The 115343-nt window shown below is 44.4% G+C and carries 84 protein-coding genes and 1 pseudogene (1 of these 85 cut by a window edge); 26 read left to right on the forward strand and 59 right to left on the reverse strand.

Annotated elements, in window-relative coordinates:
• Positions 1-293: 293 nt before the first annotated feature.
• Positions 294-1835, reverse strand: a complete 1542-nt coding sequence (locus BDE36_RS14820) for an IS1182 family transposase (RefSeq protein ID WP_141813451.1) — start codon at positions 1833-1835, stop codon at positions 294-296.
• Positions 1836-1889: 54 nt separating this feature from the next.
• Here BDE36_RS14820 and BDE36_RS14825 point away from each other — a divergent pair, with 54 nt between their 5' ends.
• The 6 genes from BDE36_RS14825 (at position 1890) to BDE36_RS14850 (ending at position 13272) form a co-directional block, all read left to right on the forward strand.
• On the forward strand, positions 1890-4745 hold the full coding sequence (locus BDE36_RS14825; protein WP_141815494.1) for a SusC/RagA family TonB-linked outer membrane protein: 2856 nt from the start codon (positions 1890-1892) through the stop codon (positions 4743-4745).
• Positions 4746-4756: 11 nt separating this feature from the next.
• Positions 4757-6361 carry a RagB/SusD family nutrient uptake outer membrane protein gene (locus BDE36_RS14830; protein WP_141815495.1) on the forward strand — a complete coding sequence of 535 codons (1605 nt, stop codon included), beginning with the start codon at positions 4757-4759 and terminating at the stop codon, positions 6359-6361.
• Between the two features lie 365 nt (positions 6362-6726).
• Positions 6727-9855 (forward strand): SusC/RagA family TonB-linked outer membrane protein, encoded by a 3129-nt coding sequence (locus BDE36_RS14835; RefSeq protein ID WP_141815496.1) that lies wholly within the window; start codon positions 6727-6729, stop codon positions 9853-9855.
• A gap of 7 nt (positions 9856-9862) precedes the next feature.
• Complete coding sequence (locus BDE36_RS14840; RefSeq protein WP_141815497.1) at positions 9863-11527, forward strand: RagB/SusD family nutrient uptake outer membrane protein; 1665 nt, start codon at positions 9863-9865, stop codon at positions 11525-11527.
• Between the two features lie 32 nt (positions 11528-11559).
• Positions 11560-12264 carry a hypothetical protein gene (locus BDE36_RS14845; RefSeq protein ID WP_141815498.1) on the forward strand — a complete coding sequence of 235 codons (705 nt, stop codon included), beginning with the start codon at positions 11560-11562 and terminating at the stop codon, positions 12262-12264.
• Between the two features lie 24 nt (positions 12265-12288).
• The gene (locus BDE36_RS14850) at positions 12289-13272 is read left to right on the forward strand and encodes a DUF5007 domain-containing protein (RefSeq protein ID WP_141815499.1); all 984 of its coding nucleotides are present in this window, start codon (positions 12289-12291) and stop codon (positions 13270-13272) included.
• Positions 13273-13490: 218 nt separating this feature from the next.
• Here the strand turns inward: BDE36_RS14850 and BDE36_RS14855 are convergent, their stop codons facing one another.
• Both BDE36_RS14855 and BDE36_RS14860 read right to left on the reverse strand, forming a co-directional pair.
• Positions 13491-16223, reverse strand: coding sequence for a DUF5695 domain-containing protein (locus BDE36_RS14855; RefSeq protein ID WP_141815500.1), 2733 nt, complete (start codon positions 16221-16223; stop codon positions 13491-13493).
• A gap of 12 nt (positions 16224-16235) precedes the next feature.
• Positions 16236-18524 carry a S9 family peptidase gene (locus BDE36_RS14860; protein ID WP_141815501.1) on the reverse strand — a complete coding sequence of 763 codons (2289 nt, stop codon included), beginning with the start codon at positions 18522-18524 and terminating at the stop codon, positions 16236-16238.
• Between the two features lie 178 nt (positions 18525-18702).
• Between BDE36_RS14860 and BDE36_RS14865 the strand changes: the two genes are divergently transcribed.
• A complete protein-coding gene (locus tag BDE36_RS14865) occupies positions 18703-18936 on the forward strand; it encodes a hypothetical protein (protein WP_141815502.1) in 234 nt (77 codons plus the stop codon).
• The gene (locus tag BDE36_RS14870; protein ID WP_141815503.1) at positions 18930-19298 is read left to right on the forward strand and encodes a type II toxin-antitoxin system VapC family toxin; all 369 of its coding nucleotides are present in this window, start codon (positions 18930-18932) and stop codon (positions 19296-19298) included. Before BDE36_RS14865 ends, BDE36_RS14870 begins: the two co-directional genes overlap by 7 nt.
• Before the next feature lie 19 nt (positions 19299-19317).
• On the opposite strand, the gene BDE36_RS14875 is transcribed toward BDE36_RS14870, so the two are convergent.
• From BDE36_RS14875 to BDE36_RS14890, 4 genes are all read right to left on the reverse strand, one after another.
• A complete protein-coding gene (locus BDE36_RS14875) occupies positions 19318-20994 on the reverse strand; it encodes a M1 family metallopeptidase (protein WP_128767611.1) in 1677 nt (558 codons plus the stop codon).
• Between the two features lie 415 nt (positions 20995-21409).
• Positions 21410-22825 (reverse strand): APC family permease, encoded by a 1416-nt coding sequence (locus BDE36_RS14880; protein WP_141815504.1) that lies wholly within the window; start codon positions 22823-22825, stop codon positions 21410-21412.
• A gap of 171 nt (positions 22826-22996) precedes the next feature.
• The gene (locus tag BDE36_RS14885; RefSeq protein ID WP_244939620.1) at positions 22997-24802 is read right to left on the reverse strand and encodes a DUF885 family protein; all 1806 of its coding nucleotides are present in this window, start codon (positions 24800-24802) and stop codon (positions 22997-22999) included.
• A gap of 49 nt (positions 24803-24851) precedes the next feature.
• Complete coding sequence (locus tag BDE36_RS14890) at positions 24852-26318, reverse strand: POT family MFS transporter (protein ID WP_235904474.1); 1467 nt, start codon at positions 26316-26318, stop codon at positions 24852-24854.
• A 120-nt stretch (positions 26319-26438) separates the two neighbouring features.
• On the opposite strand from BDE36_RS14890, the gene BDE36_RS14895 reads away from it, so the two are divergent.
• Positions 26439-27827 carry an aminopeptidase P family protein gene (locus BDE36_RS14895; RefSeq protein WP_141815505.1) on the forward strand — a complete coding sequence of 463 codons (1389 nt, stop codon included), beginning with the start codon at positions 26439-26441 and terminating at the stop codon, positions 27825-27827.
• Between the two features lie 12 nt (positions 27828-27839).
• Here BDE36_RS14895 and BDE36_RS14900 read toward each other — a convergent pair whose 3' ends face one another.
• From BDE36_RS14900 to BDE36_RS14995, 20 genes are all read right to left on the reverse strand, one after another.
• Positions 27840-29039 carry a glycoside hydrolase family 88 protein gene (locus BDE36_RS14900; RefSeq protein WP_141815506.1) on the reverse strand — a complete coding sequence of 400 codons (1200 nt, stop codon included), beginning with the start codon at positions 29037-29039 and terminating at the stop codon, positions 27840-27842.
• Positions 29036-30379 carry a BNR repeat-containing protein gene (locus BDE36_RS14905; RefSeq protein ID WP_141815507.1) on the reverse strand — a complete coding sequence of 448 codons (1344 nt, stop codon included), beginning with the start codon at positions 30377-30379 and terminating at the stop codon, positions 29036-29038. Before BDE36_RS14905 ends, BDE36_RS14900 begins: the two co-directional genes overlap by 4 nt.
• A 1-nt stretch (position 30380) precedes the next feature.
• Positions 30381-32843, reverse strand: a complete 2463-nt coding sequence (galB, locus tag BDE36_RS14910; RefSeq protein WP_141815508.1) for a beta-galactosidase GalB — start codon at positions 32841-32843, stop codon at positions 30381-30383.
• 99 nt (positions 32844-32942) lie between these two features.
• Complete coding sequence (locus BDE36_RS14915; protein ID WP_141815509.1) at positions 32943-33950, reverse strand: family 43 glycosylhydrolase; 1008 nt, start codon at positions 33948-33950, stop codon at positions 32943-32945.
• A gap of 18 nt (positions 33951-33968) precedes the next feature.
• Positions 33969-36032, reverse strand: coding sequence for a DUF2264 domain-containing protein (locus tag BDE36_RS14920; protein ID WP_202618210.1), 2064 nt, complete (start codon positions 36030-36032; stop codon positions 33969-33971).
• Positions 36029-36886, reverse strand: a complete 858-nt coding sequence (locus BDE36_RS14925; RefSeq protein ID WP_235904476.1) for a glycoside hydrolase family 16 protein — start codon at positions 36884-36886, stop codon at positions 36029-36031. Before BDE36_RS14925 ends, BDE36_RS14920 begins: the two co-directional genes overlap by 4 nt.
• Positions 36887-36987: 101 nt before the next feature.
• A complete protein-coding gene (locus tag BDE36_RS14930; protein WP_161987633.1) occupies positions 36988-38100 on the reverse strand; it encodes a DUF5013 domain-containing protein in 1113 nt (370 codons plus the stop codon).
• Positions 38101-38128: 28 nt separating this feature from the next.
• Entirely contained in the window at positions 38129-39814 is a 1686-nt protein-coding gene (locus BDE36_RS14935; RefSeq protein WP_141815511.1) for a RagB/SusD family nutrient uptake outer membrane protein, read from the reverse strand.
• 9 nt (positions 39815-39823) lie between these two features.
• A complete protein-coding gene (locus BDE36_RS14940) occupies positions 39824-42697 on the reverse strand; it encodes a SusC/RagA family TonB-linked outer membrane protein (protein WP_141815512.1) in 2874 nt (957 codons plus the stop codon).
• A gap of 28 nt (positions 42698-42725) precedes the next feature.
• Entirely contained in the window at positions 42726-44471 is a 1746-nt protein-coding gene (locus BDE36_RS14945; RefSeq protein ID WP_161987634.1) for a RagB/SusD family nutrient uptake outer membrane protein, read from the reverse strand.
• 21 nt (positions 44472-44492) lie between these two features.
• Complete coding sequence (locus BDE36_RS14950; RefSeq protein ID WP_202618211.1) at positions 44493-47663, reverse strand: SusC/RagA family TonB-linked outer membrane protein; 3171 nt, start codon at positions 47661-47663, stop codon at positions 44493-44495.
• Between the two features lie 372 nt (positions 47664-48035).
• On the reverse strand, positions 48036-51002 hold the full coding sequence (locus BDE36_RS14955; protein WP_141815515.1) for a Tn3 family transposase: 2967 nt from the start codon (positions 51000-51002) through the stop codon (positions 48036-48038).
• Between the two features lie 15 nt (positions 51003-51017).
• Positions 51018-51620, reverse strand: coding sequence for a recombinase family protein (locus tag BDE36_RS14960; RefSeq protein WP_141815516.1), 603 nt, complete (start codon positions 51618-51620; stop codon positions 51018-51020).
• 231 nt (positions 51621-51851) lie between these two features.
• Positions 51852-52100 (reverse strand): hypothetical protein, encoded by a 249-nt coding sequence (locus BDE36_RS14965; protein ID WP_141815517.1) that lies wholly within the window; start codon positions 52098-52100, stop codon positions 51852-51854.
• Positions 52101-52106: 6 nt separating this feature from the next.
• Positions 52107-52376 (reverse strand): thioredoxin family protein, encoded by a 270-nt coding sequence (locus BDE36_RS14970; protein ID WP_141815518.1) that lies wholly within the window; start codon positions 52374-52376, stop codon positions 52107-52109.
• A gap of 15 nt (positions 52377-52391) precedes the next feature.
• A complete protein-coding gene (locus BDE36_RS14975) occupies positions 52392-52796 on the reverse strand; it encodes a metal-sensitive transcriptional regulator (protein WP_211360925.1) in 405 nt (134 codons plus the stop codon).
• A 43-nt stretch (positions 52797-52839) separates the two neighbouring features.
• Positions 52840-54498, reverse strand: a complete 1659-nt coding sequence (merA, locus tag BDE36_RS14980; protein WP_141815519.1) for a mercury(II) reductase — start codon at positions 54496-54498, stop codon at positions 52840-52842.
• Between the two features lie 19 nt (positions 54499-54517).
• The gene (locus tag BDE36_RS14985) at positions 54518-54853 is read right to left on the reverse strand and encodes a heavy-metal-associated domain-containing protein (RefSeq protein WP_141815520.1); all 336 of its coding nucleotides are present in this window, start codon (positions 54851-54853) and stop codon (positions 54518-54520) included.
• A gap of 18 nt (positions 54854-54871) precedes the next feature.
• A complete protein-coding gene (merTP, locus tag BDE36_RS14990) occupies positions 54872-55489 on the reverse strand; it encodes a mercuric transport protein MerTP (RefSeq protein ID WP_141815521.1) in 618 nt (205 codons plus the stop codon).
• Positions 55486-55866 (reverse strand): ArsR/SmtB family transcription factor, encoded by a 381-nt coding sequence (locus tag BDE36_RS14995; protein ID WP_141815522.1) that lies wholly within the window; start codon positions 55864-55866, stop codon positions 55486-55488. Before BDE36_RS14995 ends, merTP begins: the two co-directional genes overlap by 4 nt.
• A 146-nt stretch (positions 55867-56012) precedes the next feature.
• Here BDE36_RS14995 and BDE36_RS15000 point away from each other — a divergent pair, with 146 nt between their 5' ends.
• Positions 56013-56234 carry a glyoxalase superfamily protein gene (locus tag BDE36_RS15000; protein ID WP_141815523.1) on the forward strand — a complete coding sequence of 74 codons (222 nt, stop codon included), beginning with the start codon at positions 56013-56015 and terminating at the stop codon, positions 56232-56234.
• Here the strand turns inward: BDE36_RS15000 and BDE36_RS15005 are convergent.
• Together BDE36_RS15005 and BDE36_RS15010 are read right to left on the reverse strand one after the other, a co-directional pair.
• Complete coding sequence (locus tag BDE36_RS15005) at positions 56198-57175, reverse strand: DDE-type integrase/transposase/recombinase (protein ID WP_211360926.1); 978 nt, start codon at positions 57173-57175, stop codon at positions 56198-56200. The two genes, BDE36_RS15000 and BDE36_RS15005, sit on opposite strands and share 37 nt — an antisense overlap.
• The gene (locus BDE36_RS15010; protein ID WP_141815524.1) at positions 57172-57486 is read right to left on the reverse strand and encodes a transposase; all 315 of its coding nucleotides are present in this window, start codon (positions 57484-57486) and stop codon (positions 57172-57174) included. Before BDE36_RS15010 ends, BDE36_RS15005 begins: the two co-directional genes overlap by 4 nt.
• A gap of 78 nt (positions 57487-57564) precedes the next feature.
• Here BDE36_RS15010 and BDE36_RS24355 point away from each other — a divergent pair.
• Positions 57565-57741 (forward strand): annotated as a pseudogene (locus BDE36_RS24355) (glyoxalase superfamily protein); the annotation flags it as partial.
• Between the two features lie 99 nt (positions 57742-57840).
• On the opposite strand, the gene BDE36_RS15015 reads toward BDE36_RS24355, so the two are convergent.
• The 5 genes from BDE36_RS15015 to BDE36_RS15035 form a co-directional block, all read right to left on the reverse strand.
• Complete coding sequence (locus tag BDE36_RS15015) at positions 57841-61923, reverse strand: hybrid sensor histidine kinase/response regulator transcription factor (RefSeq protein WP_141815525.1); 4083 nt, start codon at positions 61921-61923, stop codon at positions 57841-57843.
• Positions 61924-62334: 411 nt separating this feature from the next.
• Positions 62335-62949, reverse strand: coding sequence for a WG repeat-containing protein (locus tag BDE36_RS15020; protein ID WP_141815526.1), 615 nt, complete (start codon positions 62947-62949; stop codon positions 62335-62337).
• 145 nt (positions 62950-63094) lie between these two features.
• Positions 63095-65074: an alpha-L-arabinofuranosidase C-terminal domain-containing protein gene (locus BDE36_RS15025; RefSeq protein ID WP_141815527.1), complete on the reverse strand. Its 1980-nt coding sequence runs from the start codon at positions 65072-65074 to the stop codon at positions 63095-63097.
• 10 nt (positions 65075-65084) lie between these two features.
• Positions 65085-67091, reverse strand: a complete 2007-nt coding sequence (locus tag BDE36_RS15030; RefSeq protein ID WP_141815528.1) for a glycoside hydrolase family 127 protein — start codon at positions 67089-67091, stop codon at positions 65085-65087.
• A 28-nt stretch (positions 67092-67119) separates the two neighbouring features.
• Positions 67120-68670 (reverse strand): alpha-N-arabinofuranosidase, encoded by a 1551-nt coding sequence (locus BDE36_RS15035; RefSeq protein WP_141815529.1) that lies wholly within the window; start codon positions 68668-68670, stop codon positions 67120-67122.
• 181 nt (positions 68671-68851) lie between these two features.
• Here BDE36_RS15035 and BDE36_RS15040 point away from each other — a divergent pair, with 181 nt between their 5' ends.
• Together BDE36_RS15040 and BDE36_RS15045 are read left to right on the forward strand one after the other, a co-directional pair.
• The gene (locus BDE36_RS15040) at positions 68852-69163 is read left to right on the forward strand and encodes a type II toxin-antitoxin system HigB family toxin (protein WP_141815530.1); all 312 of its coding nucleotides are present in this window, start codon (positions 68852-68854) and stop codon (positions 69161-69163) included.
• Positions 69147-69506, forward strand: a complete 360-nt coding sequence (locus tag BDE36_RS15045) for a helix-turn-helix domain-containing protein (protein WP_141815531.1) — start codon at positions 69147-69149, stop codon at positions 69504-69506. Before BDE36_RS15040 ends, BDE36_RS15045 begins: the two co-directional genes overlap by 17 nt.
• Before the next feature lie 70 nt (positions 69507-69576).
• Here BDE36_RS15045 and BDE36_RS15050 read toward each other — a convergent pair whose 3' ends face one another.
• The 3 genes from BDE36_RS15050 to BDE36_RS15060 are packed head-to-tail and all read right to left on the reverse strand — an operon-like array spanning position 69577 to position 75379.
• Positions 69577-70272 (reverse strand): DUF3823 domain-containing protein, encoded by a 696-nt coding sequence (locus tag BDE36_RS15050; RefSeq protein WP_141815532.1) that lies wholly within the window; start codon positions 70270-70272, stop codon positions 69577-69579.
• 27 nt (positions 70273-70299) lie between these two features.
• The gene (locus BDE36_RS15055; protein WP_141815533.1) at positions 70300-72177 is read right to left on the reverse strand and encodes a RagB/SusD family nutrient uptake outer membrane protein; all 1878 of its coding nucleotides are present in this window, start codon (positions 72175-72177) and stop codon (positions 70300-70302) included.
• A 16-nt stretch (positions 72178-72193) separates the two neighbouring features.
• Positions 72194-75379, reverse strand: a complete 3186-nt coding sequence (locus BDE36_RS15060) for a SusC/RagA family TonB-linked outer membrane protein (protein WP_141815534.1) — start codon at positions 75377-75379, stop codon at positions 72194-72196.
• Between the two features lie 172 nt (positions 75380-75551).
• Between BDE36_RS15060 and BDE36_RS15065 the strand changes: the two genes are divergently transcribed.
• From BDE36_RS15065 to BDE36_RS15105, 9 genes are all read left to right on the forward strand, one after another.
• Complete coding sequence (locus BDE36_RS15065; RefSeq protein WP_244939621.1) at positions 75552-75911, forward strand: ISAon1 family transposase N-terminal region protein; 360 nt, start codon at positions 75552-75554, stop codon at positions 75909-75911.
• A complete protein-coding gene (locus BDE36_RS15070; protein ID WP_244939622.1) occupies positions 75901-76887 on the forward strand; it encodes an ISAon1 family transposase in 987 nt (328 codons plus the stop codon). The genes BDE36_RS15065 and BDE36_RS15070 overlap by 11 nt, the downstream gene beginning before the upstream one ends.
• Before the next feature lie 997 nt (positions 76888-77884).
• A complete protein-coding gene (locus tag BDE36_RS15075; RefSeq protein ID WP_141815535.1) occupies positions 77885-79093 on the forward strand; it encodes a hypothetical protein in 1209 nt (402 codons plus the stop codon).
• Positions 79094-79177: 84 nt separating this feature from the next.
• A complete protein-coding gene (locus BDE36_RS15080) occupies positions 79178-79789 on the forward strand; it encodes an RNA polymerase sigma factor (protein ID WP_141815536.1) in 612 nt (203 codons plus the stop codon).
• Between the two features lie 218 nt (positions 79790-80007).
• The gene (locus tag BDE36_RS15085) at positions 80008-81258 is read left to right on the forward strand and encodes a FecR family protein (RefSeq protein WP_141815537.1); all 1251 of its coding nucleotides are present in this window, start codon (positions 80008-80010) and stop codon (positions 81256-81258) included.
• 187 nt (positions 81259-81445) lie between these two features.
• Positions 81446-84946: a TonB-dependent receptor gene (locus BDE36_RS15090; RefSeq protein WP_161987636.1), complete on the forward strand. Its 3501-nt coding sequence runs from the start codon at positions 81446-81448 to the stop codon at positions 84944-84946.
• Between the two features lie 19 nt (positions 84947-84965).
• Complete coding sequence (locus tag BDE36_RS15095) at positions 84966-86750, forward strand: RagB/SusD family nutrient uptake outer membrane protein (RefSeq protein WP_128767639.1); 1785 nt, start codon at positions 84966-84968, stop codon at positions 86748-86750.
• Between the two features lie 60 nt (positions 86751-86810).
• Positions 86811-87950: an acyltransferase family protein gene (locus BDE36_RS15100; protein WP_141815539.1), complete on the forward strand. Its 1140-nt coding sequence runs from the start codon at positions 86811-86813 to the stop codon at positions 87948-87950.
• Positions 87951-88258: 308 nt separating this feature from the next.
• Positions 88259-88735 (forward strand): DinB family protein, encoded by a 477-nt coding sequence (locus BDE36_RS15105; RefSeq protein ID WP_141815540.1) that lies wholly within the window; start codon positions 88259-88261, stop codon positions 88733-88735.
• A 45-nt stretch (positions 88736-88780) separates the two neighbouring features.
• Here BDE36_RS15105 and BDE36_RS15110 read toward each other — a convergent pair whose 3' ends face one another.
• From BDE36_RS15110 to BDE36_RS15125, 4 genes are all read right to left on the reverse strand, one after another.
• A complete protein-coding gene (locus BDE36_RS15110) occupies positions 88781-89281 on the reverse strand; it encodes a hypothetical protein (RefSeq protein ID WP_141815541.1) in 501 nt (166 codons plus the stop codon).
• A gap of 113 nt (positions 89282-89394) precedes the next feature.
• The gene (locus BDE36_RS15115) at positions 89395-90411 is read right to left on the reverse strand and encodes an ABC transporter permease (RefSeq protein ID WP_202618140.1); all 1017 of its coding nucleotides are present in this window, start codon (positions 90409-90411) and stop codon (positions 89395-89397) included.
• The gene (locus BDE36_RS15120) at positions 90356-91411 is read right to left on the reverse strand and encodes an ABC transporter ATP-binding protein (protein WP_141815542.1); all 1056 of its coding nucleotides are present in this window, start codon (positions 91409-91411) and stop codon (positions 90356-90358) included. The genes BDE36_RS15115 and BDE36_RS15120 overlap by 56 nt, the downstream gene beginning before the upstream one ends.
• Positions 91336-92499 carry a COG1470 family protein gene (locus BDE36_RS15125; RefSeq protein WP_141815543.1) on the reverse strand — a complete coding sequence of 388 codons (1164 nt, stop codon included), beginning with the start codon at positions 92497-92499 and terminating at the stop codon, positions 91336-91338. The genes BDE36_RS15120 and BDE36_RS15125 overlap by 76 nt, the downstream gene beginning before the upstream one ends.
• Positions 92500-92765: 266 nt before the next feature.
• Between BDE36_RS15125 and BDE36_RS15130 the strand changes: the two genes are divergently transcribed.
• Together BDE36_RS15130 and BDE36_RS15135 are read left to right on the forward strand one after the other, a co-directional pair.
• Positions 92766-93623: a hypothetical protein gene (locus tag BDE36_RS15130; RefSeq protein ID WP_141815544.1), complete on the forward strand. Its 858-nt coding sequence runs from the start codon at positions 92766-92768 to the stop codon at positions 93621-93623.
• 87 nt (positions 93624-93710) lie between these two features.
• Positions 93711-94127 (forward strand): 3-oxoacyl-ACP synthase, encoded by a 417-nt coding sequence (locus tag BDE36_RS15135; protein ID WP_141815545.1) that lies wholly within the window; start codon positions 93711-93713, stop codon positions 94125-94127.
• Between the two features lie 36 nt (positions 94128-94163).
• On the opposite strand, the gene BDE36_RS15140 is transcribed toward BDE36_RS15135, so the two are convergent.
• From BDE36_RS15140 to surE, 13 genes are all read right to left on the reverse strand, one after another.
• Positions 94164-94367 (reverse strand): hypothetical protein, encoded by a 204-nt coding sequence (locus BDE36_RS15140; protein WP_141815546.1) that lies wholly within the window; start codon positions 94365-94367, stop codon positions 94164-94166.
• A 101-nt stretch (positions 94368-94468) separates the two neighbouring features.
• A complete protein-coding gene (locus tag BDE36_RS15145) occupies positions 94469-95779 on the reverse strand; it encodes a sensor histidine kinase (protein ID WP_141815547.1) in 1311 nt (436 codons plus the stop codon).
• Positions 95763-97136, reverse strand: a complete 1374-nt coding sequence (locus tag BDE36_RS15150) for a sigma-54-dependent transcriptional regulator (RefSeq protein WP_141815548.1) — start codon at positions 97134-97136, stop codon at positions 95763-95765. The genes BDE36_RS15145 and BDE36_RS15150 overlap by 17 nt, the downstream gene beginning before the upstream one ends.
• A gap of 13 nt (positions 97137-97149) precedes the next feature.
• A complete protein-coding gene (locus BDE36_RS15155; protein ID WP_141815549.1) occupies positions 97150-98325 on the reverse strand; it encodes an ABC transporter permease in 1176 nt (391 codons plus the stop codon).
• Between the two features lie 23 nt (positions 98326-98348).
• Complete coding sequence (locus tag BDE36_RS15160) at positions 98349-99587, reverse strand: ABC transporter permease (RefSeq protein ID WP_141815550.1); 1239 nt, start codon at positions 99585-99587, stop codon at positions 98349-98351.
• Positions 99588-99606: 19 nt separating this feature from the next.
• Positions 99607-100272, reverse strand: a complete 666-nt coding sequence (locus BDE36_RS15165) for an ABC transporter ATP-binding protein (RefSeq protein WP_141815551.1) — start codon at positions 100270-100272, stop codon at positions 99607-99609.
• Positions 100273-100283: 11 nt separating this feature from the next.
• Entirely contained in the window at positions 100284-101738 is a 1455-nt protein-coding gene (locus BDE36_RS15170) for a TolC family protein (RefSeq protein WP_141815552.1), read from the reverse strand.
• Between the two features lie 3 nt (positions 101739-101741).
• Complete coding sequence (locus tag BDE36_RS15175) at positions 101742-102989, reverse strand: efflux RND transporter periplasmic adaptor subunit (protein ID WP_141815553.1); 1248 nt, start codon at positions 102987-102989, stop codon at positions 101742-101744.
• Positions 102990-103115: 126 nt separating this feature from the next.
• Positions 103116-103340, reverse strand: a complete 225-nt coding sequence (locus BDE36_RS15180; RefSeq protein ID WP_141815554.1) for a hypothetical protein — start codon at positions 103338-103340, stop codon at positions 103116-103118.
• 142 nt (positions 103341-103482) lie between these two features.
• Positions 103483-104514: an L-glyceraldehyde 3-phosphate reductase gene (mgrA, locus tag BDE36_RS15185; protein ID WP_141815555.1), complete on the reverse strand. Its 1032-nt coding sequence runs from the start codon at positions 104512-104514 to the stop codon at positions 103483-103485.
• A 79-nt stretch (positions 104515-104593) separates the two neighbouring features.
• Complete coding sequence (locus tag BDE36_RS15190) at positions 104594-105505, reverse strand: SMP-30/gluconolactonase/LRE family protein (protein ID WP_141815556.1); 912 nt, start codon at positions 105503-105505, stop codon at positions 104594-104596.
• A gap of 56 nt (positions 105506-105561) precedes the next feature.
• Positions 105562-105942, reverse strand: coding sequence for a response regulator transcription factor (locus BDE36_RS15195; RefSeq protein WP_235832996.1), 381 nt, complete (start codon positions 105940-105942; stop codon positions 105562-105564).
• 54 nt (positions 105943-105996) lie between these two features.
• Positions 105997-106725, reverse strand: coding sequence for a 5'/3'-nucleotidase SurE (gene surE, locus BDE36_RS15200; RefSeq protein WP_128767658.1), 729 nt, complete (start codon positions 106723-106725; stop codon positions 105997-105999).
• A gap of 76 nt (positions 106726-106801) precedes the next feature.
• On the opposite strand from surE, the gene BDE36_RS15205 reads away from it, so the two are divergent.
• Entirely contained in the window at positions 106802-107704 is a 903-nt protein-coding gene (locus BDE36_RS15205; protein WP_141815557.1) for a diacylglycerol/lipid kinase family protein, read from the forward strand.
• On the opposite strand, the gene BDE36_RS15210 is transcribed toward BDE36_RS15205, so the two are convergent.
• A complete protein-coding gene (locus tag BDE36_RS15210) occupies positions 107685-108476 on the reverse strand; it encodes a Rieske (2Fe-2S) protein (protein ID WP_141815558.1) in 792 nt (263 codons plus the stop codon). The two genes, BDE36_RS15205 and BDE36_RS15210, sit on opposite strands and share 20 nt — an antisense overlap.
• 139 nt (positions 108477-108615) lie before the next feature.
• On the opposite strand from BDE36_RS15210, the gene glgX reads away from it, so the two are divergent.
• Positions 108616-110646 (forward strand): glycogen debranching protein GlgX, encoded by a 2031-nt coding sequence (gene glgX / locus BDE36_RS15215; protein ID WP_141815559.1) that lies wholly within the window; start codon positions 108616-108618, stop codon positions 110644-110646.
• A gap of 60 nt (positions 110647-110706) precedes the next feature.
• Here the strand turns inward: glgX and BDE36_RS15220 are convergent, their stop codons facing one another.
• From BDE36_RS15220 to BDE36_RS15235, 4 genes are all read right to left on the reverse strand, one after another.
• Positions 110707-111321 carry a hypothetical protein gene (locus BDE36_RS15220; protein WP_141815560.1) on the reverse strand — a complete coding sequence of 205 codons (615 nt, stop codon included), beginning with the start codon at positions 111319-111321 and terminating at the stop codon, positions 110707-110709.
• Between the two features lie 71 nt (positions 111322-111392).
• Positions 111393-112748 (reverse strand): dihydrolipoamide acetyltransferase family protein, encoded by a 1356-nt coding sequence (locus BDE36_RS15225; protein WP_141815561.1) that lies wholly within the window; start codon positions 112746-112748, stop codon positions 111393-111395.
• 45 nt (positions 112749-112793) lie between these two features.
• On the reverse strand, positions 112794-114041 hold the full coding sequence (locus tag BDE36_RS15230; RefSeq protein ID WP_141815562.1) for a competence/damage-inducible protein A: 1248 nt from the start codon (positions 114039-114041) through the stop codon (positions 112794-112796).
• Positions 114042-114061: 20 nt separating this feature from the next.
• Positions 114062-115343, reverse strand: the end of a protein-coding gene (locus BDE36_RS15235; RefSeq protein WP_235904284.1) for a putative LPS assembly protein LptD. Its footprint extends 1364 nt past the window's final position; 1282 of the gene's 2646 nt are visible here — the last part of the coding sequence; the start codon falls outside the window, past its right edge — the gene reads right to left on this strand; the stop codon is at positions 114062-114064.

Consider the following 115343-nt stretch of genomic DNA (forward strand, 5'->3'; position numbering starts at 1 on the left):
TCAGTTTAACAATAATTTTATTAAACGAAAGAATAACCGGCTTTCATCTACATCAACAATAACTTATTATGAAACAGAAACAATTACTATTGTTCGTTTTAGGCATTTTTTGTTATTTAAATGCCTATTCGCAGGGGGTGTCCAAAAAGGCACCCTCTTTCCTTTTACAAGAGAGTAGGAGTTTTTCAGATTCTTATGAAATAGCTTTTCACTTTATGTTTAATGCAGTTAATTGCTGCATTAGATCGTATAGACATTGTGTTATCATGATGAATCGCGTCAATTTAGGCTTTTTAAGCAGCTTTTGCTGCCATTTTCCTTAAGTTATGTGCTATGGCGGCCAGTCCGAACTCGATATTTACTTTAGGGAGTGTACGTAGTCTGAATCGATTGAACCTGTTATTGCTTTTTAGTTGACCAAATACAGCTTCTGGTTCTATCGCTCTGTTCTTTCTGAGCCTAACACCTTCTTCACTTAACAGCTTTTGCTTCACTTTCTCCTTAAAGGCCCTTAAGGCATGGTTGACCTCAATTTTACGGTCTTCATCGCCTTTATAACACATTTTCCTGAGCGGACAGCCCTGGCAGCTCTCTGTTTTGTAACAGCTCACCTTAGATTTATACCCCAGCTCTGAGATGCGCTCAGATTCCTCCATTTTGATCATACGTTTGCCTGCCGGACATATAAAGTAATCCCCTTGCACATCGTAGGGCAGGTTTGAGGCATGATATATATTCTTTTTAAAGCTGCGTTTTTGTTCTTTATGAAAGTAATTGTACTTGATAAAAGCCTCAATATCATTATCCTCCATCCACTGGTAGTTCTGCTCGCTTCCATACCCTGAGTCTGCCACTACTTTCTTTGATTGTTTATTGTAATGTGCTTTGAACTGCTCCAGGTGGAGGGTCAAAGTGGCAGTATCTCCGGCACGCTGGTGAATGGAAAAGTTGGTAATAAACTGATTCTCGGTACTAATCTGGGTATTATAAGCCGGTTTAAGCTGGCCGTTTTTCATATGGTCTTCCTTCATCCGCATGAAAGTAGCATCCTGATCGGTCTTGCTGTAGCTGTTGCGTGTGCCTAAAGTTTCCAGTTGCGCTTCATATTTCTCAAGTCGGGGAAGTGCATCTTTTTCAAGCTTCTTAACCTCTTTTTTTTGTTGCTTGTTCAGCTCTGCCAAACGACCGTTCAGTTCATCTATCCTGTTCTTAAGTTCCGTTGAACTTACAGGAACGCCTGGCTTTTCCGGTGAGGCCAGTTCCGCTTTATCATGCTTTATAGACCTATCTATATCCCCAAGTACTCCGGTTATTTTTTCTTCCAGCTTTGCTTTATTCTTCTCTGTAGAGCCTTTCCATACAAAGGTATACCGGTTCGAAGCCGATTCCAGCTTGGTGCCGTCCACATACTGGATATCAAGACTGACATAGCCAAGATCAGCCATCAAACGGACCAGTTCTGCAAACAGATGCTGGATCTTATCCTTTAACCGCTTACCACGAAAATCGTTAATAGTGCGGAAATCAGGGGTACTGTTGCCTGATAGCCACATGAAGTGGATATTTTCCTGCAGGGCCTGAGCCATCTTTCGACAAGAATAAATATTACAGAAGTAACTGTAGAAAAGTACTTTAATTAGCATTCTGGGATGAAAGCTGCTGGTACCGCCGCCTTTATATCCTGAAAGAATATCATCGATATTAAGTGATTCAACAACTTGGTTAACAATACGGACAGGATGATCTGATGGAATCCGATCCCCTATGTTCGAGGGAAAAAGCACAACCTGCTGCGAGGTTAACGCCTTAAAATGTACATTTGATCTTGTTTTCATTAGCACCATTAATTTACGAATTAATGGGAAAACAAAAAAGGGTGTCCTTACTTTTTGGACACCCTCTCTGACAACCTACCCGTGCCCGGGGCGACTGTAAAAATCAAAAACTCCTCCAATGGGGTTGCTACCTCGGTAGACGGCACTTTCCAGCTTACTTATGAGGGAAAAGCTGTGCTGGTGGTGACGGCTGTTGGCATGACGACTTCTGAAGTTAACCTGAACGGACAAAAAACAGTATCTGTTAAACTATCCTACAGCTCGCAGGGCTTAAACGAAGTAGTGGTAGTTGGCTATGGCACCCAGCGCCGCGGGGAAGTTACAAGCGCTATTGCCACCGTTAAATCAGAGAACTTCACAAAAGGCGCAGTCAGGGACGCCGCTCAGCTTGTTCAGGGTAAAGTAGCAGGACTCAGGATTACGACGCCGACCGGCGACCCGACAGGCAGCACGCAGATTAACCTGAGGGGACTAAATTCTCTTACGGGCACATCAGAACCTCTCATACTGATTGACGGTATACCCGGCACGCTCAATACCGTCGCACCGGAAGATATCGAAGCTATAGACGTCCTGAAAGACGGATCTGCGGCCTCAATTTACGGCACCAGGGCGACAGGCGGCGTAATCCTGATCACTACCCGTCAGAACAGATCTGAAAGCAGAAACAGTATTGAATATTCAGCCTACGCCAATGTTCAATCGATCGTTAAAAAACCGGAGATGCTGACAGCCGATGACTACCGGCGTCTCATCGCTGAAGGAGTTAACTACACCGACTTAGGCGGCAATACGAACTGGCTGGATGAAATCTTACAAAAGCCTTTCAGCCAGAACCATAATCTCACATTTTTCGGAGGAAACTCAACTACCAATTATACCGGCTCCATTAACTACAGAGACTGGGAAGGGATCTTCCTGAAAACGGGACAAGAAAGATTAACAGTACGCGCGGGCCTGAATCATTCTATGTTTAACGATAAACTAAAAACAAACCTGCAAATCATCACCCGTACTACATCTTCAAAGCAAGGAGGTGCAGACGGGTATGCTTACCGGCAGGCAATAATACGCAACCCAACAGATAATATATATACAGCCGACGGCAGATGGCAGGAGCGCGATGCATACAACTATGACAATCCCCTGGGAAGAATAAACGAAGCTAACAACGACAACACTTTTAGAGAAACCCGGATGAACGGGAGTCTCGACTACCGGCCAATTAAGGATCTTAGTTTAAAAATGCTGGTATCGAGAGTTCAGAACAACAACCTGAACGGATACAGCACCACTTTTCAGCATGTCAACACAACTAAAAACAACCTGAACGGAACGGCCGGACGAAGCACGTACTCGAATAAGGAAAACTTGCTGGAACTTACAGCAAACTATACCAAAAGCATTAACCATCACAACTTCACCTTACTTGGTGGATATAGCTGGCAGGACGCTGTTTATGAAGCTTTTGATGTATATAACTTCGATTTTCCAACAGATGCCTATAGCTGGAACCAGATAGAAGCAGGAACAGCGCTGCAACGGGGACTCTCGACCATGAACAGTGAAAAGAGCAAATGGCAACTGGCTGGCTTTTTCGGAAGGTTAACCTATAACTGGAATGAAAAATATCTATTCATGGCCAGTATCCGGCGGGAGGGATCGTCAAAATTCGGAGTCGACGACCAGTGGGGCACCTTTCCCGGTGCTTCGGTCGGATGGCGGATAAGTAAAGAATCTTTCATGAAAAACGTCACGGCAATCACCGATCTGAAGCTGCGGGGCGGTTATGGCGAGACAGGAACCATCGCCAGTAACCCCTACGCTTCGCAAAGCAGTTACGCATTTGACTTTGCTGAAGGAGCTTATATCAACGGCAAATGGGTACAGGGCTTCGTTCCAACGCGTAATTTCAACCCGTACCTCCGCTGGGAGAAAAAGAAAGAATATAATGCCGGATTGGATTTCGGGCTGCTAAAGAACAGGATAACCGGATCTTTTGACCTTTACAGCCGTAAAGTAGAGGACTTGCTGTATAATTTCCGCGTTCCTGTCCCGCCGTTTATCTATGAAACAATGTACATAAATGCCGGAACAATGAAAAATTCGGGTTTCGAGGCGCTTATTAACGTGCGGCCTGTAGAGACAAAAACCATAACATGGAACACCAGTATCACCTACTCTACCAACAAGAATATGCTCGAAAATCTGTCGAATGACCAGTTCAATGTGACCGCCGAGTTCTTCGATGCTGGATATACCGGGGAGCCCATTCAACAGTCTACTCACCGTGTTAAAGCTGGCGGGGCTATCGGTCAGTTCTTTGTTTTAAAAAGCGTTGGCGTGGATGAAAACGGAAAATGGCTTGTTGAAAGCAAAGACGGAAGTACGATCCCCATTGCGGAGTCGAGCGCTGACGACAGGCAGTATTATGGTAACGGGATCCCGAAACATCTCGCCGGCTGGAACAACCGGTTTAAGATTAAAAGCTTCGATCTGGAAATAAACGTTCGGGGAGCATTTGGACACGACGTCCTTAATATGCAAAGGATGTATTATGAAAATCCGGCGAATGAGGATTACAATGCCCTTAAAACGGCATACGACCCGGTTTACGGAAGACAGTTAAATAACGATCTCGTTTATGTCAGCCACTACATTGAAAAGGCCGATTACGTTAAGATCGACAACATTACTTTAGGCTATACTCTCCCCGCGAAGCTTAAAGGAGTAAAGAACGCCCGGATCTATGTTTCGGGACTTAACCTGTTCACTATTACAAAATATAAAGGTCTTGATCCGGAAGCAGTGAGCTACAACAACGATTTCACATTTGCTCCCGGCATTGAAAACCGTGATGCTTATCCCACTACACGCACCTTCACGGCCGGAGTAAATGTTACATTTTAAGTAAGACAATCATGAAAAAGACAATAGGCAATTATTTTAAAGCTGGCTCCATTATCATCATGGCGTTGCTTAACTCCTGTACCAATCTGGATGAAGAAGTATTCTCGGAGGTGCTTCCTGCTCAATTTAAACCGACCGAAAAAGACCTTCCCTCTATTATTGCCCCCCCATATGCGTCTTTGAGGACCCTCATGTGCGGCTGGCAGGGGTATTTTGACCTACAGGAAGAACCGGCAGACTGCATCATCACGCCTGTGAGGCCAAATGGCTGGGATGACGGCGGAACGTACAGGCGGATGCATCAGCACACCTGGACCACCCAGGAATGGCAGCCTTACAATACCTGGCAGAATGCCTTTTCAAGCATCAATAAAGCGAACATGGTGATCTCCCAACTGGAAGATGGCACCATTCAACTGGAAGCGTCAAAAGAAGCAACAATATCCGAATTAAGAGCGGTACGGGCACTTGCTTACTACCTCTTGCTTGACAATCACGGAAATGTACCTATTGTAACTGACTTTAAAGACGGCACATTACCCAAACAGCGGAGCAGGAAAGAGGTGTACGACTTCGTGATTAAAGAACTAAACGAGGTGATGCCTCTGTTAAGCGAAGATGCTGGCGCTACTTACGGAAGGCTGAACAAGTGGGGTGTCAAGGCCCTCCTCGCCAAGATATATCTTAATTCTCAGGTTTATGCAGGAACAGCAGAATGGGAAAAATGTATCAAAGAGGCAGACGACATTATAAACAGCAATAAGTACTCTCTCGACATTAATTATTCTGACGTATTTACCTATACGAATCAAAACTCGAAAGAAATTATCTTCTCTGTGCCTTATGACGAGATTTATGGGAAAGGGAACCAGCTGCACATGAAGACGCTCGACCCGGTAAGCCGCACGGTTTATCAGATGACTGCACAACCCTGGGGCGGGAACTGTGCAGTGCCTCAATTCATCAATACCTACGACCCCGAAGACAGCCGACTGAAAGACACATGGATACAGGGACCTCAAACAAATCCGCAGACCGGACAGGTGGTGATTAACTACGTCAATGTTGTGCCAGGTATGGGGGGAACAAACGGCATTGTTGCGCAGAGCAACCAGGGCTACCGCATAGGAAAGTATGTTATTAAACAAAATGCAACAGGCAATCTCGACAATGACTTTCCATTTCTAAGATATGGCGATGTATTGATGATGAAAGCAGAGGCTCTGTTAAGGACAGGCCGGGCTGATGCAGCGGCTTTACTGGTTACTCAGGTAAGACAGCGCGCGTTCAAGAATAATCCCGCTAAAGCGGCGGTAACAGGCGCCCAGCTCGTGCAGGGAAGCAAATATCAATATGGACTGCAGGCAACGGACGGCACGGTAGCGGAAGTAAACGGTGGCGCCGACATTCAGTACGGCCGTTTCATGGATGAATTGGGATGGGAGTTTGCCGCCGAAGCGCACAGAAGACAGGACCTGATCCGTTTTGGAGTATTTCAAACAAAAAAATGGTTTAATCACTCTCCCCATGCACAGGCCCAAACCCGCACCTTATTTCCGATTCCGGCAGATGAGCTTGCGAAGAATCCGAACTTAAAACAGAATACAGGATATTAATGGCTTAACTGAGTTATAACAAAACGGAATCTCTCAAAAAGAAACCCGTTTTGTTATAACTTTTCACATTTCTTTCTGCAATCAATTGAAAACTAACAAACAAAGTTAAAATCCGTTGAGAAGAAGGTAAAAAACAAGAGAAAAACAATACCACAACAAATTATTTTTATAAAAAACTCTAACAGATCGGAATATGAATACAAAATTTACAAAAAGGAAATCAGTTTTATTAAAGCAACACGCACAGTCTCACATTCGATGCAAAAGCAAACGGTCTACCTGGTAGATCTGCATATTGCCGGCCTCTCATGGGCCATCGTTTTACTTCCACATTTAGCTTCTGCTAACATCAACAAAAAAATTTCATGAAAAAGAAATACGTTTTTGTGCTTGTCGCCTGCTGTCTTCTGCAAAACCTCTTTGCTCAAACAACAATAACAGGCATCGTAAGAGACTCAAAGAACCAGCCTCTGGATTTCGTATCAGTAGTCATTAAAGGTTCATCCACCGGAGTAATGACTGACCTGCACGGAAAATTTACAATCACAGCCTCTCCCAACGCAACGTTAATTATTTCTTCCGTAGGGTATGAAAGGCAGGAATACAAGTTAAACGGACAGACTTCAGTCGTTATAAAACTTGAATCATCACAGAGCGACCTTAATGAAGTAGTCATTATCGGATATCAATCTGTTACCAGAAAGAAAAACACGGCAGCTATATCGAGTATATCTGGCAAGGATCTCGAAAACATCCCGGCAGCCAGTTTCGATATGATTTTACAGGGCCGCCTGGCTGGTTTGAATGTACAGAACATCACGGGATCGCCGGGGGCTGTTTCTACTGTTTATGTAAGAGGGACCACGGGCATTAGTAATAGTTATGACGAAGCGCAGCTGTTAAGCAGCCCGCTATATGTAGTAGACGGAGTGCCGCAGCCCACGGAGCAATATGCCAATATCAACACTGGTACGGGAACGAATTTTCTTGCCGGAATAAACCCAAATGATATCGAATCCGTTCAGGTACTCAGAGATGCTTCGGCGGCAGCAATATACGGCTCAAGGGCCGCGAATGGCGTCATATTGATTACGACCAAGCCTGGAATCAACAGTGATCCGGTCATAAAGATAAATGGCTATTCGGGAATGGTTGTCAGACCAAACCTGAGAGATGTTGTACTCGGAACAGCGGAAAGGGCGCAAAAAATGGGTATTCTTCAGGAACAGCTCACTTATTCTCAATTATCCAATCTTCCCTTTTTGCTGACCGACAGCTTAAATCCTGCCTTTAACGGGCATACAAACTATCAGGATCTTTTCTATCAAAAGGGCAGGGTCAATAACGGAGATATCAGCATGGCAGGAGGAAATAAGCTCACCAACTACCGGTTTAGTGCAGCTTACTATGATGAAGAGGGTGTAGTAAAGGCAACTGGCCTTAAACGATTTTCTTCACGTCTGAACCTGCTGAGCAGGGCTGCCAAAGAAAGGATTACGATCAATCCCATCATCGCCTTTACCAATATAAACAGGGCGAGAGGTAACGGGGACGGCATCAGCCCATTCCCCTTGAGCGCGGGTTCGATGCCTTCGTCGTTATTTAACTTATCAGAAAGTAAAAAGACGTTTTATACAGGTGGGTTCGATGAAGATCTGGACAAGAATATTAGTAATCAACTAAGTTTGAACTTAAACATCAATGCGAAGATTCTACCGGTTCTGACATTAACATCGCAAACGTCTTTTGGTTATAATACAGGAAAGAGGAATTACAACAGACCGTCTGTACTTAACAGCAACCTGGGAAACTACTCTTCTACCTGGAATTCGGCGCAGGAAAACTGGCAGACATCCAATTACCTGACGTATAACGATGCCTTTGGCAAGCATTCGTTAACAATGCTGGTGGGCCAGGATGTACAGCACGACAAATATGAAGTAACATTGGCCTCTGGCGACGCCGGCAGTTCCGATCAAATCAAAGTGGTTCAAGGGTTTCTCCAGGATTTTCTGTATGGTTATTCTGATTACCAGGCATGGGGGCTTCTCTCCTATTATTCCCGCATAAGTTACGACTTTGATTCCCGCTATATATTTTCCGGAAGCTTAAGAACCGATGGATCTTCGAGGTTCGGTAAAAATAATCGATGGGGTTGGTTCCCCTCCGCTTCAGTCGCGTGGCTCCTTTCAGAGGAGTCTTTTTTGAAAGATAATCCAGCCATCTCGCTATTTAAAATAAGAGCGAGCTATGGTAGTGTCGGTAATCTACCGAGGGAAAACTATCTGGCTTACAGCCTCTACCGGGTAAACGCAGGATCGTATTCAGGCAGTGCCGCAGCTTCCTATAACGGCGTACCAGCAGTTACCCCTAATTACACCAACGGCGTTGCTCAGGACGACCTGACATGGGAAAAGTCCAATAGCTGGAATATAGGCACTGATATCGAATTATATAGCGGCAAGTATACTATCTCAGCTGATATATACAACAGGGAAACATCAAATCAGCTTTTCGCCGTCCAGTTACCCACCAATACGGGTTATGATTATGCTCAGACCAATTCAGTGGCCGTGCGGAATTCAGGTGTAGAGCTCATCTTATCTGCCAAGCCTTTATCCAGAGAAAGCAGGATAACATGGCTGTCTAATTTCAATATTTCCTACAACAAGAATCGAATCAAGAGCCTGCCAAACAGAGGACGCGACCTGGTAATGAGTGGAGATCGTTTTGACGCTTCGCATATACTGTCGATTGGCAGTCCGATAAATTCATTCTATCTCTTTCAGACTTTAGGAGTATACTCAACTATAAACGACATACCTGTAAATCCTTATACTGGTGCACTATTTGGTAACAGCAACGGAGCCTATGGGCCCGGAATGTTTTATCTTAAGGATCTGGATGGCGACTTCCTGATTAACTCCTATAACAATGGTATCAATCCGGATAAAATTCCCAGCGGCGATCCAAATCCAAAATGGACCGGGGGCTGGAACAATACCTTTAACTACAAGAATTTTTCTCTGTCGTTTTTCCTGAACTTCACGCTAGACAGGGATGTACTAAACCTGTATGAGGCTGATGCTTTTGGTTTCAGCGCAGCAGGAAATAACTCCACCCTGGCTGGAACTGCACTGCCTGATTTAAGCAAATATAACGTATGGAGACAGGATGGCGATAAAGCAGATTACGCCAAGCTGGATATAGGCACCTACCGGTTTTATTACACTTCAGCGCAATCATTCTTCCTGGAGAACGGAAGTTATGTAAGGTTAAAGAATATTATCGCCAGGTATAATTTCGGCAAGAATGTCTTTCAGAGGTTTGGGTTAAAAAATCTGGCGGTATATGGAATAGTGGATAATGTGCTGACCTGGAAAGCATCGAAGAAATTACCTGACCCTGAAGCTGTCAATCAATATGGCGAGTATAACGGGAATGGTTATCCTATCCCTAAGAAGTTTACACTAGGAATTGAAATTACTTTATAGTACGACTATGAAAAAGAAAGACATTTCAGCTTTAATACTATTGGCCTTAGCGGCTCTTTTCAGCGGTTCGTGTACAAAAGTACTGGAAGAAGAACCTAAAAATTCGACCTATGTTGGCCAGTTCTGGCAATCGTCAGATGATATTAACAGTGCGGTAGCCGGAAATTATGCTCTGCTGAGAGACGCCATTACCAGTGGAAACTGGAAAAACGTACCCCGGTATTTTGTTTATGGCGACGGGGTTCCTGCCAATTATTTCACCATTCAATACGATGGTGATGGTTTGGAAGCGGTCCAGACCGGAGATTTCACAGGGCAATATAATATTGAGTCGTACGGCGACTGGACCAAATACTACAAGGTTATAGCCATGAGTAATTTACTTCTGGAAAGGGTAACGAACATGGACGTCTCGAAGTTCACGAAGGTTGACGATCCGGTATCTTTTAAAAACAAGGCCCTTGGACAAGCCTATTTCATTCGTGCACTCTCCTACTTCTTCCTTACACGAATATGGGGAGATGTACCGTTGGTCACCTCGACAGATGAAGACCCGATAGCAGCCAATTTTTTGGGCAAAACGCCTAAAAAAGAGATAATGATGCAAATAGAAAGTGATTGCCATCAGGCGGAAAAACTACTATCGTGGACTTATTCCAATTCGTTGGAAGCAAAAGTTACCGCAAACAAAGGTTCTGTATATGCCCTGCTGGCTCATTTATACCTTTGGAGAGCTACTACAAGCAATGTCGCTACCTCTGAACCTATAATGAGTGATGTTAACAGCGCAGATACCACGATTACAAAGCTGAAGGCGATGGGGGGATACAGGCAGGTAGATACGGCCGCCTACTATAATACCTTTATAGGAAAATCGAGTGAGGGTATATTTGAGATAGCAGCCAGCGAGGTGTATCTTGAAGGCTCAAGCACCCATATTGCGTCATTCTTCCTGCGGCAGGCCGATATCAGATTCAACAGCGCCACATATTCACGCTTTTTTGTCAAACCGGAGTATCTCAGCACACATTTTTCTAAGGAGTTTCTCGGCTATGGCTGGGTATGGAACACCCAGGCCCTTGAATGGCAATGGATAGAACATCCTGCAGCCGCTGGCGAAACGGTTTACATTTATCCAAACGGTGTAGAACAGGAAGTAACAGTAACAGCTTCGATGCTCAAGGATTCAACAGACATAAGAAACCGTAAGAATTTTACCGACTTGTCTATTCCTCAGCCCACTTGCGTTAAATACCACAATGTTAACTATAGAAATAATAACAGCGCTTACATAAGCAACAATATCATCATCTTCAGGTATAGCGACATGCTCCTGCTGGAAGCAGAAATTGCATTATACAGGGGAGACATTTCAAAAGCTACGAATATTATCAACGGATTCAGGATCAGGAACGGCGGTCAGCAACTGGTAAAACCGAACCTGAGCAAAGATGAAGTAATGTATCAATACGCTTTGGAAAGGGGGAAAGAAATGTACCTGGAAGGTCATTTGTATTATGATCTGATCCGTACGCGCCAATATCCCAGATTTATAACGTGGCTCTCTGAATCCAGATTCAAACAAGAGGGTTTTTACTGGCCGATCGCACCAGCTCTATTCAAAAACAATCCCAACCTTGGCCAAACAAGCTACTGGGTGGGCAAAATATAGTCGTAATGCAGATCTCTTAAACGAACAACGTAATGAAAAAGATAACAAACACAGGTTCATTCATTTTAATCCTGTTAGCGTCATTAGTGCTGCATTTGAGTTCTTGTGAAAGCGATGATTATATTAATGACGGAGGGACAGCCGATGCCCATGTGAACATGAGTACATACGACTTCCTAGCCTCCAATCCAAAGTTTGATTCGCTGGTTGCAATAATTGACCGGGCAGGAATGAAAGATCTCGTGAACAGCGATATCACATTTTTCGCCAGCACGAATTACAGCGTGGTGAATTATGTAGCCGCAAAAAAGCAGAAAAAAATCATAGAGACCGGCGACGAAAACATCAGCTTCGGCATATCCAACATCTCTGTAGCGGAGCTGGATTCACTGAAAATATATATGTTTGGGGGAGCCATTAACCGCGACCAGATGGTAACAGCAGGTCGTTACTATACAAGTAAATTCGGCAATATTCCCAATAACCGTTTCATGATAAAGTTAAGGAGGACAAATGACTACAGTAGCTACCTTGATTTTGTTGATTATGTAAACTTTACGAAGGTGATCGGCACTCTCGACAGCGATGAGCCGCAAGGTACCGTTATCCCTTCCGGTTTGGCGGACCAGTCATATGACTGCCAGACATCTGGGATTATTACAACGACGGGCATTATTCACGTACTGGCGGATAATCACAGACTGATGTTCAATAATGAGCGCATAGGCAGTAATTAATTGATGTCGTAGAACTAGTTTAATATGAGAAGAAAAAGATTTTATATTGCATTGGCTATGCTCGCCTGTGCTTTCTATGCCTGCTCAAAGATTGAGCCCGGCTTTATAAGTGATAATATCCGATACGTAAACGGGATTATTTTCGTACAACGGGGAATGGCTTATGTAGCATCTGATCGCATTGAAGCAGATGGCTCAACGCCGCCGTATACCTATAAGTTGTCAAACTTAAGAGACAAAACTACCGGAGAGCCAGCTCCGGCAGCTTTTTACGCCAACTACGACGTATTAATGTTTAAGGAAGGTATGGTATTCAACGCGCAAACGGATACGACTGTAGAATTGCTTAATGCAAAACGGCATACTGTAAGTACAACGCCCATGATTTTCAATGAATCCAGTGGCCAGTTTGTATTTAACCGGGCATCGGCAAATCTACCGCTTGGCAATTATGTATTCGACATCGAAATGACCAATCCCCACGGTACTAAACTATTTAAAAACATGGGAGAGATCAGTATAGTCGAACCCACTGTCAATGATATGTTCCAGGTGACTTATCAGGCGGCTACGGGGTCGAGCACGTCAGAAGTCTTTACGAGCATCGCGGCTCCACAGGTAACATGTTCTAAAATAGGTAACGATGGCGCGCGGGTAATACTCAAAATAGTCGATAAAAACGGAGTTCCGTTTAATCCTGCTGCCGGAGAGGTTATAAAGCGGGGGGACAGACCGACATTCGAAAGTCACGTAAAATTCAATCCTGTCGTTGTAACAGACACAGCACTGGTCTGCGATTATGAGGTAGCGCCCTTTCCGTTGACTAACTATAATGATGGTGTGACTGACTGGGGCTATCTCATTTACTACCGGATCCCTAAGGAATTCGCTATCATTGATGGCCTGCTTAACAATAATGTAAATCCAGTATTTGGATTCCGGCTCCTGATGGAAGGAACTTACATCGTAACGATTCGATTGCCAGCTGTGACCAGGCTGAGAAGATAAAGACTATATCCCACAAAAAAAGAGGCTATCTCAGGAAGTGAGTTCAGCCTCTTTTTTTTCACCAAACACCCTAAATTAAACCACTTATAATAAACACCTCACACCTATAAACTTCATTTCATTGAAGAGATCTCATTATTTTACTGATGAAAAACCTTTTTGAGACAACCTCTTATTTCGTCTCTTCGGCCGATAATATAAACTCAGGGAGCTCTTATTTATCTTAATATGCAATCAATTGTGACTGCACTTTCTCCAAGCATAACTTTATAAGTACCCCTTTCGGTGGGTAATGCTCCTGCTGGCTGATATTTTTTCTTTCCGGATTCGATGCGCAAATAAGCAAAAGGCGTATTATTACCGGCAGCCTCAAGTTCGACCTTCAGTTTACCTGTCTCCGGTTCAAATGACACCGACTGGAACCGCCCGGCATCAAGTGTGAGCCATACACCCAGGGGTGCGATAAAGACTCTTGATCTTGATGCTGTTTTAGGTATGACATGAACCCACGTTCGCTCTTTCTTTAGGTTACCGCCAAAGCTCAGCCAGCCAAACTCTTTGTGGTACGTAATATAGGTTCCACTGTTCACTGCGTAACCAAAGAAGTTCGACCCGTAATCTCCCGACAAACCATCAATTGACAGTGTTGAAGGATAAGAATGAAAAGCAGCCGGACCAAATCCGTCCTCCGTAATATTGGATATAGCGCCAAGAAGACCGCCCTGCCCTACTCTTAACAGATACAGATCATCCGGCGTTTTGCGAAATGCGGCTAAAACAGGAATCGCATTCAGCCCCGAGCCATAATGATGCAGCTGACGCTCTACCCGCTGTAGTTTACCACCGTACAGGAAATCCCAGTATCTGCGGGCGCTGCCGTTGTATCCCCAATGTGGCACTGTTGGCATATAAGCCAGGACTGCATTCAAAGTAACCTCTGCTTTCTGCGTATAACCAAAATAGTCCGACCACATGTAAACTTCTTCCTGTCCCGTTGAATCCCAGGGCATTTCGCTCCCAAAGGGATACTCCAGTGACTTCCAAAGATCGGCCCGCTTCTTCATTGCAGCTTCCAGTTCTGCAGCCTTATCAATGAAGCCTTCTGCTTTCAGGTCAGCCAGTATAAGCAGGAAAATGGTGCCCTCCATCTGCCCGTACTGAGCATAATGAGGCGCCAACTTCACCATTCCAAGCGACGTTTGCAGCGCATTTTCAAGATACCAGTTCCATGACTGCTTCGTTACCAATCCCTTATAATTGCGTGCAAGACGGTACAGTACCCACCATGCGGCAGCTACGTGCGGATAATTATAGGAGCGGCCAACGGACTCTGCCTCCTTCTGATTCCACGCCGACCAGGTTTTATAGTTAACGTCTTTATTGTATGTCCCCGGAGGCATCTTATCCGGCTCGTAGTAAAACATGCTCTTTCGCACCCCGTATTTATTCTCCCCTTCATTATACTGTATGCCGCCCCACAGCGTATTATTGGCAAAGCTTTCCAGCTTATCCACCTCATTTTTCTCAGGGGCCACCAGTTCTTTCATGATGGCGCCCAGCCATCCTCCCGCTCCTCCTTCATCACTTAATCCCGCAATCCAGGCCCGGCTGTCTTCCCGCACCTGAGCTTTCTTTTCATAGTCATAGCTAATCACAGAAGGGCTGCGACGGAAGGGGTCCCCCGGATCTTCAAACCATTGCTCATGTGTAGAAAATCTTCCAAAATCGGCTACAACCTGTTCTTCCGGCTTAATCACTTTATAATGAATACTCTGCTTTAACCCATCTTCATAGATCAGAGTTAAACGTGCCCTACCTCTCATCTTGCCTCTTACTATAAAGGACTTCCAGCCTTTACCTGCCCGGGGCAGCTCCTTCAGCGACAAGGCGCCCTCCGGTTCTATAGCAACAGACCTGATCTTACTTCTGTAATTAATAAAAAGCTTTGCTTCGATATCTTCGGGCACCACGTATCCCGGGATCCCCACAGCTACCGGCCGGCCCTGGGTATTAAGTTCGTTCTCGATTGATTTCACCGAATCTGCCAGGGCAAACTGCACACCATAATCTACAGTTTCTCCAGGCTTTAAAACACGTGAGGTTGGAGTATTCCATTGACTTACCCCCTTCCATTCATTTTCAGCGAATGCCTTGCTATGAACCATCCATTCATGAAAACCTTCGAAAGCGATCCCCCGCGGCGTTGGGTCCTTTAAAAGCGGATTATAGGCTTCAAACGCAGTGTTTTTATACGGAAGAACAAGTAACACCTTTCCTTTACCGCTAAGCCTGACGACCTGCAGATAACCTGCATTGAGCCCAATGTATGGATCAAAAAAAACGTTCGAAGCATGTGCCTCTTCCAGCGATTTTCCTTCAAGAATATTGTTAAATATCATTGGAATACCCAGGCTGCCTATTTCTACTGGTTTATTGCTGTTATTCTTCAGTTCAAACCGCAGCACAAGTCGCCTCTGTTGTGTTTCCCAATACCGTTTCACGGCTAAGGGAATATCAGCTCCAAGAGTTGGCGCAAGGTCGCAGGCGGCCAGTATACCAGCCCCGCCGGATATACTTCTGACAGGCACTCTTTTCTCCGCGGTAGAAAAGCTTTTCCAGTCTTTTTCTCCTTCAAACCTTAGTCGCAGGTTTAGGTCACCCAGGTGATATAAACCATCCTTGCTGCGCTGCTCAAGCCTCTCCCCCGGTGTAAAATCCGGTTCGTTGTTGGCAGCGGGCTGCAGGGAGGCTACCGTTTGGGAAGCCCTCACAAGTTTTAATCTAAATGATGGCGTATTCGCCTCTATTAACCCGCTTTCCAGTCCCAGTGTAGAGGGCATTTGCTTAATTCTCTCCCAGGGTGACTGGCCGAATGAACGAAGTCCCGATATAAGGAGAATCAGAACCCAAAGCAGGTTACGATTGGAATAGACAAAAGCTTTTCTTTGCATAGTTAATGTTTTTTACCTGTTCCTTGATGGTGGTTCTGCTTTCAGCAGGTGTTTTACAAAGAAATCTCTCTTTTTCCTTCTCCCGTAGGGGCCGCCATCGCTGTGGCCCATGCCGGGAATTGTCAGGAGATCAAAGTCCTTATTCGATTTGATCAGGGCATCTACCACTCTATAGGTAGATTCAGGAGGCACGTTCATGTCTGACTCTCCCACGATCAGGAGCAGATCGCCCTGCAGCTTCGCAGCATTGGTGACATTCGACTGCTCTTCATAGTGCTTTCCTACCGGAAATCCCATCCACTGCTCATTCCACCATTGCTTATCAACCCGGTTATCGTGACATCTGCAGGCAGAAACAGCTGCTTTATAAAACTCAGGATGGAACAACAGAGCTCCCGTTGAATTCTGTCCGCCGGCCGATGTTCCATAGACTCCCACCCTGCTTATGTCCGCCTGGGGGTATTTTTTTGCCATAGCCTGCATCCACAGGATCCTGTCGGGGAGGCCCGCATCGGCAAGATTATGCCAGCAAACATCATGAAAGGCTTTAGAACGGTTGGCGGTGCCCATTCCGTCTATCTGAACAACGATGAAGCCTAACTCGGCCATGCTCTGCATCTCACTGGCCGGCAAAAAGCTTTTTGGCACAAAAGAATCCTGGGGACCAGCGTAAATATTCTCAATAACAGGATAACTTCTCGTGGGATCCATATTGCTGGGACGGCAAATTACCCCCCAGATATCAGTTTTACCGTCGCGGCCCTTTGCTACAAAAACCTCGGGCAGCTTTACCCCACTCGCAAGAAGAGCAGAAACGTCAGCACGTTCTACCTCCATAATCTTCTTTCCATCGGACGTTCTTTTAAGCAGAGTCACCGGCGGTATATTCACTTGCGAATAGGTGTCCAGATAGTAAGACCTGTCGGGAGAAAAAGTAACGGAGTGGTTACTCCTCTCTGGAGTCAGGCTTACAAGGTTGTTACCGTCGAAGCCGATCCGGTAGTAGTGAATAAAGTACGGATCTTCCCCTGCATTCATACCACTGGCCCGAAACCAGATTTCCCTTTTCTTTGTGTCGACACTGTCGATATCCCTCACCACCCAGTTCCCTTTGGTGATTTGTTTCATTTCCTTTCCCGTTAACTCATCAACCAGGTAGATGTGCCTCCATCCATCTTTTTCCGTAATCCAAACTATCTCATGGGTTTCAGGAAGGTAACGGGTGTAGATCCTCTGCTCATAAATAAACGTGTTCGTTTTCTCGTCAATGATATTTTTGGTATCTCCCGTTTGAGCATCCACCTCAATTACCCTGAAATGCTGATGCCCACGGTCAACCTTTTCATAAGTAAAATAGCGGTTGTTCCCTTTTCGCCAGTGAAGCTCTGGAGCCCCGAAGAAATCGATCTTCTCAGCATCAATCTTTAACCCTTTCCGGTCGTGCATGCTGAAGGCATACATTTCGTAGGTGGTAAACTCATCGCCTGGCTGCGCGTACTTCTGCGATTTAAGAACACCACGGGTAGTCCCTGGTTCGGACGAAAGAACAAAATGGACTTCTTTTTCTTCTTTCGGATCGATGCGATAGGCTATGAGGGTCTTACTGTCGGGACTCCATGAGAACTCGCCGTACGGTTTTGCGGCAGTACCGTCTTTGGTGAACTGTATTACCTCCTGGCCTTTTAATGACTTGGCAAACAAATTACCATCTTTTATATATGCCTCCCACTGCTTGTCGGGCGAAATTGAATCTCTTCGCGGCCCCATCCAACGCGATCTGCGCCTCTGCAAGGGGCGGGTCGGCTCGTAACGGACAAAATCAGGATTTCCGATTTTTTTGCAAGTCCAGGTATTCAGATCGCACTCATACCATTGTTCACCTTCTTTGATTTTGAGGCTTTTCCCATCATCGCTAAAATCCAGTTCATTAATCTGCAACAGATTTCCATTATGCCCCTTTCCGGTCGCCTTTGTTAAAGCCTCTGCGAGCTTATTATGATCAAAAGCTTTGCCTTTAATACCCTTTGCAACGTCTACCAATATGTATTCACTGTTATTGTCCTTTAACCTGTTCTGATACCAGAAAATATTCCTGCCGGTCTGCCAGTGAGGTATAACATACGATTTAAAGACGGCTTTCTTTAATACGGTATCAAGCTTTTCTGCCCGTTTATAGGATTCGCAGACTTCCTTATGGTCTGGGTAATAAGGAGTTACCTGATTATTCTGCTGAGAATATGCGTTTGAGAACACTAAAGCGATAATACATAGGAATAACAAAAAATATATGGGGCGAATCATGCTGAATAGAATTATATCGTGTCGTAAAAATAGAAGTTATTCTTTAGTGGTGTTATTCGTAAATTATCAGATTATGAACGAAGATTAACTATAATTTTCTATAAGAATCATCGCCAACATTTGGAGCGATTAGCATTCTAAAAGGAATATTTTGTATTTTTGTTCAAAAGCGACTGCTATGGAATTGATTTTAAAAACCGATAATAGCATCAAGATGGCTAAAGTAATGGCATTAGCTAAGAAACTGGGTATTACTGTAGTACAAAAAGATGATACCCAAAAAAAAATAGCACCAGTTCCTCCGAAAGGGAAAACAGCTTCCGTCACTGATTTACTGGAAGCTTTTGGAAAGGACCCCGACTTTCCTTCAACGGAACAAGTACGCTCCAAATCCTGGCCCTCTGCATGGTAATTTTTGACACAAACATACTTATCGAGCTTTATAGAGGTAATCATCAAATAAGAGAACGCGTTCTTGAGTTCCATACTGATGTGTTCTACATTAGCAGTATAACCGTCGCCGAGTTTTTGGCTGGAGCAAAGAACAAGAACGACTTCGCTGTTATTGCCAAACAGCTTGACAAGTACACCCACCTCCCCATTACAGCGGAAATAAGTGAGCTCTTTTTAGAACTCTTTCGAAAGTACAATTTAAGCCATAAACCGGGAATACCAGATATGCTCATTGCAGCAACGGCTTTATATTATGATCTACCATTATTTACCCTGAACAAGAAGCATTTCGTTTATTTAGATAACATTAAACTTCTTTAGGTTCAATACTCTAAGGGGTTCATTTCCCTTCAACAGCAACGTAATACATCTTCACTATCTCCCCCTTATCCAATAAAGCAACATTACTTTTACTCAATTTCAGGGTTTTCGGCTGCGTTGTTGGATAAATCTTTAATTTCTTGTCGCCTTCTTTTAGTACTAAAGGCAGGTTAAAACCGCGGATGCAGTTCGTCCAGCGATAAGTTACCTGTGAACGGTCCTTGTTGAAGTTCAAAACTAAAGAAGGCACCTGAGTAGTGGTAAGATACTGTTTAAAAACTTGCTGGTAGTCAAATCCCGCTTTCCCGGAAACAAACCTGACAATTTGATCAGCAGTTACAGTTTGATGGTAAAAAGTTGTATTCAGTCCCCGTAGAATGCTTCTGAAAAGTTCGTCGTTATCAATACTGTGCCTGATGGTTTGAAGCATATTCCCGCCTTTTGGATACATGTCGCCACTGCCCTGGGCATTCACGTTATAAGCCGGAATAATGGGCGTATCATTCTTTATGCCTGTCCTGATCCCTGTATTATAAGCGTTCCCGGCGTCCTTTCCGAAATGATAATCAACATAGAGGGTTTCCGAGTAATTAGTAAAACTTTCGTGGATCCACATGTCGGCTAGATCCTTGCTTGTAATGTTATTACCAAACCATTCATGCCCGCTTTCATGCACGATTATAAAATCCCACTTAAGTCCGAGGCCAGTACCCGATGCGTCGCGTTGCCGGTACCCGGGTTTATACCAGTTCCCATAAGCGACAGCACTCTGATGTTCCATGCCTGTATGAGGTACATCTACGAGCTTATAGCCGTCTTCATAAAACGGATACGGTCCGAACCAATGCTCAAATGCCTTAAACATTCGCTCTACCTCACCGGGCATATAAGCCTTTGCTTTAGCAAGGTTATAGTCGAGCACCCAGTAATTCAGGTCAAGTTTCCCTTTTTCTCCGGCATATGATCCATCAAAATGGACATATTTACCGATATAGGGAATAATGTTATAGTTGTTAATTGGATTAACCACCGTCCACTTATAGGTAGCTGTTCCGTCGGCATTCTTTGTTTGCGACTCAAGCCTTCCATTTGCTACTGCAACCAAAGTATCCGGTACGGTCATAGTCAGCGATGCCCCCTTATCGGGTTCATCCGATTGATGATCCTTGCATGGATACCATATAGACGCTCCTAAACCCTGACAGGTTACCGTCATCCAGGGCCTGTTGAGTGAATCGCGGGCAAAGGTCCACCCGCCGCTCCAGGGCGGCCTGACGCTTTCCTGCGGCTTACCGGAAAAATATACCCGTAGACGATGTGTTGAATTTATTTCCTGTGATTGAGTTAATTTCACATGCCAGACGTTCCCCTCCCTCTCAAATTTAAGCCATTCCCTGCTGTCAAGCCGGATACTGTCGATGTTTAATGGTTGCTGCAAGTCGAGCTGAAGAGTTTTTGGGTGTTGAGCCCGGGTAACCTTATAGGTGATTATATTCTCGCCTCTGGTAGTTTTTGCCAGATAGTCGGGCTTCACTGCGATAGCGTAGTGCTGAACGTCCCACCAGGCACGTTCTGATGTAATACTACCTCTTAATGTATCTGCATGAGTGAACCCCTTGGGCTTACTCCACTGTGCCTGGGAACTGATTCCAGTAAGCAGCCCTGCTATAATGAACATTCCTGTCCGTAAACTCATTTCGGATATGGTTAAATTTATTACTACGATAACCGGTATATTCCGGGCAATCGCGACTTCAAACTTACCAGAATGAGTCAATTTATCATTCGTATATTTTAATAATTTTAAGCCCTATTTTAACATCGCAATCAATCCATGTATGTAGTTTAGCAAATTTTGGCTGTCAATCTGTTGTCCTTACTGGATATTTTTGCGGTATGGCAACGGGTTGTCTCCGGTATTGCTGCGCTACATAAACGCTTTTGCTACGCTTTTGGCAGGCATCATCCAGGCTTCACGGACGACTTTTTGTTGAAGAAATGGCCTCCGTGAAGCCTGGATGAACCGTAGATGATGCGCGGCCATACCGGACCGAATCCGCAGCTAACACTGATCCGTTGTATTCCCAAATTATCTGGGATCTCTGTGGCATTTACCGACTGTCATCCGATCTTTCCAGCCAAAGCACAAAATAATAAACCGGAATCCCGGATAGCGTAATAATCAGTCCGGGCCAGGTATAATTTGGTTTGTAAATGATTAACAAACCACAGAATGCAATTCCCATGACGATATAAAGAATAGGTAACACCGGATAACCGAAAGCTTTATATGGTCTTTCGGCATCCGGTCTTTTCTTTCGCAGAATAAAGATGCCGATAATGGTCGCCATGTAGAAGACGACAACCACAAAGGAGATCATGTCAAGCAAATCGCCGTATTTGCCACTGAGGCACCACAAAGACGCAACGACACATTGTAACCAAAGGGCAGTCTCCGGCACAGAATTCTTATTTAAGGTGCCAACCTTCTTAATAAACAAGCCGTCGCGCGCCATCGAATAATATACCCTTGCTCCCGACATAATAATGCCATTATTACAGCCAAAGGTTGAGACCATAATCATCAGCGCTATAATAATTGTTCCTGCCTGTCCGAAAATCACATGGGAAGCAGAAACTGCCACCCTGTCGCGATCTGCAGCAGCTATCTCCTGCATAGACAGTACTCCGGTATAAACGATATTGGTAGCGATATAAATGACAGTAACAATCAAGGTACCCAGGGCCAGACTAAGGCCGATATTTCTTTTAGGATTCTTTATTTCACCGGCGATGAAAGTAACATTATTCCACGAGTCGCTACTAAAAATAGAGCCTACCATCGAAGCTGCAATTGCACCAAAAACAGCGACACTGGTATATCCGGCAATGCTTCCATCGGGATTGAGTTTATGAATATCCCACATATTCGTCCAGTTAGCTCTCCAGACGTCTCCTTTCAGTGCAAAAAGGCCAAATACAATAAGACCAAGTAAACTGAGGATTTTGGTCATCGTAAATACTGTCTGAATTACTTTACCACTATTAATTCCTCGTGTATTAATGTAGGTAAGAAGCGTAATAACCAGTATAGAAAGGAGTTGTGCGGGCGATATCTTCAAAAACCCGAGGTCTGCAGCAACGCTGTTCTCACTGAAAACCGGAAATATATAAGCGGTAAATTTCGCAAAGGCGACCCCCACCGCTGCAATAGTCGCGGTTTGAATCACCGTAAAAAAACTCCAGCCATACATAAAGCTGACAAGGGAATTATACGCCTCTTTCAGATAAATATACTGTCCTCCGGCCTTGGGAAACATAGCACTAAGTTCGCCATAACTTAAAGCAGCGGTAAGGGTCATAAAACCAGTTATAAGCCATACGACAATGAGCCAGCCTGCACTACCTACATTCCTGCTGATATCGGCGCTTACTATAAAAATCCCTGAACCTATCATGCTCCCGGCCACCAGCATAGTGGCATCCATCAGACGTAATGATGGCTTGAACGACGTGTTTTCACTCATAAAATGTTTCTGCCCCTGTTAAGTTGTAAGTAGTAAGTAATAAGTTGTAAGTAGTACGTTATAAAGTTGTAAGTAATATGTTGTAAGTACCTAGTTGTAATAATAAGAAAAAAATGGCTCGTTACATAAGTTAGAATAAAGGCTTTTTACATATAACTTATTACTTACAACTTAAAAGTCATAAAACCTCCAACTGGTTATAAAATCCCTCTTCAGGGGTTGATTGATCAGAATAGCCCTGAGCATTTCAACGGGCATACCATTTTCTTTCATGACGGCATCGTTAAACTGTTTGTCGGTCATCTTTCCGCCATCAACAAGCTCTCTTTTCAGACTTAAGAACTGCAGACCTCCCACAAGGTAGGCGACCTGGTAAAGAGGACTGTATCCCCCGACAAAGGAGCGCCGGACTTCTCCAATAGCGTTAGCCCGTTCGTGCCCTACCCGATCAACCAGAAAGTCTATACATTGCTGAGGCGTCCATTTACCCAGGTGGTAATTCAGAGAGAACAGGATTCGTGCACAACGATGCATTCTCCAGAACAGCATACCAATACGTTCTTCAGGTGTTTTTGCAAAGCCTTTCTCATACAACAATAACTCCCAGTAAAGCGCCCATCCTTCCGTCCAAAAGGGTGTATTAAAATTATCGCGGTAGGACTTGTATCTGCTGTTCATAAAGAACTGGAGGTTATGACCGGGAATTAGTTCATGCTGAACTGTTCCTCTTGAAAAATAAGGATTATTCCCCCGCATGCTCATCAGCTTATCATCATGGCTCATATCATCCGTTGGATAAGAAATACTGATCTCACGCCCTCCGGTAAAGAAGGGATTAACCATCTGCCTCTCAGGGCTCATCATGATCATCTCCCACGTTTCTTCCGCCAATGGAGGAATGGTAATGAGCTCTCTCTCTTTAATAAAACTGATCGCATCGTTATATAATTTCAAGATGAGCTCAGGCTGCTTACCGGCCGGAACGAAGCTGTTCTTTACTTTCTCCTGCGCCTTTTTCCATTCCTTTCCGAAACCCATTTCTCCCGAAGCTTTCAGCAGTTCATTATCGCACCATTCAAATTCTTTATTCGCCAGCGCAATAAGTTCTTCCGGCGTATAAGGTATCATATCAACCTTAAGCTGCCTTATCAGTTCTTCCCTGCCAATAGGCCGGCCTATTATTCCGCTTCCATCATCCTTCTGGTGTATGGTTACGCGTTCTTTAGTAAGAAACAATTTCGCATAATCCTGTAATGCCGAATCAAGTCTGCGATACGGTGCTGGAACCCACCAACTGAAAAGCGGATCGTATCCCGAATAAAAATCAAATACCCCCTTTAAACGCGCTTGCAATCCCTTAACGGCCTCGCCACCACACAAAGCCAGGGACTTTTCAAGGAATGGTGTCTTCTTCTCCAATAAGGCGGCCGCATCATTCACGGCCTTCACCATTTCATTCAACTGTGCTGCCAGTTGTTCGGCGTCGAAAGACACTCCCCTGCGTCGCCCCTGCTCTATCTTGTAAATCTCATCATCGAAAGGGATATACTGGCTTATTGTTTGATAGTCGTCTTCCTCTTTTGTGAGCTTTCGGATATGATCTTCAATGTTTCTCTTCAAAAGGATATAATCAACTTTTCCGTTGATATTCATTGCATCAAAATCAGTTACCTGCAGTATCGAAAGATACGCACGGTCAATGTCAAGTAGTCTTCGTCTTTGCTCCGGAGAATTCAAAACCGGTTTGTAAGAACGGCTGTATGAACGGGTGACTTCTCTAGGTGAATAGAAAGCCTCAATGGCCCTGAGATCCTGCTCATACCGGATGATGTTTCCGGCCATTTCACTGCTTTCCTCATACAAATTAAAGCCGGACGCGGGACTTTGCTGTCCATTGACAGTATTTAAAAGTGATGTAGAAAGCAGCATTGCGAAGATTTTCTTTAAACTTTCCTGGTAAAAAGGTTTCATTTTCATCCCGATAACATATATAAAATGATAATTACTTAAACTACTGCTGCGATTTTTACTGCCCGTGTGACTGGCTGGCCACTAATAATTCATCTTCAGGAGAATGAATATAGCTGCGTTCCTTTATTCTTCCCGCGACAAAAAAGTACAGTATTATAAAAGCGCACAGCAGTCCTATAAAAAACCAGTAATAATCTGCGCCTTTAAGCCCCGAAAACACTCCATCCTGAGCGATGTTGCGGTTTACCATGCCTGTAAAGAAGTTACCAATCGCTGTCGTCATCAGCCAGAGAGCAGCCATTGTGCTTTTCATTGAGGGAGGCGACTGCGTGTAAGCATATTGCAGACCCGTTACCGATATGAGCACTTCAGATGCTGACAGCAGCGCATAAGCGAGGATCTGCCACCATATCGAAGGCCTCGCTCCTCCATCTACAGATACCTGGATAAGCGCTATGATTAGGAATGATATGGCCGTTACGACCAGTCCTGCGCCTATTCGCCTTACGGGAGTTGTCTTTATGCCCATCTTATCGAAAAAAGGATAAATCCAGTAGTTGAATACCGGAATGAACAGCAGCAGAAAAAATGGGTTAACCGTTTGTACCTGTTCGGGCAGAACCTGAAAACTAAAAATAGTTAGGTCCAGTTTCGTTGCCTGAAGCACCCACTCCGACAAACTTTGATCCCAAAGAGCCCAGTAGACCGGAATAAAAGCAAAGACTGCCATTACATTGTAGACCGATTTGATATCTTCCACCTTACGTTCGTCGAATTTCCCCTTGGCCACATCCAATAAAGGTTGACCTTTTTTTCTGCGGCGAAAATTGATCAGAGCGTAACCTGAAATAAACAGAAAGTTGTTTTTGTTAATACCTGAAGGGGGGATCTTTACGTACTTTTTTCTTCCACTAAAAAAGATCACAGTAGCCAGGGCCATCAATAATCCCGGAATACCAAATGCCCATGAAGGACCATATTTAGCATATACCCACGGAATCATGATAGTAGACAAAACAGAACCCGAGTTAATACTAAAATAAAACCAGCCATACATGCCCGCCATCAGGTGTTTATTGGATTCGTTAAACTGATCGCCGAGATTAGCAGACACACAGGACTTTATACCTCCGGCACCCACCGCAACAAGCAGGAGTCCCAGCCTGAACTTATCCAGATCGTCCTCAAAGAGCGAAAGACAAAGATGCCCCAGACAATAAACGATCGAAACGTATAAGATCACCCGGTACTTCCCAAAAAACCAGTCGGCGGCAATAGCGCCAGCGAAAGGCAGGGCATAGGCCAGCGAAACGAACAGGTGCGTAATCTCATTCGCTTTAGCCTCGGCGACGTTTTGTAATCCAGGGTTAAGAGACGGGTTAAAAAACTGGGCAACCAAAAACGTAGCCAGGATAGACCGCATACCGTAAAAACTAAATCTCTCTGCGCCTTCATTAGCAATAATAAAAGGAATACTCGCGGGATACGTTGCTGCCTTTTTTCCGGTATGATTCATACTCATAAAAATGGTTCTTATATTACACGATTAATTAGCGGTTATTCACCAATTCATTTCATTTTTTATCATTTTTACCAGTTCCCGGGTGCTTTTAATACTTTTACTCAAAAAAACAGTTTTGCTATGTTTTCAAAGGAGACTTATATCCATAGAAGAAAAGAACTGAAGAATAAAGTACAAGAAGGCATTCTGCTCTTTCCGGGAAACGACGAAAGTCCTATGAACTACGCTGACAATGCCTACAGCTTCAGGCAGGACAGCACCTTCCTGTACTATTTCGGGATTAGTATGCCGAAGCTCGCGGCAGTGGTAGACCTGGACAGCGGAGAGGAAATTCTATTTGGCGACGAAATGACTCTCGATGAAATTGTATGGATGGGAAGGCAGGAAACGTTGAAAGAAAAAAGCCTGAAAGCTGGCATGGAACAGGTGCTGCCTTTGGAAAGCCTGCATACATTCCTTCAAAAAATAAGACATCAAAAACGGAGCATTCATTACCTACCTCCCTACCGGCCTGAAAATGTTCTTCGATTGCTTCACCTGCTCGGCATCGAACCGGCTTCCTGCAAAGAGAACGCCTCACTTGATTTTATTAAAGCTGTAATATCGCAACGTTCGATAAAATCTTCTGAAGAGATTAACGAGATAGAAAAGGCAGTGAACATTACCAGGGAGATGCATTTAACTGCCATGAAAGTGGCTGCAGCCGGAATGAGCGAAAACGCAATTGCTGCTGCCATTCATGCCAAAGCCCTGGACGGAGGAGGCAACATCGCCTACCCTATTATTCTGACGGTCCATGGTGAAATTCTCCATAACCATCATCATGAAAATATCCTGAAGGATGGGCAGTTGGTACTTAACGATTCAGGGGCTGAAACAGCTATGGGTTACGCAGGCGACCTTACCCGCACATTTCCTGTATCGACGAGGTTCACTGAAGCGCAAAAAGAAGTTTACAACATTGTTCTTAATGCCCTCGAATCATCCACAGCTCTGTTGAAACCAGGCATGAGGTACCTTGATGTTCACCTGCATGCTTGCAAAACGCTTGTAAACGGGCTCAAAGAACTAGGGTTAATGAAAGGCGATACGAATGAAGCTGTAGCAGCCGGAGCTCATGCCATGTTCTTTCAATGCGGCACAGGTCACATGATGGGACTTGATGTACATGATATGGAGGACCTGGGCGAAGAATACGTTGGCTATACAGATAACCTCAGGAAAAACACCAATCAATTCGGTTTAAAGTCTCTCCGATTAGGAAGGGAGCTGCAATCCGGATTCGTCCTTACGGTCGAACCCGGAATCTATTTTATTCCTGAACTAATTGACAGATGGAAAGCCGAAGGGCGCTTTAATGAGTTTATAAATTATACTAAACTCGAACAATACCGCAATTTCGGGGGAATACGAATAGAAGACAACTACGTTATAACCGATGGCAGCGCGCAGCTTCTCGGCAAACCTTTAGCTAAAACCATTCAGGAGATAGAGGCACTAAGGGGCTAAGATAATATGTTTCTATTTTGACATCGCTTTATAGCGTTCCATTGCTTCTACAAAATAATAATCGGCATAAGTAAGCGGAACATCTACCTCCGACTTTTGAGGAAGGTGCCCGACACTGTGCATCAGAATAAATCCGCCATTTGTTCCGGGCGCAGCTTTATACTGGCTGGAAGACAGGGTCGTGATCATCGTTTCTGCAGCGTTAAAGTATTTTGCGCTTTCTTTCTTATCCACATAAGAGCAGAGCTCAAGCAACGCAGAAGCCATCACCGAGCCAGCTGATGCATCGCGCAACGCATCAGGAACATCAGGAGCATTAAAATCCCAGTAAGGTATTTTGTCGGCAGGCAGATTAGGATGATTTAGTATAAATTCAGCAATATGCCTGGCTTGTTCAAGATATCTTTTATTCTTCGTTTCGCGATACATCACGGTATAACCGTATAAACCCCACGCCTGTCCGCGTGCCCAGGCCGACTCATCAGCATAACCCTGTGCTGTTCTCTTTTTCTGTACCGCGCCTGTTTCAGGATTATAATTGATCACGTGGTAGGAGCTGTAATCAGGGCGGAAATGATTCTTCATTGTCGTTTCTGCATGCGTTATCGCGATGTTATAAAATGAAGAGTCGCCGGTCACTTTTGTAGCCCAAAAGAGCAGCTCAAGGTTCATCATATTATCTATGATAACGAGATAATCAGACTTTTCTGAATCCCATGACTTGATACAACCTACTTTAGGATCAAAACGACTGGCGAGTGACCGCGCGCTGTTGATCAGAATATCTTTGTACTCCGGCTTTGGATTAATGCGATTCGCATTGCCAAAGCTGCAGAACATCATGAAGCCCAGATCGTGCGTGGTCTTATTATATTGTTCTTTCTCAAGAACAGTGAGTACACGTTCAGCCTCCGTCAATAGAGTCTGATCTTTTGTTTGCTCATAAAGATACAGCAGTGTTCCCGGATAAAAACCACTGCACCACCAGCCGGATCCGCTTGTTTCAAACTTCCCGGTAGCTGGAAAATATGTTTTGGGAAACCTGTCGGGCGGAAGGTTCTTCATCATTACTTTATATTGAGCAGAAGCGCCCTGAAAATTCTTATTGATCGTTTGAACCAGATCAGATTTTGGCTTTAGTTGTTTATTTACTGAACAGGCTGTTAAAACAGATAACAGGCAAAGAGTAATTAGTAAGTGTGCTCTCTTCATAATTTATTTCTATATTGGTTATTCTTTTTAAATGGGCTCCATTCGAGAACCTTGACCATTGAAGGCGCAACATTGGCCTTTCCTTCTCCATCTATTTGTTCCACTTTTTGAATAAAGAGATTTAACCGTTGCTTGTCCTTCCATAGCTCCGTATCATAACCTGGCTCCCATGAGCCTAAAGAATCCTGGCTAAGATCGATAATTTTCCATTTAGCATTCCCTAATGACCGAATTGTTACAGCGGACGCACGACTTCCTCTCTCTTCGTCGCGAAAGACCATTAATAACGAAGCTTTCCGGCCAGTGCCTTTCACCATTACCTGCGGTCGCGATATGGGAATTCGTTTAGTGCCCACGCCGCTTAAGCTGAATGGTTTTTTTCTGAAGTCGAGTGACAGCGTCTTCCAACTTTTTCCTTCTTTATAAATCAGATGATATTGAGGTATATCTGTTCCTGGCTCACGCCAATACGTAGCAATAAAAGGATTTCCTTTTTTGTCGGCACACATAGATGTTTGGTTGATTAGCTCACTTTGACGCGGTATTTTGCAAGCGTATTCGGCACTCTCCGCCGTAATTGGCAAAATATACTTCTCACCTGTTGACCTCTCCCATGTTTTGCCGCCATCTGTGGAACGGGCATAACACATATCATGGTTGCTCGCCACGTCGGGACTTTCTCTCCAGACCCAAGAAATGTGAATCGTACCAGCGGCATCTACATAAGACTGCCAATAGGCATTTCGCCGTCCTTCCCCGTCAATAAGATTACGGTGCAACTGGTTCCACTTCTGAGTCCCTATATCATACTTATTGATCACCAGATTCCCCTGCCCTGATTGGCCGTTGCGGTAAAGGAAAAGAAGGTTCCCGTCTGGCATGCGGTAAAATTCCGGATAAGTAACCCTTTCTTCAAGCATACCGGTCATCGGCATTTTCGGTGTAAGATCTAAAGAACCGGGACTTACGCTCCGGCAATACCGGAGGGCATTACTATGATGATCCCAGGAAACGTGAAGATATCCAGAGCCATCCACCATTAAGCTAATGGTATTATGAGCATCTGTTACTTTACCCTTGTACTCAGTTCGTTTTAACGTCCAATTTGTATCAGCTGACTTTCTCTTTCCAACCACAACGTAGCCATCATTGTCATAATAAGCGATATATTGAGTATCCCTAAAAGTAACAAGCGAGTTTCTTCTGAATATCACTGCATTAACCGAGTTACTTGCCCACGCCTCGCCTACATCTACCAACCTCACTTTAGCCGGCAGGCCTTGCGCCTGAGCTGCGGCCAACACTAGAAACAAAGGCACGATACAAAGAAGACCTCTCATCTCATTTAATGGTTCTTATTGTAAGGGTGCCACTTTTAAGTCCTTTAGATTTTACAGTTAACTGCATTGCTCCTGATTTTTCCGAAGACTGGACAATTTCGGTCAGCATCCCTTTGAAGACATGCATCTGCGGATGATGAAATAACTCAAGGCTGGTAGCATCTCCATTAGCTGCAGCTTTGTGGCGGCCATCTCCTTTTACTTTGAACTGCAGTAAATTGGTGGCCTGGGGACAAAGATTCCCTTCGGCATCACAAACTTTCGCGGTTATGTAGGCAAGATCTTTGCCATCAGCAATGATTTCCGTTCTGTTTGCACTCAGCTCAATATGGTGTGGTTTTCCGGCAGTTTTAACCTCCTCTGAAGCAACAGCTTTACCATCCTTATCGTAAGCAACCACTTTAATAACGCCGGGCTCATATTTAACGTCGTTCCACATCAGGCGGTAACGTGTTTGATTATTCGTATTGCTCTTACTTTGCCGGCCCATACTCTTCCCGTTTACAAATAGTTCAGCTGATGGATAATTCGTATAACAGAAAACCGGTGTAATTTCGCCTTCCCGGCCTGGCCAGGTCCAGTGCGGAAGGATATGGAGGGTTGGCTTGCTAGTGTTCCACTTGCTGCGGTACAGATAGAAACGGTCCTTTGGAATGCTTGCCAGGTCTATGATCCCAAAATAGGAGCTATGAGAAGGCCATTTAGAATCGTATGGCGTTGGTTCGCCGAGATAATCAAAGCCAGTCCACACGAACTCCCCGATCACAAAAGGAAGGTCATCCTGTTTTACAAATTCGTCATCAGGCACCTGCGACCAGTTGCAATATTCAAAATCATAGGAAGAGCTTTGATTATCATCATACTGCTTCATCTTCTGAAACCCGACAGGGAACTTATATACACCTCTGCTGCTCACGGTCGACGCGGTTTCGGTCCCCAGAATAAAACCCTGCGGCAGAGCATTATTAGCACGTTCATACCATGTTGGCTTATAATTGAATCCTGGAATATCCAGTACCGCTGCGAAGTTCTTTGTCAGGGCGTCGTTAATCCGGTCCATACCTACAGTAACAGGCCTGGTAGGATCTTCTCTGTGGCAAATATCCTGAAGCCGCTTGGCTATTTTATTTCCACCTTCTGCGCTTTGATCGGGCACTTCGTTCCCGATGCTCCACATTACAACGGATGGACTATTCCTATCGCGATGGATCATATTGACCAAGTCCTTTTCAGCCCATTCATCGAAATACTGGCTATAGCCATTTTTAACCTTAGGGGTTTTCCATTCATCGAACGATTCCACCATCATCATGAATCCCATCTCGTCACATAAAGCCACCAGTTCAGGTGCAGGCATATTATGAGAGGTACGGATAGCATCGCAGCCCATGTCTTTTAGCAGGGTTAACTGGTGGCGGAGGGCAGCTGTGTTTACAGCCGTTCCCAAAGGACCAAGGTCATGGTGATTACATACGCCCTTGAATTTCCTTATTTCTCCATTTAAGGAAAAACCTTTGGCGGCCTCATATTTAATAGACCTGATCCCAAAACGTGTTTTATACTCGTCCTTGAGCGTTTTTCCTTCGTAAAGCCTGGAGACAGCCGTATATAACACCGGTGTTTCAGGTGACCACAAGAAGGGATTCTTTACAACCAGGTTCTGTTCGAACTCAAGATCATCAAATTCCTTAAGGTTCGATGTAAACGAAGCAACCACTGTTTCACGGGCATCGCGAATCTCTGTTTCCAAACGCAGATCTGCCGCCTTTCCGGCGGGCGCCTCCACTTTTGTCTTTAAGTTAACTTTTGCGAATTCCTTATTTATAACTGGAGTGGTAAGATAAGTGCCCCATACCGGAATATGTACGTCTTCCGTTACAAACAAATGAACATTACGGTAAATACCCGCTCCCGGATACCATCTTGATGACTGAGAAAAATTCTCGAGTCGCACTGCAAGCGTATTTACTTCGCCGGCCGGATTCAGAAGGGATGTAACATCCAGGTGAAAGGAATTATAGCCATAGGGCCAGAAGCCCGCTTCTTTCCCGTTAACATATACACGGGCGTTGCTCATAGCACCGTCAAATAATAAGACAGCTTTTTTACCGGGAAGGAAACCTGGCACCATAAATTTCAGTCTGTACCAACCGGTTCCGACAAAAGGAAGTCCCCCTGTCCTGCCCGACTTAACACTAGCTTCCTTTTCAAGGTTCTGCTCTATCCGCACCTTCTGCAGATCATTATTCCCATCAAACGGGCCCTTTATAGCCCAGTCATGGGGCACAGACACCGTTTTCCACTTCAAATCGTTAAAGCGGGATTCTACGGCATCGGGATAATCCCCCTGCTTAAACTTCCAGTTCTTATCCAGAAGATATTCTTTTCGTATGCTTTGTGCGGCAACCTGAACTGTCAGTACCGAAAAGAGGAGAAGATGGGCAATATGTTTTATTCTTATCATTGTTTAAAGAAGTAAAAGAATTCTTTTCATGAAGGGTAAGATTGACAATAATGAGCAGCTAATATAATAAAAGCCTCTAGCTGCATAAGAGTTAAGATTTTATTTATTTTCAACTTTTACCTGCCCTGTTTTAATATTCAGCTTCCAGGGCTTCGGTTCGGGTAACTTCAGCTTTCCCTCCCCGATTTCAACAGGCATCCATAAATACCTTGAATCCCACTGAGAGGACGGGCGCCACTGGTCGCCCATAAAAATCACGGTTGTATCTTTTGATCCCGCCACCTTTATCAGCATAGTCGACTGCGAACCATAGGTTTTACTTTCCGGAGGTGCAATGTCTTTAAATTCAGACCATGGGCCTTCTAAAGATTTAGCAGTCGCAAATTTATTAGGATTGGGATCCCAGCCCGTCAATGCTGATCCTATTGCGTAATACAAGCCATTATAATGAACGATCGCACCACCCTCTAATGGGGCACTGATGAAACAGGTTTGTTCGGCAACGTTCAGGTAATCATCAGAAAGCTTTGCGATATAAAAACCTCTTGTCGGGCGGCTTTCAAACACCAGGTAAGAGGTGCCATCATCATCTATAAATTGTCCTATATCCCTGCTTTCCAACCCGAGTGGCCTGAAACTTTTGACGAATTTGTATTCCCCGTCCACTTTATCACTGACGGCGACGCCCACTCTCGCGAACTTATAACTCCTGTCGTCGAGGTGCATATACATCACAAACTTTTTCGTTCTGTTGTTATAATACACTTTGGGACGCTCGAGTACCCAACCTGCACCAAGGTTTTCGGGATCAGGAAACTGGATCTTTTTCAGGAACTTCCAGTTCACTAAATCTGTTGATGAATAACACCCCACATACCGAAACTCCGGAAGGTTATCTTTTGCCCGGTATTCGCCGAACCAGTAATAGGTGGCCCCTAGTTTAATGATTCCTCCTCCGTGGGCCTGGATATGGTTACCATGGTCATCCGGCCATACGGCGCCAGGATATATGGTTTTTCCGTCCTTGTCCTGAGCAGTGAGTGAAACTGAAGATATAAAAAGGACCGTAAAAACTAACAATGCTGTTCTGAAGTTAGTAGAGTTCATTTTTAAGTGTATGTATTGTTAAAATTCTATAGTTTTCTTTTGCCCGTTTACAAAAGTTAAAACGACTTTTCCCGATCCTTTGCTATAGTTAATATTGGTAACAGGCACCAGTTCGTCGTTTTTCCATTTTTCACCTGACTTCTTCCACAACATCAAGGTTCCATAAATGTCGTCTCTATCTGAAGACGGATCAAAAGTGTTTTCAACGTTGATCACCACGCTTTTGTCGGATACGGGATTCAGTCCTTTTGAATAAACCGTCTCGGATTTATTCCATCCACAGAGCGGAACCAGCGCCAGCTGGTAAATTCCATTATCGACAATCTTAACTTTGTATCCCCTTACACTAAGAGTTCGTTCTTTAAGAGCCTGTGAAACTGCCGGAAGTGCGTAATGTCCCAACCGGATTTGACTGGCTACAGAACTGGTATTCCTGTCTATCCGTAATATGCCATTGGGCAGAGTAATTTCAGCCAGATTTAACTTAACATTTTCATTGGAGGCAAATACTGCATCGCGGTAATAAACACCATCTGCGTATTTCTTGAAAGTGTACATACGTAATGCTTCCCAACTGGTCTGGCCACTTTTGTAAACATATGCCATGGAAACTTCTCCATTTATGCCATCGGCCTGCCATGGAAACGCGCTGTTATAGGATAATCTTGTATAATTCTCCGTGCCCTGATACACTCCTACTGTTTTGCTGAAGCACCATGCCCGTATTTCAGATGCTCCGATATCAGGGTAGTTTGTTATAAGCAGATTCGATTTATCTGCATATTTGTTATAAACGTTTCCTTTCTGTAGTTCGTCCTGCCATGCGCCCTCATTTTCTGCAGCGGTCCAAAAAGGGCTTTGTGAAGGAATAAGCAATCCAAGAAATAATTTCCCTAACCAGAACACACTCCCCCTGCAGCTATAGGACTGAACAGCCGGTTCAAAGGCTCCGTAAAAACCCAGGGTTGGTATGCTGTCCTGGAGAAAACCGGGCCTTTCAAGAAACTGAAGAATTGTACCTGAAGCAATGCGCCTCATCCATCCATAGTTAACGTTGGGACGGGGACTAAGCCCCATTAAGGGAAAAGGGACAGCTGCTCCCATCCGATAGGAGATACTGCGTCCCCACATGATCATTTCTCCTTTTCTTGAAAACATGAATGGGTAATTATCCTGAAGATCATTAAAATTCTTCTCCAGTCGTGCCGAATATTCGGGATAATATTTTTTTCCGAAATATTCAGACCATATTTTCCCGTACATCTGGAAAGCCCACATGCTGTAATAATCGTAATAAGGACTGTCGTTATACCAGCCCTGTCCATCATACTGAGACAAAGACTTCTCTACCAGGTCTTTCAGCAGATTCTCATTAACAGTGTACCCTCGGCTTTTATAGAAGCTGAGGATCAGGATATTAAAATAGCGCCAGTTCATCCCGATAGTTGGGCCATCACCATAGCTCAGCATGGTTTTTGCCAGCCTTTCCTTCACCTCTCCGCTAAGCGGGTCCCAAAAGATTTCAGGTGATGTCAGCAAGGACGCCGCTAAACCTCCAAACTCAACCAGGGTCTGGCTGGGCCCGCCATTCGCAGCACGTGGCGCTATGTAAGTATCACTCTGCGGGTCGACCAGCATCGATAACTGGTGCCGGTAGTAATCGCCCACTTCTATTCCATTCAGTTCCAAATCAGGTTGCTCCTTCAAAAGCGGACCTGCAATGAACATCGTACGGCACAGCCCCTCAAGCTTCTCTACAGCTACCTGTCCGGTATTTCGGGGATAGCTCTTTCCGGGCTGCTTCGGAAACTTCATCGGATCGTTAAGTTGATGAACATAACTAAAAGCGCCCGACAATAAGTACAGGCCTGCTTCCTTCCAGTGTCTTCTTGTCATGCCGGTAAAGGGGCTCTTTTTTCGATCGGGGTTATTAACCTGAAAGACTTCCTTTCCATGCACGTTTTTTTTCAAACGTGAAATACTGTCTGCCTGGATTACCTGGCCTGTAGCTACACCGACAATACAGGCGATACCCAGAGTTAAAAAAATTTTAATACCCCTCATGACAATAACCTCCATCATTTTTGATACACCCTAACATAGTCGACCTCAAACCGGCGTGGAAATATGGTTCCAGAGGGATCACCACCGTTATCCCCGCCGATAGCAAGGTTCAAAAGAATATAATGTGGTTGTCTGAAAGGGTTAAATCCACTGCCGTCGACATTAACGAGATCATCCAAAGTCACTTTATTAAGCAGTTCATCATCAACGAACAAGCTGATACTATTCTGATCCCAGTCCATACGCCAGATATGAAATTTAGAGGACCACGAGGGATCCTGAAAATCTTTTACAGCTTTGGTTTTGCTATACCATTTTGCCTTATTTTTCACCTGGGTTCCGCAGGCAATATTTGCCAGGATATTGCCTTTGTAATATTCCATAATATCAATTTCTCCATTTGAGGGCCATGGCCGGCTAATCCCCAAAGTCCAAAATGCAGGCCACATCCCTGGGCTGATATCTATGCGGCCCCTCATTACAAACCTTCCATACTTCCAGTTATGAAGACCTCTTGTATTTATACTCGAGGAGGTATACTCAACGTTTCTGCGACCAGACCTCCAATCGGTTCTGCTTTCACTATAACGGGGATTAGGAAACATTTCTTTGCGCGCCTCGATAATCAGCAAACCTGAATCACAGAAAGCATTATCCTTCTGGTACCACTGCAATTCATTATTTCGTACGAAGCCCTTCTCAAATTCCCAGTTTCCTGGATCAGGTATACCTTTAATATTAAATTCGTCAGCCCATACCAACTTGTACCCATCGTCCGTAACGGTGACTGCAGGGTTCAAACTCTGGGACATCATCTCTGTAGTTAGGGCCATTAAAGCACAAGTCAACAAAAGATTTAACCTTTTTATCATGATGTCATTTTAACTATTTTCCAAAATTGCCTGTTTCGCATTTTTAATTACAAACCTCATTTACACTTCAATGGCCCTTATATATATTTCCATATACAACCCTACAAACTTTGAGGATAGGAATACAGAAGAACCTGTTTGGTCTTAAATCCCTGTTCATTCTGGATATAGTTGATTACAGAACCCAGTGTAATTTTGGTCGTTTCTGTAAGCTGAAAATTGAGTATCTGTTGAGGTGCTTTGGTTAACAAAACGTACTTGATGTTCGGATTTCCTGCTATATCCTTATAATCCGGCAAGGAATCAACATTCATCGCAACTACCGAGTACGCGGGATCTTTCAAGAAGTGCTCACCGCCAGACCAATCGCCACCAGACAAATCGTAGTAATAATTACCCGCAGGCAAAGTAACAGTCTGATAGATCTTACCATTTAATATCTGCGGCGATCCCCATCCCGATTCCATATTTAAAAGTCCCGAAGAGAACCCACCATACCCACCGTGACTCAACACAGAAGCATTTGTTTTCCAATCGGCTAATGTGCCCCATCGTGTCTGACCAGGTTGCAGGGCCGCAGCAGCAAACGGATTTCCAGGATTTTTCAGATAGCTGCTGCCCACCCAATCTTTACGCGGGCCTACTACCAGGGCATTGACGTCCAGGATCATGATGGTTGTGCTCAACCTGCTGATAAGGGTATAGTGAGTCGGATTCGCAATTTTCACAGCTAGTAATAACTTTTTACCCGCATATTCCGTCAGCTTCAGCTGATCTATATTCAGCGATACCCGGAAGGTCGCACCTCTTTGCCCTGCGGCTACTTCCAGCTTCGCAGGCAATGTGAACATTGAAGCAGGCATCTGTTTATACAAAGCGCGATCATAGGTTCCGTTCGAAAGCATCTTAGTCGTAGTATCGTTATCTACACTGATATCAACAGAATACGGTCCGCTTTCCGAACCGGTCAGGGAAGCACCCATTATTATATGAATCTTCTTTCCTGGCCTGTCAACGATATAATTATAAGTAGAAGTATCCGTACCCGCAGGTACTAAATAATTGTTATCTACACCACCCGATCCGATATTGGCCTGTGGCATATAAACGCCGGTTATACCAAATGCTTGGTCTGAATCGGCCTTATCGCACGCTTCAAATCCAGTAGCGAAGTATAAAAGCAGCAGCATGGCTGCGGGATATTTTAGTTTCATAATACTGTTTTTAGGAATTAATAGAACGTTACCAGCCATTGTTTTGTACCAATGCTCCCTTCGATTTGATCACTTCTGTTTGCGGGAACGGATAAAAATACATTCTGGATGCATCAAACACCCTGTTTTCCACTACTACAGGAGTATATACAAACTGGCCAGCGTCTTTTGTCACCATTACCCCCTTTATCGGCTGAGCTAGAACCGCGGTGGCATCTTTCCATCTCAGCAGGTCCCAGTAACGATAGTTCTCGAAAGCCAGCTCTATCCTCCGCTCGTGCTTAATGGCTGTTCTCAAAGTAGCCTTATCGGAAGTCACCAGAGCCGGCATAACCACTCCAGTTCTTGCCCTTACCATGTTTACAGCTTGTAAAGCATTCATCCCGTAACCGTTATAATCACTCGGTCCGTATGCCTCATTCATCGCTTCGGCATATTCAAGTAATACACCAGCGTAGCGAATCACAGGAAAATTATGCGTTTTAGTCGTGCCCGTTGTAAGGTTAAGCCCGTCTGCCAGAAATTTCTTTAAGTAATATCCTGTTCTGCTAGCGTTAGGCTTACGCATATCATCCGTAGCCCCCTGGGACTGATCGATCACCCGTCCATTCCAGGTACTACCATTGGTCACTACCGTCATAGACAGCCGGGGATCTCTGTTATTATAAGGATTTGCAGGATCTGGTGTCCCCTTGTACTCATAGGCCGATACCAGGTCTTCGGACGGTGTAACACCACTCGCCCCACCTGCGGTTGCAATCGGATAATTCCTTCTCTCCAGATTATTGTCGGCAGGATAACGAATAGCCCAGATGGTCTCACTACTGTTTAGCATATTGGATTCGAGGAAGTAATTCCTGTAATCACTATGAAGGCCATAAGCTCCCACTCCCTGGCCAAATACTATTACATCGTTCAGCGCAGCCGCAGCCTGCTTCCATTTATCGATATTACCGGTAGTGTTGTATAGCGGACTGGCTGCATACAGCAATGCGCGAGCCTTTAACGCAAGTGCAGCGCCTTTTGTCAACCGGCCGTCGTTGTTGGCGAACCTGGAGGTTTTCCAGTTTACCTGTAAACTGTCTTTATATGCATCTACCTCGCTGACAATAAAGCTAACGATCTCATCATAAGTATTTTTTGGCAACAAGGTATTTTCCTTGGCATCCAGGGTGCGTGTCACAAGAGGTACCCCGCCATAACGCTTACTCAGCTCAAAGTAATACCATGCCCGCAGTATATGCGCTTCGGCCCTGTACCACCCGAGATTCAGGACATCGTTCTGATAATTCTCCTTCCCTACGGCAGAAACAGTATCTCGGTTCAGCGCCAAAAAGGTCTTATAGTTGCCGGACTGCTCGAGGAAATAATTCGCAGAGCGGATCCCTACATAATAAGCAGCATAGTAATTATCGGGATTATTAATTGCATTCCAACTGCCATTGTTAAAGAGCATTACATTTGACGCTGGAGACGTTTGGACGGCCTCATCCGAAACCGCCGCAAAGAGATTATTATCGATCATTGTAAACTCGTTGCGCAAATTGCTGTAAGGCGCATTGGCAAGAGACGTGAGGGTAGCATAGTTAGTGTTCAGCGTCTCCTCTGTTTGTGACAGGTCTATCCTGGTATCCAGGAAATCTTTTCCGCAGCCTATCGCTCCTATGGCCACAGCAATTGTGAGAATACTGATATATATACGTTGTACGTTCATAATAGCTCATTAAAAGGTTAACGAAACACCTGCATTAAATGACTTAAGGCCAGGATAACCAGTTGTGGTTTCAGGATCTATATTAAAATTCTTACTTAACGAGGACCAGGTTACCGGGTTCACAGCGCTAATATGCACTCTTAACTTCTCAACATGGGCCTTACGTAACAAGCCGGCCGGGAAACTATAGCCCAGTTCAACATTACGCAGCCTCAGAAAACTGCCGTCCTTGATCCAAAAAGATGAGCTACGATAATTATTCTCGTTGCCTTTAGTCGTCAGCCTCGGGTAATCGGCAGCAGCCCGGGTATCAATGCCCTGATCGGGATAATATGCCCAGGCGTTACCTGCTATCGGATATATATTGGCATTGTTCACAAAAGCCACTACCTGCCCGCGTGCTGCGGATAAAATATCTATATCATTGCCAGACACTCCCTGAAATAAGGTGTAAAAGTCAAAATTCTTATAACGCAGCCCTAAATTGAACGAATAGGTTAGCGTGGGCAGATTGGAATTACCAACTTTGGTGATATCATTCTGATTTACCAAACCGTTATTGTCGAGGTCTTTATACCTGATGTCTCCAGGCTGCACCGCACCAAAATTAGGAACAGGGATACCAGCCTTTAGTGTCCCGTTTTCATTAAAATCAGCAATATCGAATAAGCCATCTGCTACAAGGCCCATTTGTGCCGCAATAGGCAGACCCGTAGTGCTGCTGAATGAATTAACCGGGGGAATTTCAGCTTGATAATCAATAGTATTCCGCGCGTATGCAGCCATAGCGCCAGCATCTACTGCAACGGGGCCTGCTTTTGCCAGATAGTTAACAACAAGCTCAAAGCCTTTATTTGTTACCTTCCCGAGATTAGCATAGGGCAGCGCTGCACCATACAGTGCCGAGAGCTCGTTGTTCTGTACTACAATACCAGAACGTTTGTCCAGAAACACGTCGCCCGATAACGAAATCCTGTTCAATATTGTGAGGTCCAGGCCGGCATTATATTTCATGCTCTCTTCAGCTAAGATGTCAGGATTGGCTGCATAATTGGGCACTATACCTCCTATACCGGTTAGAGAGTTATTGCCAGTATAATAGGTACCGCTGCTGATAAAATACTGCTGGTATAAGAACCGGCCGCTAAAAGTCTGATCGTTACCCGATTTTCCTGCCGAGGCGCGAAGCTTTAAAAATGTAATCATTTTATTGTCGCTCAGGAAAGACTCGTTACTGATCACCCATCCTGCACCTGCCGCCGGGTAGAATCCCCATCTATTACCGGGAGCATAGTTATCCGATCCGCTCCATCCAAAGCCCAGATCCAGAATATACCGTTTGTCGTAGGCGTAATTCAGCCGGCCGCCGATATTGTAGTTATGATAGAAAATATTAAGGCCTGTATTCTGGCCGGCAGTATTCTGTCCCTGATCTATCGTATAATCACTGCCCCAATAATTAATCGCCGCAGTAACGGCATGCCCACCGAATGTCCTGTCATACCCCGCCCCTAAATTAATCTGCTTCCAATCGTATTGGTTAACAGGGCTGGTTGCATTAGAGACAATATCAGTTGTAAGATCGGTTGTGGTCTTTGCACCATTAAAAAACCGTGCATAGGTAGCTGTCTTACTTGAATTGGTCCGGGTCCAGGTATTGAAGGAGACCGCCTGCCGCAGATAAAGACCAGGAGTAACGAAGTCAAGCCGCTCCTTTAAATTAAAATTAGCCTGAAGCGTCCTATCATGCGTGGAAGTCCAGCCGAGCGCATTCAAAGAAGCAATCGGGTTATTTGGAAATAATGAGGTACCCGACCAGTTGCCCGTAACATCTTTTATAGGATAAATATTAGCAGGATAATTACCCATATCGGCCCATAGCGATCCCCCATTGTAGTTTGGATAACGACGATCCTCTATCCGCCCGCCCAAATCGACTTTTGCTTCGAATATCTTAAAAAATCTAAAATCCAGGTTTGAGCGGATATTAAATCTGTCGATCTCTGCATTCGATTGAAAGTCATTACTTTTAATATCGTACAAGCCACCCTGATTCATATAGTCAAGTACCACCGAATATCGTGTAACGGTATCACCTCCAGTTAAAAGCACATTTGCATTGGTATAGGGGCTGTTTTTCCTGAGCGCTTCGCCATACCAGTCAACATCGGCCCCTGTTCCGTTCCGGTAATCATTAAGCTGGGCTTCTGAATAAGCTGGTGTCCAGTTAAACTTGTAGGCATTTAAGGAATAATTATCGTTGCTGACGGCCTGATTATACAACCTTGCATAATCGAAAGACCGGTAAGGTTTGTTTATGTCTATTGCAGACTGCATACCCGACTGTAGCTGGGCTTGTACTTTCGGCCGGCCTGGAGATCCACGCTTCGAAACAATCCATAGCACCCCATTGGCGCCCCTCATACCAAATGTAGCCAGGCTTACAGGGTCTTTCAGCACAGAAATGCTTTCGATCTCTGAAGGAGACAGGTATTGAAAATAAGAGCTGGATACCTGAAATCCATCGACATAAATAATAAGGCCGGCATTGTCAAAACTGCCGCGCCCCCTGATAAATAGAGCCGCATTATCATATCCCGGTTCTCCTGATCCCTGCCTCACTGTGAGTCCCGGCAACCGGCCATATAAAGTATTGGTAATGTTGGCAACCGGAGTTTTTTCGAGTATTCTCCCGTTGATAGTTGAAGGAGGCATCACGTCCCTCTCTTTTGCTACCTGGAAGAACGGCGCAGGCATAGAACCGGTGGTAGGCAGAACAAGTGTAGTATCTGCCGGGCGTTGGGCAAAAGCCTGGCTGGTACAATAACAGATGCTGAACAGCAGCAACCATACACCAGACGCCCTTAGCTTATATATGTTCATATATGATCTTATTAATGGGTTAATGATATTAGTATCCCGGATTCTGAATCAGATATCCTTTATTTATTTCAGACTGCGGAAAAGGGTTAAGATATTGCTTCGGCGACCAGAAGCCCTGGTAGATGATCCGGATACTGTAGTTGGTATTACCTGTTGTTTTAAGGGTGGTATTATTATTATAACCAAATCCCCTTACCGGGCCGCCAATTAAACCATTTCCAATATTGGGTAGTTTCCAGTGCTTCATCTCATGCAGTCGAAAGTTCTCCTTATGAAACTCAATGGCCCATTCCCGCTGGATTAGCAGGCGGAGTTTGTCCCTATCTGTTTCGGTAATAGCGGGTAGCCCGGCGCGCTCATGGATCTTATTGAGCTTAAGCAGGGCATCAGTTGCCTGGCCCATTTCGTTATAAGCCTCGGCGGCGGCGAGATAAGCAAATGCCAGCCGGAATATAGGAAACTCGAACCATCTCCTGGTACCAGCCTTATAGTAGAACTTTACACTGCGGGCAGCACCATTACTATAGCCAAGCCCGATGCTGGTATTGCTCCAGTTTGCATCACCCGGATTATTCCATGCACTCCTTTCGTAAGGCATAAAGTCAGCCTTAAAGCGTGGCTCCATTTCATCCATACGCTTCAGATAATCGGCAAAGGGCGTAATAGCGTCCAGTGCGGGCCAGGTTTGATCGGTGCCATCCTGCTTATAATAATTCTCCAGTTGTGACGGTAATAAAGTAAAACCTGCAGCTGAAGAGTGTTCGCCGTTGATCCGCGGATAATAGAAGGCCGTCATAGGCAATGTATTCCAGCCCCCGTTATCGCCTGATGTATTTACAAATTTAAAGGCAAGCAGCACTTCAGGGTTACTGGGAGTGGAGGTCGCTGTACCATAATCGTCAAGCGGATTATTAGTGTCTATAATATAAGCAGCTGCATTTGTTTCAGCCTCTCTGATAACAGCCTCAGCTGTAAGTGCCGCAGTTTTCCATCGGTCAGGATCAACGTTTCCGAGGCAGATGAGATCGTTTCTTTCCCCCAGACTTAGATAAGGACTGGCGGTGTTAAATAACGGGCGTGCAGCAAACAGCTGAATTTTAGCTTTAACGGACAAAACAGCAGCTTTGGTCATCCTGCCTTCCCAGTTTCCGGGCCATTCAGAAGGTAGCACTGGCAACGCTTCATCGCACCAGGTTACCACCGAATCTAAAACAGCCTTTGCCGAACTTCTCGGAATAGCCAGGTCGTCGGTGGTTGTAAGGCTGTGGCTTACAATTGGCACTCCTCCGTACATAATAAACATCTGGCAATAACGATAAGCAATCAGTGCTTTCATTTCTGCTTTAATTATCGCCTTGTCTGCATCGCTCATGTCTCTGACCTTATTAATATTTTCCCTGATCAGGTTTGCCTGCCGGATAAAATTGTAATTGGAATTAAAGCCTTCCATGTCTTCATTGGTACTTGTCGAATTCAGTCCGCTGATCACGATATTCCGCGCAATACCCCAGGCGTGCCCATAAAAAAGGCTGCCGGTCATATTGTCCTGGATCATGGCATTCCATGGATCGTTCCTGTAAGGCAGGCCTTGCGAAAGGCAGCCCTTATAAGCAGTTCTTACAGCAAGAAGCGCCTTTTCGGTTGTACCGAATGTTGAATCTATGGTCGTAGAGCCTGAAACAGCAGGGATCTGCAAAAAGTCCTTCTGGCAGGCTATGAAAGTCGTAATTAGTCCTATGACAGTTACTATTATTAAAATACTCTTAATCCTCATGATGCTCGTTGTTAGCATTTGTTAGAACTGGACATTAACACCAAAATTATAGGTTCTGGTAAGCGGAAAAAGATAACCCGATCTGTTCTTGCCCGTATCGGCCTGCTCCGGGTCGATGCCGTCTATCAGGTCAGATCCCCAGGTCACCAGATTATTTCCGTTAGCGTATACACGCAGAGCTTTGATGCCCGCGCTTCGCAGGAATTTCACCTGCTGGAACGAGTAACCCAGTTCCAGGTTTTTCAGCCGCTGGAAATCGTTTTTCTTTAACCAGAAATCACTTAACCTGACGTTATTCGACTGGCCGCCCGACATCGATATCGCAGGGTAGCTGATTGGCTCCCCATTGGCAACTTTCTCAGGCGTCCAGCGTCCGTCAAACATATATTGCAGTACCGCACCACGGTTCTGGGCAAAAGGTGTGCTCATGATATAATCGTACTGCGGGAAAGAACCTCTGGCCGTGCCTATGAACAGAGCTGAGATGTCAAACCCTTTATAAGAGAACCCCACGTTAAGATTATAATTTATCTGCGGCAGGTTGGAATAACCTACAGGTACAAGATCCTGTTCGTTAATGGTTCCATCACCAGTAACATCTCTGAACTTCAGGTCTCCGAGCCTTGCCTGGTTGCCAAAACTATTGAAAGGACGGTTGTTCAGCTCTTCCTGTGTATTGTAGAACCCATCGGTAAGCAAACCCTTGTATTGGCCGATAGCATAACCAGTCTCGTTCATCCATTCATAAGGAAAGGGTGCCTCGGCACGATAATCGATCTTGTTTTTTGCAAACGAAAAGTTTCCTCTTATGGAATAACCCCAGGCACCTATCTTGTCGTTCCATCCGCCTTCCGCTTCAAAACCCTTGTTACTCACCTTGCCCAGGTTCAACGGAGCTGTGTTACTTTGGTTTACACCAAATGTGCCCGGTATCACACCCGATGTTACCAGGATATTATTCCTTTTTTCCTGGAACCAGGAGCCGACGAGCGTTAATCTGTCTCCAAGGAAATTAAGGTCAACAGAAACATTGGTTTTCCTGGCCCTCTCCCATGTAACCTCCGGATTTCCCAGAGCGCCTTCAATTGCTCCTCCGACTCCTGGATTCACACTCGTCCCGTTGCTGTTACCGAAGTTATATCCCCCGGCACTGCCCCATGTGTTAGGAAGAAATAAATAACGCCTTCCCCCTATCTGATCGTTACCCACCTCGCCATAAGAACCACGTATCTTGACGAAGGATAATACATCGTTCTTTCTAAAAAACGGTTCATTGGATATTATCCATCCACCGGATATAGCTGGAAAATAGCCGAACCGCTTCCCCTTTGCAAAGTTCTCCGTCCCATTTATCCCAGAGCTGAATTCTATAAGATATCGTTCTTTAAAATCATAAGAAGTTCGGGCTACCAAACCCATAAGTCCCGAGGGGGTATTAAAGGCCTGACCATTGGCTGTATATCGCTGTGCATTGCCCAGTATAAGGGCGCTTACATTATGATCACCAAAGCGACGGGAATAATTTACCGCCGCCTCAACATACAGTTTACGCCACGTAGAATTCTGTTGATTGTCAGCTGCCGTAGTTGGATTAACGATACCTCCAACATATATAATACGTGCGGGATCGGAGGGATCTCTCATTGCACTGTAAGTCGGAATACTGTTGGTTTGAGTAAAGCCTTTAACATAACTGTCATCATAAGCCAGCCTGACATGCGATTCCAGGCCCGGCGTGAGATAACTCATAGTGTGCCTTAGAGTAAGCACACTACTTAATGTTGTAGTATTGACACGACGGCTGCCACCGGTTAGCAAGGCAGCAAGCGGCGAAGCTCCGCTACCGCTTTTATTCCCGAGCGGATTGGTAAATGATCCGGCTTCTCCTATATAACCTGTTATCAGGCGTCCGTCTACGATACCCGGACCCACAAAGGGACTATTCTCGAGGATGCTTTGTATAATGGCCTGGTATCGATCCCCGAAATTAGGTGAAGAACTTGTACCGATGATCTTGTTAACTGACGACTGGCCACCCAGGTTGAAGCTTAATTTGAAATTTTTAATGATGTCTATATCGAAATTAGATCGGAAGTTGTATCGGGTATACTCAGGATTCGTATTTGCACCGCCATATTCTGTATTGGACAAAATACCGTTCTGATTAAATATACCAAGAGAAGTAAAATACTTTACCCGGGCCGATCCTCCCGAAACGTTCAGATTATACTGGCGCTGTCTTCCAGTCCCTCCGAATTGTTCCTTATAATAGTCATTATCTGTGTAATAAAGAGCAGGGCTGTTAAGTAGTGCCTGTTTTTGTTCATTAGTAATAAGCATGGCTCCCACTTCCTCCGGTGTATAGTCGCGGTTGTTCTGAAACTTCCAAAGCTCGGCGTCTGAGAAGTACAATGCATCGAAAGAACGATTACCGGATGACTGCGCATTTCGAATAGCTTCATTCCGGAGTACAGCAAAATCATAAGAATTTACCGTTTCAAAAATGGAGTTGGCTTTGGTAAAACCTTCATTAACAGAAAAACTGAACTGGGGGCGGCTTGCCATGCCTCTTTTCGTAGTTATGATGACCACGCCGTTGGCCCCCCTTATCCCGTACACTGCAGTAGCGGACGCATCTTTCAGGATGCTTATACTCTCAACTTCATTCGCGTCCATTGCGTTCAGCACAATGTAGGGTTGTTCGGCAGGTTGCTGAATTCCGTCTATTACGATTAGCGGATCGGCACCATTCAATGTCGCTATGCCCCGTATACGAATAGTGGTTGCATTCTGTCCGGGCTCTCCTCCATTCTGCACACCGCTGATACCCGACGTTCGGCCTATCAGCATATTGGAGATGTTTGCTACTGGTGTTTGGGTAAGTTCTTTACTGGTGATCACACCCACTGCCCCGGTAACGGTAGGCTTTCTTTGCTGGCCATAGCCAACCACCACCACGTCTGCTAAACCGAACGGCAGAGGCTCAAGTTTTACCGTAATATTAGTCCGTGTCCCCATTGAAACCTCCTTAGTGGCAAATCCCATAAAACGTACCACAAGGACGGCATTCTGTGGTCCGCGGATAGAAAACCGGCCCGTTTCATTGGTTTGGGTTATGATACTGGTATTCTTTACCTGGACAGTAGCGCTAACTAGAGCACTGTCATCTGAAGACAAAACCCGACCGGTCATTAGTACTGTTTGAGCCAACGCGGATATAGAAACCAAGCAGCAGAGAAACAATAATAAGAGGCGAATCCTTACTGCGGGAATCAACCGCCCTACATAGGTACAGACAATTTCTAACGAGCATTTCATCTTAACTAGTTTTAGGTTTTCGAACGCATAATAACGACTCTAAGCAAAACAGTCCGGCCAAACCCGGCGGGACGATAACATGTAGTAAAACTTTCATCATATGGTTATTAATGTTTATAATTTGAAATTAGAAATCAAATTTAGGCACGCGGTTGCATCCGCCCGGGGGGGGTAAATCACACAAAAAGGGGGAAGATCTGATAATCTATAACCGGGGTTCCAATAGTATTTGGACGAAATGTATCGCTAAGCATTTACCCTTAATTGCCTCAAGTTCCCATTCAAGCCATTTTCATCAAAATCGAAGAAATATTTTCCGAGCCTGTTGATATGCGAAAACCTTGCGGGGGACAAATGAACGATATCATTTTGGTTTACATTAAATCCTTCTTTCTGCAATTCATTCAAGACCTCCTGCATGTAAATTGTATTCCAAAGTATAACACTATTGGTGGCTACATTTAGGCATAACGCCTGCTCTTGCTGTTGTTCTTCTTGTTTCTTCCTGATTTTGCCGTCCCCTCCAAACCAGAGGAAGTTTCGTAGGGAATGCAGAGCTTCACCTTTATTCAGTTGCGTATTGATCTTTCGCCTCAAAGTCTGGCTTAACAGGTATTTCAGTATGAAAATGGTTTTAATAAGCCTGCCGTATTCTTGCAAGACATATGTTAAATTATTTTGCCTTGGGTACGACTGGAGCTTGCCTATAAACAACGAAGAGGTAACATATCCCGATTTCATGGAACCCGCCAACCTTAACAAATCGTCCCATCTGCCTGCGATATAATCCGGATTCACCACACCGGTAAATTTCAAGGAGGGATATTCGAAATCCTTGCCTTTGATCTTAGAAAGTTTTTGATCTTTAATATCCCTTAGCCTCGGTGAAAACTGCATTCCCAATAAATCGAACAACCCAAATACCAGGTCTGTATAACCGGATGTATCTGTAGTATGTTCCAAAATATTAAGTTCAGTTTCATTATTTAGGATTTCATCCAATACGTACATGGCATCTCTTTCAGTCGAGGCGATAACTTTACTTCCGAACTGGGAATATTGGTCTGCGGTGTGCGTATAAAACGTGACCCCCTTGCCATACCCAAAATATTTCAGTTGGGCTTTTGCATTTCTTATTTTACCGCTTACGGGGAAACGCTGTCCATCGGAAGAAGAAATGGTACCGCCTCCCCAAAGATTAGAAAGCCATTGTTTGTGGTGATAGTTTACTAAATGATTATTGGCAAGTTTTAGCGTGTCTTCTCTTTGATAACTTCGGATCGACCACAACAGATCATAGTATTCGATGTTGGCACTCCGGGCCATATCCACCCAAGGTATGTTACAGGCATTGCTTAAAAGCGAGGCATAAACACGGTGTATCTGACCAATCTCCGGACACTTTCCATCATGTATCGAAGTAAGGTGATTAGTAAAATTTGTCCATGAATTGACTTCCATTAAAATCTCTGGAAGGTCTACCAGTGGCAAACGGGAAGAAATAGCGTTTTCAAGCTCATATACGGAATCCGGAAGTTCCTGTGCCTGCAACCGGGGGACTACAAGTATGCCGTCTTCAAGCCGGACTTCATCGGTTCCGACCAACAGGTCATTTACCAAAGGCAGCAAATCTTCGAGTTCTTTGATTTTACCGTTAATATGAGTCAAGGCATCCGGGGAAATATACAGCTGGCCGCAGAGCTCCTCTTTTTTGATTTTCCACTGTTCTTTGGGGATCAGGTACCCATCAAGATCAGCATACCTGCGGGAATTGGAAACAAAAACGTCACCGGAGTTGAGTTTGTCTTTTAGCTTAAAAAGCACGCACCATTCGTATGATTGTTTGATTACTTCCCCCTTATCGTCAAAAACATACTTTGCCCAGGTGGGGGTTATGAAATCTAAGGGGGCGTCATCTGGTATTTTCTTACGGGAACCGTTTTGAAGGCCAAGTACAATCTCGATTGCGTACAAGAAATTATCGTCCCGGATTCCAGAAAAAAAGGCCAGCGTTTTAAGGAAGTTTCCGCTGAACTGTCTAAGCCGGTTAAAGTGGTTGTCTAGGAAGGAGAGGAAATTGCTCCTGGCAGGTTTTAAGATTTCCTGGGTAACGGAGATCGCTTCGTCAAGCTCGACTTTTGAGATATTGCTAAATACCTTTGTCCTGATTTGTTCCGGAGGGATTTTTTCGTCGGCAACCATGGTTGCCACAAAGCTTAGGGTAGCCATCGCATTATCTTTGGCGTTTACGGTCTCTTGTTGATAGATTTCAAGTGACCTTCTGCATTTATGGAGCACGTCGTCGAGATAGGCTTCAAACATATCTAAAACCGAATCTGTAACGTCGATGAGGTTCTGGGCAAGAAATGCAATTAGAATTGGATACCTCTTTTCAGGGTTCATCCGCTGGATTTCCTGATTGGTAGACCTGCGGGCTTTTTGGGAAAGGAACTTTTTACGGTTAGGGTTTAGTACGGTTAGATCCCAATCTGCTACACCTATATTAATAAGGTACTGATATTTCGTCAATACATTGTTCAACGTAGAAGGGGTATTGGAATTGGGAGGCTCTTTTAGCCAGCCAAAACAGGTGAAAGAACTTCCTTCTTCGATCATGAGCAAAGCATCTAACCGTATTTTTAGTTCAGGATTTAAAATTACGGATAGCCTCGTGTAAGTTTCTGTATATGCCTGGCCACGCACGGAGACCACCATTCTTTCAAGGGTTCCAATTGCGGGCCTCAATATCCGGTTTTGGATAAGTTTTTCACAAGCTAGATCCAAAAGCAGGGTCGGTTTATCATGTTCCAGCGAACGTTCCAGAAGCCAGGCCTCAAGCTGAACGGCATCCATGGGCGCAAATCTTGAAAAATGGAGGTGTTTTAGTATAGACTGCAAGTGATCCGCACGGGTATTCCTTCTAGTGCTATAGTTTTTCAGGTCGGACGGAAGAGCCTGTAGTTGTTCAGACAAACGTTCAAGAACAAGTTTGGGCATACTCGTTTCCCACTCATCGGTAAGGAAACCCATAAACCTGATCAGGCAAAGCTGACATGCAAAGCCCAGCCTTTGTTCATTTCCTCGCTGTTCCTTAATTAATGCAATATCGCTATCTGATAAATAAAAGTACCGGTTCAGATCTTCCGGAGAAATGGAAGAAGGCACGTACTCATAGCGTTCTCTTTCTGTATGTGTAAGGAACTGGCCGGCCATAGGATCAGTTATTAACTATTCTTGTTTTGCCTTGGGCTTTCTGACGGCCCGGTCTACGTTTAAATAATCAAGATAATGATAGACGGTCGCCCTGCTGATGCTTACTGCCTCACAAATTTCATTGATAGATTTTTTTTCATCGAGATACAGGTGCTTTACTGCAGCAGCTTTTACCTTTGCCTCTTTGGTCAGGCCTTTCTTTCTGCCTCCGACCCTCCCACGGCTCCGTGCTGCCGCCAACCCGGCGAGCGTCCGTTCTTTGATTATTTCCCGTTCAAATTCAGAAAGCGAAGCGAACATATTAAAAATCAAACGGCCTTGGGCTGTAGTGGTATTAATCTGGTCTTGAAGGCTAAGAAATCCAATGCCTGCTGTTTTGAAATCCGATACCAACGTAAGCAAGTGTTTTAGGGATCTGGCCAGACGGTCAAGTTTCCATACGACAATGGTGTCCCCCTTTCTTAAGTTAGAAACCATTTCTGATAATTTGGGTCGTTCCTCCAGTGAAGCGCTTAACTGCTCCTGATAAATTTTTTCGCATCCCGCTTTTTTGAGAGCATCAATCTGGAGGTCTAGATTCTGGTCTTGGGTCGAAACCCGGGCATAGCCAATCATCATAAGTTTAATAAAACGTCTTATTAGTATATTAATTAAATATACTAATATTTTATACTTATCAAGAAAAGCCGATTCTTTTAAATTTTGCCTTTCAGTGGCGTTTATCGAAAATTTCTGATTTCCGTTTATAGGTATACTTTAACGACCGTTTTACTCTCATCAACTGATGATGAAAAAAGCCCGAAAAAAGTTTTTTTTCGGGCTATATCTTGAATGAATTTTGTTTCCTGATTAAAGCTTTGAAGAAGCTTTTTTCAGCGAAGCTGTCTCTTGGGATTTTTGACAGCAAGAAGGAAGAGTTACTTTCTTCTGATCTGCAAGCTTACACTTCGAAGTACCCTTATCCGGGCAGTTCTTTACCAGTTTACACTTAGCTGTTCCTTTGTCCGGGCATTTATCCTGTAAGGGATTAAAAGCATACATCGACCCTCCTGTAAAAAACATTACAGCAGTTACTAATCCTAAAACTTTCCTTTTCATATATATTTATATTAATTGTCCTACTCCTGCCTGGCTTAATTGCTCCCTGGTAATACCGCCTTCAGCGATATCTACCTTCTGTCCATTTACAATAACGGTTGGAAGCACGGTTACCTTATATTGCTTTAACTTATCTGTATAAAATTCCGGGTCTGTCTGCTTAGATAAATCATAAACTTCTACCTCGCAATTACTACAAGCCATCGACTGAACTAATTCTACTACCGGCTTGCAAACCGGGCAACCTGCTGTAAATACTTCTATCTTTCTTTTCATAATACCTTAAAATATCTAGATCAAAGGTCGGGTGGTACCGGGGGAGGTCTCCAAATCTTTTTTGAAGATATTCATCAGATCGTAAGCAGATTGAATTTCCTTCATTTTTTGGGTTAATTCCTCTTCAGCTAGTGTTGGAAACTGTAGTCTCAAAGATTCTATCGTTTGCTCCTGACCGCAGTTACCCGGGCAGGCCTGTATCACTTCAGAAATTTTAGCGGCCAATGATTTTCGAAAAGCTTCATCAACAAGAAGAGTTTGGGCTGTTTCAAGGGCTTTTGTAACTGCTTTAAATTGATTTAAGATTTGCTGGGGGTCTTTATCCTCGTCTAGCATTTTGACAATGCCTTCCACCTGCCCTTTAATGGTGTTCAGTCTATTTTTAACATCTCGTGTTAAGTCTTTAGGTAGCATATCCATAAGGCAAGTTTAGTGGCTGTTGGGGGTGGTCTGCAAATAATACTTAGCTGGCACAGCAACTAAGGGTTGCAATATCTTTCCCAAAGGCGATAGCTGCAAGTTTGATTCCCTCGCTAAGGGTTAAATAAGGGTGAAAGGTTTTTGCCAGTTCATTCACAGTTATTCCGTATTTGACGGCTAAGGTGAGCTCCATGATCAGCTCTCCACCTTCGGGAGCTACGACCCTGGCCCCGATCAGTTTGTCTGTTTGGGTATCTCTTATAAGTTTTATAAAACCACGGGTATCTTTTGCAGCCTGACTTCTTGGAACCTCCGTTAAGGGCATCTTGCTTACTTCGAAAGGCAAACCAAGTGCCGCTGCTTCCACTTCATCAAGGCCAACACCTGCTACTTGTGGGTCGGTAAATACTACCCAGGGTAAGGAAGAATAATCAGCTTTACTTCCTGCTCCTTTAAAAGCATTCTCTACAGCCATCTTGCCCTCGGTTGCGGCAGTATAGACATACGCAGGCGTATTAATTACGTCACCTACTGCATAAATGCCGGAAACGTTGGTTTCCATCATCGCATTAACTACGATATGTCCATTCTTAGTAGTTTCTAAACCAATTTTATCTAAACCTAACTTGCTTGTATTCGGGCGGGTACCGGTTGCTATTACAAGGTGACCAGGTTCAACCAGGGTAATCTCTTTTCCATCCGGATCTTTGCAATGAATCAATATTGAAGAATCCTTTTTTTCAAATTTTTGTGCCCGAACATTTGGTAAAACAGCAATGCCCTCCCCCTGCATTTGCTTTTGAAGTTCCTGGCTGATATCGGGAGCTTGCGACCGAAGTACTCTGTCTGTAAACTCAATAATTCGAACCTTTACACCCAAGCGGGAATAAGCCATTGCAATTTCAAGACCTATATATCCTGCGCCCATTATGGTTATACTTTCAGGCTTTTCCTCCAGCTCAAACAAGGATACATTCGTCAAATAACCTACTTCCTGCAATCCTTCAATATTGGGTATATTGGTAGTGGCGCCGGTAGCAATGATAAATTTCAGTGCTGAATATTTCGTCTCTCCATTTACAACAATGGTTTTGGTGTCCAGGAATTCTGCCCATCCTTCAACCATCCGGAAATTATCAAAGTCTTTGACGATATCCATATATTTTTTCTGCTGCAGCCGGGATACCATTTCCGTTTTCTCCCGGATGACTTTAGCGAAATCAATGCTTGCTCCGTAGGGATTTATTCCATCAAAGTTGGAATGAGAAGCATGATAAGCCGTTTCTCCTGCCCGGATAAGGATTTTAGACGGTACGCAACCCACATTTACACAGGTTCCACCAAATGGCAATCCTGCGTTTACCATTAAAATTGATAAACCAAGCTCATGGGCTGTAATTGCAGCCGAAAAAGCAGATGAACCACCTCCTATAAGGATCAGGTCATAAAAGGTAGGTTCTGCAGGAGCATTAAGAACCGAGCTTGTACCACGGGCCTGATACTTTTTCGTACTGTTAATCGTACTGATAATGTCTTCATCGGTTGTCATTTGCCCATTAAAGGTAATTTCTCCTTTTCCGGACTCGTGGTTTACCGAGGCAACCGTTATTCCTTCCTTATTCTTCAAAAGGCTCTCGATACTTACAGCACAATGCTTGCAGGTCATACCTGTGATATCGACTTCTATCTTTCTATTTTCCATAACCGGAGTTCCAGATGATTTATTTAACTGTCACAGCTTTATAACCTGCCTTTTTTATCGACTTTATAATTTGCTCCGGGCTCGTTTTTTCCGGATCATACTTTACTACAGCTATATCTCCCGGGTACTCCACCGTTTGTTCGAGTACACCCGATTGACTTTTTAAAGCTTTGGATACGTGACTTGCGCAGCCTGCGCAAGTTATACCTGTTAGCTTTAACCGTAATACTTCTGTTTTACGAACATTGGCATGGGTCTCTGATGCCTTTGCTTCACATGAACCACAACCGCACATTTGAGAGGTGGCAAAGAATAGTCCGGAAACAACCGTTATTAAAATTGCTTTACTTATCATCACTTTTCGTTTTTAGAATTATTTAATTTCAGCTTGTACCTTATACCCTGTTGAATTAATTGCCTGTACCAGCTGCTCTTTGTTGGTCTTAGCAGGGTCAAATTGGACAGCGGCAGTACCTTCTTTAAAATCAGCGTTTACCTGATTTATCCCGGGCAGCTGATTAACACTATGCTCGATATGCTCTCCACAACTTTGGCAGGTCATACCCCTTACTTTGAAACTTACTTGCTGAAAATTCTTATGGGCTATATTAATCGAAGTGTTCACCTTGCTAATCTCCTTTGAAGAATAAAAAACATGCCCATAATTGGGAAAAGCAAGCATGGCCACCGCAAAGAGCGTAACAATACCAAGAAACTTTTTAGACTGTAAAAAGGAAGGTTTTTTTTCATCCTCACAGGCACAATCTACGGCGTTCACTGGTTTAGGCTTCAATTTCCGGTACCAAGCAAAAGCAAGCACGGCCAGGGTAAGGGCAATTAATACCGGTCTGAAGGGCTCCATCCACGAGAAGGTAGAAGCTACACCGGAAACTCCCGTAACAAGGGCTAAAATTGGGGTAATACAACAAAGCGATGCTGCTACAGCTGTTAACAATCCAGCTCCCACTAATCCTGATTTCTCTGTTTTCATATCTGTTCTGCTTTTTTGCTTGACTCTGTTATATGTGAAAATAGGGGCTTTAATAATTTCAGATGCTTAGGCTCAATAGAGTAGAATATCGTTTGAGCTACCTTACGGGCTTTAATAATTCTACCATCTTTCATTTTTCGTAGATGTTGTGAAATGGCCGGAATGCTCATGCTAAGAATATCAGCCAGGTCGCAAGGACATAGCTCGCCTTCTTCCTCCAAAAGGAAAAGAATTTTAAGCCTGGCTTCATTTCCCGCAAGTGCCAGAATGTTGCTTAATCCTGTAAATACGATTTGGTTAGTACTTAAAAGTTCTTTACACTCTTTTATCTGATTGGCGTCTGCCAGGACTCGTATACATGTATTTTGATTTTCCATTAAGACAAAGGTATAAATATTATTTCATTATTTAAGCAAATACTTTAATAAGATTTCATTTTATTTCCATTCAACCCGATATAGTGGGCTTCATTAATTAATTTTAACTAATCATTATACTAGGGCAATCATTTTAAAAATCAATCATGGCTACAATAACACCTATATTCCGAATGTTCGACTATGACAAGGCAGTTGAATTTTATATAGACTGGCTGGGTTTTAAAATTGACTGGGAAGACAAACCGGACAATACGCCAATTTATATGCAAATCTCACTCAATGGTATTATTCTTCATTTGACAGAACATCATGGCGATGTACCGACCCCTTATAAGTTGGACAATAATAATGAATTAGTTGTGTAATATTTGTTTATATCTGGGGATAATTCGGAGGCCATTTTATTGATATCTTGTAGTTCCGTTCTTTCTGCCCTTTTCTTTTCGGTTATATGAATATTCTGTTCCCACTTCTGTAACGGGGTCATACCAATGTTTCGGTGATTTCTTCTGTTATCGTACCAGGAGCGGTGCGCTGCAAGTGTGTGCTTTGCGTGATAAAAGCTGTCGAACTCAAACCGGTCTACCACTTCCCGCTGAACAATGCTGTGGAAAGCCTCGATATAAGAGTTTTCTTCTGGTGTAGCAATGTGAGTAAACTCCTGATTAGCTTCGGCAGCTCTTAAGTATTGCTTCACGCTGTTAGCGATAAACTGGGATCCATTATCATTTCTGATAGTAACTCCTTTGATACCGTATTGCTGCCTGATTCTTCTGAAAGCGTTAATTACATCCAACTGCCGGATGCTTTTCTGAAAGATCTGATCAACCGTTTTTCGGGAAAATACATCCAGAATGGTTAACAGGTAATAATTTCGTTTATCGGCATGCACATAGATGTATTTAATATCCAAGCAAAGATATTCCATTGGATAAGAGGCCTGAATCTTACGGTGCTGAACGAACTTGCGTTTTCCGCTTGTCCGGATCACTTTGCCTAATAAGAGGTTCTGTTCATCCATTAACCGGTAGACCTTTTTCTCATTGATATAATATTCCTGTTTACGCAACTCCTGGGTGACATTTTCATAACCGTAACAACAGAATTCCTGCGATAAAATGTCTTTTATTTCTTCAACTACTACCTGGTTTTCCACCCTGGAGCCATCTAGTTTAAAAGTATGGGTACTGGGCTTTGCACCCCGCTTACCGTTTCTGTTTTTATAATAATACACACTGCCAGGCATACCCATCCAGGATAAAAGCGTGCTGGAAGGAACCATATGATTGAACTGAGAGACGATCATCTTCTTGTCTTGGTTTGAATGGGAGTTTTTTTTAAAAGCTCAGATTTTACTTCTATCTCCAGGGCCTGTCTGGCAATGATCCGTTTTAACCGCTCATTCTCCTCTTCCAGAGCTCTTACCTCCGGATCCACCCGGTGATAGGCTGGCTTCAAACCTTCCATGCCTTTACTCTGATACTTCTTCTTCCATCTGGCATACAGTGAGGGTGCTAAATTATACTTACGGCAAGTGGATGTGATTCCCTCTCGTTCGCCTTCTTGAATGATAGAAAGCCTGTCTTCAGGGGTGAACGCCCTTCTTTCTCTTTTCATGATTCCCTAATTTAATCGTTCTAAATTGTTTTTAAAATTTAGTCCAGTCTTTTAGGGGGCTAGTACAGCGACTGTTCACCGGGCGCAAGAGCTTATATTGATAAGTTTGAGAATCTCAAAGATTTCCATAAACAACTTTTGAGTAAACCATATAAATTCAATAGACCAGGACTCGAAAAAACACTTTGGAAACCAAAAAACTTATGTATGGATGTAATTGACCCATTTGGAAATAGATTATCATTTAATAGTTGACTTACTACTGGAAATCTCTTAGCGATACATTTCGTCCAAATACTATTGGAACCCCTAACCTAACTAACTAAAACTAATGCCTGGTAAGCTCAGATCATATTATTCTTTAATCAATCTGTCGTTCAATTTTAGTTTCTTGCTGTAGGCCTTTCTGTATTTTTTCATATATTCAGACGGCTTCATTTCAAATAGCTTAGAAAATTGCTCACGGAAATACTTAATATCATTAAAGCCTGTCCTGAAAGCCGCCTCATTGACATTGCAGTTGCTGTTGATTAATAATTCAGCAGCCTTTCGGAGACGGATAAACCGCATAAACTCATTGACAGACCTGCCGGAAATCGATTTAACTTTCTTATAGAGGTTAGAATGGCTCATTCCAATTTCTGACGCAAAGACTTTAATATTGAAATCGGGATCCTCCAGATGATCTTCAATAATTTTAATACAACGGTTTAGAAATGTGCTATACTCCGATGATATCTGAAAGTCATTTGACCGTAACGTCACTTCATTAAAGAAATATTTCTGCAGATTACTTCTGCTTTTTAAAATTCCAGCCACACGGGCGACCAAAAGCTCCTTTTCAAATGGCTTTGTGATGTAGTCATCTGCTCCCCCTTCAATTCCCTTTAGTTTTATTTCCGATGAGGAACTTGCGGTAAGTAATATAAAGGGAATATGATTGAGAGAAGGATCTTCTTTTATAGTTGTACAGAGTTCTATACCGGTCATCCCGGTCATTACAACATCGGATATTACAATATCGGGCTGAAATTTCTTTATAAGAGCGAGACCTTCATCACCGTTCCCGGCTTCAAAGACCTGAAATTCTTTTTCGAATATTTGTAATATATAGTGTCTTATCTGCGGATTGTCGTCTACTACCACCATTACAGGTTGAGTTGAGACCAGCTCTTCTGAGGCCTCCGGTCGCTCTCCGGGGATTATTTCTGAAGGTTCTTCACGGGAATCATCGTGTATCAGTTCCTCCAAAAAGGCCGAGCTTTCGCCAACATCTTCAAAGACATAGCAGGAATTGAAATGAGTTCTCCCCTTCCGAAGAGCAAGTTCAAACCGTGTACCTTCACCAAATCTGCTTGTATACGAAATGCAGCCGCAATGTGCATTCACGAATTTTTTCACCAAATATAAACCGATACCAAAGCCACTCTTCCGGCTATTTTCTTTGACCCGAAAAAAGGGGGTAAAGAGCCTTTCGCTGGCATTCCCGGGAATTCCGCATCCTGTATCCTTTACAATAATTCTGAGATCTGGTTCATCATCTTTTATTTCTACAGATACACTACCTCCATCCGGAGTAAATTTAAGAGCATTTGCAATCAAATTGAATAACACAACCTCCATCTTTTCGCGGTCGACGTACATGTCGATCTCCCCCTGTTCTGATAAAAACTCGTACTTAATTTTCCTTGAATTTGCCTGCTGACTAAAGCACAGGAACACTTCTTTACAGAGATCAACTAAGTTCAGCCTTACAATCTTCAGCCTGTCCTCTTCACTCTCGGCTTTGCGGAAAAGAAGAAGCTGATCTACCAGACTTAAAAGCCGTCTTGAATTGCGATACACCACCGTCAGCTCTCCACTATCAATCATCCTTCCCTGGCTATAAAGCATTTCCTTTACCGGGTTAATAATGAGTGTAAGCGGAGTACGGAATTCATGCGCAACATGAGTAAAGAACGATAGTTTCTTTTCGTTCAGTTCCTTTTCCTGCTCAACCTGTAGATTGGCAAGCTTTATCTCATATAACAGGTGAGCTTGTTCCTTTTGATATCGCAAATAAGCATAAATACACAACACAAAGGCCGCTGCGTAAAACAAGTAGGCCCACCATGAACGCCACCAGGGCGGTAAAACAGTTATTTCCAATACGCGTTCGGTTCCAACCCATAAGCCTTCTGCGTTTGTAGACTTAATCCTCAAACGATAATGCCCTTCCTGAAGTCTGGAATAGTTAGCCGTCCGGTTATTACCGCTATAATTCCAGTCTTTATCCCATCCCTCCAGATAGTAAGCGTATCTGATCTTATCAGCGGCGGTATATTCTAAGGTTGCAAAGTCAACCGATAGCACAGCTTTGTCATAGGGCAGTTTAAGCTTTTCTATTGAGTAAATACCCTCTGCCGGTTTAAGATAAGGATCTTTTTCAATCGGGATATTATTTACTTTGACGCCTGTAATAAGCAGAGGAGATACACTTTTATTGGCAGTGATCTTTCCCGGATAAAAGATATTAAACCCTTTTATTCCACCAAAGGCAAATTCGCCGCTGCTTAGTCGGATAGCAGCATTATAATTAAACTCGTTGCTCTGGAGCCCGTCCGATGCATAAAAGTTCTTAAACTTTTTGTTGCGGAGGTTAAACTTCGAGAGACCGCTAAACGTGCTCAGCCAGAGGTTCCCGCTGTTATCCTCCAGAAGATTTAATACGGCGTTCCCCGGCAAGCCTTCTGCTTCTGTAAAACGGATATACGAACCGGTACGCCTGTTAAAGTTCAGAAGCCCCCCTCCTTCTGTACCGATCCAGAAGTTTTTATTCGAGTCTTCCAGGATGGTTCTGACAGCGAACTTAATTGGAAAAACTTTATGCTTTTTATCCTTAAAGTTAATTTTTATTAAACTTTCAAATGTCCCGGCCCAAAGAGATCCTTCCCTGTCTTCAAAAAGGGTAAGTACATTTTTAAGATTCGCATCATAAAGCTCAAAACGGTCGCTATCTCTGTTATAACGATATAAACTTCCATTGGTACAGGTACCGGCCCATAAATTTCCTTTGCTGTCTTCGTAGAGCGTCCACACATTCCGGTCTTCGTACCCGTAAGCAGAATTATAACACTGGTAATGTATAAACGAATTATCTTTATTATTGAATCTGTTGATTCCGCCTCCATAAGTAGCAACCCATATAACACCACGGCTGTCTTTGACGATGCGGGTAACATAGTTACTGCTTAATGTCCTGTTATTGCCGGCTTCATGAATATAGCTTTTAAAAACATTTTTCCTTCTGTTCCAGTAGCTTAACCCATCTCCGTCTGTACCCACCCAAAGATTACCTGTTCCATCCTGGCAAAACGACAGAATAAAATTACTATTAATGCCCCTGGTGTTAAGCGGATCATATGATACCGTCATGAATCGGTTCTTCTTCTGATCCATCAGATTAATTCCTCCCCGCAAAGTCCCGATCCACATCCTGAGGTCTTTATCCTGAAATACAGCGTATACGGCAGCACTGGTAAGTGTACCCTTATGCCTTCCTGGCCTGAGACGGTTAAATTTACCAGATTTGACATTTAGAATATCTATTCCCTCTCCATCCGTAGCTATCCATAAGTTACCTTTCGAACCGAGGAAAAGGTTGGTTACGGTTACTCCCGGCGAAAAACCCGCAGCAGAGGTATGTTCTGTCAGAGTTTTCTTCCTGATATTAAATCGGTAAAGCCCGTTTTCGCTGCCTATCCAGATATTTCCGATCAGGTCAGGCTGAATACATTTCCCGGTCCTGATCTGATTATCCACCAGTTTTACGGCACTAAGCTTCTCATCAAAAACCGCTATGCCTTCGCCCTGAATGAACAACCATACCCTCCCGGAGGCATCCCTCTTTATTCCCTGAACATTATAATCAGTGATAAGCCCCTGCATGGTTTTTAAAGGAACCTGAACCGCTATATCTCCTTTTTTTGACAATAATAGTCCTTTGCCCGCCGTACCGATAAAAATATCTCCGCCACTACTGGTTTCAAAACTACTTACAGGGTTTGAGATCTTTAAAGCATGAGATGCGTTTCGCGGACGGTAATATAGAGGAGAGAATGATGCAGTGATATTACTGAACATTACTGCCCCCTGCCCCGTCCCCACCAAAATATTTCCCTTCTTGTCTTCGTTAACGGCAGTAATCCAGTTATATATAAGAGACGTAGAATCGTCCAGACGGTTACGGAAAACTTTGAAACTATACCCGTCATACCGGTTTAATCCGTCAAAGGTACCAAACCACATAAACCCTCTGCTGTCCTGGAAAATACAGGTTACAGCATTGTTCGAGAGGCCGTGCTCAATACCAAGATATTGCAGCTCCGGTGCAACCGTCGATTTAACACTTATAGACAAAAACAAGAAAAAAAAGAGAAAGTAAATTTTCTTCATCATTAGCACAATATCAGGTCATAATATGGAGCAACGAATATACGATTTTCGCTGCAATATTGGAAGTACCGCTGTTTTAAACTTAAAGAAGATGCGATGACACTTAGAATTTCCAGCGCTATCAGGACTAAATTCCCAGTTTGCATCAAAGGTTTTATGGCTGCATACGTCAGACTGCTGCGCGTTTGCAGTAATAAAAACAGGTAAATAGTGAGAGATAAAAGCAATATATAGAGAAGTCTCTTCATTGTATTCAGGCATTAAATATCACAATAAAGATAGGTACGACCTTACAATAATAGTTCTTATTAATTACCCCACAACAACACTTATTTAACTGAGAGATGATATGGCCTTCACCAGGAGAAAAGTTTTCCATGAACACCCATTTTACATAAGCAATTTTCGATTCAGTTATTTACCGTTATTCTCAATCACATTTCCTTTTTTGTCAATATAATACCATTCATCGCTTTGCCAGGTAGGGTGCTCATCTCCGGGAAAGGCGAATACTTCTTTACATTTCATACTGACCCTGGCTTTCCCATTTTCAAAAGGAAAAGCACAATCAAATTTAGGCTCAACTATAACCCTGGATGTTAGGGAATCAGCGTATCCGATTTTCCCGTCTTTTACTATTCGATATATTCCTTCGCTGGTATAATCCGGTCCGTTATCGAAAGGATATATCTTATAAATATGATTGCCCTTTTTGTCAATTAATACGAAATCAGGGTCTGCAACAATTCCGTATTCTGTAATCGTGTCGGTATAAGCAGCATAATAATCGCCTAAAACTTTGTTACCTTTTTCATCAAAATACGCATAGAGAGACGTTTCCTTATCTCTCTTTAAGATAAGCATGGAGGAGTCACTTCCGGGCGTACAACCCACTTGCAGTATAAAAACAACGATAATAACAAGATGCAGGTATTTTTGATAGATTCTCTCATATACCGGCTCTGTTCTTCCAGCCTTTATTTCTAAAGGATATAAATAGGCGCCATTATCTATAAATTTCCTTTTCATTCCGCTTTATCACGCCAGAAGTAAAAAAATTCACCGACACATAAATTACAGTTTCCGAATTTAATTCCTAAATTTCATCCTTCGTTTTCTCCTGTAATAAGTTCACGTGCCCGTTCATCCAGAATAAAATCTATACTGATGACTATTATCCAGACACTTTTATCCTGATCACATTAACAGAATACGGTTTTAAAGAAATATCCAATTTATTACCCTTCACTTGTACTGCCTTTTGTTCGGGCGCTATCGCCAGAGGTTCTTCAAAGGAATTAACCTGATCAAGCTTGTTGCTGCTTAGCTCGGTCAGAGTTCCTCTGCTTCCCTTTGCACCCTCTATTATGAAATCTGCATCCTGGGCTTTACCTAAAGTATTCACGACTTTCAGGATCAGTTCATTTGTTCTTTTATCTAAACTGGCCGAACCATACAGCCCCTTCTGTCCTGCAGCTGCCTCATTTCCGAAAAGCATAGGAACAACAACAGATCCTTTATTTACCGAGAACAATTTCTGCACCTGGTAATTAGCGGTTCCATACGAACGAAGGTTATCCACCCAGATCAAATCGGGCGTCCATTGCCAGCCCTCTGCATGGGCAAACAAGGGTGCATACGATGCCATTACCACCACATCGGCGTTACGTTCCAGACCGGTCATGAAGGCCGCTTCAGCGAGAGCGCACTGCCAGTTGTTCTTATTATCCGGACTAGCAATATTCACGCTCTGCGCTGCATATTCACCGGCGAAAATCTTCGGACCCTTACGGTTATAACTATCATAGCGTTTCGCATTATCTAAAAACCATTTAGGAGCCCGGTAGTAATGCTCATCAATAATGTCGGCATTCATTGCCCTCAGTTCCCTGTTGAGGTAGTCAAAACGGTCGCCGTTGGGATCCGTACCCGAACTATTCACTATTTCAATCTCAGGATATTTAGCTTTGATCGCTTTGGTAAACACTTTTAGGCGTTCAATATAAAGAGGGCCCCAGTTCTCATTCCCAACACCCAGCATCTTCATATTGAAAGGAGCAGGATGTCCCATCTCAGCACGCTTTTTACCCCATTCAGAATTAACAGGACCGTTAGCAAACTCTATCAGATCAAGGGCGTCGTCAACAAATGGGTCTAGCTGGTCAAGAGGGACAACTTCTCCGGTATTAAACTGGCACGCCATCCCGCAGTTTAAAATTGGCAGAGGCGCCGCTCCAATATCTTCACATAACTGGAAGTATTCAAAAAAACCCAGTCCGAACGACTGATAATAATCCGGAGTAAGGCGGTGTTTAAACTCAACGTTCCAGCGGTTAATCAACAGATCGCGATCCTCCACTTTCCCTATAGTCTTTTTCCATTGAAAACGTTCGTCGATATTACGGCCTTCCACGATACAGCCTCCTGGAAAGCGAAGGAAACCAGGTTTCATATCTGCCAGCAGTTGCACCATATCAGCCCTCAGGCCACCGGGCCTCTGCTTCCAGGTATCTTGAGGAAAAAGAGAGATCATGTCGAGATCCACAGCTCCCATACCATTCAGCCAAACGTTCAGATGTGCTTTCGGATCAGTTACCGACGCTTTGAAGCTTACTGCGTATTTTTTCCAATCATGGCCCTCGGGAACCACAGTAGCTTCACCTATTACAGCGCCCTGAGAACCAACAAGCTCAACCTTCAGAGTAACCTTACTTCCTGCAGGCCGCCGGGCCCATACCGAAAAATCATACCCATTGTCCTTCTTTATTCCCATTCCCCTGAACCCTTCGTTCGAAAGACCATATCCGGCTTCGGTTTTCGATTCAAGATGTATATAGCGGCGGTTGGCTTTATCAAAAACTGCTAAATTATTAACCACTAAACTGCCAACAGCTCCTTCCTTTTTCTGCTCTTTCCAGCCCATTAAAGCGTTGTCAAACTCAAACGACCTGTTTTTCACCAACTCAGCATATAGGCCTCCGTCGGCTCCGAGGTTGATATCTTCAAAAAAGATCCCCCACATGGTGGGCTGTATAGTTGCTTTTACTTCGTTTGTCCTGACTGTAAAAACGTTTTTGTCCTGTCCTTTTACTGCGCCTGTGAATGCTACAGCACATAGGCTTAAAATACATAAACTGATATATCTTTTTTTCATTTGCATGTTGCTATTTTGTTAAAAGATCTACTTCTTTAACGCGGGCCGGAAACCAGACGGTCATCTCCCCTTTGCCACGGTTGGCCCATGCATAGTAAGGAATTACAGTCACAGGCTTGTTAACCGTATGAATACTTTTGCCATCTGCAGAAACGTTTACGCCCAAAGCTTCTCCTTTCAATACAGTCACGCCGTTCAGAAGATCCTTTTGAAAGACTGGTTTAAACACCGTTTCTTCGGGCAGAATAATATTACTCGTCCGTCCGTCATTGTCCTTCCATTCTGCACAATAAATCAGTGGTCCCCGTTGAATAGCCACTTTTCCCTGGTCGTCTTTTACTTTCTCCGATGCTTTTACCATTCTTACTTCCATGGGTAGGCTTACTTCAACCTTGTCATTATCCTTCCATTTACGGTTTATTACGGCATACCCTTTCTCTAGACTGTAGCTGGTTACTTCACCATTTACTTTAAGTACGACAGAAGCTAACTGGCTTCCTTGAAAAGAATAAAGGTCTGAAGGAACTGCCTCATTACGTGCCCATCCCGGGATACGGATCCTTAGTTTAAAATCGGCCGTGCTTTTTGGCTTAACAGTGAAGAGCAGTCCTCCTTCCCAGGGATAATTATTCTGCTGGATCAATTGCACCGGTTTTTTATTTACCACGAGATTTGCACTGCCATTAATAAACAGATTTACATAAACGCCGTCTTCACTTTGTGCATAAACATAACCTGGAACTGAGGGGATTAAACGGGCTACATTGGTTGGACAGCAGGAACATTCAAACCAACCTGATCTCTCAGCTTCCAGTCGCGGGTAATGAAATGTATTCTTCACCTGCATGGCATTGGTATAAAAGAACGATTTTCCATCGAGTCCAACTCCCGAAATTAATCCGTTATACAGCGACTTCTCCAGGACATCAATATATTTTGCATCGCCATGCAATTGAAACATACGTTGATTCCAGTACACATTGCCAATAGCAGCACATGTTTCGTTATATGCCGTTTCATTTGGAAGCTCATAGTCAGCTCCGAACTGTTCGCCATCCGGCACGGCACCAATACCGCCCTGAACATATAATTTCCGGCCTACCATATTATTCCAAATCCGGTCAATCGCCTGCAGATATTCTTTATCACCTGTAAGCGCCGCTACATCCGCTACCGCAGAGTATAGGTACATTGCCCTTACCGCATGTCCCAAAGCCTCGTTCTCCTGTGTTATTGGCCGTGCATCCTGCCAGTAGTTGCCATTTTCCCATGAATTGCCACTCTTTTTCTTATACTCCCTCTTTCCCCTCTGGTCAATAAAGAATTTAGCCAGTTCCAGATAGTCCTTCTTCCCGGTTATGCGATACAATTTCACCAGTCCCATTTCAACAATCTCATGTCCCGGAGCCACCGAACGCTTGCCCGGACCAAAAGTTCGTGTCAGAAGGTCGGCGTTCTTTACAGCAATATTCAGGAAGTTTCTCTTACCTGTAGCAAAAAAATGTGCAGCAGCGGCCTCGAACATATGTCCCGAATTATAAAGCTCGTGACTATTATCATGTTCCTTTACCCAGCGTTCGTCGCCCGACCAGGAATGAGGATGCTGCGGATCGATCGTCCGCGCTGTATAGAGATAGCCATCAGGCTCCTGTGCTTTAGATATGATAACGATCAGAGAATCCAGGTATTTATCAAGTTTTTTGTCGGGATGTACAGCCAGCGAATAAGAAGCCCCTTCTATCGTCTTATAAATATCAGTATCATCAAAAGGAAACGTAGTACAGAACTTTCCGCTCTTTTCGGCAGCCATTACGAAGTTCTTAACCCTCCCGGTATTCTCACAGCGTTCAAATGAGGCGGGAATAGTGGCTGTTCTGTTCGTCTCAATTCTTGATTGCCAGAATTGGTCTGTCAGTTTTACACTCGTAAATGGTATAGCCTGTATGGCATAATCCCTCTGCTGGCCATACACCGATAGCATGCCAGAAAAAACAACAAGCAAAAATGTCCTTTTCATATACAAAACGTTTGGTAGAATCTTCCGTTTATTTGAGCTCGAGCATCACTACAGAAAGCGGTGGCAGCTCTGCCTTTAGCTGACTGCCTTTTTTGCTAGCTCCATTAAATTTAGCCGGAGCAACTTTAGCCGGATTGTCAAAGCTGTTATAATCATTAAACCTCTCAGAAGTAACAATTTGCCCCTCTACCCTGCTCCACTTAACACCTTCAAGAGCCGAGCTTACAGTGATCTTTTTTGACGGATCAAGATTTACCAGGGAAATATGAATTACCCCCTTAGAATCGATGGATGCAGAAGCGTTGACTGCAGGGATCTTATCATTTCCTGATGTATAATCCGGACTGGTAAACTGGACAGGTATCAATTTCGCATCCATGTGTGCTTTGTAAAGATCAAATACGTGATAAGTTGGGGTAAGCAGCATTTTCTCTTTCTCGGTGAGGATCAAGGCCTGCAAAACATTGATCGTCTGAGCCAGACTCGCAACCCTTACCCGTTCGCAATGATTATTAAAGATATTCAAGGTTGAACCTGCGATCAGCGCATCACGCATTGTATTCTGCTGATACAGAAATCCGGGATTCGTTCCTGGTTCCACATCTGTCCATACTCCCCATTCATCCACAACCAGGGCTACCTTTTTCTCGGGATCGTACTTATCCATTATTGCCGAATGCCGTTTTACAATCTCATCCATCGCAAGGCAGTTCTTCATCGTATTGAAGTATTCCTTCTCATCGAACTGCGTTGCAGAACCCTTTTTACTCCATTTACCTGTAGGGATTGTATAATAGTGAAGTGAAAGTCCCCACATCTGACTGGCCGGTACATTCTTCATCATCACTTCCGTCCAGTTAGTGTTCCAGTCGCTGGCGCCGCTGGCAATCTTTTTCAGCGGAGATCCCGGATAATCACGGGCATAAGTAGCATATCGTTTATATTGATCAGAATAAAACTCGGCGGTCATATTGCCGCCACAGCCCCAGCTCTCATTTCCTACTCCCCAGAAGGATACTTTCCATGGTTTTTCATGTCCGTTTTGTTTCCTGAGGTTGGCCATCGGACTCACTCCATCGAAGTTGAAGTATTCTACCCATTTAGCCATTTCCTCAACTGTTCCGCTGCCTACGTTGCCGGCAATATAAGGTTCACAGTTTAACAGTTCACAGAGTTCCATGAACTCATGCGTACCGAAACTATTATCCTCTGTTACTCCACCCCAGTTGGTATTCACCATCTTGGGACGCTGCTCGCGGGGACCAATTCCATCGCGCCAGTGATATTCGTCGGCAAAACATCCTCCCGGCCAGCGCAGGTTAGGGATGTTGATCTTTTTCAATGCATTTACCACATCCATTCGGATCCTTCCCTGCTTAGGGACGTTCATATTTTCATCAACCCAGAAGCCGTCGTAAATACAGCGGCCCAGGTGTTCCGAAAAATGTCCGTAAATGTGTCTGCTGATTGTTTCTTTTGCACCAGAGGTATTTAAATTCAGGGAAATTGAATTTTGTGCTAAGGATGCCGTAAAGGAAGTTGTAATTAACGCGAAGAGAAAAATAAAGAGTTTCTTCATGAGTATGGTTTTTAATGGCTATTAGTCTGGTTATACTTAGATAACAGGTCTAAAGATAAAAACCATTTCTTTAAATGTCAAAAAAACAATTAATAAAAACTCAACAGTGTCGTTTAGGTATGAACTAATCAACAAACAGATGTAACCATATTGGTAACATTTGTTTATATTTGTACAAACGATGCGCGTTATAGCTGTTAAAACTTTAAAGGACTATTCAACCGGCTACCACCAGGCAGAACAAGCTTTGTTAAGTTGGTACCAGGAAGCCTCGGCAGCTTCGTGGAATAGTCCAAATGAAATAAAGGCACAGTATCGGAATGCATCCATACTTACGAACAAAAGAGTCGTTTTTAATATTCATGGTAATAGCTACCGCCTGATCGTGGATATTGAGTATAGACTTAAAATAATATTTATAGTATGGTTTGGAACGCACCAGCAATATGACCAAATAGATGCAAAAACAGTAAGCTATGTTAAAGCCAATTAAAACAGAGGAACAATATAATGATGCGTTGGCTCACGTTTATGAGCTTATGCAAACTGATATAAAAGAAGGATCTTCAGCATCAGATGAACTTGAGGTGCTCAGTATTCTAATTAAAGAATATGAGCTGGTGCATTATCCCCTATCCTCTCCCAATCCATTGGAAGCTATTAAATTTCGTCTCGATCAGATGGGCATGTCTGAAAAAGAGCTGGGCGATATTTTAGGCTATCGCTCCCGAAAATCCGAAATCCTGTCGGGTAAGAGAAAATTGAGCCTTGCTATGATCAGAAGATTAAACGAGGTGCTGCACATACCGGCTAATGTTCTAATCCAGGTATATTAGGCGACATCCCGATAGAAGTAAGCAGACCAAAGTCTGCTTACTAAGATAAACCATCCAATAACCGGACGCTCTAAAATTCAACCTTCATAACGGGGGAAAAAACGAGATCTTCAACACCCGCTATCTTCACGCCAATCCTGGCAAACACATAATTCTGTGCAGGTACCATGGCCGGTACAGACACACTCATGTTCACGTTAGTCCAGTCGGTAGAAGGACTTATAGCAAGGTCGGCATTTGCTATCTGAGTACCGCCAGAAACGAACTGAGTTTTATTGATATACAAAGTCACTCTTTCTATATCTTTGGCATTTGCATCGCTTATAATCTTATCAATACGGCAATGCGCTGTAATATTTCCTGAGTTGTACGTAAACTGAGCGTTCCTTACCATATAGTAAGGAATAACTTCAATGTCCATCGTTTGATTCCCATTGAGAGTTAAATTTGTGGTATCTTTTGAGGCGCCGTTAGACATGGTCATAAAAGGCCCCTGCCCTGAAGGGAAGACCAGCTTGTATTGAGCATCGAAAAGAAGTGCAGAAAATCCGCCGTCCTGTTTAATGGCTACATCTATCGCTGTCAGTTTTCCCCATCCGCTTTCCCATAATTGGAAGCGCACCTGGCCCTCTTCCACGTTTACAGGCTCTCCCTGATAGGTAATTCTTCCCTGGAAAGTCGATGAGGGTGCGTCATAATTATCCTTTGCGCAGGAGGCAAGGACTATTAATAATACCGCCAGTATATAATTAAATTCCTTTTTCATAATTCATTCATTGAGTATACGATATAGTTATTGGTTCGGGTTTCTCACGATCTTAGGATTATTATTAATCACATCATCTCCTATATAGGAGTAATAATTCCCCAGCCGGAAACGATCAGCCCCCGTCACCTTTCCAGGTCGCGTGATTCTGAATACCCAGCGGCCGTTTTCAGTCGATGAAGGATTGTATATTTTATAGGGGATTAAACCATAGGGTTGCGTATTTCGTTTAGTAGCAGCTCCAATATTGGTTGTGAGCTCTGCTGCCGACATGGCGTTTCCGTCCCATATAATATGAGCAAGCCTCCAGCGCTTCATATCGTAGAAATAGTGGCCTTCAAAGGCAAGTTCCACCCTTCTCTCATGCGCAATACGATTGAAGGATAAGTCGGCTGTGGTGAGCGGTGTCGTGAGACCGGCCCTTGCCCTTACTTCATTAATATACGGGAGGGCAACAGCGGGGCGACCCAGCTCAAAGGCTGCTTCCGCCGCGTTAAGCAATATTTCCGCATAACGGTAACGGATGAACCATACCTCACTTTGAACGCCACGCTGGCCTGAACCTTTGGCAGGATCAAGATACTTGCGAAGATAAAATCCGGCTTGAGCCGTAAACTCTTCACCATCCACAGGGCCATCGAATCCTACAACCTGCTCGTTGCCCGTTTTTCCGGGGAGCTGAGCCTCTCCTCCTCTCCGGGACGCCGTTACGATGCTGCCGTCAGCCAGTTGGAATCCTCCCCAGATATCCACTTGCCTGCCTTTAAACGATGTTCCTGGTAATATTACCGTTCCGCCTAAGCGTGCGTCCCTTCCGGCAAAAAGATCGGTCGGTCCCGCATAACTTTTAGAAATATCCAGGGGAGCGAAGGTATTATCCAGTTTTTCAAAAGATTCCACAAGATTTAACGAAGGATTGATCCTTCCGCCCTCTTCCTCTTCTGCCCGGTAACGAGGTTGGTTCACGATTGTAAAACCATGCACCTTAGCCGTTTTGAGTCTGAAGTCCTCTACAAAAATCGGTTCGGGGTTACTGTTCTTATCGTAGAACAAGCTGGAGAAGTTCTCAGAGAGATCAGGCTTCCTGGTATAGAGGGAATATGTGCCCGCGCTTCCGCTAATAATTTCCTGGGCCGCAGTCAGCGCTTTTTCATAATACGAGTTTGCCATGGAAGCAGGAATTCCTACTTCTCCCCCCGGCAAGGATACCTGCGGAGTATTTACACCATATTTAGCAATTGAAGCTGCGTATAACGCGGCTCTTGATTCCATAGCCAGGGCGGCGGCTTTGGTTGCCCGCGACTTCTCTTCTATATCAACCGGCAACACCGACTTTACTGCTTCTGCCTCACTGATAACAAAATCATAAATTTCCGATTCTTTAGAACGCGGGAATTGCAGATAGGTAGGATCTCCGCTATAGTTGTACTCCAGAGGTTCTAATATTAACGGCACGCCCCCCATTCTCTTTACCAATTCGAAATAATAAGAAGCGCGAAGGAACCTTGCTTCTGCAACAAAACGATCTCTGAGTGAGCTTTCAATAGCTGTGGCTGCCGAGCACTTTTGAATAAACAAGTTCAGGTCGCGGATATAGCCATAATCCCAGCTGCTCCACCAGCCGTACCCATAGTCGTTATTCTGCACCATCCCGTAGTCACCGGCGGCAGAAGGGAAAGACTCATTAAAATCGGCATCGGAGAGAGATTGCCAGTTTTCCAGGGATCCGAAATCGTAATACCGGTTGTATAAGTCGCCGAGCACAGCCAGAATGCTAATCTGATCTTTCCAAACTGTTTCCTCTTCAAGAATGCTCGTTGGAGGCCGGTTGAGGAAGTCGTCCTCATTACAACTCACAGCCAGAAATAAAAACAGGAATATGATGGCATTAAATATCTTTTTCATAATATTAAAATTTAACTTACAAAGAGAGGTTTACTCCCAGGTTTACAAATCTGTTCTGCGGATATTGCAGTCCGTTAGGATCGATAATCTCTGGCTCAACGCCCACTTTTTTCATATTGTCGATAGAGAAAAGATTATAACAGTTCACATAAAACCTGGCCCTTTGTATTTTTACTTTCTGGATCCATTCCTTTGGAAGCGTATAGCCAAGCTCAATAGTCCTGGCCCTCAGGTACCATACGTTTGTCGTCCAGAAGGTTGATAGCCTGTTATAATTACTATGGTCTCCGTCGTTGTACCTTAACGCCGGATACTTTCCGGGAATCCACTCGCTGTTTACATCAAAAGGATCCGCCCGATGCCACCTGTCCTCATAAAATTGCTTCAGCAATGCCCCGTTGTTCTGGAAAGGCCAGCGCATTTCCCAGTTCTGAGTAAACGTATAAAGTGAGCCACCCGAAAAATCGGCACTAAAGTCGAGCGATTTCCATCCCAAAGTAAAACTCAGGCCATAGTTTATAACGGGGTTCCTGTCTGGAGTATATCCTATGGGGCGCTCATCGTATCCGTCTATTCTTCCGTCGCCGTTCTGATCCTTATAAATCAGATCTCCCGGCAGCAAGGTACTGTTGCCTTTTCCGTCTATATTAACGGGATAGTTATTAATCTCCTCCTGCGACTGGAACTGCCCGGCCGTTTCATATCCCCACATGATGTTACTCCACCGATCCTCAACAGAAGTCCGGTAATGCTCCAGTGAGTTACCCCAGAGTGGCTTATAGGTATTAAGACTTTTTGGACGCGCGAACGAAAAGTTAACTCCAAGGGTATATTTGACCTCACCAGAATTCCCCTGGTAATTCAAGGCCGCTTCATACCCCGTCACCGCGTCGCTGTTAACATTCTCTTCCGGAAGTGAATACCCTATTTCCGACGGCACCAGTTCATCATATTTCCGTCCCCGAAGCCCTGTCCGCTTGCGATAAAAATAATCCAGAACACCCGTCACCTTATTATTTAAGAGCGAAAAATCTGCCCCGATATCAAACATTCTGCTTTTAAACCACGAAATCTGATTAACGGGAATTCCTTTATCCCTCGCTGTGATAATAGCATTTCCGCTAAGTACCACTGTTCCCACATTTCCATAATTGTAACCCGGAAGATAATCATAAGGGCCTATTCCAATATCGTCATCTCCCATCACCCCGTAAGAAGCACGAAATTTCAAATCATTCAGAATGCCGTCATCTCCCAGGATCTTTTTAGCGAAATCTTCTTCAGTCACCCTCCATCCCGCTGAAACCGAGGGAAAATAGCCTACCCTTTTGCCGGGTGCGAACTTCCAGGAGGCATCGCGCCTGCCCGAAACCTCGAAATAGTATTTATTGGAGTAGCTGTAGTTCAGCCTGCCAATGTAACCTATACGGGCCTCTTCCAGTGAGCCGTCGTCATAGCGGTCCATGGTCGTAAAATAAATGAGAGGGAGAACGTTTGTAGCAGGCACTGCGTGCACCCAGGTGCTTAGTTCGGTCCTTTCAATCCAGTCAGTAGCGAAGGTTGCACCAACAGTGTGTTTCCCAAAGGTGTTGTTATAATTTAACTGAGCCTGATAGGTGTTCGTGATCTTCTTTTCCGTTCCCCGTTCTCTCCATGGATTGGTACTGCCACCCGTCACCCTGTAGGTATCATCTGCAGGATTATAGGTGTAGGTTTCATAAGTATACTCGTGACCATTCATAACCTTATCAGCGATGTAATAGGAATACACCCCTCTCGCCGTAAGCCCTTTCACCCAGGGCACCTGATAATCAACATTAAAGTTCGTTTGAAGCACTCTCCATTCTTCACGCCAATAGCCAGCGTGCTCCTTGTTCAGGTAACCCCAGTTCGTTTCATTATGCCCGATATCATTTATGTAAGCCGGATTATCATTTGCAAAAGGTCGCTCGGTAGGCAGATTCCGCAGGATTGCGAAACGCGGCTGCCAGTAATCATCCCCTCCGGGTACTCCCGGATTATCCCTGGTTTCAATCCTTCCGTTGATCTGAACGCCAACCTTGAGTGATTCAGCAATTTTTGCGTCGACATTGCTCTGAATGTTGCTCCTGTCGAAGGTAAATTCTCTCCCGAGAACGGATTGCTGATCCAGACGGGTTGCCGATAAATAATAGTTGATCTTGTCAGACCCTCCTGTAGCATTCAGGTTAACAGACGTAAGCGGCGCATTTCCTTTTACGATAAAATCCTTCCAGTTGAAGCTTTGATAACCGTATTCAGTGCCCTGGCGGTACTTCTCAAGCTCTGCGAGTGTAATGTTGGTAGAATGGCTGAGAGAGTTCATTTCCGCGTCAGCCTTAGCCAGCATATAGTCGTACGAACTGTTCACTGTTTCCGGGAACCTCGACCAGTTCTGCCAGCCTGTGTAGGCATCGAGGTTCACTGTATTGCGCGTTCCCGTTTTCCCACGCTTGGTAGTCACCACAACGACGCCGTTCGCTGCCCTAACCCCATAAATGGCGGCAGAAGCGTCCTTCAAAACACTGATGCTCTCTATATCCGTAGGAGAAATATTGTTAAACTGACCTGCGTCCTGCTGGATGCCGTCAATCACATACAACGGATTTCCGAGGTTACGGATCTGGATATTGGCGCTCGCACCAGGACGACCATCTGCCATACGGAACGATACGCCCGGCAACTTTCCGGCAAGCCCCGAACTAACAGTAGAACCCCCGTGTACCCGATCGAGGTCCTTGCTTGTGACTGAGGCAATGGCACCCGTTACCGATTCCTTTTTCTGAGTACCATAACCCACTACGACAACTTCTTCAAGCGCAGATTCTGATGACGCAAGTGTAACGTTAACGGACGTTCGATTATTTACAGCAACTTCTTTAGTGTTAAAACCGATATAAGTAAAAGTGAGAGTTCCCGAGCCATTTGGCAAGGAGAGTGAATATTCCCCTTTCGTGTTTGTGCTCGTCGCAGTCCTGGTGCCTTTTAATCGAACACTAACACCAATAAGCGGCTCACCCTTTTCATCTGTCACCTTTCCGCTCACCGCTACGGACTGTGCGTGTACGAATTGACCGGTACACGACAATAAAAGAACAAGTAAGATAACAGTTGATTGCCGCATGAAAAAGAGGCGTCGATGCAGGCCTCTTACGGCTTCCGAATAATTAAAACAGCTTTTCATATAATGCAATTTTAGAATAGTTCCATCGCAGGATCATTAGCCGGTAGAAAGCAAAAAAATAGAATCCCCTCAGGATATTTGATTATCCTGAAAATGGCAGATAGAGAATTGATACCGTCTTTAAAAACGGATCAACCCGTAAAGTTGTGGACTAAGAGGTAAATAAATAACTTTGAAGGCAAAAAGAGCTTTGGAGAAAGAACTGTTATCCCTGTTATTGCCTGATGGTCTGACCGAGTTGTTCGATGTAGATCGGATCGAGAAAAAAGAAGACCAGATCCATTTGTACTTATCACAGAAGAATACACCGCCTGCAGGTCATGAAGGCAGTTTGTTATCCAAAGGCTTTTTCGATGAGATCACCGTGCGTGATTTCCCCCTTCGCGGCAAAGCCTGTTTTCTGCATTTGAAACGACGTAAATGGGTGGATAAGAGCACCGGTACAGTCATCTTCCACGATTGGAACCAGGTAGCTGAAGGCACTCGAATGACCACCGAGCTTGCCGCTTTTTTAAAAGGATTTGATCGATAGATATCCCTTGGGTATCCAAACCATTGCCAAACTTTTTGGACTGGAGGGCAAGCGACTGGAAGAACATTACGTGCGCCACCTGAGTGATTTTATGAGCTGGCAAGCACGGGAACATGCCCCTGACTGGCTCTTATTCCCTGAGAACGTTGGACCTTATCTAAGTATTGACGAGACCAGTCTGTCACAGGGAGAGCTCTATACCGTGGTGACTAACAAGCAGGCAAAAGGACGTAAAGGTGCCCTGGTAGCCATTGTCAAAGGTGTCAGGAGTGATCAGATCATTCAGATACTGAAGAAGATACCCCGCCGTAAGCGCTATATGGTTGAGGAGGTAACCCTGGACCTGGCTGCCACCATGGAACGTATTGTTATCCGCAGCTTTCCCCGGGCTAAACTGGTCTCCGATCGTTTTCATGTTCAGCAACTGGCTACCGATGCCGTTCAGCAGCTGCGTATTGAACATCGATGGCAGGCCATCGATCAGGAGAACCTGGAAATAGAACTGGCTAAAGAACTTCACAAAGAGTATGTTCCGGATTTGCTGGAGAATGGCGATACTCCAAAGCAGCTATTGGCACGGAGCCGGTACCTGTTATTCAAAGACGAAACTGCCTGGACACCCTCTCAGCGACAACGGGCTGAAATCCTTTTCCGTATTTACCCCGATCTGGAAAAGGCCTACAGGATGAGCCGTAACCTCTCTCATATCTTCTCATCTACCAAAGAGAAGGAGCTGGGGTATACCCGCCTGGCCCAATGGTACGATCAGGTGGAAAAGGCTGGCATCAAAGCCTTCTCATCGCTTAGAAGAACTATCCAAAATCATTACATTACTATCCTTAATTACTTTGACAACCGAAGCACAAATGCTTCTGCTGAGTCCTTCAACGCCAAAATCAAAGCACTTAGAAGTCAATTCAGGGGAGTGAAAAACGTCGACTTTTTTATGTATCGTCTGATGAAAATTTATGCTTAGTCCACAACTTTACGGGTTGATCCTTAAAAACTTATATAAGCGTTAGCTCGACGAACTAAGGCACTTCGCTCGTGAACTAGTAATAGCAGGGATGAGAACCAGCGGAGATCTGTTAACGAATAAATACAGGATTAATAGTTCGACGGTTATGATGTAATTTTTTTTCATAGTTGGTTAATAATGTTTTGGGATCAGATCCCAGGTAGCATTTTGTATTTCAAAGGAAAGGAATTTACAAGCCGAACATACATCATATTATCTCAAAACTTCGATTTTTTGTCTCAAACTTGTTACATATATCGACATCTCTAGAGTCATTGTATAGATATTGGGAGAAAAGAAACATTCTCACTCGTTTGTACAAAGCGAAACTATTTCTAATCAATTGCGTGAAAAGATAAAGGACATTCAGCAAAATTGGGAACGAATGGTAAATCAGGAATTATTATGAGCTCCAATTTTGAGACAAAAATGTTACAAATCAATTTATTGTATATCACACAAAAAAAAATTTACCTTAGTTGTAGTTAACCTTATAATTATAACAATCTTACGATCAGAGGCATTTAAAACTTATTAAAATCTAGACATTAACAATTTACCTTTTGAATCTACCTCAGTGCTTAATTATTATATCCTGGGAGATAGTTCTACGATAACCTCCCTGACTGCAAGTACTCCACCATTCTTATCAGTTGAATTTCTCGGATCATCTACCGATATCGGCACAGCTTACAGTCAGATCTTAACAAAAAAACCGATGTGGTTTTTATCGACGAAAACCTTATTCAGGTTAGTGAAGAAGGGCCTTCCGTATTGAGGAAGGCTTCGATGCTGATATTCACCTCTGGTAAAAGGCAACCCGATAACTAACAGCTATGTGAATCTATCGGTTGGTCATCCGTCCAAAGAGCTAACATCTGGTCTTTATTATTCCCACTAATCCACTGCTTATGTTCCGCCCAGAGCCCGCCTTTTGTATATAAAGGCGGACTTTATGCACGATTTAGCCAGTAATCCGGTTGTCTTCTTTATACTGTGTTTAAATTGCGAATTTGTCTTGACCTTTCTGTTGTATTATCTCAACTTTACTTTGCAAACCGGCAGCTCCGGCGCCCATGACCCTCTGGACCTTCGATTCAATCATTCTCCCCCGGGCCTTAACGACGCTTCAGTTAGCCCTTTAATAACGATTATGGCAATTTTAGAGAAAAATGGTGCCCTGCGCGGAACGGCAGGGACGGTAGTATTCCGAAGGTTCCGTACCCATACGGTAGTGCAGAAGCTTCCCGAGAGAAAGAAAGGACAGACCCTGGCCAGCCGCGCCAGCGCCTGCGAGTTCGGACTGGCCAGCACCTCGGCGGCCTCTATCCGCGATGCCCTGAAGCCTGTCTTCCGCAACCGTCACGACGGGGCCATGGTGAACCGCTTCAACAGTGCGGTATACCACAGCATCTTAGGCAGCAGAACCGCTGCCCGGGGCAACCGTGACCTGCACGATGGCGACCTGGACTGCCTGAAAGGTTTTGAATTCAATGCTGAAAGTCCCCTGAGTGAAGCCCTGAAGGTAAAACAGGTGGTATCCCTTAGCCCTGAAGGCAGGATCCGCATCCAGATGGATGCCCTACACAGCAATACAGACCTGAAGGTACCGGCAAAGTTCAGGGAGATGACCGGCAGGTTCCGGCTGCGCTTTCTGGTCACAGCCCTCAACTTCCGCAGCGAATACTATGAGTATGTGGCTGTAAAGGATGTGACAGTGATCAACGGGATGGCCCTGGAGGCACAGGACTTCGAAATGGAAGGAACTATTCCCCAGGGATGTATGGTGTTGGTAACCTTATCGCTGGAATGCCTGATGCGGAATAGTACGGATAATAGCATCGAGCTGATCAATACCCTCTCGTTCAGTCCGGCAGCCATTTTAGCGGCGTTTCAAATCGCTGAGGCGACGCCTATGGGTCAATCGGCAGAAGCAAAGAAGCAGGCCTGGGACGATTATTCAATGATGGAAGGGTACAACGGGAACACCTTGTTAGTGAAAATGGCCGAACTGGCAGAACTGGCGGCTGCAGGTCAGAAGAAACAGCGGCGGGGGAAGCGATCCGGGGGTGGCTCTGAAGAACGGGATCCGGGGGGAACCCGGCAAAAGCCGGCCAGCCATGAAGATACTCCTTTTGTAATCGGAAAGAGATTCGGTTTCTGAAATCAGCAAGGCGAAAAATTATCTCTCAAATCTTTCCTCTTTCGTAATATTTATTAATTTTATACCAAGTTAAGGAGGAGACCTATGAGCGAACTTTACCCTAATGATGAAAAAACATCGCTTCTTCAGTTAAAAAACGACGATCAAAAGGCTTTTGAGCACCTTTATCAGCTTTACAGTTCCCGTATCTACGGCAAGATCCTCAAGCTTACCAAATCGGAAATCATCGCGGGAGAGTTACTGCAGGATACCTTTGTGAAGGTCTGGGAAAAGCGGCAGCTTATAAACGAAGAGTTTCCCTTCAAGGCCTGGTTGTACCGTGTTGCCGAAAACGAAGTTTATATGTTTTACCGTAAGCTGGCCCGCGACAGGAAGTTGCAAGAGTATATTATCGAAACGTTCGAAGAAAGTCACTCCCCAACCGAAGGAAATTTCCTTCTCAAAGAAAGCAATGAGCTGCTTCACCGCGCGGTGAAAATGCTCCCTCAGCAATGCCGCCAGGTCTTTACATTATGCCGAATCGAGGGCAGAAGTTACGAGGAAACCGGCAGTCTCCTCGGTATCTCACCTTCTACAGTAAGCAATCACCTGGTAAAGGCAGGCAAAAGCATCCGAAATTATATCCTTGAATCAGGAAGAGAACATATATCCCTCATCCTGCCCTTTTTTTACCTTCAATTCTCCCTTTTCTGTTAGACAACAATCGGTCTTTCACTAGTATTAAGTTATACGTAATAAGCCGTAAGATTCAAGTATAAATATGCTGATTGTCTTCGTTCTTAAAAAACAACAAGTCGTTTTACCTTTAACATAGCACTTGTATTTTCCTTATATTAAATAAACATTAATTTTATTTTAACTGAGAGTAGTGTGTTTTTTCCCCTGAAGCATATCAGGGAATAAAGCAGCTATTTATGGACCGCCCGGAAGAAATTAACAGGCTTTTTAAGAGGTTTATTGAAAATAAAAGTTCTCAGAAGGAACTTAAAGAACTGTTTACTTATTTCCGTACCTCCAGCGAAGAGGAACTGCGATTTCTGATTATGCGCGAAATAGAACCGCAGGAAGACTCTGAAAATCAAAACGTTAATTCATCAACACAGAGTCCGGAAGAAGAAGCTAAAATGCAGGATCTGTACCGGCAGATATCAGCAACCATTAATACGGAAAGTTCCGGGAAAGGGCGTATAGCCCAATGGAACAGATGGCATGTCAGTGCTGCAGCGGCAGTAGCAATCATTTTCATCGCAACCGGCTTATATCTATGGAACCGGACAACGAGTCCGATACCCACCGGGGGTGACAAGAAGGCGCAGACCGCCGACATCCCGCCGGGCACTAATAAAGCGGTACTGACGCTGGCCGATGGCAAAAAGATTGCCCTTGATGATGCAAAGACCGGTGAACTGGTTCAGCTTTCGGGCATTTCTGTCACCAAAACGGCCGACGGTCAGATCGTCTACAATATGCAAAACGCGGGACCAGATAAACCATGTCAGCAAAAGGAGGTTCACTATAATTCTATCACTACACCCGCTGGAGGTCAATTTCAGGTGATCCTGCCCGACGGCACGAAAGTATGGTTAAACGCCGCTTCGGGTATTCGTTTTCCTACGGTTTTTAGCCCCGAAAAACGGAAAATACAAATGACAGGGGAAGTATATTTCGAAGTAGCCGCCAAAAAAATACCTTTTATTGTTAGCACCAGAGGACAGGATGTTGAGGTATTAGGAACGCAGTTTAATATAAATGCCTATCCCGAAGAGAAAGATATCCGCACCACTTTACTCGAAGGAAGCGTGAGAGTGTCACCAAAAACAGCAGTAAAATCCAATGCGCTACGATCTCAGATCTTAAAACCGGGGGAACAGTCGGTTAATAATCCCAATACCCACTCGCTTTCAGTGCATACTGTCGATCCCACGGAAGCAATTGCCTGGAAAAACGGATTGCTGACGTTTAACGATACCGACATTGGTACCATTATGCGCCAGATAAGCCGCTGGTATAATGTGGATGTAGAGTACGTGGGTGATGTGAAAGGAAAACAATTTGCCGGATCCGTTTCAAGATACGACAATGTATCTCAGGTACTTGCTATGCTTGAATCAACCGGCGTGATTCATTTTAAAATAGAAGGAAGGAGGATTACCGTTATGCCATAAACCCTGCGTCTGCCCGGTAATTCAAAAATCCGGAAGTGCTTGCTACACTCCCGGAAATTTCGGGTTACCCTTGAAAAAATTGCTGCTAACAATCCGAACAATAACCCAAACATTCAAATGTATGAAATTTTTCGATTCTCCGAATCGCAGTATTCTGTATTGCGGTCGGTTTAAGATTCTGCTCACAATGAAACTAACGTTGATTATCATTTTAAGCGCCATATTGCAGGTTCACGGCGTTGGCTATGCTCAAAAAGTAAGCATTAGCCAGAATGATATTACGCTTCGTCAGGTATTTAAGGAGATAAACAAGCAAACTGGATATAAGTTCCTGTACAGCACCGAGATGCTGAAGAACAGCAAACCTGTTAGCGTCCATTTCAAGAATGCTCCCCTGTCGGATATCCTTGAAAAATGCTTCGAAGAACAGGCGCTTACCTTTAAAATTATCGATAAAACGATTATTGTAAAACAGAAGGAACAGCCGGCGATCACGAATAAACCGGCGCCTCCAAGCCTGCAGATAGCCGTGAAAGGAAAGGTCACCGACGAGAAAGGAGCGCCCCTGCCCGGAGTTAGCGTAAAGGTGGAAGGAACTTCCATTGGTGTCAGCACTGATTTAAATGGCAACTTCTCGATCGCCCTTCCCGACAACCGCCACAGGCTGCTTTTTAGTTTTATCGGTTTTGCGAGTCAGACGGTCACTATTAGCGGGCAGACTAATATTCATGTTGTACTAAAAGAAGAAATGACCTCTCTGAATGAAGTTGTGGTCGTGGGATATTCGTCGCAGAAGAAAAAGGATTTGACGGGTGCAGTTTCCATAGTGAACGTGGAGGAAATGACAAAACAGCCCTCTCCTTCCATAAGCAACCTGCTGCAGGGCCAGGCATCCGGAGTGACCATCCTGGGTTCCGGGCAGCCCGGCGAAGCGCCCCAGATCAGGATCCGCGGACTGAACACTTTTGGAAACAATACCCCTCTGTTCGTAATAGATGGGGTTCCTACGCAAAATGTTTCGGATATTAATCCGAACGACATAGCATCTATGCAGGTGTTAAAGGATGCCGGCTCGGCATCTATCTACGGTTCAAGGGCGTCAAACGGGGTCATCATTGTCACTACAAAAAGCGGAACCGGTAAAGTTAAGATTCAATACGATGCCTACTATGGGACACAGCGGCCTAAGAGTGGCAATGTATGGGACATTCTTTCGCCGCAGGAAATGGCGAACCTGAAAAGACTGGCTCAAACCAACAGCGGAAAAACCGTATTTGACGACGACCTTTATGGCGACGGACCGACCTATGTATTACCCGATTACATTCTGCCCGAAGGGGCATCGGAAGGCGATCCCGGAACAAACCCGGCGCTCTACAATGTAAACCCTAATTTCACCCAACAGGCAGAATACGACGCCTTTAACCGGATCACAAAGGCAAACAAAACGGGCACCGACTGGTATCATGAGATATTTAACCCCGCACCACTCACCAGCCACAACCTTGCAGTAAGCGGCGGCACCGAGCAGGGCAGTTATTTATTCTCGATGAACTACTTTAACCAGGAAGGAACGCTTTTGGAAACCTATTTCAAAAGGTACTCAGTCAGGGCGAACACCTCCTATAAAGTGGGTAAGAATATCAGGATCGGCGAAAACCTCGAATATTCTATTGTTAATAATCCCCAGATTGCCGGATTGACCGGCGACAACGCCATTGGTCATGCTTTCAGAGAACAACCGATCATTCCGGTGCGCGACATCATGGGAAATTATGCCGGTTCTTATGGCGGCAACCTCGGCGATGCCTATAATCCGGTGGCGATGCTCGAACGTACCCGCAACAATAAAACGCAGGATAACCGGCTTTTTGGTAGCGTTTACGCTGAAGCCGATATACTGAAGATGTTTACCCTGCGCACGGTATTTGGTGGTGAGTCGTACTCAGGTAACTCGCGCTCCTTTACTTTTCCGCAGTACGAAAACGCCGAGAACAGCACTTCAAACAGCTATAATGAGGATTCAAATAACGGATATAACTTTACCTGGACAAACACTTTAAGTTTCAATAAAGACTTTGGACAACATAACTTAAAGGTGCTTGCGGGAACCGAGTTTTATAAGAACCGTTACAATACCATGGGCGGAAGCCGTAAAGGATATTTTTCCTTCGACCCGAATTATACAACGCTTTCTTCCGGTTCGCCCGAAGGGATCTTTAACTACAGCACCCGCGAAGCAGATGCGCTATTCTCACTGATAGGCCGTGCAGATTATAACTATAAAGGTAAATATCTCCTGGGCGCCACAATCCGTCGCGACGGATCATCAAAGTTCCTGGAGAATGTATACGGCTGGTTTCCTTCGGTAAGTGCAGGATGGCGTATTTCACAGGAACCCTTTTTAAAAGATATTGCATGGATCTCGGATCTCAAGATCCGCGGTGGATGGGGAATTATGGGTAATCAGCTGAATGTTACGGGCGACAACTCGTTTAGTACCTACAGCAGCGCCGTTGGTCAGTCGTTTTACCCAATTAACGGCGGAAATTCGGTAGTAACCGGCTTTTACCAGAACCAGCTGGGAAACCCTGCCGCTAAGTGGGAAAAAGACATCAACTCGAACTTTGGCTTCGACGCTAGTTTATTCCAGGGAAAGCTGGAGATTACCGCTGATTATTACCGGAAAGATATCCGCGACCTCTTATTTAACCCCGAAATGATCGCCACGCAGGGAACCGCCATCCCGCCTTATATTAATATCGCGCAGATGAAGAACGATGGCTTCGATATCTCCCTGACGGGCATTACTAATATCACACCTGCGCTTAAATTGAATGCAACGGCGACAGTAACCACCTACCGGAATAAGATCATGCAGGTCTCTTCTTCGGCTAACTATTACGACGAGGATGGCCGCCGCTTCGATGGCAGCAATATTATCCGGAATGAAGTAGGGCATTCCATAGCTGAATTTTTCGGCTATAAAGTGGCCGGATTCTGGAATACACAGGACGAAATAGAACAGGCTAATGCCCGGGCAAAAGAAGCTTCCGGGGACGCTATGGCTGAATATCAAACCGATATAGGCCTAGGAAGGTTTAAATACGAAGATGTGAACGGAGACGGTCGTGTCACCGCCCTGGACCGCACTTTTCTCGGCAATGCTAACCCCGACTTCAGCTACGGCCTGAACCTTGGACTAACATTCAAGGATTTCGACCTGAGTATGTTCTTTTACGGCGTACAGGGCAACAAGATCTGGAACCAGGTAAAGTGGTGGACCGACTTTTACCCTTCTTTTAACGGAGCAAAAAGTTATACCGCCCTGTATGATTCATGGACACCACAGAACCACAACGCTTCTGCACCAATACAGGAAGAAACAAATTCATTCAGTACCAATGCGGTACCTAACTCCTATTTTGTTGAAAGCGGTTCTTACCTACGGTTAAAGAATGCTCAGATCGGCTACTCTTTACCTGTAAAAACTCTTCAGCGCTTTGGGGTAAGCAGGCTCCGGGTTTATCTGTCGGCGGCAAACCTTTTCACAGTTACCAAGTACTCAGGCGTGGATCCTGAGATCGGCACGTCAAGCGAGACGGACAGTCAGACTGCGTATGGCGTGGATGATGGCTCATATCCGAGCCAGCGCACTTTTCTGTTAGGTCTTAATCTCACGTTTTAAGGAAAAAATGAAAGACAAAATGAAAGCATCAAGATTTATACCAGCTCTTTCTTTGATCATAGGGATGTTCTTAAACTCCTGCACCGATGAACTCAATCAGCCGTCTCTCGGTACCCTCTCACCTGATATTATTGCAAATAAAAAAGGAGTCGAACTTCTGCTGATCGGCGCCTATGCGGCACTCGACGGACAACAGGGGTCTGACCAGTCCCTCGGCGGCGGCGAAGCCTGGCAGGCCTCACCTACGGGATGGGTATTTGGCTCTGTAGCGGGCGGCGACGCATCGAAAGGAAGCGATGGAGCCGACCAGCCGGCCATCGACCCGATCGCAAATTTCTACTCCGACGCTAACAACGCTTACTTTAACAGCAAATGGAAAGCTTTATACGAAGGCGTCACGCGCACCAATAATGTGCTTTCCATCCTCGCCAAAGCTACTGATGTAAGTGATGCCGACAGGACCAGGATCACGGCAGAAGCGCGTTTTCTGCGTGGCCATTACTATTTCGAGCTAAAAAAGATGTGGAACATGGTTCCGTGGATCGATGAAACGACAACCGTTTTCAATCCGCCGAACAATGAGGATATCTGGCCGAAGATCACTGCCGATTTCGACTACTCGTATAAAAATCTACCCCCTACGCAGTCCCAGATAGGGAGAGCTAACAAGTGGGCTGCGGGGGCTTATCTTGCAAAGACACTACTTTACCAGCATAACTATCCCGATGCAAAAAACCTATTCACTGATATAATCAATAACGGCGTTACAAGTGGAGGCACCAAATACAACCTTACAGCCGAATTTGAAGACAACTACAGGCCCAGTAAGGAAAATAACGCAGAAAGCGTTTTTGCGATTCAGATGGCATCTAACGTCGATCCGGCGGGGCCTTCTAATGCAAACAACGGCGATATGCTTAATTTTCCTTATGGCGACAGCCCCTTTGGTTGCTGCGGCTTCTTTCAACCTTCCATTGATTTAGTGAATCACTACCGGACCAACGAGGCAACCGGCCTCCCTTATCTTGACACCTACAACGATCATCCTGTGAAGAACGACATGGGAGTTAAGGGCAATACTCCCTTTACTCCCGATGAAGGAACCCTCGATCCGAGAATTGACTGGACTGCCGCACGCCGGGGCATTCCTTTCCTCGATTGGGGTATTTATCCGGGCGAACCCTGGATACGCGACCAAACCTACGGCGGACCCTACGGACCCAAGAAAAACATCTACTGGCAGGAGAGTCACGAAGAAGACGCCGACTTAAGTTCATGGGCTCCCGGCACCTCTATCAATTACCTTGTCATCCGTTTCGCAGATGTCCTGCTTATGGCTGCTGAATGCGAAGCCCAGGCAGGAAGTCTCGAAACGGCGCAAACATATGTGAACAGGGTGCGGAGCAGAGCAGCCGACCCGGTCGGCTGGGTGTACAAATACAAGAACAACGCTGCTCCCATGGAGGGGTTTTCAAATGAACCTGCTGCCAATTACTTTATCAGAACATACCCTGCAGGCACCTTTACTTCCGGAGGAAAAGAGTTTGCATTGAAAGCAATTTACTATGAAAGAAAACTTGAACTCGCCATGGAAGGACATCGTTTCTTCGACCTGGTACGTTGGGGCACAGCCGAAAAAGAGCTGAATGACTACTTTAACTACCAGGGAAAGTTAACGAGCGACGTTAGGAGGGGACATTTTACAAAGGGGAAAAGCGAATATTACCCCGTGCCCCAGCGTCAGATAGACCTTAGTCTTTCAGGTGGCGTCCCGGTTCTTAAACAAAATCCGGGGTATAATTGAAATTTTATTTAAGTTTGAAGAGGGCTCCGGCCCTCTTCTTTATTAAAATCTAAACTTAAAATGACCAGCATTGCAAAAGAGAGGTTCCTCGCCCTTGATGTCTTCAGGGGAATGACCGTTTGTTTTATGATTATCGTGAACACGCCCGGAAGCGGCGCGACTCCGTATTCGCCATTGCTCCATGCTTCGTGGCATGGTTTTACCCCTACCGACCTTGTATTTCCTTCATTCCTTTTTGCAGTAGGGAACGCCATGAGCTTCTCTATGCAGAAATTCAAAAATCTGCCTGATTCGCAGGTACTGGCGAAGATCTTTAAGCGGGCGATACTCATATTCCTCATCGGTTACCTGATGTACTGGTTTCCGTTCTTCCGGACGAATGAAGAAGGACACCTTGCCCTCTCTCCTATCAGTGATACGCGGATCATGGGAGTGCTGCAACGCATCGCCCTCTGTTATCTTTTTGCATCGCTGCTCATCCGCTTTTTTTCTACCCGTATAGTTATTATTATCAGCGTCTTCCTCCTTTCGCTCTACTGGATATTGTTGTTGCTTTTTGGCAACCCCGTCGATCCTTTGAGCATGACCGGCAATGCGGGACTCTATCTCGATAAGTTCTTATTCGGCGATTCTCATCTCTATCACGGTGAAGGCATCGCTTTTGACCCTGAAGGTGTGCTCAGCACGATTCCGGCTATTGTGAATGTGATCGCAGGCTACTACACGGGACGTTTCATTCAGAAAAAAGGTCAGGGGTTTGAGACGATAGCTAAGCTGCTCCTGGTTGGCGCCCTGTTTATCTTCATGGCCTTATGCTGGCATATGGTATTTCCGATAAATAAAAAACTTTGGACGAGTTCTTTTGTGTTACTTACCAGCGGCCTTGATATGATCATCTTACCTGCGTTAATCTATATCACGGCAATCCGTTTCCCGGGAAGGTACGCGTGGACCGACTTCTTTTCCGTTTTCGGGAAGAATCCGCTGGCTATTTATGTCCTTTCGGAGATCCTCGTTATTTCATTTTATCTCATTGAAGTCGATAAAGGTGTTAGCCTGTATCAATACATCAACACGAATTTCTTCCAGGTTATTACCCCCGGAGCGTTTGGATCCCTGCTCTTCGCGATCTTCTTTATGCTGGCCTGCTGGTGCGTGGGGTGGTTTCTTAACAAAAGAAAGATTTATATACGAGTTTAGGGTTAGAGCTAATCTTTTCGAGTATGTCAGCGTTGTAATTATAGGTTTCCTATAGGCTGCTTCTCTGTGCAAGGGATGTCTGTAGTTCCGGGTGACGCTATCATCCTCGTTTATTGTTTTTTTATCACAAGCAGCCCAAGTTGCAGTAAAAGGCCCACTTCACTAGCGTATTAAGTCCCTATTGTCACTTTGCGGGATAACCAGTATCCCAGAGACTTTACCCGTCAATAATTTTTTTCAAAACACTGCTGACATACCGTTGTCATCCCCCGATCCTAGATTTGCTTTATCAAATTAATTTATGAATTATGGAAACAGTTACAGAGATCATCAGCGCAGAAGCTTTATTAGCTCATTGGCAAGGGCACAGAACATTAACACGCAGGGTTATTGAGGCCTTTCCCGAAAAGGAGTTATTTGAGTTCTCGATAGGCGGAATGCGTCCATTCTCAAAGATCGTTATGGAATTACTTGGTATAGCCGGTCCCGGTTTAAAAGAAATTGTTTCAGGCCAAAGCAGTCCTTTGAACGAATCGTTTGACAATATTACTACCAAAGCGCAGCTTCTGGAAAAATGGGATGAAGAAAACGCTGTGGTTAATGAATACTTTCCGCAAATCACTCCGGAGAGATTTCATGAAACGTTCAATCTTTTTGGGATGTACGAAGCGCCTGTGATCTATAGTATTCAATATTTCATTGACAATGAAATACATCACCGCGGTCAGGGTTATGTGTATCTCCGTGCCCTTGGAGTGGAACCTCCTCCATTCTGGGAAAGATAACTCCAATCACACGCTCCCATGAAACACGACAAAGAGGAGTGCCAATTAATTACCTACGTACTTTTGAAGTACTCCTCTTTCGTCCGCTTCTTTTAGCCTTTTAAGTTCTCCTTTTACTTTTACTCCGTTCGAGGCGTCAGAACAGTAAGCGATCAGGCTTTTTACAGCGTTCAACCTGATTGCTTTCATGTCTTTTGACTGCGGCTTGTTTTCAAGGCAGAATTTAACCATTGCGGCCATATACACGGCGATAATATCAGCGCTGTTCTCAGAAATTCTGGTGATCGGCCCGTCGAGGCTAAAAGTGTAATCCGGTGTTCCTTCCATCCATTTGATCAAAAACTGCATTGTCTTTAGCCTGTAAAGATTATCTTTTGCAATGGGAGTTGTCAACAAATAATTTGATGCCTGAAGGGCCGTATTTTCAGCGAGCGAATAATCCGCCTGCTTTTCAAGCCGTATTGATCCATAGTCGGGTAAATCCTGTGCGTAGAGAGCTGCCGAAGCTGTCAGGAGTAATACGGATAGAATAACTGGTCTTAGCATGTTGATGGATACGGATTGCTGCGTTATAAGGTAAAAGTAGGAAAAAAATATAAAAGCACCTGCCTTTTAGCGGTGCTTTTATATTTTCTGCAACGATATATGATGCCGGCCTTTTAGCGCGACCTGATCTCTTTCCTCATGAAAGAAAGGTAAGAGAGTGCGAAACACAATACCGTAGCTGCAATGAGCCCGGTAAGCTGAGGCCATACCAGCAGCAGACTCTGTCCAAGTGGCAGAGGACTGGGTATAGCTCCGTAAACCTGTTCCATAGACAAAGGCCCCAGGCTTCTCACGGCTGGCATCAGCAGCGTGGTGGTGGCATCGCTGAATAACTGACTGGGAACAAGACGCAGGAGGTTCAGTACGAAGTTCTGGTAATGAATCACTTCTTCCTGTGTCGCGGCCTGCCCCGGCATAATCGCCTTCGCCACAAGGCTGATGATGATCTGATAAAAAATAGTAAAGAACAGCCATACGGCGATAGCGCTTAATGCAGAGGTTGCAGCCTGCCTGAACCTGATCGAGAACAGGATAGACAGATTGAGCCAGAATGCTACATATAAAACACTCAGGGCCAGAAAGAAAACCACACGCATAAACTCTTCAGCTGTAGGTGGTATGCCTATAATTATCAGACCCAGCCCTATCACCAGGAAACCTAAAGCAAAGAACAGGATGCTGATTACAATAAGCGCTGCGGTAAATTTTGCATTAATGAGGTAGTCGCGGTGTACCGGCTGGGCCATAACACGGCTCAGTGTCCCGGCATTTTGCTCTGAGTTAACAGCATCAAAACCTAATGCAATGCCCAGCAGCGGTCCTAAAAAGCCAATAAATACATGAAAAGGCGGCAGTGAGCCATCCGACAGGGTAAACAGCTTCAAAAAAAGGAAACCCGCCTGCGGATCGTTGTCTTTCAATGATTTGGCAAGATTGCTTACGGAGGTATAAAGCGACCCGAAACAGGTGAGCAGGATCAGGAATAACAGCACAAGAAAACGCCAGCTGCGTACGTGGTCCCTGATCTCTTTCTGTACTATAACCCAAAAAGGATGGAGCGGCTGTCTCGCCGGCTTATTTAGTTTTTCCATCAGCTTTCCCTCCTTCAAAATAACGATGATAGATTTCATCCAATCCGTGTTCTTTATGGTTTAAATGAATAAGATCAAACCCGTTTTCAATAACAGCACGGGCAACATGGGGTGTAGCGTCTTTATAGCAGGAAATATGGATATCATCCTGATCAAACTGGACACTTGTTACGCCCTCGACAGACTGAACCACCTGCATCAGCCTCTGTTTTTCGGTATCCTGCTTCCCTTCGCTAAACTTCACTCTTATTGTAATTTTAAAAGCTTCGTTGGCGAAGAGCTGTGCCGACAGGGTTGGGATATCTCCATCAGCGAGTAATTTGCCGCCGACAAAGATGCCTACGCGATCGCAAACCTGCTGCACCTGGTGTAAATGATGTGAAGACAGGAGCACGGTGATGCCTTCCTCCCGGCTGAGGCGCACGATAAGTTCGAGAAATTCGCGCACCCCTTGCGGATCGATACCAAGCGTTGGCTCGTCGAGAATAATTACTTCCGGATTCTTAATCAGCACATCTGCCAGTCCCAGCCGTTGACGCATACCGCGGGAATACTTTCCGGTCTTTTTAGCAGCTTCACCGGCAAGACCTACCCTGCTGAGCAGACGCTGCGCCCGTGCCACCGCCTCATCTTCGGGTATCCGGTTGAGGCGGGCAGTATACAAAAGATTGTCCATCCCGTTATAGCTTTCGTAAAAGCCGATATCATCGGGAAGGTAACCTACACGTCTTTTTACTTCAATGGGATTTACAGTTGCGTCGATGCCGCAAACTTCAACAGAACCCGAAGATGGTTCGGTCAGTCCAAGCATCATTAGTATGGTAGTAGATTTGCCGGCGCCGTTCGGGCCGAGCAGACCAAAGACTTCTCCTTTCCTGATTGTGAGATCGAGTCCGTCTACAGCCAAGAAATCGCCGTACCGTTTTGTTAATCCCCTCAATTCAATAATGGGCGTACTCACGGCTACCTCCTTCCGTATTTCCTGAACAGATAATAAACGCTGCCCAGCGCCAGCAGGATAATGAAGAGGCCGAGCCATCCCGACAGCAAGGAAGTTTCTACAGCAACCCTGAAATCGGCTTTCGAGGATATCTCCGGGGTTTTTGCCTCCAGGCCAACTACATAGTCGCCTGCTATAGCCTTTTTGTCGGCTTTAATGATAGCAAAAGCTTGTGCTGTACCTCCGGGGCCAAGGTTCTCAATATTTTTTGGTTCAAAAGAAACCTCCCAGTTTGTGGGGGCAGTGGCCTGCAATTCAACTTTCTTCAACATGGCTGACCCGGTATTATTCACCGTCAGTTCCACCCGCTTCTCATCGCCTGCGGTGGTACTGGTACTTAACAGTCCGTTCGGCGTACTAAGCTGAAGTGCATAGGACCCTTTGATCACCAGATCGAGTTCAAGGTTTGCCGAGGTGGCATTTGTTGCTGCAATTACCGGAATCTTATAGTCGCCGGCTGCTGCCTGATCGGGTGGATCTACCTCTATGGTAAGTTCTTTGGTTTTATTCGCTTCAACGCTTACTGAAGAAACTTCCTTGTAATCGGCCTTAAAGGCAACATTCCATCCCGGAGGAACATTTGCGTTGAGGGCATACACCTGATCCGCGCCGGTGCCGTTCCTTAAAGTAGCCGTATAAGTGAAGGTTGAATTGGCTGCGCCCTGCATATTCGACTGGGCAGTAGTAAACTCCGACTTAAAGGTACCCTGCTGTGAAACCACTACGGTTAATGGCAGACGGCCCGCTCCCTTAGCGACGACCATAAAATGGTACGTCCCTTTATTAACCTGCAGCGGAACCTGCACCTGCAGCGAAAGAGTCTTCTTGTCGTTTGGTAGCACCGAGACCTGGCCTACCGTCCATCCGCCGGACTTCAACGTATAGGACCACCCTTTGGGCAGGCCTGTAACAGCAATAGCGGCATTTGACACAGCGCGACTCTTGTTGATGACGTCAATGTCGTAGCCAATAGATTCGCCTGGCGGTACAGAAATTTTAGTGTAAGGAGTGTAAAGTGTTACTCCTTGAGCCACGCAGCGGGAGCTGCCGATCATACCTGCAACGAGCAGGATAAGTAAGCACGTATAAATTTTTCTTGCACGTGCCCTCGTAGTAAAAACTGACATAGATTTTAATGAGCTAACAAGTACATATTAAACAACAATACCGGGAACCAACCCTATTTTAAGTCGGAAAACCGGCAGGCAAAAATTTATGATTGGCGAGGAATTTGCAAGGGATTTAACAAAATTTAACAAAAGCCATGCTGTTTCAGATCGTATTAAGGCGAACCAGCCGAAAACACACCCTTAACTCATTTTTAAAAACGCTGGTTGTAACGGCGGTTTGTATTATTAGAAAATTGATTAACTTTAAATGCTCTTGGTAGGTAATGAAAGACAAAGCGAAATTGTACAATTCTGTTCCAAGGGACCAGACTGTAATTTTTCTAAGGAAACTGTTTGCAACACACGAGGAGCTTTTACACGAACTGGCCCCAAATGGTTTTGAACGGTCAATTTATTACTATGTTCATCACCCCTCTCTTCCTGAAGCTTATACTGAGTACAGATGTATGCGGATTAAAAACTACAGGGTGGCCAAAATGCTTAAATTGAGGTATAAATTTCAGCCTTTAATAAGCTTCGACGACTTCGCTAAGACATACGTTCATACACCTGCACATCCAAGGAGGGAAATGTTGCGACTTCTTGGTATGAAAATAAAAGAGGTATGCTGTAGTTCGGGTATCGTGCATAATCGCCGGGGAGAATGTTATCTTCACAATGAGAGTGAGAATGTACGAAACGATATCATTTATAATGCTTATGTTGATCTCATCGACGAGACCACTCCTGGAAATGATCAGATTCTCGCCACCACCGATAACTACATGAATTATGATTACTACCATGTATATTACTGTATCTTCAGATTTCTTAAGGCGGAGAAGGCAGACTGGCACTTTCATCCCGATTATCTCATATTTTTAAAAGGGCTGGAAACAGAACTTGAGAATGAAGAAAGCAGAGACTTTGAAACGTATGATGCAGAATCAGCAGTATTGAATCAGATTAAAGCAGCCTCTTTTAAAGAAGAAAGCGACGAGGACTTTGAAGGACATGGCTTTTTAAATTTCCAGGAGGAACTGGAACATGAGAAGGAGCATCCTTCGGCTATGGTCCGCGCCTATTATGATGTATACGGCAAGTGGCCCGAAGGATTTCCACCTAAAGCAGAAGAATACTAACCTGCACCCACCCGAGCAAATAAAGTGCTTAACTTTTATTTTCTTTGTACCATGTCGCGAATAAAGGAAAAGCTTTTTCAATTATGTATGGAATATATAAGCGAACGTATCAGAACGGCCGAACAAGGCATCATTTCAGCGAAAGAAGCAGCAGAAAACGACACCAAGAGCAGCGCCGGCGATAAATATGAAACCACGCGGGAAATGATGCAGCACGAAATTTCGTTTAACCAGGTTCAGCTACACGAAGCACGGAAACTAAAATATGCTCTTAGCCTTATAAACCCTTCAAGAAAATGTACCGTTGCAGAAACGGGAAGCCTGGTCTACACCGATATAGGCAATTTTTTCATTGCAGTAAGTGCTACTCCTCTTTCGATTGATGGGGTATCGTATCACGTAATTTCAAGCGCCTCGCCGGTTGCAAAAGCAATGCAGAACCATAAAGAAAATGATGTTGTTATTTTTAATGGAAAGCGCATTTCCATCAAAAGTATCATATAGAGAACCTCTCAAAACCGGGTTGCACCCCTCAATGGTCTAGCTCCGCTTGATGAGTTCATCCCTGATAAGTACACAGTCTTCGTATTGCTCATTCCTAACCTTTTCCTCTAAAATTTCTCTTAACTCGGCTTTTGATTTAGAAGCATATTCTAAACCAGCTACGCTTAGTGTACTGACGGGCTGGAAAAAACCGTCGCGACTTATCAGTCCCAATGTCTGTTTGTTTCTCTTCTTATTCATGGCTCTGTGATCGATATATTCGTTGTTTACGAATATGTGGCAAAATGGTTGCGGCTAACCACAGTTCCCTATAGATACAGAGGGAACCGTATTCAATCAATTCAGATTAGTCTTATAAAAATTACGAAATCGGTGAAGCCTTCAGTGTTGGTTTTTAAAGAGAACTCAAAGCCGTGATTTATTAGAATTTCACGTATTAAGGTCAGACCGATCCCTTGTCCATCCTTTTTTGTTGTGTAAAAAGGGGTAAACAGATTAACCTGAATATCGTCGGGTATCCCTATTCCCGTATTCCTGACAATAATTCTTGCAGGATCAGTCAGCGTTATTAAGGTAATTACTCCGCCACTGTTACTGTCTATTGCTTCGATCGCATTTTTTATAATGTTGATGAGTACCTGTTCCATCTGCTGGATATCAGCATTAATGAAAAGGGACTTAGGTGCTAAGGAAAGCCTTATCTGAATTGACTTTTCGTGAGCTTTAAATTCAAACAGTTTACTTATCGATGTAAGCAGCTGGTTTACGTCAAGGGCTTGCCTGTTGGCTTGAGGGAGTCTTACTACATCCGCCAGGTTGCGCATAAAAATATTGAGGTTGTTATTGCGATCTATGGCTACTTTCAAAGCTTCCCGTAGATCATCATCCGCATCCTGCTGCAACCCCCGCTTCGAAATGGCATAATCTATAATGGAATTAACAGGCCCTATCGTATTGTTTACTTCATGGGCCATCATTCTGATCACCTTCCCATATGCTTTCTTTTCGGTTTGCAGTATTTCAAGGCTCAATTCCTCAAGCATCACAAAATACCGATGGAACCCTCTGTCTATAAAGAATGATTTCTGACACTTATAGTTTTTTACACCACTCATACTCACCACCTTAGACTCGCCCGCTTTAAGTTCTTTTATCTCTCCTATCAGGGGGTGTCTGCAATTTGCAATTTCGGTTGCCAGATCGTTATTTTCATTTATTTCGAGCAGCTGCATAGCCCTTGGATTGAGATGGTCAATATTCTGATCGAGATCCAGAAGTACTACTCCGGTAGGCGAAGTATTAATAAGTTTTTCAAGAAAGGTATGTTGTTCTTCCTGGAGGGTGCGCTCGGCACGAAGCCTGTCGATCATCTTGTTATAAACGCCTATCAACTGGTCCACTTCAGGTTTTCCGGTTTCGCGAAACTTCACATTAAAATCCTGATCGTTAATGGCATTAATTCCATCAACAAGCATCTTTAAAGGCTGTACGAGCTGAAGGTATAATCGCGTAGCTATCCATAGCGATATGAGGATAAAAACCTCTGAAAGAATAAATACGATCTTATTCTCCCTAAATATCAAAAAAGATAAAAACAGCGTAAGCAGATGCAGGATCCCTACAAACAAAAGAAATTTAGTCCTCAGTTTCATCGTAAGGAATATTATATTTTTCAAGCCGCCTGTAAAGAGCGTTACGTGTTATTCCAAGAGACGAAGCCGCCTTCGAAATTTTATTCCTGTGATATTGCATGGCTTTTTTGATCATCATCACCTCTACTTCCTCGAGGGTAAGGGTACCTACTTCCGGTAGTTGCATAGTCCCTTTCTTAGCCATTGATGTTTCGTACTGCATTTGAAAATCCTTTACCTGCAACCGATCTTTTTTACTTACAAGCACCGTACGTTCTACAAGATTTCTAAGCTGCCGGACGTTACCGGGAAGCGATTGCTGCTGCAGCCAGCTCAAGGTATCGGCGCTGACCAAAAGATCCGGCTTATTATAGACTTCTTTCAGATTATCTATAAAGAAGTTCACCAGCAGCGGTATATCCGTCGGACGTTCTCTCAATGCAGGAAGCTTTACGGTGATAAGGTTGATCCGGTATAAAAGATCTTCCCTGAACGTCCCGGCACGTACCATTTCCGCGAGATCACGGTTAGTAGCACAAACCACTCTAACATCGATAGTTTTAGTACGGCTGCTGCCCAGCACTTCAAACGTTCGGTCTTGCAATACCCTCAGAAGCTTCACCTGGCTATTAAGGTCCAGATCACCTATCTCATCGAGAAAGATAGTGCCCTTATTGGCCATTTCGAAGCGGCCGGTGCGGTCGGTACGGGCATCGGTATAAGCGCCACGGACATGCCCGAACATTTCGCTTTCAAACAGCGAACTTGATATGCCGCCCAGATTGACCTTTACAAAAGGCCGGTTATTGCGTCGACTGTTTTCGTGGATCGCCTCGGCTATCAGTTCCTTACCGGTGCCGCTTTCTCCGGTAATCAATACAGAAGCATCTGTAGAGGCAACATGCCCAATTATGTCAAGCAAATCGAGCATACGTGCATCTTCGCCGATGATTTTTTTAAACTGATACAGTTTATCCAGTTGCTTCCTGCTCAACACCTCTCCTTTTTTACTACTCAGATTGAGCAGCGTTTTTGCCGAGCTGATGAGCTGTTCATTGCTCCACGGTTTATTTATGAAATCGCTGGCACCAAGTTTCATACCCTCAACTGCGAGACTGATCGTCGCCCATCCTGTGATTAGGATGACGGGAACAGCCGACTTAAGCTGTTTGATCTTCGTCAGAAGGTTCATCCCTTCCCTGCCTGAAGTATCAGCTGTAAAATTAAGATCCATGATAATCAGCGAAACATCCTGCTTTGCGACGACATTTAATGCTTCATCAGCAGAAGCAGCCTGAGCAACTTTAAATCCTTCTGATTTGAACAGAAGCAATAAAGATGTCCTTACGGCAATATCGTCATCAATAATCAATATCATAATCTCAATTCTGTTATTCTTCGTGCAAGGCAAGGGCAGGATAAATAGACGCCGCCTGCCTGGCCGGGTATACCGAACATATTATTACTAAAAGATATATGAAAGTAACAGATAATAATATCGCTGCAAAATAAACATTTGACGGAAGATCAAATACATTCAGCAGCGGGAACTGTACAGCAAAGAAACAACCGGCAAGAACCGAAATTGTGGTTAACACGAGAGCCTCACCCGAAATCTGGCCAGATATATCGGTTCCACTGGCGCCCACAGCTCTTCTTAATCCAATCTCAGGCTTCCTTCTGTTGATGGTATACCATAACACTCCGAAGAGGCCTAACGCAACATTAATAATCAAAAACGATGCTACCGTAAATAATATAAGCATAGGTATAAGCGTAAGCCGGTTTTTTGCCTCCCGTTTTTTACTTAAGTGCTCAATCTCAACACTGGTATTCTTACTAAAGTTGGAAACAGCTTTATATAACTTTGCTTCGAATGCGGCGTCTGCGTCGGGACTGATTTTCAGTAATATCATACTTTGTGCCTGGTGATCTATCGAATCGGGTATCCTGAAAAGGCCATTACCCGGTTCCTGATAGTCACCCTTACTTTTAAAATCGTTTACCACTCCTGTTACTTCTAACTCCTCATTATCAACTTTGACCCGCTTTCCGATAGCTTCTTCCTGGCCAAAAAGGACTTCTTTTAACGTTGTATTGACCACAACCGCTGATCGTTGCTTTCTTTCTCCTTTTTTAAACCCCCAGTTCCCAGAAAGCATAGTCAGGTTTAAAACTTCTGCATACCGGGTATCAGCGGTATAAATATCAGATATTACTCCTTTTCCTTTATAATCTATTGATGTGTTGAAAATATTGGCTGAATAGGGAATATTGTTGCCAGTAAAACTAAGTTGCTCCACCTGGGGCATAGAAGAGATCATATTCCGTAACGATTCGACAAGCATATTTATAGAATCTTTGCTGGTGATTCCGGGTGGCAGTCCGTAATTGACGGCCCAAACATCCTCATACTCGAAACCTTGCTGTTTTCTGTAATTATTGTAATAAAACACAGAGAGCGTAAACACTACAAAGAGCACAATAAATGAAACAAACATCTCAAGCATGAGTAAAAAATTCTGCCTTTTTTTGTTCCATATCAGTTTGAATAAATGAACTAACATATCTTTTTTTTGAGTGGTAAAAATTAGGATGCTTTTAACGCATTGACTACTTCCATCCGCGACATCCGCCATGCGGGATATACTCCCGAAAGCAGGCCGAAGAGCAGACAGGCGAGAATTCCATATGATAACACAGTGAAATTTATCGATAATGTAAAATTTGGAATCAGAGAACTATGATTTATCGTACTGAGAATAATATAAGAGAAGATGATTCCTATAACGCCACCGAGAAGGGTGAGTATAATATTCTCTACAATAAACTGCATTGCCAATGTGCCCGACGACGCACCAAATGCTTTTCGGACGCCGATCTCTGACGACCTTTCCATGATCCTGCTTACGTTTATGTTCACGAGATTTATAGTAGGAAGTAACATCAGTAGAAACACGGTAATAGCTACCACTGCCAATAAAATACCTAAGCCTGAACTGTTTTGATCCCTGGAGAACATCCGGGTAAAACTTTCCACATATGTATCTGCGTGGCTGTATAATATGGTATAGTCTTTATTTTGCGGAGGGACTTTAGCGACGATCTGTTTGTACTCTTCCTTAATCCTGGCAAGGTCAGATTTATCACGAGCTAAGACAATGCCTGTGTATGCCCCGGAGATCGAACGGTCCCTGTAATCTGATTTGGATAATGTATATGGCAGGTACAGGTCAGCGTAGATAAAAGGGCTTGTGATTGGAACACTTTTAACCACTCCAATAACCCGATATTGTACATTGTCAGTTTCAATATATTTGCCGGTTACCTTTCCTGCATCGCCGAAATACTGTTTTTTAACATCTTCAGAGATCACGGCAACCCGTTCGGCATTTTTTATATCTTGCAGTGAATATGGCTTGCCTTCCACGAAATCGTATTCAAGTACATCCCACCATGCACCATTGGTGTATTTTACATTGATAACCAGCTTTTTATTATTCACATACGTATTCGTTGCAGTAAAAATGGACGAAACGGCTATGTTTTCAGGTGTTTTCATCACCCCCGCGTAATGCTGGAAAAAGTAGAGGCTTAGCGGACCTCTCATCATCCCGCTGGCTTTCGGATTCTCCTGAACGATGGTGTTTATATATAGAGAACGGTCTCTCTTCATGTCCGGGTATCCGGGACTTGTCAGTTTATCCAGAAAGGCTGCAAGCACAATGAGGATGGTGAGTGTGATGCTGATCCCAAAAAGGCTGATGAAAGTAAAAAACTTTCTCCTGCGTAAAACGGCGAAGGCTATTTTCAAATAGTTTTTTAGCATTATCTTTTATATTAAGCTGTTACTGAACTTGCGATCCGTCAAACAAACGGACGAGCCTATGTGTCTTTTTTGCCATTAGTTCGTCGTGAGTAACCATTACGATGGTACTTCGTTCACTGTTGTTTAGCTGAAGAAGAATATTCATGATCTCTGCTCCCATTACACTGTCGAGGTTGCCTGTAGGCTCGTCGGCCAGGATAATTTCAGGCTGTCCGACGATTGCTCTTGCTATGGCAACCCTTTGTTTCTGTCCGCCTGATAACTGCGTGGGGAAATGTTTCATACGGTTGCTGAGTCCAACCTTCTCTAGTGCTTCCGAAGCGAGTCTTCTCCTTTCTCTTGCTGTCGTATCACGATAGAGCAGCGGCAACTCCACATTATCCAGCACATTCAGGTCATTGATCAAGTGAAAGCTTTGGAAAATGAAACCTATTTTTTTATTACGGAACCGGGCAAGCTGCTTATCCGACAGATGTGTTAAGGTTTGGCCGTCTATTTTAATCTCCCCTTTGCTTGGAGCATCCAGCAGTCCCATAATATTAAGCAAAGTACTTTTGCCACAACCTGAAGGGCCCATTACCGATAAGAATTCGCCTTTTTCTATAGTGAGGTTTATCTTGTCGAGTGCAATTGTTTCTATCGTATCGGTACGATACAGCTTTTCGATGTTTTCTAAATGTATCATTTGTGCTTTGTTTATTCGTATGTGATTTTCTGTTGCTTGTCAAAGTCGTATAGCGACAAATACCTGAGCTTAAAGAAGGCCCCCCAGGAATCCCGGAGTGCCGAAATATAGTCTCTTTTTGCCTGATCTTTTTCCTGAAATGCGATGCTAAGATCGGTTATACTTAAATTTCCCAGCAGGTACCTTTCCTTTGCAATTAAAAATTTGTCGGATGCAATACTGTCCGCCTCGGCTGATAAAACCAGCTGATCTTTCATCATATTAAATAGGGCCACCTCGGTAGATATCTCCTGCGAAAAGCTTTGCTTGTCCTGCTCTACCGAATATTCTGACAGTTGCAGATTGGCCTTTGCAGTTCTGCTTTTAGACAGTGAACGCCCCCAGTCGAGTATCGGAATACTAAGTTCAACCTGCAGCAACTGCTGGTTCTGCGGAGACCGGTAAACTCCTGCAAATGTTGGTGAACTCTTCGAAAATCCGAGCCGGGCCGTGAGTGTTGCGTTAATCCCGGTTTCACCTTTTGCTTTTGCAACATCTCTTTTTGCCTCCGCTATCCGTCGGGCAAAGCCGATAGCGTCGGAGCGGTTTGCATAAGCTTCTAACAGTGCCTTTTCGGCGTCAATCTTTGTATCGATCCTACACTTTGGAGGAGCCAGGATGATGCCCGTGTCCCCTAAGCCAGTATACGATCGTAAGTTAAGAGTAGCTACCTCTACATCACGTTTTGCTATGCCCACGGCTTTCTGCGATTTTAATTTTTCGAGCTTCAGTTGCAGTATTTCATTCCTCGTTATTTTGCCTAATTGAAACTTAAGGTCGGCTACCTTGAGGATGTTCTCCGTATTGCTATAGTTTGTTTCTGCTATATTCAGGTTAACTTGGGCCAGCAGCAGGTCAAAAAAATAAGAGCTGGCATTGATGGCGATTTGCTCCATCGATTCGAAATACTCCTGCTTGCTTTCTCTAAACCTGAGCGGTTCAACTTTCTGGTCCCATTTGAGCTTGTTAAAACCGAAGAGAGGCTGGCTATACCCCAAGGCATAAGGAACGCCATTGTAGAGGACGTTATTTCTGTCAAAGTCGTCAAAACGCTGTATTTCGGTAGTGCCAAAAACCGAACCTCCGGTAGCGGTTATGCTCTGGCTAAAAGAGAGATTGACCAAAGAATTATTATTTCTCACAGGCTGAAAATCTACTGTTCCGTTAGGCTGCAATACTTCTGCAAAGGTTTTGCTATAACCGGGCAATATACCAGTTAAAGTCAGCTGCGGCTGATAATTCGACCTGAAGGTTCGCCATTCCCAGAATTTTGTCTCTTTTGTTGTTGAGGCCTGTCTGGCTGGAATTGACTTTTCCTTTGCCATCTTTATTACTTCCTGCAGTGTTAACCGAAGGGTGTCTCCGCTCTGCCGGCCGATTGCCGGTACCGAAAAAAGCACTATAAATATGAAAACAAGTAACCTCATAACCTATTTCATGATATTTATTTCCTTCGCATTCCTAAAGTCGCTCATGTCTGATATCACGACGATCTCTCCTTCCCTGACATTATCCTTTAGCTCTATATAGTCGAAATTTGACATTCCGGTATGGACGGCTCGTTTAATTGCTTTCCCGTCCTGCAGTATAAAAATCTCCTGTACACCGTTGCCTTTAAATGCCGGTCCGTTCGCTACCCGTAGTACTTTGTCTTTACTATCTGTTACGAGGTAGACATCAGCTTTCATGTTAGGTCTTAATACCTTGTTGCTTTTATCATTCAGCATCACATCGAATGAAATAAGGCCGTTCTGTATTCCGGGACTGATGTTCGACACTTTTCCATGTAGCAGACTGTCGTTAATACGGATCATCGCAGGCATTCCTCTCCGAAGCTGATCAAGATAACTGTCGGAAATAGTTCCCGACAACTTAAAGCTGTTGAGATCAGCGATGCGTGCAAGAACATCACCTTCAGTAACTGTCGCGCCTATATTTTTGTTAACATAAGTTACCACTCCCGAACGGCTGGCCAGAATGTCGGCTTGTAATAGTTTCCTTTTGAGCGCGCGAAGGCCGTTCTCTTCGATAGCGGCAGCAATCTCAGATTCACGCATTTCTGATTTCATTGTCTGCTGCTTACTCCTTATTTCGTTCTCCAGCTGTTTCTTTTCAAGTTGTGCTACTTTTAGGTCCAGCTCAGCCCTCGCAACGTCTTCCCTGGTCGCTCCGCCTGCTCTGAACAGCCGTTTGTAATCTTCGAGCGAAGCCTTCAAGCTATTGATTTTCAGTTCCTTTATTTCATTATTCGATTTAAGATCATAGAAACTCTTACCGAGCTCAATTCTTAGTTTCTGGATGGTGTTCTGCCTCGATTCAAGCTGAAATCTTTGTTTTTCATACTCGGTTTGAGCAGATGACTTGTCAAGCGTTAAAATAGCCTGACAGGGACTTATTGCCGTACCGGCTTCGGTCAATACTTTCTGAACGGACGAGTTGATGGGACTTGTGATTACCTGCTCGAATTCGGGCAGGATTTCGCCGGAAGCAGTAATGGTATTTTCTATAGATCCGGTTTCTACTACCGATGTAATGATCGTCGATCTGTTGACTGACGGCTTTATCCATATCCTGAAAAGAATAAAGAAGAAAGCTATTGAAGAAAAGATTATTAGGGCTATTAGAAAACCTTTTTTCTTTCGCCGGATCAGAACTTCTTTTGGTATAATTTTGTCCATATGATATCATGGTATATACCAACAGGATACCAAAATTAATCACTTTAAAATCAATACATTACCAAAAGACCCATTAATAAAAACGCCCGAAAACGAACAAAAAGTTCTCTTCCGGGCGTCTTAAGCCTACATTAATTCTATCCGCGAAGCTCTTATAACTATTTCATCCTGCTGAAATAGTTTTTCCATGTGGCCTTTGAAAAAGGCCCACCACATTCTGTCAAGATCGTCGGCCATCACTTCATAAATGATGATCTTGTCTTTAACTATTTTTTCATCATTCTCCTTCCATAATCCGGTAGCTGGTGAATTTGAATGGGCGGTAACCCCGCCAAATTTTGAAGTCAGCATGATTCTGATCTCAGAATAATATTCAGAAGGAAAAGGCTCTTTTTGATTGTTGTATAGGGGGATTAAGATTTGGACCAGATGCATGTTTACTTAAGTAAATGAACCCAATGCCTTTTTAAATCAGGATCGGGTTCAAATTTTATCAGGAAAGTTCGGCTGATTTAGCCCAGATATTTATAGATGCATCCCGCGCATATTTATCTATTTCAGCCAGCTCGGCTTCCGTAAAGTTTGAATTCTCAATGGCTCTGACGCTGTCGACCACCTGTTCAGGCCGACTTGCGCCTATGAGCGCAGAGGTAATACGACCGTTCCTCAGCACCCAGGCAATAGCCATTTGTGCGAGTGTCTGTCCCCTTCTTTGAGCAATTGCATTCAGCGCACGGATATTTGCAAGGTTCTTCTCATTCAGAAATTCGGGTCTGAGTGATTTACCGAGAGTCGCCCGACTTCCCTCAGGGACCTCTTTGAGATATTTATCAGTGAGCATTCCTTGTGCAAGCGGCGAAAATACGATAGAGCCTATACCCAGGTCATCCAGCGTATCTGGTAGCCCATCTTCTTCAATCCATCGGTTTAGCATGGAATAGCTGGGCTGATGGATTAAGCATGGCGTACCAAGTTCCTTCAATATAGCTGCTGCTTCTCGCGTACGGTGGGAATTATAGGACGATATCCCTGCATAAAGAGCCCTTCCTGAGCGCACAATATGGTCGAGGGCCATCATTGTTTCTTCAAGCGGGGTATCAGGATCGAAGCGATGAGAATAGAATATGTCAACATAATCCAGCCCCATTCTTTTCAGGCTTTGATCACAGCTGGAAATGAGATATTTCCGACTTCCCCACTCTCCATAGGGACCCGGCCACATATTGTAACCAGCCTTGGATGAAATGATCAACTGGTCGCGGTATCCGGCAAAATCTTCGCGTAATATCCTTCCAAACGCAGATTCTGCACTTCCCGGCGGCGGACCGTAGTTATTTGCAAGATCAAAATGTGTTATGCCAAGATCGAAGGCCTGACGACAGATTGCCTGCTTGGTTTGATGGGCGACATCGTCGCCGAAATTATGCCATAAACCTAAGGATATGGCTGGTAGCTTTAACCCGCTTTTACCACAGCGGTTATATTTCATCTTTTCGTAACGTTCAGGATTGGGTGTCCAATTCATGTTCTAACTTGTTTTGGTTCTTATTATGCTCAAAGATAGAATTTCATTCAGAGAGTAATAAATTAAGTACAGACGGGGCTCAGTTTGCTGCTTTTACCTGCATTTTTATTTTAAATAACTTGTCGCTTGCAGTTATAAAAAGCCAGTCATTGTTCTCTCCTCCAAAGCACACGTTCGCTGTCCATTTAGCAGGAACTGGTATATGTTTTATTCGAACACCGTCTTTATTAAAAACAGTCACGCCGTTGCCGGTGAGATAAAGGTTACCTTGATTGTCGATCGTCATTCCATCCGATCCCATTTCAGCAAACAACTTCTTTTCACCCAAAGTGCCATCCTTATTTATGGTGTATCTGTATGTTTTACTGGCTCCAATATCGGCCACATATAGACATTTACCATTCGGTGTGCCGACAATTCCGTTCGGCTTCACTAAGCTGTCTTCTACACTTACCAGGTTGTGCGAGCCTTGTTTCAAAAGATAAACGCTCTGCAATTTCAAATCAGGTTTGGTTCTTTTCCAGTACTCGCGCTGATAATAGGGGTCGGTGAAATACATATCCCCTTTCTTGTTAATCCACACGTCGTTAGGACCGTTCAGCTTTTTACTCTGAAAATCATAGATCAGCACCGAGATTTTGCCACCGGGCGACAACGACCATAGCTGATTATTTTCGTCAGCACATACGATCAGTTCGCCTCTCCTATTAAAATAAAGCCCGTTTGCGCGGCCCGCATTGTCCATGAAGACGGTAAGGCTTCCATTCGTATCGTATTTCCATATTTTATTATTGGGTTGATCGGTAAAAAAAACGTTACCGCCTGCGTCAGCAGCAGGTCCTTCCGTGAAGCTGAACTGATCTGATATTAATTGCAGCTTCCCGTTCCTGGCAACAGGAAATGACGGATCTATATCAGGCGCCTGCGCGACTGAACGAAAAGACAAGGCCAGCAGAGATAAGAGACAAAAAATATCAGCGGTACACTTCATATAGTGAAGATAACGTAAATTCCAGAAAGAGTGACGCGATTTATGTGGCCTTTTTGTTAGGCAGCATGACGTAACTGTGTGTCTATTTTTGTTAACAGAAAATCTATATCGAATGGTTTAGCTATGAAATCGTTTGGCGCCCCTTCGTTTTTTAGCGTGTCTTGTAAATTATGCGTTGCCGAAATAAGGATTACAGGAATATGATTTGTATTTCTGTCGTCCTTAATAGCATGGCAGATATCTCTGCCGTCGAGGTTGTCCAGCATCACATCTAATAAGATCAGGTCGGGATGCGATTCTGCAATAGCCTCAAAAATAAAACTTCCATCCGAAAGTGTCACCACTTCATATCCTTCAAACGATAATATATCGTTCAGCGCATCAAGTATAGCGGGGTTATCGTCAACTGCCAGTATCTTCTTAGGTATTGTCTTCATAATCAGAATTATACCAATAGCCGTGCCAGAATCGTCATACGGCTTAATTACTTTTTATACTTGTTGCTGCACAGATCTCAATGCATCTTCGTTTGTGAGATCGAGCCGCAATGGCGTAACAGAAACATATCCGTTTTCCACAGCCCACCTGTCGGTGCCTTCATCGGCAGGTTCAAGCGGAGTAACAGTAAACCAGTAATGTTTGCGGCCCATCGGATCAGTGCCGGGAACTATCTTCCCGTCGTACAAACGAACTGACTGGCGGGTCCAGCGCATCCCCCTGGGTTGTTCGGGGAAGTTGACATTAAATAGAGAAAGTCCTGGTGTCTTAAGCAAAATACCTAGTGTTTCTTCAACAAACGGTTCAAGAGCAGCGAAATCGGGCTCTGTTTTTCCAACCGGTGTACTTAAAGCTATCCCTTTTATTCCGAGCAGCACGGCCTGCTTTGCCGCAGCAAGCGTACCGGAATGCCACATGCCGTTACCAAGGTTGGGGCCCATATTTATGCCCGATAGCACAACATCGGTTTTCGTCCATAAGTGAGTGCCCAGCGCAACGCAGTCGGCTGGAGTTCCATTCACCCTGTACGCTTCAATTCCGTCGAACTCGATAGGTGATTTTTTATAACTTAGAGGTCTTGAATGAGTTACAGCATGCCCCATAGAAGACTGTTCAACGTCTGGTGCTACTACCCTTACTTCTCCGAAACGTAAAGCAATTCGTGCTAATGCTGCTATTCCGGGACTATATATTCCGTCATCGTTCGTTATTAATATTCTCATCGCAAAAAATAATATTTATAAATGCCAACCAAAAAAGCCATACTATGTTTGTTAAGAAAATTATTTGATCTGCTGAATGAGGATAGCTACCCTTCTTCATAACCCGGTTGCGGGTGATGAAGCCCATACCAAAGACAAACTGATTGCCTTAATAGAGTCCCGGGGATATAAGTGTCATTATTCCTCGGTGAAGGAACAAGGGCTGGACCTCATTCATGAGGATACTGAGTTTATTATTATTGCCGGGGGAGATGGAACGGTAAGGAAAGTTGCCAAACAGCTATTGCTTGATAAGAGTCCCGCCAGCCATCTTCCTATTGCTTTATTACCTATGGGCACTGCAAACAATATCGCCCGAACCTTAGGTATTTCGGGAGAGCCGGAAACGATCATCAGACAATGGGCGACCATGCAGCCAAGGACAATCGATATCTGGGATGTGGATAATCTTCCCGGTGCTCGTTTTTTTTGTGAAGGACTTGGCTTCGGCGTATTTCCGCAACTCATTGCAGAAATGCGGCATCATGATGAAGAACTGTCGGATTCGCCTGAAAAAAGGATGGAGGTCGCGCTAGGTACACTTCATGATATCACAGTTAGCTATAAGCCGCATCATTGTATCGTCATTGCCGATGGTACAGACTATTCAGGCGATTATATTATGGTCGAAATCATGAACATGCAATGTATCGGACCAAACCTTGTTCTGGCTTCTGAAGCCAATCCCGGTGATGGCTATATGGAGATAGTACTGATAGCGGAAGGTGAAAAAGGTGAACTGGCCAGATATATCAGCAACAGGATTTCGGGCGTTGAAAGCTTCCTTAAATGTAAAACTTTAAAGGCCCGAAATGTAAAAATCCAATGGGAAGGGCATCTTGTTCATGTAGATGACGAGCTCATTGAGATGAAAGAAATCAAAGAGATTAGTCTAAGCTCTGAAGGCAAAATACTTCATTTTATGGTTCCGGGAACCTGACATAGATCTTTCCTCCCATTTGCGTTGTTGGGTACGTATTAATTTTCTGGCTGGCCGGCCCGGCCTTTACTTCTCCTGTTTCTGTGCTAAACTGAGAGCCGTGCCAGGGACATTGTACCGTTCCACAAATCATAGTTCCGTCCGCAAGCGATCCTCCCTTATGGCTACACCTGTCGTCAAACGCCACATAGCCGTTCTCTGATCTTCCCAATACGATACGTTTATCTCCAACCAGAAGCAGTTTCATCTGGTCTTTCTTCAATTCGCTCTCTTCTGCTGCTTCGATGAGGCCGTCAGAGACATTCAGCCGCGCTTCCTTCCATTTCCCTCCGTTTGCGTAACGGTTATAAACACCAATGTGATTACGATGTACAAGAGTTCCGCCCATCCACCCTGCGGTAACCAGAAGAGCTGTCCCAACGGCTTCGAGCGCCAGGATCGATAAATCAGCTGATTCGTTATTTCTAAGTATGTAAGCAGCTAAAAATACGATGAGCATAGCAGAGTTCATCAAGCCGTGCCTTGCCGCCCTTTTCTTTGCAGAACTGTCTGGTGGCACCGTATATTTAAAATCGATAATTCCGGGCACCGCAGCGACTACCGCGCTTATCATACCCGCCAATTCAAGATAACTACCGGCTTGCCACAAGCTCATATTGCCAGTTACGACCGCGAGAAGATCGAAGAGAAGTGTACCCGAAAGAAAGGCTACAGGAAAGGAAATCAGGATAGGATGTAAGGGATGTGTTTTAATATGAGCTTTGCTTTTCATGGTAAAAGTCGACTTGTATTGGATTAACAGATAACCATAAAAGAAGTTCTTTATTCATCAACTTATAGGTCTATGACAATTAATTGCAACCCATTCTCTTTTATTGCGTAATGCATTAATTACTATTTTTGTATCTGTAATGAATTTATGGTATTCTAAAGAAGGCGCTCCTCATCCCCTGGGTGTATCCTTTATCCCCGATGAAGAAGCATACAATTTCGCGTTGTATTCAAAAAATGCCTCAGCTATTGATCTTTTGCTCTATAGAGAGAACGAATATGATGAGCCGGTGGTAACGATCCATCTGGATCCACTAAAAAACAAGTCGCAGCGGATCTGGCATTGCCGGGTCAAGAAATCGGAACTCCAGGGCGCCGCGTTTTACGGCTATCGTGTAGATGGGCCTCATGGACCTGAACCGGATTACCTGCATCAGTTTGATCCGGAAAAGATATTGCTGGACCCTTATGCCAAAGAAGTTATATTTCCGCCAGCATTTAGCAGGGAGGCAGCCGAAGAATCAGGATCCAACGCCGGGAAAGCCCCGCTTGGAATGATCAGCACCGAAGAGTATTTCGACTGGCAGGACGATAAACCTGTAAGACATGCACATGATCTCATCATCTACGAAATGCATGTAAAGGGATTCACGAAAAATCCGAATTCAGGCGTTTCTAAAGAGAAACAGGGGACCTTCGCTGGTATCATTGAAAAGATCCCTTATCTGAAAGAACTGGGAATAACAGCCGTAGAGCTCATGCCCGTTCATCAGTTTGACCCAACCGAAAAAAATTACTGGGGCTATATGCCTCTTAATTTCTTCGCTCCGAACCATGCTTATACGTCGGATACGACTACTGGCGGCGCCATCAGGGAGTTTAAGACAATGGTGCGGGAGTTGCACAAAGCAGGCCTGGAGGTTATTCTCGACGTGGTATTTAACCATACTTCTGAAGGAGATATTGCTGGTCCGGTTTATTCATTTAAGGGTATTGATAATGCAACGTATTACCTCATGCAGGATCATGCAGAAAACCCCTATCTAAATTACAGCGGTACAGGTAATACCTTACGGACGGATCATCCTGCTGTTCAGCAGCTGATCATGGACAGCCTGAGGTATTGGGTGAAGGAAATGCACGTGGATGGCTTCAGGTTTGACCTTGCTTCTGTTTTCAGTCGTAAAACTGACGGGACGATAGGGTCTTCCCCCATCTTTGATCAGATTGCTGCGGAACCGTATCTTTCTAACGTCAGGCTAATCGCAGAGCCATGGGACGCCGGAGGACTATACCAGCTTGGCAGAGCGTTTCCGGGTATCAGCTGGTATCAATGGAACGGGGGATTCAGAGACGACATACGACGGTTTGTGAGAAGTGAAGCAGGGTTTGCAGCGAAAGCGGTTCAGAGGATCTATGGAAGCGACGACCTCTTTCCCGACGATCCGTTTAATGCCTATCATCCCTATCAGAGTATCAACTATCTTACTTCGCATGACGGCTTTACATTGTATGACCAGGTATCCTATAACCGGAAACATAATTTTGCTAACGGACAGAATAATCAGGATGGTCATGAATATAATTACAGCTGGAACTGCGGTTGGGAGGGTGACGGTAATGTCCCCTGCGACGTCCTTAGGCTAAGAAAAAGGCAAACCCGTAATTTCTTCACCCTCCTGATGCTTTCGAACGGCACACCGATGGTATTATCCGGCGATGAATTCTTAAATACTCAGAGGGGGAACAATAATCCATATAATCAGGATAACGAGACGACGTGGATCGACTGGCACCGCAGGGAGGAGATGAGCCTCCATTTCGATTTTGTAAAAACGCTTATCGCTTTCAGAAAAAGGCATACTGCCATAGCTAGAAGCCGTTTCTGGAGGGAGGACGTGAAATGGTTTGGCTGCAGTGGCAACATTTCGTTCGATCACGAACTGAGATGCTTTGCATGGTTCCTGTCGGGTAAAAAGTTTAATGAAACCGACCTTTACGTAATGGTAAACATGAACTGGGAAAGCCAGAAATTTAAGTTTATGGAACAGGGTTCGTGGAAAAGGGTGATCGATACGTCGATTGAGACCACCGCGGAATCTGCCGGCCAGGCTGAGGATCTCATCATACTGGATGCAAGATCGGTGGCTGTATTCGAAAAAACAAACTAATATATATACCACAAAGCCGGAAAAATAAATTTCCGGCTTTGTGGTATTATACGAACAATCTTAGCTCTTGTGGTGTTTATGATGATGACCAGAGATAACCTTGCTTATTCCAAAGCCTAAAATCCAGGTATCATATGCTTTCCATTTTACATCGTATGCTAGCTCTGCTCCAAATTCCCAGCCTCCGGGGATATGAAGACCGTATTCAGCACCAATAGTCGACAGGAAGTAATTTTCCCCTTTGGCAATTTCGTCGCCGGCACCGAGCATAATGCTTAGATGTTTATCTAATTTATAGGCCCCAATAATCTTGGTAGCAAGCGGACGCTCGCGTTCAATGGCTATCTCTTCCTCCTCTCCTGATTGCTTTTCTACTGTAAAATCTTCAAGGATCAGATCGTTGTGAAGGCCTATTGACCATTTCGAATTGATCAGGTAATCATAATTGAAACCCCAGGCTCCCATAACAAGCCATTTCTTTTCACCATTTTCTATCCCCTCGTGGACGTGTGCATGCCCGATAGAAAGGGTGAATTTGTGGGCTCCTTTTTCTGACTCTTCTGTCGCCTCTGAATGTTCCTGGGCGAATGAACCAAAGCTTGTAAAAACAGCAGTGGCCAGCAGAATGATACATGCGGCCACTGATCTTTTTTCTAAAAAGTATTTAATTCTCATCGTGTAATTAGTATTTCGGGTGCAAACAAAAGAATTATGCGCTTAAAATACTTTGATGAAGATCATATTTACTAAATATTATAATTAACGTCCCAGGATTCGAGATAATCAGCTACCTTTTTTACGAACATCCCGCCCAGGGCTCCGTCGACAACACGATGATCGTAGGACATAGATAGGAACATCTTATGCCTGATAGCAATGACATCGCCATACTCGGTTTCGATAACAGCAGGTTTCTTCTGAATAGCTCCTACAGCTAAAATGGCCACCTGGGGCTGATTAATAATAGGAATCCCCATTACATTTCCGAATGATCCGATATTGGTGAGGGTAAAAGTACCATCCATTACTTCATCAGGAAGGAGTTTACTGTTTCTTGCTCTTAGTGCCAAATCGTTAACCGCACGAGTTAAGCCAACGAGGTTCAGCTGGTCAGCATTCTTTATCACCGGAACAATCAGGTTTCCGGAAGGTAAGGCAGCGGCCATTCCGATGTTGATGTCGCGGTGTTTTATTATACGGGTGCCGTCTACAGATACATTGATCATCGGCATATCCTTTATCGCTTTGGCTACAGCCTGAATAAATATCGGTGTGAAGGTTATTTTTCCACCCTCACGTTTTTCAAAGGAGGCCTTTATTCTTTCCCTCCATTTAACAATATTTGTCACGTCGGCTTCAACGAAAGAAGTAACATGTGGCGCTACGTGTTTGCTCATTACCATGTGATCGGCAATCATCCGCCGCATGCGATCCATTTCCATAATTTCGTCGCCGGCAGAAACCGATGGAGGGGCTTGTTTGAAAGCTGGTTGTGGTTGTTCTGCTGAAACACCGCCTGATGTATTTACTACCGAAACAGGCTCTTTGGATGATGCTGCCACCGGTCCCTGATGTTTCTTCTTAATGAAGTCGAGAATATCTTTTTTAGTTACACGGCCTTCCGCTCCAGTTCCTGAAATCTGATCAAGTTCGTCTGCAGATATGCCCTCTTCAGCGGCGATGCTCTTCACCAGCGGCGAATAAAAGCGGGAACTCTGCTGATCTGTATTACGAAATCCTGCACTTTCTGTAGTATTTTCCAGGGATTCAATGCCCGGGATTGCTTCGGATCGAGGCTCAATGCCTGCTGTTCCAGGAGCTGTTGCTTCCGTAACAGATTGTGATGCACCGGCAGTGCTTTCATCTGTCTCAATGATAGCGATAACAGATCCTACATAGGCAACCTCGTCAGGATTAATAACCTGCCTGATTAACTTACCTGATACGGGGGATGGAACTTCAGAGTCAACCTTATCAGTGGCAATTTCAACCACCGGTTCATCTTCCTCAATAGTGTCGCCGGGTTCTTTAAGCCATTTGGTAATGGTGGCTTCCGCAACGCTTTCACCCATTTTGGGAAGTAATAATTCAAAGTGAGCCATACAATATTAATTGGTATTCCTTGCAAAAGTAAAGCTTTTTAGCACTTAAGCATGGTCTTCGCGTACTAATTTAAGAAGTAACACCAGCGCGTTTACAGCGGCGCGCTCGATGTTCTGTGTGCGGCGTCCGGGAAAAACGAATTTGCGGGTTATTACTCTATTCTTACCTGCTACTCCTATCCATACCGTGCCGGTTGGTTTATCGGGGGTACCACCGCCGGGGCCTGCTATTCCACTGATAGAAACTGCGTAATCAGCATGGAAGTTATTCCGGGCACCCACTGCCATCTCTATCACCGTTTCTTCACTTACAGCACCATAGGAAGCCAGCGTCTCTTCTGAAACACCCAGCATCTGTGTCTTTAAATCGTTAGAATAACTTACCGCCCCGCCGAGGAAAACCTCGCTCGACCCCGCGTGCTGGGTGATCAGATGAGAAAGATACCCTCCTGTGCAGCTTTCAGCAAGGGCAAGTTTTAATCCGAGTGTTTTCATATAATCGAGAACTGCCTTTTCTAAAGGTTTGTCCCCGGCTACAATCACAAACTCTGGTATAAGGGATATGATCTGTCCGGCATAGTATTCAACTTCTTCTTGGAGGGTTCCCTCATCCTCGCCATATGCACTTAGACGAAGGCGTACCTGTCCTAATTTTGGCAAATAAGCTAGCTTAATATACGGGGGAAGTGCACTTTCTACAGGAGCAATAGTTTCGGCCAAAAATGATTCGCCAATGCCCGCCGTAAGGATCGTATGATGAACAATTGCAGACAAGCTGAAGTAGTTTTTCAGTCTCGGCAACACCTCTTCATCAACGAGATACATCATTTCGAAAGGCACACCAGGCATTGAAACGTATACCTTACCACCGTGTTCAAACCACATCCCCGGAGCCGTCCCATTCTTGTTCTGTAAAACAGTACAATTCTCAGGCACATCCGCCTGTTGCTCATTGATTTCGAGTATCGGCCTGTTGTGGGAAGACAGCAGCTTTCTAACGTGCTCCAGAACGCTGCTGTCTCTCCTTAACCTTGCACCGAAATATTCGCAGAGGGTCTTTTTTGTAATATCGTCTTTTGTCGGACCAAGTCCTCCCGTAATAATAATGAGATCAGCGCGTTTTGCCGCTGCGGCAAGGGCTTCCAGAATATGATTACGATCGTCGGAAATGGACGTGATTTGCTTCACCCTGATTCCGTTGTCGTTTAATTTCTGCGCAATCCATGCAGAATTGGTGTCCACTATCTGTCCGATTAAAATTTCATCGCCGATAGTTATTATTTCAGTTAACATTTTATTATGATTTCATGCCTTTAATCAGCATATGGATTTATCGACGCACTCCTTCTGCTCAGCTTCAGATCCTGAAGAATGGAGGCCCTTACCCTGATATTTATATTGTAACTTTTATAGGTCCCAAAGGGTATCCATGACACGGCCATATCCCAGCAATGAAGGTCTCTGTTAATGGAGAATTGACTTTGACTGATCTTTTTGCTCCGGAAGTCATATCCCGAGTTAAACTGGATCTTCCATTTTTGGGTCAGACTAAAATCGCCATTAAAATTCAAAGTATTTGTAATTGTTGATCTTATCCCATCGCTGGAATAATTGAAGCTATAGGAGGCACTGAAGTTCCATGGCACATTAAAGTCGACATAATAATTGGGATTCATCAGTATACTTCTGATGTCCTGCTGCTGTGCAGGCGAAATATTTGGATCATCCTGTTTTTTTCTGAGCTCCTCGTTCCTCTTTGCCAATGCCGCCGAATTAAAGCTAAAATCGGTCGACAGGTTAAGGTTGGTAAGCCTGGCGAGTTTCCCGTTTTCAAAAGTAAAGCGGTTAATGGGCCTTCCTGTCCCATTGACATTCACAACCTGATAGGGATTGAAGGTTCCACCGAAGTTCAGACCTATCTTCTGCTTAAAGAAGGCTGTTCTTCCGCTAAAACTGATTGGTGAGAGCTTCATGGAATCTGCAGCGAAATTATAATTCCCTCTAAAATTCAAACCCTGAATAATCGAAACATTCTCCGTAGAAGCACTGGTATCACTTTTTGTTCGCTTCTTTGCATCGATGTTATTGTCAAGGGAAAAGCTTATAGCCGCCTGACGCGTTCCACCTCCGCCGCTTTGAAATATCGAATACTTGGGATTGCCAATAATATATCGGATAGAGTCACCGTATTTATTACCAGCTTCGGGAAGATTTGCTATTTCGCGATAGAAGCCGAACCTGGGGTTAGTAAAATCCGGGCTGTAGTTAAAGCTAACAGAAGGAGACATTACATGCCGGAGAGCCACAAGATTACCCTTTTTGAAATTCACCTTTCCATATACTTTGGTGGAAAACCCTCCGGATACACTATAGTTATAATTTCTTGCAAACCCTTGAACTGTGTCTGTTCTAACGTTGCCCGAAGCCGTGGGATCGAACGTTTTCCGCATGGTTTGAAAGGTCCACAACTCGTTATAGTTCACACCAGTATTAAACTGCAACACTTTCAGTACGTTCAGCGTCAGATTTACCGGAATCGCATGCCTGAAGCTGTTCTGAAATTTGCTTAAGGTTCCTTTACTAAAAAGATCGCTT

The sequence above is a fragment of the Arcticibacter tournemirensis genome, from assembly GCF_006716645.1.
In the GTDB taxonomy this organism is placed as follows: Bacteria; Bacteroidota; Bacteroidia; order Sphingobacteriales; family Sphingobacteriaceae; genus Arcticibacter; species Arcticibacter tournemirensis.

Excerpts from the sequence above, each read along its gene's own strand:
- BDE36_RS15090 (WP_161987636.1), top strand. The coding sequence starts at position 81,446 with ATGAAACTAACGTTGATTATCATTTTAAGCGCCATATTGCAGGTTCAC.
- BDE36_RS15000 (WP_141815523.1), top strand. The coding sequence starts at position 56,013 with ATGGCTACAATAACACCTATATTCCGAATGTTCGACTATGACAAGGCA.
- BDE36_RS14940 (WP_141815512.1), bottom strand. The coding sequence starts at position 42,697 with ATGAACATATATAAGCTAAGGGCGTCTGGTGTATGGTTGCTGCTGTTC.
- BDE36_RS14820 (WP_141813451.1), bottom strand. The coding sequence starts at position 1,835 with ATGAAAACAAGATCAAATGTACATTTTAAGGCGTTAACCTCGCAGCAG.
- BDE36_RS14885 (WP_244939620.1), bottom strand. The coding sequence starts at position 24,802 with ATGAAAATGAAACCTTTTTACCAGGAAAGTTTAAAGAAAATCTTCGCA.
- BDE36_RS15015 (WP_141815525.1), bottom strand. The coding sequence starts at position 61,923 with ATGATGAAGAAAATTTACTTTCTCTTTTTTTTCTTGTTTTTGTCTATA.
- BDE36_RS14865 (WP_141815502.1), top strand. The coding sequence starts at position 18,703 with ATGGAATTGATTTTAAAAACCGATAATAGCATCAAGATGGCTAAAGTA.
- BDE36_RS15130 (WP_141815544.1), top strand. The coding sequence starts at position 92,766 with ATGAAAGACAAAGCGAAATTGTACAATTCTGTTCCAAGGGACCAGACT.
- BDE36_RS15210 (WP_141815558.1), bottom strand. The coding sequence starts at position 108,476 with ATGAAAAGCAAAGCTCATATTAAAACACATCCCTTACATCCTATCCTG.
- BDE36_RS15005 (WP_211360926.1), bottom strand. The coding sequence starts at position 57,175 with ATGATCGTCTCTCAGTTCAATCATATGGTTCCTTCCAGCACGCTTTTA.
- BDE36_RS15020 (WP_141815526.1), bottom strand. The coding sequence starts at position 62,949 with ATGAAAAGGAAATTTATAGATAATGGCGCCTATTTATATCCTTTAGAA.
- BDE36_RS15040 (WP_141815530.1), top strand. The coding sequence starts at position 68,852 with ATGCGCGTTATAGCTGTTAAAACTTTAAAGGACTATTCAACCGGCTAC.
- BDE36_RS14945 (WP_161987634.1), bottom strand. The coding sequence starts at position 44,471 with ATGAGGATTAAGAGTATTTTAATAATAGTAACTGTCATAGGACTAATT.
- merA (WP_141815519.1), bottom strand. The coding sequence starts at position 54,498 with ATGGAAAATAGAAAGATAGAAGTCGATATCACAGGTATGACCTGCAAG.
- mgrA (WP_141815555.1), bottom strand. The coding sequence starts at position 104,514 with ATGAATTGGACACCCAATCCTGAACGTTACGAAAAGATGAAATATAAC.
- BDE36_RS14905 (WP_141815507.1), bottom strand. The coding sequence starts at position 30,379 with ATGAGAGGTCTTCTTTGTATCGTGCCTTTGTTTCTAGTGTTGGCCGCA.
- BDE36_RS15140 (WP_141815546.1), bottom strand. The coding sequence starts at position 94,367 with ATGAATAAGAAGAGAAACAAACAGACATTGGGACTGATAAGTCGCGAC.
- BDE36_RS15030 (WP_141815528.1), bottom strand. The coding sequence starts at position 67,091 with ATGAAAAGGACATTTTTGCTTGTTGTTTTTTCTGGCATGCTATCGGTG.
- BDE36_RS15155 (WP_141815549.1), bottom strand. The coding sequence starts at position 98,325 with ATGTTAGTTCATTTATTCAAACTGATATGGAACAAAAAAAGGCAGAAT.
- BDE36_RS15060 (WP_141815534.1), bottom strand. The coding sequence starts at position 75,379 with ATGAAAAGCTGTTTTAATTATTCGGAAGCCGTAAGAGGCCTGCATCGA.
- BDE36_RS14950 (WP_202618211.1), bottom strand. The coding sequence starts at position 47,663 with ATGACCGGTCGGGTTTTGTCTTCAGATGACAGTGCTCTAGTTAGCGCT.
- BDE36_RS15125 (WP_141815543.1), bottom strand. The coding sequence starts at position 92,499 with ATGTCAGTTTTTACTACGAGGGCACGTGCAAGAAAAATTTATACGTGC.
- BDE36_RS14860 (WP_141815501.1), bottom strand. The coding sequence starts at position 18,524 with ATGATTCGCCCCATATATTTTTTGTTATTCCTATGTATTATCGCTTTA.
- BDE36_RS14875 (WP_128767611.1), bottom strand. The coding sequence starts at position 20,994 with ATGAGTTTACGGACAGGAATGTTCATTATAGCAGGGCTGCTTACTGGA.
- BDE36_RS14880 (WP_141815504.1), bottom strand. The coding sequence starts at position 22,825 with ATGAGTGAAAACACGTCGTTCAAGCCATCATTACGTCTGATGGATGCC.
- BDE36_RS14850 (WP_141815499.1), top strand. The coding sequence starts at position 12,289 with ATGAGAAGAAAAAGATTTTATATTGCATTGGCTATGCTCGCCTGTGCT.
- BDE36_RS14925 (WP_235904476.1), bottom strand. The coding sequence starts at position 36,886 with ATGATAAAAAGGTTAAATCTTTTGTTGACTTGTGCTTTAATGGCCCTA.
- BDE36_RS15035 (WP_141815529.1), bottom strand. The coding sequence starts at position 68,670 with ATGAAGAAACTCTTTATTTTTCTCTTCGCGTTAATTACAACTTCCTTT.
- BDE36_RS15230 (WP_141815562.1), bottom strand. The coding sequence starts at position 114,041 with ATGTTAACTGAAATAATAACTATCGGCGATGAAATTTTAATCGGACAG.
- BDE36_RS14845 (WP_141815498.1), top strand. The coding sequence starts at position 11,560 with ATGAAAAAGATAACAAACACAGGTTCATTCATTTTAATCCTGTTAGCG.
- BDE36_RS15135 (WP_141815545.1), top strand. The coding sequence starts at position 93,711 with ATGGAATATATAAGCGAACGTATCAGAACGGCCGAACAAGGCATCATT.
- BDE36_RS15010 (WP_141815524.1), bottom strand. The coding sequence starts at position 57,486 with ATGAAAAGAGAAAGAAGGGCGTTCACCCCTGAAGACAGGCTTTCTATC.
- BDE36_RS15170 (WP_141815552.1), bottom strand. The coding sequence starts at position 101,738 with ATGAGGTTACTTGTTTTCATATTTATAGTGCTTTTTTCGGTACCGGCA.
- BDE36_RS14965 (WP_141815517.1), bottom strand. The coding sequence starts at position 52,100 with ATGAAAAGGAAAGTTTTAGGATTAGTAACTGCTGTAATGTTTTTTACA.
- BDE36_RS14840 (WP_141815497.1), top strand. The coding sequence starts at position 9,863 with ATGAAAAAGAAAGACATTTCAGCTTTAATACTATTGGCCTTAGCGGCT.
- BDE36_RS14895 (WP_141815505.1), top strand. The coding sequence starts at position 26,439 with ATGTTTTCAAAGGAGACTTATATCCATAGAAGAAAAGAACTGAAGAAT.
- BDE36_RS15150 (WP_141815548.1), bottom strand. The coding sequence starts at position 97,136 with ATGATATTGATTATTGATGACGATATTGCCGTAAGGACATCTTTATTG.
- BDE36_RS15095 (WP_128767639.1), top strand. The coding sequence starts at position 84,966 with ATGAAAGCATCAAGATTTATACCAGCTCTTTCTTTGATCATAGGGATG.
- BDE36_RS14920 (WP_202618210.1), bottom strand. The coding sequence starts at position 36,032 with ATGATGGAGGTTATTGTCATGAGGGGTATTAAAATTTTTTTAACTCTG.
- glgX (WP_141815559.1), top strand. The coding sequence starts at position 108,616 with ATGAATTTATGGTATTCTAAAGAAGGCGCTCCTCATCCCCTGGGTGTA.
- BDE36_RS14955 (WP_141815515.1), bottom strand. The coding sequence starts at position 51,002 with ATGGCCGGCCAGTTCCTTACACATACAGAAAGAGAACGCTATGAGTAC.
- BDE36_RS15110 (WP_141815541.1), bottom strand. The coding sequence starts at position 89,281 with ATGCTAAGACCAGTTATTCTATCCGTATTACTCCTGACAGCTTCGGCA.
- BDE36_RS15225 (WP_141815561.1), bottom strand. The coding sequence starts at position 112,748 with ATGGCTCACTTTGAATTATTACTTCCCAAAATGGGTGAAAGCGTTGCG.
- BDE36_RS14870 (WP_141815503.1), top strand. The coding sequence starts at position 18,930 with ATGGTAATTTTTGACACAAACATACTTATCGAGCTTTATAGAGGTAAT.
- BDE36_RS15205 (WP_141815557.1), top strand. The coding sequence starts at position 106,802 with ATGAGGATAGCTACCCTTCTTCATAACCCGGTTGCGGGTGATGAAGCC.
- BDE36_RS15105 (WP_141815540.1), top strand. The coding sequence starts at position 88,259 with ATGGAAACAGTTACAGAGATCATCAGCGCAGAAGCTTTATTAGCTCAT.
- BDE36_RS15085 (WP_141815537.1), top strand. The coding sequence starts at position 80,008 with ATGGACCGCCCGGAAGAAATTAACAGGCTTTTTAAGAGGTTTATTGAA.
- BDE36_RS15100 (WP_141815539.1), top strand. The coding sequence starts at position 86,811 with ATGACCAGCATTGCAAAAGAGAGGTTCCTCGCCCTTGATGTCTTCAGG.
- BDE36_RS14890 (WP_235904474.1), bottom strand. The coding sequence starts at position 26,318 with ATGAGTATGAATCATACCGGAAAAAAGGCAGCAACGTATCCCGCGAGT.
- BDE36_RS14970 (WP_141815518.1), bottom strand. The coding sequence starts at position 52,376 with ATGAAAAGAAAGATAGAAGTATTTACAGCAGGTTGCCCGGTTTGCAAG.
- BDE36_RS15055 (WP_141815533.1), bottom strand. The coding sequence starts at position 72,177 with ATGAAAAAGATATTTAATGCCATCATATTCCTGTTTTTATTTCTGGCT.
- BDE36_RS14960 (WP_141815516.1), bottom strand. The coding sequence starts at position 51,620 with ATGATGATTGGCTATGCCCGGGTTTCGACCCAAGACCAGAATCTAGAC.
- BDE36_RS15160 (WP_141815550.1), bottom strand. The coding sequence starts at position 99,587 with ATGCTAAAAAACTATTTGAAAATAGCCTTCGCCGTTTTACGCAGGAGA.
- BDE36_RS15165 (WP_141815551.1), bottom strand. The coding sequence starts at position 100,272 with ATGATACATTTAGAAAACATCGAAAAGCTGTATCGTACCGATACGATA.
- BDE36_RS14975 (WP_211360925.1), bottom strand. The coding sequence starts at position 52,796 with ATGGATATGCTACCTAAAGACTTAACACGAGATGTTAAAAATAGACTG.
- BDE36_RS15115 (WP_202618140.1), bottom strand. The coding sequence starts at position 90,411 with ATGAAATCTATCATCGTTATTTTGAAGGAGGGAAAGCTGATGGAAAAA.
- BDE36_RS15195 (WP_235832996.1), bottom strand. The coding sequence starts at position 105,942 with ATGAAGACAATACCTAAGAAGATACTGGCAGTTGACGATAACCCCGCT.
- BDE36_RS15025 (WP_141815527.1), bottom strand. The coding sequence starts at position 65,074 with ATGAAAAAAAGATATATCAGTTTATGTATTTTAAGCCTATGTGCTGTA.
- BDE36_RS14830 (WP_141815495.1), top strand. The coding sequence starts at position 4,757 with ATGAAAAAGACAATAGGCAATTATTTTAAAGCTGGCTCCATTATCATC.
- BDE36_RS14835 (WP_141815496.1), top strand. The coding sequence starts at position 6,727 with ATGAAAAAGAAATACGTTTTTGTGCTTGTCGCCTGCTGTCTTCTGCAA.
- galB (WP_141815508.1), bottom strand. The coding sequence starts at position 32,843 with ATGATAAGAATAAAACATATTGCCCATCTTCTCCTCTTTTCGGTACTG.
- BDE36_RS14900 (WP_141815506.1), bottom strand. The coding sequence starts at position 29,039 with ATGAAGAGAGCACACTTACTAATTACTCTTTGCCTGTTATCTGTTTTA.
- BDE36_RS15080 (WP_141815536.1), top strand. The coding sequence starts at position 79,178 with ATGAGCGAACTTTACCCTAATGATGAAAAAACATCGCTTCTTCAGTTA.
- surE (WP_128767658.1), bottom strand. The coding sequence starts at position 106,725 with ATGAGAATATTAATAACGAACGATGACGGAATATATAGTCCCGGAATA.
- BDE36_RS15190 (WP_141815556.1), bottom strand. The coding sequence starts at position 105,505 with ATGAAGTGTACCGCTGATATTTTTTGTCTCTTATCTCTGCTGGCCTTG.
- BDE36_RS15180 (WP_141815554.1), bottom strand. The coding sequence starts at position 103,340 with ATGCTGACTTCAAAATTTGGCGGGGTTACCGCCCATTCAAATTCACCA.
- BDE36_RS15075 (WP_141815535.1), top strand. The coding sequence starts at position 77,885 with ATGCACGATTTAGCCAGTAATCCGGTTGTCTTCTTTATACTGTGTTTA.
- BDE36_RS14855 (WP_141815500.1), bottom strand. The coding sequence starts at position 16,223 with ATGCAAAGAAAAGCTTTTGTCTATTCCAATCGTAACCTGCTTTGGGTT.
- BDE36_RS15120 (WP_141815542.1), bottom strand. The coding sequence starts at position 91,411 with ATGGCTCGGCCTCTTCATTATCCTGCTGGCGCTGGGCAGCGTTTATTA.
- BDE36_RS14995 (WP_141815522.1), bottom strand. The coding sequence starts at position 55,866 with ATGGAAAATCAAAATACATGTATACGAGTCCTGGCAGACGCCAATCAG.
- BDE36_RS14915 (WP_141815509.1), bottom strand. The coding sequence starts at position 33,950 with ATGAACTCTACTAACTTCAGAACAGCATTGTTAGTTTTTACGGTCCTT.
- BDE36_RS14985 (WP_141815520.1), bottom strand. The coding sequence starts at position 54,853 with ATGATAAGTAAAGCAATTTTAATAACGGTTGTTTCCGGACTATTCTTT.
- BDE36_RS15220 (WP_141815560.1), bottom strand. The coding sequence starts at position 111,321 with ATGAGAATTAAATACTTTTTAGAAAAAAGATCAGTGGCCGCATGTATC.
- BDE36_RS15050 (WP_141815532.1), bottom strand. The coding sequence starts at position 70,272 with ATGAAAAAGGAATTTAATTATATACTGGCGGTATTATTAATAGTCCTT.
- BDE36_RS14935 (WP_141815511.1), bottom strand. The coding sequence starts at position 39,814 with ATGAACGTACAACGTATATATATCAGTATTCTCACAATTGCTGTGGCC.
- BDE36_RS15175 (WP_141815553.1), bottom strand. The coding sequence starts at position 102,989 with ATGGACAAAATTATACCAAAAGAAGTTCTGATCCGGCGAAAGAAAAAA.
- BDE36_RS15145 (WP_141815547.1), bottom strand. The coding sequence starts at position 95,779 with ATGAAACTGAGGACTAAATTTCTTTTGTTTGTAGGGATCCTGCATCTG.
- merTP (WP_141815521.1), bottom strand. The coding sequence starts at position 55,489 with ATGAAAACAGAGAAATCAGGATTAGTGGGAGCTGGATTGTTAACAGCT.
- BDE36_RS15045 (WP_141815531.1), top strand. The coding sequence starts at position 69,147 with ATGTTAAAGCCAATTAAAACAGAGGAACAATATAATGATGCGTTGGCT.
- BDE36_RS14930 (WP_161987633.1), bottom strand. The coding sequence starts at position 38,100 with ATGAAACTAAAATATCCCGCAGCCATGCTGCTGCTTTTATACTTCGCT.